This window comes from Pseudoduganella sp. LjRoot289, assembly GCF_964252925.1.
Lineage (GTDB): Bacteria > Pseudomonadota > Gammaproteobacteria > Burkholderiales > Burkholderiaceae_D > Rugamonas.
In genome coordinates, this window is record NZ_CAXUPN020000001.1 from 959051 (window position 1) to 1074393 (window position 115343).

At 64.5% G+C, this 115343-nt stretch carries 94 protein-coding genes, 6 tRNA genes and 2 pseudogenes (2 of these 102 running past the window's edge); 82 read left to right on the top strand and 20 right to left on the bottom strand.

Translation table 11 applies throughout. The features are described 5' to 3' along the window. The 20 genes from rpoE to ACSQ8Y_RS04390 all read left to right on the top strand — a co-directional run. A protein-coding gene (gene rpoE, locus ACSQ8Y_RS04295; RefSeq protein ID WP_436269749.1) for an RNA polymerase sigma factor RpoE crosses the window boundary here: on the top strand, positions 1-68 show its end. It extends 532 nt beyond the left edge of the window; the window shows 68 of its 600 coding nt (coding positions 533-600); its start codon lies off the left edge, out of view; its stop codon occupies positions 66-68. 28 nt (positions 69-96) lie between these two features. Then, positions 97-453 carry a sigma-E factor negative regulatory protein gene (locus tag ACSQ8Y_RS04300; protein WP_436265221.1) on the top strand — a complete coding sequence of 119 codons (357 nt, stop codon included), beginning with the start codon at positions 97-99 and terminating at the stop codon, positions 451-453. 231 nt (positions 454-684) lie between these two features. Further along, complete coding sequence (locus ACSQ8Y_RS04305; RefSeq protein WP_436265222.1) at positions 685-2184, top strand: DegQ family serine endoprotease; 1500 nt, start codon at positions 685-687, stop codon at positions 2182-2184. A gap of 82 nt (positions 2185-2266) precedes the next feature. Then, entirely contained in the window at positions 2267-2506 is a 240-nt protein-coding gene (locus tag ACSQ8Y_RS04310) for a glutaredoxin family protein (protein WP_436265223.1), read from the top strand. A 173-nt stretch (positions 2507-2679) separates the two neighbouring features. Then, positions 2680-4473: a translation elongation factor 4 gene (lepA, locus tag ACSQ8Y_RS04315; RefSeq protein ID WP_436265224.1), complete on the top strand. Its 1794-nt coding sequence runs from the start codon at positions 2680-2682 to the stop codon at positions 4471-4473. Continuing rightward, the gene (gene lepB, locus ACSQ8Y_RS04320; RefSeq protein WP_436265225.1) at positions 4470-5390 is read left to right on the top strand and encodes a signal peptidase I; all 921 of its coding nucleotides are present in this window, start codon (positions 4470-4472) and stop codon (positions 5388-5390) included. The genes lepA and lepB overlap by 4 nt, the downstream gene beginning before the upstream one ends. Before the next feature lie 19 nt (positions 5391-5409). Continuing rightward, positions 5410-5799, top strand: a complete 390-nt coding sequence (locus tag ACSQ8Y_RS04325; RefSeq protein WP_436265226.1) for a DUF4845 domain-containing protein — start codon at positions 5410-5412, stop codon at positions 5797-5799. Between the two features lie 12 nt (positions 5800-5811). Next, a complete protein-coding gene (gene rnc, locus ACSQ8Y_RS04330) occupies positions 5812-6648 on the top strand; it encodes a ribonuclease III (protein ID WP_436265227.1) in 837 nt (278 codons plus the stop codon). Between the two features lie 13 nt (positions 6649-6661). Further along, the gene (gene era, locus ACSQ8Y_RS04335) at positions 6662-7576 is read left to right on the top strand and encodes a GTPase Era (protein ID WP_436265228.1); all 915 of its coding nucleotides are present in this window, start codon (positions 6662-6664) and stop codon (positions 7574-7576) included. Positions 7577-7586: 10 nt separating this feature from the next. After that, positions 7587-8531 carry a DNA repair protein RecO gene (recO, locus tag ACSQ8Y_RS04340; RefSeq protein WP_436265229.1) on the top strand — a complete coding sequence of 315 codons (945 nt, stop codon included), beginning with the start codon at positions 7587-7589 and terminating at the stop codon, positions 8529-8531. A 40-nt stretch (positions 8532-8571) separates the two neighbouring features. Continuing rightward, the gene (gene pdxJ / locus ACSQ8Y_RS04345; protein ID WP_436265230.1) at positions 8572-9342 is read left to right on the top strand and encodes a pyridoxine 5'-phosphate synthase; all 771 of its coding nucleotides are present in this window, start codon (positions 8572-8574) and stop codon (positions 9340-9342) included. Continuing rightward, entirely contained in the window at positions 9339-9740 is a 402-nt protein-coding gene (gene acpS, locus ACSQ8Y_RS04350) for a holo-ACP synthase (RefSeq protein WP_436265231.1), read from the top strand. The genes pdxJ and acpS overlap by 4 nt, the downstream gene beginning before the upstream one ends. A 46-nt stretch (positions 9741-9786) precedes the next feature. After that, on the top strand, positions 9787-11760 hold the full coding sequence (gene uvrC / locus ACSQ8Y_RS04355; RefSeq protein WP_436269750.1) for an excinuclease ABC subunit UvrC: 1974 nt from the start codon (positions 9787-9789) through the stop codon (positions 11758-11760). Between the two features lie 90 nt (positions 11761-11850). After that, positions 11851-12441 (top strand): CDP-diacylglycerol--glycerol-3-phosphate 3-phosphatidyltransferase, encoded by a 591-nt coding sequence (pgsA, locus tag ACSQ8Y_RS04360; protein ID WP_436265232.1) that lies wholly within the window; start codon positions 11851-11853, stop codon positions 12439-12441. A 107-nt stretch (positions 12442-12548) separates the two neighbouring features. Continuing rightward, positions 12549-12624, top strand: a tRNA-Gly gene (locus ACSQ8Y_RS04365). Positions 12625-12667: 43 nt separating this feature from the next. Then, positions 12668-12743, top strand: a tRNA-Gly gene (locus ACSQ8Y_RS04370). Positions 12744-12799: 56 nt separating this feature from the next. Beyond that, a tRNA-Gly gene (locus ACSQ8Y_RS04375) sits at positions 12800-12875 on the top strand. 38 nt (positions 12876-12913) lie between these two features. Beyond that, a tRNA-Gly gene (locus tag ACSQ8Y_RS04380) sits at positions 12914-12989 on the top strand. A gap of 26 nt (positions 12990-13015) precedes the next feature. Further along, positions 13016-13091: transfer RNA gene (locus tag ACSQ8Y_RS04385), tRNA-Gly, on the top strand. A gap of 51 nt (positions 13092-13142) precedes the next feature. Then, positions 13143-13216: transfer RNA gene (locus tag ACSQ8Y_RS04390), tRNA-Cys, on the top strand. Between the two features lie 241 nt (positions 13217-13457). Here the strand turns inward: ACSQ8Y_RS04390 and tnpC are convergent. The 3 genes from tnpC to tnpA are packed head-to-tail and all read right to left on the bottom strand — an operon-like array spanning position 13458 to position 15774. Then, entirely contained in the window at positions 13458-15026 is a 1569-nt protein-coding gene (gene tnpC / locus ACSQ8Y_RS04395) for an IS66 family transposase (RefSeq protein WP_436265234.1), read from the bottom strand. 29 nt (positions 15027-15055) lie between these two features. Beyond that, positions 15056-15403, bottom strand: a complete 348-nt coding sequence (gene tnpB, locus ACSQ8Y_RS04400; protein WP_056139924.1) for an IS66 family insertion sequence element accessory protein TnpB — start codon at positions 15401-15403, stop codon at positions 15056-15058. Next, on the bottom strand, positions 15400-15774 hold the full coding sequence (gene tnpA, locus ACSQ8Y_RS04405; protein ID WP_436265235.1) for an IS66-like element accessory protein TnpA: 375 nt from the start codon (positions 15772-15774) through the stop codon (positions 15400-15402). Before tnpA ends, tnpB begins: the two co-directional genes overlap by 4 nt. A 243-nt stretch (positions 15775-16017) precedes the next feature. Between tnpA and ACSQ8Y_RS04410 the strand changes: the two genes are divergently transcribed. The 12 genes from ACSQ8Y_RS04410 to ACSQ8Y_RS04465 all read left to right on the top strand — a co-directional run bounded on the left by ACSQ8Y_RS04410 (position 16018) and on the right by ACSQ8Y_RS04465 (position 30464). Next, complete coding sequence (locus ACSQ8Y_RS04410) at positions 16018-17112, top strand: LLM class flavin-dependent oxidoreductase (protein ID WP_436265236.1); 1095 nt, start codon at positions 16018-16020, stop codon at positions 17110-17112. Between the two features lie 30 nt (positions 17113-17142). Continuing rightward, the gene (locus ACSQ8Y_RS04415; protein ID WP_436265237.1) at positions 17143-19536 is read left to right on the top strand and encodes a glycoside hydrolase family 3 protein; all 2394 of its coding nucleotides are present in this window, start codon (positions 17143-17145) and stop codon (positions 19534-19536) included. After that, entirely contained in the window at positions 19533-20138 is a 606-nt protein-coding gene (locus ACSQ8Y_RS04420; RefSeq protein WP_436265238.1) for an NADPH-dependent FMN reductase, read from the top strand. The genes ACSQ8Y_RS04415 and ACSQ8Y_RS04420 overlap by 4 nt, the downstream gene beginning before the upstream one ends. Positions 20139-20251: 113 nt before the next feature. Then, the gene (locus tag ACSQ8Y_RS04425; RefSeq protein ID WP_436265239.1) at positions 20252-22414 is read left to right on the top strand and encodes a TonB-dependent receptor; all 2163 of its coding nucleotides are present in this window, start codon (positions 20252-20254) and stop codon (positions 22412-22414) included. 48 nt (positions 22415-22462) lie between these two features. After that, positions 22463-23131, top strand: a complete 669-nt coding sequence (locus ACSQ8Y_RS04430) for a gluconate 2-dehydrogenase subunit 3 family protein (protein ID WP_436265241.1) — start codon at positions 22463-22465, stop codon at positions 23129-23131. A 9-nt stretch (positions 23132-23140) separates the two neighbouring features. Next, a complete protein-coding gene (locus tag ACSQ8Y_RS04435; protein ID WP_436265242.1) occupies positions 23141-24835 on the top strand; it encodes a GMC family oxidoreductase in 1695 nt (564 codons plus the stop codon). Positions 24836-24872: 37 nt separating this feature from the next. Further along, on the top strand, positions 24873-25523 hold the full coding sequence (locus ACSQ8Y_RS04440; protein ID WP_436265243.1) for a TetR/AcrR family transcriptional regulator: 651 nt from the start codon (positions 24873-24875) through the stop codon (positions 25521-25523). 81 nt (positions 25524-25604) lie between these two features. Further along, the gene (locus ACSQ8Y_RS04445) at positions 25605-26555 is read left to right on the top strand and encodes a sugar phosphate isomerase/epimerase family protein (protein ID WP_436265244.1); all 951 of its coding nucleotides are present in this window, start codon (positions 25605-25607) and stop codon (positions 26553-26555) included. Between the two features lie 9 nt (positions 26556-26564). Further along, positions 26565-27524 (top strand): sugar phosphate isomerase/epimerase family protein, encoded by a 960-nt coding sequence (locus ACSQ8Y_RS04450; protein WP_436265245.1) that lies wholly within the window; start codon positions 26565-26567, stop codon positions 27522-27524. A gap of 15 nt (positions 27525-27539) precedes the next feature. Continuing rightward, positions 27540-28808 carry an MFS transporter gene (locus ACSQ8Y_RS04455; protein ID WP_436265246.1) on the top strand — a complete coding sequence of 423 codons (1269 nt, stop codon included), beginning with the start codon at positions 27540-27542 and terminating at the stop codon, positions 28806-28808. A gap of 2 nt (positions 28809-28810) precedes the next feature. Continuing rightward, positions 28811-29578: a TIM barrel protein gene (locus ACSQ8Y_RS04460; RefSeq protein ID WP_436265247.1), complete on the top strand. Its 768-nt coding sequence runs from the start codon at positions 28811-28813 to the stop codon at positions 29576-29578. Beyond that, on the top strand, positions 29562-30464 hold the full coding sequence (locus ACSQ8Y_RS04465; protein WP_436265248.1) for a TIM barrel protein: 903 nt from the start codon (positions 29562-29564) through the stop codon (positions 30462-30464). The genes ACSQ8Y_RS04460 and ACSQ8Y_RS04465 overlap by 17 nt, the downstream gene beginning before the upstream one ends. On the opposite strand, the gene ACSQ8Y_RS04470 is transcribed toward ACSQ8Y_RS04465, so the two are convergent. The 3 genes from ACSQ8Y_RS04470 to ACSQ8Y_RS04480 are packed head-to-tail and all read right to left on the bottom strand — an operon-like array spanning position 30451 to position 33871. After that, complete coding sequence (locus ACSQ8Y_RS04470) at positions 30451-31926, bottom strand: MFS transporter (protein ID WP_436265249.1); 1476 nt, start codon at positions 31924-31926, stop codon at positions 30451-30453. The genes ACSQ8Y_RS04465 and ACSQ8Y_RS04470 overlap by 14 nt on opposite strands. A gap of 20 nt (positions 31927-31946) precedes the next feature. Further along, positions 31947-32861 carry a LysR family transcriptional regulator gene (locus tag ACSQ8Y_RS04475; RefSeq protein WP_436265250.1) on the bottom strand — a complete coding sequence of 305 codons (915 nt, stop codon included), beginning with the start codon at positions 32859-32861 and terminating at the stop codon, positions 31947-31949. A gap of 14 nt (positions 32862-32875) precedes the next feature. After that, complete coding sequence (locus ACSQ8Y_RS04480) at positions 32876-33871, bottom strand: LacI family DNA-binding transcriptional regulator (RefSeq protein ID WP_436265251.1); 996 nt, start codon at positions 33869-33871, stop codon at positions 32876-32878. 212 nt (positions 33872-34083) lie between these two features. Here ACSQ8Y_RS04480 and ACSQ8Y_RS04485 point away from each other — a divergent pair, with 212 nt between their 5' ends. From ACSQ8Y_RS04485 to ACSQ8Y_RS04520, 8 genes are all read left to right on the top strand, one after another. Continuing rightward, positions 34084-35286: an MFS transporter gene (locus ACSQ8Y_RS04485; protein WP_436265252.1), complete on the top strand. Its 1203-nt coding sequence runs from the start codon at positions 34084-34086 to the stop codon at positions 35284-35286. A gap of 49 nt (positions 35287-35335) precedes the next feature. Further along, the gene (locus tag ACSQ8Y_RS04490) at positions 35336-36325 is read left to right on the top strand and encodes a sugar phosphate isomerase/epimerase family protein (protein WP_436265253.1); all 990 of its coding nucleotides are present in this window, start codon (positions 35336-35338) and stop codon (positions 36323-36325) included. 11 nt (positions 36326-36336) lie between these two features. Continuing rightward, positions 36337-36714: a C-glycoside deglycosidase beta subunit domain-containing protein gene (locus tag ACSQ8Y_RS04495; RefSeq protein ID WP_436265254.1), complete on the top strand. Its 378-nt coding sequence runs from the start codon at positions 36337-36339 to the stop codon at positions 36712-36714. An 8-nt stretch (positions 36715-36722) separates the two neighbouring features. After that, a complete protein-coding gene (locus tag ACSQ8Y_RS04500; RefSeq protein ID WP_436265255.1) occupies positions 36723-37781 on the top strand; it encodes a sugar phosphate isomerase/epimerase family protein in 1059 nt (352 codons plus the stop codon). Between the two features lie 9 nt (positions 37782-37790). Then, complete coding sequence (locus tag ACSQ8Y_RS04505) at positions 37791-38945, top strand: Gfo/Idh/MocA family protein (protein ID WP_436265256.1); 1155 nt, start codon at positions 37791-37793, stop codon at positions 38943-38945. A 221-nt stretch (positions 38946-39166) separates the two neighbouring features. Beyond that, a complete protein-coding gene (locus ACSQ8Y_RS04510; protein WP_436265257.1) occupies positions 39167-41380 on the top strand; it encodes a TonB-dependent receptor in 2214 nt (737 codons plus the stop codon). A 16-nt stretch (positions 41381-41396) separates the two neighbouring features. Further along, the gene (locus tag ACSQ8Y_RS04515; RefSeq protein WP_436265258.1) at positions 41397-42323 is read left to right on the top strand and encodes a VOC family protein; all 927 of its coding nucleotides are present in this window, start codon (positions 41397-41399) and stop codon (positions 42321-42323) included. Beyond that, entirely contained in the window at positions 42320-42628 is a 309-nt protein-coding gene (locus ACSQ8Y_RS04520; protein ID WP_436265259.1) for a hypothetical protein, read from the top strand. The genes ACSQ8Y_RS04515 and ACSQ8Y_RS04520 overlap by 4 nt, the downstream gene beginning before the upstream one ends. 8 nt (positions 42629-42636) lie before the next feature. Here ACSQ8Y_RS04520 and ACSQ8Y_RS04525 read toward each other — a convergent pair whose 3' ends face one another. Further along, positions 42637-42981: a Rieske (2Fe-2S) protein gene (locus ACSQ8Y_RS04525; protein ID WP_436265260.1), complete on the bottom strand. Its 345-nt coding sequence runs from the start codon at positions 42979-42981 to the stop codon at positions 42637-42639. Between the two features lie 161 nt (positions 42982-43142). Between ACSQ8Y_RS04525 and ACSQ8Y_RS04530 the strand changes: the two genes are divergently transcribed. The 4 genes from ACSQ8Y_RS04530 to ACSQ8Y_RS04545 all read left to right on the top strand — a co-directional run bounded on the left by ACSQ8Y_RS04530 (position 43143) and on the right by ACSQ8Y_RS04545 (position 47377). Continuing rightward, complete coding sequence (locus ACSQ8Y_RS04530) at positions 43143-43928, top strand: cyclase family protein (protein ID WP_436265261.1); 786 nt, start codon at positions 43143-43145, stop codon at positions 43926-43928. 43 nt (positions 43929-43971) lie between these two features. Continuing rightward, positions 43972-45132 carry an alpha/beta hydrolase family protein gene (locus ACSQ8Y_RS04535; RefSeq protein ID WP_436265262.1) on the top strand — a complete coding sequence of 387 codons (1161 nt, stop codon included), beginning with the start codon at positions 43972-43974 and terminating at the stop codon, positions 45130-45132. Between the two features lie 113 nt (positions 45133-45245). Continuing rightward, positions 45246-46373: an FAD-dependent oxidoreductase gene (locus ACSQ8Y_RS04540; RefSeq protein ID WP_436265263.1), complete on the top strand. Its 1128-nt coding sequence runs from the start codon at positions 45246-45248 to the stop codon at positions 46371-46373. Between the two features lie 14 nt (positions 46374-46387). Continuing rightward, complete coding sequence (locus ACSQ8Y_RS04545) at positions 46388-47377, top strand: fumarylacetoacetate hydrolase family protein (RefSeq protein ID WP_436265264.1); 990 nt, start codon at positions 46388-46390, stop codon at positions 47375-47377. Between the two features lie 37 nt (positions 47378-47414). On the opposite strand, the pseudogene ACSQ8Y_RS04550 reads toward ACSQ8Y_RS04545, so the two are convergent. Together ACSQ8Y_RS04550 and ACSQ8Y_RS04555 are read right to left on the bottom strand one after the other, a co-directional pair. After that, positions 47415-47705 (bottom strand): annotated as a pseudogene (locus ACSQ8Y_RS04550) (helix-turn-helix domain-containing protein); the annotation flags it as partial. A 17-nt stretch (positions 47706-47722) separates the two neighbouring features. After that, a pseudogene (locus ACSQ8Y_RS04555) lies at positions 47723-48615 on the bottom strand (IS3 family transposase); the annotation flags it as partial. A 128-nt stretch (positions 48616-48743) separates the two neighbouring features. On the opposite strand from ACSQ8Y_RS04555, the gene ACSQ8Y_RS04560 reads away from it, so the two are divergent. From ACSQ8Y_RS04560 to ACSQ8Y_RS04570, 3 genes are all read left to right on the top strand, one after another. Further along, a protein-coding gene (locus ACSQ8Y_RS04560; protein ID WP_436265265.1) for an IS3 family transposase occupies positions 48744-49924 on the top strand; the annotation gives its coding sequence in 2 pieces (ribosomal slippage) (positions 48744-48993 and positions 48993-49924; 1182 coding nt in all). A 307-nt stretch (positions 49925-50231) separates the two neighbouring features. Then, the gene (locus ACSQ8Y_RS04565; RefSeq protein WP_436265266.1) at positions 50232-50522 is read left to right on the top strand and encodes a nucleotidyltransferase family protein; all 291 of its coding nucleotides are present in this window, start codon (positions 50232-50234) and stop codon (positions 50520-50522) included. Next, on the top strand, positions 50519-50908 hold the full coding sequence (locus tag ACSQ8Y_RS04570) for a HepT-like ribonuclease domain-containing protein (protein ID WP_436265267.1): 390 nt from the start codon (positions 50519-50521) through the stop codon (positions 50906-50908). Before ACSQ8Y_RS04565 ends, ACSQ8Y_RS04570 begins: the two co-directional genes overlap by 4 nt. A 232-nt stretch (positions 50909-51140) precedes the next feature. On the opposite strand, the gene ACSQ8Y_RS04575 is transcribed toward ACSQ8Y_RS04570, so the two are convergent. Further along, positions 51141-52037: a LysR family transcriptional regulator gene (locus ACSQ8Y_RS04575; protein ID WP_436265268.1), complete on the bottom strand. Its 897-nt coding sequence runs from the start codon at positions 52035-52037 to the stop codon at positions 51141-51143. A gap of 102 nt (positions 52038-52139) precedes the next feature. On the opposite strand from ACSQ8Y_RS04575, the gene ACSQ8Y_RS04580 reads away from it, so the two are divergent. Continuing rightward, positions 52140-52595 carry an ester cyclase gene (locus tag ACSQ8Y_RS04580; RefSeq protein ID WP_436265269.1) on the top strand — a complete coding sequence of 152 codons (456 nt, stop codon included), beginning with the start codon at positions 52140-52142 and terminating at the stop codon, positions 52593-52595. Positions 52596-52669: 74 nt separating this feature from the next. Here ACSQ8Y_RS04580 and ACSQ8Y_RS04585 read toward each other — a convergent pair whose 3' ends face one another. Then, complete coding sequence (locus ACSQ8Y_RS04585; RefSeq protein WP_436265270.1) at positions 52670-55741, bottom strand: diguanylate cyclase domain-containing protein; 3072 nt, start codon at positions 55739-55741, stop codon at positions 52670-52672. Between the two features lie 344 nt (positions 55742-56085). Between ACSQ8Y_RS04585 and ACSQ8Y_RS04590 the strand changes: the two genes are divergently transcribed. The 7 genes from ACSQ8Y_RS04590 to ACSQ8Y_RS04620 all read left to right on the top strand — a co-directional run bounded on the left by ACSQ8Y_RS04590 (position 56086) and on the right by ACSQ8Y_RS04620 (position 67124). Beyond that, on the top strand, positions 56086-57531 hold the full coding sequence (locus tag ACSQ8Y_RS04590; protein ID WP_436265271.1) for a nucleoside hydrolase-like domain-containing protein: 1446 nt from the start codon (positions 56086-56088) through the stop codon (positions 57529-57531). A 535-nt stretch (positions 57532-58066) separates the two neighbouring features. Beyond that, entirely contained in the window at positions 58067-61036 is a 2970-nt protein-coding gene (locus ACSQ8Y_RS04595; protein ID WP_436265272.1) for a TonB-dependent receptor, read from the top strand. A gap of 320 nt (positions 61037-61356) precedes the next feature. Beyond that, positions 61357-62916 (top strand): tryptophan halogenase family protein, encoded by a 1560-nt coding sequence (locus ACSQ8Y_RS04600; protein ID WP_436265274.1) that lies wholly within the window; start codon positions 61357-61359, stop codon positions 62914-62916. A gap of 246 nt (positions 62917-63162) precedes the next feature. Beyond that, on the top strand, positions 63163-63873 hold the full coding sequence (locus ACSQ8Y_RS04605) for a SapC family protein (RefSeq protein ID WP_436265275.1): 711 nt from the start codon (positions 63163-63165) through the stop codon (positions 63871-63873). Further along, positions 63866-64870: a cupin-like domain-containing protein gene (locus ACSQ8Y_RS04610; protein WP_436265276.1), complete on the top strand. Its 1005-nt coding sequence runs from the start codon at positions 63866-63868 to the stop codon at positions 64868-64870. Before ACSQ8Y_RS04605 ends, ACSQ8Y_RS04610 begins: the two co-directional genes overlap by 8 nt. Positions 64871-64883: 13 nt before the next feature. Next, on the top strand, positions 64884-66407 hold the full coding sequence (locus tag ACSQ8Y_RS04615; RefSeq protein ID WP_436265277.1) for a tryptophan halogenase family protein: 1524 nt from the start codon (positions 64884-64886) through the stop codon (positions 66405-66407). Between the two features lie 9 nt (positions 66408-66416). Next, a complete protein-coding gene (locus ACSQ8Y_RS04620; protein WP_436265278.1) occupies positions 66417-67124 on the top strand; it encodes a DUF6445 family protein in 708 nt (235 codons plus the stop codon). 40 nt (positions 67125-67164) lie between these two features. Here ACSQ8Y_RS04620 and ACSQ8Y_RS04625 read toward each other — a convergent pair whose 3' ends face one another. Next, positions 67165-69774 carry a glycoside hydrolase family 3 C-terminal domain-containing protein gene (locus ACSQ8Y_RS04625; RefSeq protein ID WP_436265279.1) on the bottom strand — a complete coding sequence of 870 codons (2610 nt, stop codon included), beginning with the start codon at positions 69772-69774 and terminating at the stop codon, positions 67165-67167. A gap of 313 nt (positions 69775-70087) precedes the next feature. Between ACSQ8Y_RS04625 and ACSQ8Y_RS04630 the strand changes: the two genes are divergently transcribed. Next, positions 70088-70993 (top strand): alpha/beta hydrolase, encoded by a 906-nt coding sequence (locus ACSQ8Y_RS04630; protein ID WP_436265280.1) that lies wholly within the window; start codon positions 70088-70090, stop codon positions 70991-70993. A 71-nt stretch (positions 70994-71064) separates the two neighbouring features. On the opposite strand, the gene ACSQ8Y_RS04635 is transcribed toward ACSQ8Y_RS04630, so the two are convergent. Beyond that, positions 71065-71694 (bottom strand): TIGR02466 family protein, encoded by a 630-nt coding sequence (locus ACSQ8Y_RS04635; RefSeq protein WP_436265281.1) that lies wholly within the window; start codon positions 71692-71694, stop codon positions 71065-71067. Between the two features lie 374 nt (positions 71695-72068). Between ACSQ8Y_RS04635 and ACSQ8Y_RS04640 the strand changes: the two genes are divergently transcribed. From ACSQ8Y_RS04640 to ACSQ8Y_RS04665, 6 genes are all read left to right on the top strand, one after another. After that, positions 72069-72464 carry a DUF1496 domain-containing protein gene (locus tag ACSQ8Y_RS04640; protein ID WP_436265282.1) on the top strand — a complete coding sequence of 132 codons (396 nt, stop codon included), beginning with the start codon at positions 72069-72071 and terminating at the stop codon, positions 72462-72464. 373 nt (positions 72465-72837) lie between these two features. Beyond that, on the top strand, positions 72838-74757 hold the full coding sequence (locus tag ACSQ8Y_RS04645; RefSeq protein ID WP_436265283.1) for a glycoside hydrolase family 97 protein: 1920 nt from the start codon (positions 72838-72840) through the stop codon (positions 74755-74757). A gap of 114 nt (positions 74758-74871) precedes the next feature. Further along, positions 74872-76569 (top strand): DUF5597 domain-containing protein, encoded by a 1698-nt coding sequence (locus ACSQ8Y_RS04650; protein ID WP_436265284.1) that lies wholly within the window; start codon positions 74872-74874, stop codon positions 76567-76569. A 248-nt stretch (positions 76570-76817) separates the two neighbouring features. Then, positions 76818-78974, top strand: a complete 2157-nt coding sequence (locus ACSQ8Y_RS04655) for an exo-alpha-sialidase (RefSeq protein ID WP_436265285.1) — start codon at positions 76818-76820, stop codon at positions 78972-78974. A 111-nt stretch (positions 78975-79085) separates the two neighbouring features. After that, positions 79086-80573 carry an alpha-L-fucosidase gene (locus ACSQ8Y_RS04660; protein ID WP_436265286.1) on the top strand — a complete coding sequence of 496 codons (1488 nt, stop codon included), beginning with the start codon at positions 79086-79088 and terminating at the stop codon, positions 80571-80573. Positions 80574-80784: 211 nt separating this feature from the next. Further along, on the top strand, positions 80785-82044 hold the full coding sequence (locus ACSQ8Y_RS04665; protein WP_436265287.1) for a GGDEF domain-containing protein: 1260 nt from the start codon (positions 80785-80787) through the stop codon (positions 82042-82044). 65 nt (positions 82045-82109) lie between these two features. On the opposite strand, the gene ACSQ8Y_RS04670 is transcribed toward ACSQ8Y_RS04665, so the two are convergent. Next, on the bottom strand, positions 82110-83471 hold the full coding sequence (locus tag ACSQ8Y_RS04670) for a wax ester/triacylglycerol synthase family O-acyltransferase (protein ID WP_436265288.1): 1362 nt from the start codon (positions 83469-83471) through the stop codon (positions 82110-82112). 60 nt (positions 83472-83531) lie between these two features. After that, a complete protein-coding gene (locus tag ACSQ8Y_RS04675; RefSeq protein WP_436265289.1) occupies positions 83532-85097 on the bottom strand; it encodes an SDR family oxidoreductase in 1566 nt (521 codons plus the stop codon). Between the two features lie 269 nt (positions 85098-85366). Here ACSQ8Y_RS04675 and ACSQ8Y_RS04680 point away from each other — a divergent pair, with 269 nt between their 5' ends. Beyond that, positions 85367-85807: an FKBP-type peptidyl-prolyl cis-trans isomerase gene (locus ACSQ8Y_RS04680; protein ID WP_436265290.1), complete on the top strand. Its 441-nt coding sequence runs from the start codon at positions 85367-85369 to the stop codon at positions 85805-85807. Positions 85808-85873: 66 nt separating this feature from the next. On the opposite strand, the gene ACSQ8Y_RS04685 is transcribed toward ACSQ8Y_RS04680, so the two are convergent. After that, positions 85874-87202, bottom strand: a complete 1329-nt coding sequence (locus tag ACSQ8Y_RS04685) for a GDSL-type esterase/lipase family protein (protein ID WP_436265291.1) — start codon at positions 87200-87202, stop codon at positions 85874-85876. Between the two features lie 179 nt (positions 87203-87381). Continuing rightward, positions 87382-88875 carry a PLP-dependent aminotransferase family protein gene (locus ACSQ8Y_RS04690; RefSeq protein WP_436265292.1) on the bottom strand — a complete coding sequence of 498 codons (1494 nt, stop codon included), beginning with the start codon at positions 88873-88875 and terminating at the stop codon, positions 87382-87384. A 94-nt stretch (positions 88876-88969) separates the two neighbouring features. Here ACSQ8Y_RS04690 and ACSQ8Y_RS04695 point away from each other — a divergent pair, with 94 nt between their 5' ends. Continuing rightward, on the top strand, positions 88970-89620 hold the full coding sequence (locus tag ACSQ8Y_RS04695) for an FMN-binding negative transcriptional regulator (RefSeq protein ID WP_436269751.1): 651 nt from the start codon (positions 88970-88972) through the stop codon (positions 89618-89620). A 46-nt stretch (positions 89621-89666) separates the two neighbouring features. On the opposite strand, the gene ACSQ8Y_RS04700 is transcribed toward ACSQ8Y_RS04695, so the two are convergent. Then, complete coding sequence (locus tag ACSQ8Y_RS04700) at positions 89667-91019, bottom strand: MFS transporter (protein WP_436265293.1); 1353 nt, start codon at positions 91017-91019, stop codon at positions 89667-89669. A gap of 16 nt (positions 91020-91035) precedes the next feature. Then, positions 91036-91260 (bottom strand): hypothetical protein, encoded by a 225-nt coding sequence (locus tag ACSQ8Y_RS04705; RefSeq protein ID WP_436265294.1) that lies wholly within the window; start codon positions 91258-91260, stop codon positions 91036-91038. Between the two features lie 73 nt (positions 91261-91333). Here ACSQ8Y_RS04705 and ACSQ8Y_RS04710 point away from each other — a divergent pair, with 73 nt between their 5' ends. The 9 genes from ACSQ8Y_RS04710 to ACSQ8Y_RS04750 all read left to right on the top strand — a co-directional run bounded on the left by ACSQ8Y_RS04710 (position 91334) and on the right by ACSQ8Y_RS04750 (position 101413). Next, a complete protein-coding gene (locus ACSQ8Y_RS04710; RefSeq protein WP_436265295.1) occupies positions 91334-92065 on the top strand; it encodes a TetR/AcrR family transcriptional regulator in 732 nt (243 codons plus the stop codon). A gap of 253 nt (positions 92066-92318) precedes the next feature. Next, entirely contained in the window at positions 92319-93518 is a 1200-nt protein-coding gene (locus tag ACSQ8Y_RS04715) for an aromatic ring-hydroxylating oxygenase subunit alpha (RefSeq protein ID WP_436265296.1), read from the top strand. A gap of 94 nt (positions 93519-93612) precedes the next feature. After that, positions 93613-93921 (top strand): NIPSNAP family protein, encoded by a 309-nt coding sequence (locus ACSQ8Y_RS04720; RefSeq protein ID WP_436265297.1) that lies wholly within the window; start codon positions 93613-93615, stop codon positions 93919-93921. 27 nt (positions 93922-93948) lie between these two features. Then, complete coding sequence (locus tag ACSQ8Y_RS04725; RefSeq protein ID WP_436265298.1) at positions 93949-96639, top strand: LuxR C-terminal-related transcriptional regulator; 2691 nt, start codon at positions 93949-93951, stop codon at positions 96637-96639. An 84-nt stretch (positions 96640-96723) separates the two neighbouring features. After that, positions 96724-97872: an acyl-CoA dehydrogenase family protein gene (locus ACSQ8Y_RS04730; protein WP_436265299.1), complete on the top strand. Its 1149-nt coding sequence runs from the start codon at positions 96724-96726 to the stop codon at positions 97870-97872. A 30-nt stretch (positions 97873-97902) separates the two neighbouring features. After that, entirely contained in the window at positions 97903-98709 is an 807-nt protein-coding gene (locus tag ACSQ8Y_RS04735; protein WP_436265300.1) for an enoyl-CoA hydratase-related protein, read from the top strand. 22 nt (positions 98710-98731) lie between these two features. Next, complete coding sequence (locus tag ACSQ8Y_RS04740; protein WP_436265301.1) at positions 98732-99733, top strand: phosphotransferase family protein; 1002 nt, start codon at positions 98732-98734, stop codon at positions 99731-99733. 112 nt (positions 99734-99845) lie between these two features. After that, positions 99846-100271, top strand: a complete 426-nt coding sequence (locus ACSQ8Y_RS04745) for a Zn-ribbon domain-containing OB-fold protein (protein WP_436265302.1) — start codon at positions 99846-99848, stop codon at positions 100269-100271. Then, positions 100268-101413, top strand: coding sequence for a thiolase family protein (locus ACSQ8Y_RS04750; protein WP_436265303.1), 1146 nt, complete (start codon positions 100268-100270; stop codon positions 101411-101413). Before ACSQ8Y_RS04745 ends, ACSQ8Y_RS04750 begins: the two co-directional genes overlap by 4 nt. Before the next feature lie 92 nt (positions 101414-101505). Here ACSQ8Y_RS04750 and ACSQ8Y_RS04755 read toward each other — a convergent pair whose 3' ends face one another. After that, positions 101506-102324 carry a TetR/AcrR family transcriptional regulator gene (locus tag ACSQ8Y_RS04755; RefSeq protein ID WP_436265304.1) on the bottom strand — a complete coding sequence of 273 codons (819 nt, stop codon included), beginning with the start codon at positions 102322-102324 and terminating at the stop codon, positions 101506-101508. Positions 102325-102475: 151 nt separating this feature from the next. Here ACSQ8Y_RS04755 and fadB point away from each other — a divergent pair, with 151 nt between their 5' ends. From fadB to ACSQ8Y_RS04800, 9 genes are all read left to right on the top strand, one after another. Next, entirely contained in the window at positions 102476-104644 is a 2169-nt protein-coding gene (gene fadB / locus ACSQ8Y_RS04760; RefSeq protein ID WP_436265305.1) for a fatty acid oxidation complex subunit alpha FadB, read from the top strand. A 13-nt stretch (positions 104645-104657) separates the two neighbouring features. Then, entirely contained in the window at positions 104658-105830 is a 1173-nt protein-coding gene (locus ACSQ8Y_RS04765) for an acetyl-CoA C-acetyltransferase (RefSeq protein WP_436265306.1), read from the top strand. A gap of 13 nt (positions 105831-105843) precedes the next feature. Continuing rightward, entirely contained in the window at positions 105844-106626 is a 783-nt protein-coding gene (locus ACSQ8Y_RS04770) for an SDR family NAD(P)-dependent oxidoreductase (RefSeq protein ID WP_436265307.1), read from the top strand. A 340-nt stretch (positions 106627-106966) separates the two neighbouring features. Beyond that, a complete protein-coding gene (locus ACSQ8Y_RS04775) occupies positions 106967-108640 on the top strand; it encodes a DUF1302 domain-containing protein (protein ID WP_436265308.1) in 1674 nt (557 codons plus the stop codon). Positions 108641-108661: 21 nt separating this feature from the next. Continuing rightward, positions 108662-110050 carry a DUF1329 domain-containing protein gene (locus tag ACSQ8Y_RS04780; protein ID WP_436265309.1) on the top strand — a complete coding sequence of 463 codons (1389 nt, stop codon included), beginning with the start codon at positions 108662-108664 and terminating at the stop codon, positions 110048-110050. Positions 110051-110250: 200 nt separating this feature from the next. Then, entirely contained in the window at positions 110251-111288 is a 1038-nt protein-coding gene (locus ACSQ8Y_RS04785) for a WD40/YVTN/BNR-like repeat-containing protein (RefSeq protein WP_436265310.1), read from the top strand. 1 nt (position 111289) lies between these two features. Further along, positions 111290-113800, top strand: coding sequence for an efflux RND transporter permease subunit (locus ACSQ8Y_RS04790; RefSeq protein WP_436265311.1), 2511 nt, complete (start codon positions 111290-111292; stop codon positions 113798-113800). Positions 113801-113897: 97 nt separating this feature from the next. Beyond that, positions 113898-114884 (top strand): thiamine pyrophosphate-dependent dehydrogenase E1 component subunit alpha, encoded by a 987-nt coding sequence (locus ACSQ8Y_RS04795; RefSeq protein WP_436265312.1) that lies wholly within the window; start codon positions 113898-113900, stop codon positions 114882-114884. Continuing rightward, on the top strand, positions 114881-115343 hold the beginning of the coding sequence (locus ACSQ8Y_RS04800; protein WP_436265313.1) for an alpha-ketoacid dehydrogenase subunit beta. Its footprint extends 530 nt past the window's final position; only the first 463 of its 993 coding nucleotides appear in the window; the start codon lies at positions 114881-114883; its stop codon lies off the right edge, out of view. Before ACSQ8Y_RS04795 ends, ACSQ8Y_RS04800 begins: the two co-directional genes overlap by 4 nt.

The following is a 115343-nucleotide window of genomic DNA, read 5'->3' on the forward strand; positions in this document are numbered from 1 at the left end:
GCGCGCGCGACCTGATCGCGCAAAGGCTGCGGCCCTTGCTGGACATGCCGTTGGACAAACGCTGGTAACTGAAACCTGCCTGAAACGGGAACGCCGATGGATACGCAGAAACGACTGGACGAACACATTTCCGCCTTGATGGACGGTGAACTGTCCGAGCACGAGGTCGGCCTGGCGATGGCTGCGCTGAGCGAGCCGGAGGGGCGGCTGGCGTGGCGGGCCTACCATCTGATCGGCGACGTGCTGCGCAGCGACGCCAGCGGGGCCGAGTTGGGGGAGGGGTTTAACAGCCGCCTGTCGGCGAGGCTGGATGTGGAGGTGGCGCCGGCGGCCGGGCATGCGGCGCCGGCGGCGGCACCGCCGGTCGCGCCGCAGCCGCCGGTGGCGCAGCCGGCCGCAGCCTCGGCATCGGCCGTGCCCGTGCTGTCCGCCGCCGTCACCCCCGGCCGCTAGCGCCCGCCTGTCATTCCGCATCGGCGGACCACCGCGCATGCGGGTATCCATGCTGCGCCTCCGTAGCCGGCTGCCTATGGATTCCCGATTCCCGCGCGGGCGGGAATGACAATGTGGCGCTGGTTCCGGCAGTCCCCCTTGAAAATCTTGTCATGCGCAATATCTTGTGCGAGCGGCAACGGCCGTTTTCGCTTACTATTTATCGAATATTCGCTGAACCCAAAAAATCCCATGAAAAACAACTTCTCTGCTGGTAGTAAAACACTGTCCGCCCTGATGCTGAGCGCGGGTGTCCTGTTTGCCCCCGCGATGGCGGGCCTGGCCCACGCGGCCCAGGCCGCCGCCACGGTGGCCGGCTTGCCCGATTTCGCCGACATGGTGGAAAAAGTCGGGCCGGCCGTGGTCAATATCCGCACCACCGAGCGCCTCAAGCTGAGCCAGAACCGCAACGGCCAGCCGGGCGAGGAGGAGATGCAGGAATTCCTGCGCCGCTTCTTCGGCGGTGTCGTGCCGACGCCGCGCCAGCCCGGCCAGACGCCGCGCGGACGCCGCGGCGCGCCGCAGCAGGAAGACCAGGAAGTGCAGCGCGGCGTCGGATCCGGCTTCATCACCTCGGCCGACGGCTATGTGCTGACCAACGCCCACGTGGTCGATGGCGCCGACGAAGTCTATGTCACGCTGACCGACAAGCGCGAGTTCAAGGCCAAGGTACTGGGCGCGGACGCCCGCACCGACGTGGCGGTACTGAAGATCGAAGGCAGCAAGCTGCCCTACCTGACCATAGGCGACTCCGGCAAGATCCGCGTGGGCGAATGGGTGGTGGCCATCGGCTCCCCGTTCAACCTGGAGAACACCGTCACGGCCGGCATCATCTCGGCCAAATCGCGCGACACCGGCGACTACCTGGCGCTGATCCAGAGCGACGTCGCGGTCAATCCCGGCAATTCGGGCGGTCCGCTGATCAATATGCGCGGTGAAGTGATCGGCATCAATTCCCAGATCGCCACCTTGTCCGGCGGCTACAACGGCATTTCCTTCGCCGTGCCGATCGACGAGGCGATGCGGGTGGCGGAGCAGCTGAAGAAATCGGGCAAGGTCACGCGCGGCCGCATCGGGGTGCAGATCGGCCAGCTGACCAAGGAAGTGGCCGAATCGCTGGGCCTGAAGGACGCGCAAGGCGCCGAAGTCACCATGGTGGAACCGGGCGGCCCGGCCGACAAGGGCGGCATGAAGGCGGGCGACATCATCCTCAAGTTCAACGGCGCGCCGATCAACCGCTCGTCCGACCTGCCTCGCCTGGTGGGTAATACGCCGCTGGGCAGCAAGGCGGTGGTGACCGTATGGCGCAAGGGCGCACAGGTGGACATTCCCGTCACCGTGGTTGAGCTGGAGGCCGACAAGGTCGCGTCCAAGGCCAGCCCGGCGGAGAAGAAGAAAAAGGCCGACGAGCCTGCCAACGCGCTCGGCTTCAAGGTGGCGGACCTGACCGCGGCCCAGAAGAAGGAACTGGGCGTGGACGGCGGCGTGGTGGTGGAAGCGGCCGAGGGCGTGGCTGCCAATGCCGGCCTGCGCGAAGGCGATGTGCTGCTGCAGCTCAACAATGTCGAGATCAAGGATGCCAAGCAGTTCAATGCGGTGGTGGCCAAGCTCGATCCCAAGAAGGCGCACGTGGTGCTGGTGCGGCGCGGCGAAGTGGCGCAGTTCATTTCCCTCCGACCAACTTCGAAATAATCCAGGTCGTCCTCGCGAAGGTGGGGCCCATGCCGAGTTCCTTCAGCATGGGTTCCCGTCTGGCACGGGAACGACACCGCCTATGCATTTCACACTCTATTCCCGCTCCTACTGCCACCTGTGCCAGGACATGCTGGACGCGCTGGACGCGCTCCAGAGCCCCGAACGCCCGTTTACTGTCGAGGTGATCGACGTCGACGCCGACGAGGCCCTGGTGGCCCGTTTCGACGAGCTGGTGCCGGTCTTGTACGCCGCCCTGGACCAGCCGGAACTGTGCCATTACCACCTCGACGAAAACGCCGTGAAAACGGCTTTGGCATAAAACCGGGCTTTCCCCTCTGAAATCCGGTAAAATGCGGGGGTTGGAAAGCTCTTGTTTCCTTGCAGTGATAGTAACAAAAGCGCTCGCCAGGGCATCCACGCCCCGTCTGGAGCGCTTTTTTTGTCGCCATTAAGCATGGCGGCGCCGTCCCTATACGTTTTTAGATTTGTTTAATGAACAACATACGCAATTTTTCCATCATCGCCCACATCGACCACGGTAAATCGACCCTGGCCGACCGCATCATCCAGTTATGCGGCGGCCTGTCCGAACGCGAAATGGAGTCGCAAGTGCTCGATTCGATGGATCTGGAGCGCGAGCGCGGCATCACCATCAAGGCGCAAACCGCAGCCCTGCAGTACAAGGCGCGCGACGGCATCACCTACAACCTGAACCTGATCGACACCCCGGGCCACGTCGACTTCTCCTATGAAGTGAGCCGCTCGCTGTCGGCCTGCGAAGGCGCGCTGCTGGTGGTCGACGCGTCGCAGGGCGTGGAGGCCCAGACCGTGGCCAACTGCTACACCGCGCTCGACCTGGGCGTGGAAGTGGTGCCTGTGCTCAACAAGATCGACTTGCCGAACGCCGACCCGCCAACCGCCATCGCCGAAATCGAAGACGTGATCGGCATCGAGGCCGGCGACGCCGTGCACTGCTCGGCCAAGACCGGCCTGGGCGTGGAGGACGTGCTCGAATCCATCATCGCCAGGGTGCCGCCGCCGAAGGGCGACCCGGACGCGCCGCTGCAGGCGCTGATCGTCGACTCCTGGTACGACGCCTATGTGGGTGTGGTCATGCTGGTGCGCGTGGTCAACGGCACGCTCAAGCCCAAGGACAAGATCAAGCTGATGGCGACCGAGTCGCTCCAGCTGGTGGAAGACGTGGGCGTGTTCGCGCCGCGTTCGCTGTCGCTGCCGCAGCTGTCGGCCGGCCAGGTGGGCTTCATCATCGCCGGCATCAAGGAACTGAAGGCCGCCAAGGTGGGCGACACCATCACCCTGGCCAACCGTCCGGCGCCGGCGCCGCTGCCCGGCTTCAAGGAAGTGCAGCCGCAGGTGTTCGCCGGCCTGTTCCCGGTCGAGGCCAACCAGTACGACGCGCTGCGCGACGCGCTGGAAAAACTGAAACTGAACGACGCCGCCCTGATGTACGAGCCGGAAGTGTCGCAGGCGCTGGGCTTCGGCTTCCGCTGCGGCTTCCTGGGCCTGCTGCACATGGAAATCGTGCAGGAGCGCCTGGAGCGCGAATTCGACCAGGACCTGATCACCACGGCGCCCACCGTGGTGTACGAGGTCGTCATGCGCGACAACAGCATCGTCAAGGTGGACAACCCGTCGCGCATGCCGGAAACGACCAAGATCAATGAAATCCGCGAGCCCATCGTCACGGTCAACCTGTACATGCCGCAAGAGTACGTCGGCTCGGTGATCACGCTGTGCATCGGCAAGCGCGGCGTGCAGATGGACATGAGCTACCACGGCCGCCAGGTCAAGCTGGTGTACGAAATGCCGATGGGCGAGATCGTGCTGGACTTCTTCGACAAGCTGAAGTCGACCTCGCGCGGCTATGCGTCGATGGACTACGAGTTCAAGGAGTACCGCCCGGCCGACGTGGTCAAGGTCGACATGCTGATCAACGGCGAGAAAGTCGACGCGCTGGCCATCATCGTGCACAGGTCGAACAGCGCCTACCGCGGCCGCCAGGTGGCGGCCAAGATGCGCGAGCTGATCCCGCGCCAGATGTTCGACGTGGCCATCCAGGCTGCCATCGGCGTCAACGTGATTTCGCGCGAGAACGTGAAGGCGTTGCGCAAGAACGTGCTGGCCAAGTGCTATGGCGGCGACATCAGCCGCAAGAAGAAGCTGCTGGAGAAGCAGAAAGCCGGTAAAAAACGCATGAAACAGGTGGGCTCGGTGGAAATTCCGCAAGAAGCATTCCTGGCAATCTTACAAGTGGACGATAAATGAACCTGCAAGCCGTGCTGAGCAATTTCGCCCTGATCCTGTTCATCCTGATGGTGGTGACAGGCGTCATCTGGTTCCTGGACGTGTTCTACCTGGCCAAGCAGCGCCGCGCCGCCGCCGACCGCGCGCTGGCCGAGTACGACGCCCGCACGGCCAAGCTGACCGCCGACGGCATCAAGCTGGACAACGCGTCCAACCGCGCCGAAATCGAAGCGGCGCAGCTGCGCCAGCCGACCTGGATCGAGTACTCGGGCAGTTTCTTCCCTGTCATCGCCCTGGTGTTCTTCCTGCGCTCCTTCCTGTACGAGCCGTTCAAGATCCCGTCCTCGTCGATGGTGCCGACCCTGCTGGTGGGCGACCTGATCCTGGTGAACAAGTTCACCTACGGCGTGCGCCTGCCCATCATCAACAAGAAGGTCATCGAGCTGAATGATCCCAAGCGCGGCGACGTCATGGTGTTCAAGTATCCGCGCGACATGAGCCAGGACTACATCAAACGGGTGGTCGGTGTGCCGGGTGATAAAATCACCTACGAAAACAAGCGCTTGACGGTGAACGGCAAGGAAATCGCCTACGCCCCGCTGGAAGACTACCTGAACGAGGACAGCCTGCTGTACTCCAAGCAGTTCAAGGAGAACCTGAACGGCACCGAGCACCGCATCATCGCCACCGAAGGCGCGCCGTCGGTCAACGTGCCCCAGGTGATGGACTTCCCGAACAGCGAGCTGTGCAATTACCGCGCGGAAGGCTTCACTTGCGTGGTGCCTGCTGGCAACTACTTCATGATGGGCGACAACCGCGACAACAGCCTGGACAGCCGCTACTGGGGTTTCGTGCCGGACAAGAACATCGTCGGCAAGGCCTTCTTCGTGTGGATGAATTTGAGCAGCCCGCTGAAACGCATCGGCAGTATCCAATAAACAAACTGAAGGGGGCAAGATGCACGGATTGCAGAAACAACGCGGAATTTCGCTGATCGGCCTGATGTTCGCGATCGCCGTGCTGGCCGCCATCGGCCTGCTGGCCATGCAGATCATCCCCACGTATTCCGAGTACCGCGCCATCAGCGCCGCCATCGTCAAGGCCAAGGCCGCAGGCGGCACGCCGCAGGAAATCCAGAGCTCGTTCAGCAAAAGCGCCGAAGTGGGCTATATCAGCTCCATCACCGCGCGCGACCTGGTGATTACCCGCGAAGATGGCGCCCTGGAAGTGAGTTTTGCGTACGACAAGAAAATACCCCTGGTCGGACCGGCCAGCCTGCTGCTGGAGTATGCCGGCTCGACGTCGAAAACCGGCGCCGCCGGCAAACCCGAGTCCGACAGTAAATAAGCAAGAGAGTCTATGAATTTACAGTTATTGCAAACCCGGTTAGGTTACACGTTCCAGGATGCTGGCCTGCTGCAGCAAGCCTTGACGCACCGTAGCCACAGCAGTTTGCATAACGAACGCCTGGAATTCCTGGGCGACTCCATCCTGAACTGCGTGGTCGCCTCCATTTTGTACGAGCGCTACAAGGCGATCGACGAGGGCGACCTGTCGCGCCTGCGCGCCAACCTGGTCAAGCAGCAGTCGCTGTACGAGATCGCCCAGAAGCTGGAGCTGTCGAACTTCCTGCGCCTGGGCGAGGGCGAGCTGAAATCGGGCGGTTTCCGCCGCCCGTCCATCCTGGCCGACACGCTCGAGGCGCTGCTGGGCGCGATCTTCCTGGACACCGGTTTCGACAACGCGGCCAAGGTGATACGCGCCTTCTACATTCCCATCCTGGACTCGGTCGACCCGCAGACCCTGGGCAAGGACGCCAAGACCCTGCTGCAGGAATTCTTGCAAAGCAAGAAGATCTCGCTGCCGCTGTACAATGTGGTAGCCACCCATGGCGCCGCGCACAGCCAGGAATTCGAAATTGAATGCCTGGTGCCCAAGCTGGGCATCCAGGTCTACGGCCGGGGCGGCAGCCGCCGCGCCGGCGAGCAGGCGGCGGCCAAGCTGGCGCTGGAAGTGGCCGAGCAAGCGTTGCAGAAGACGCCGGCCGCCAGCCGCAAGCCGCGCCAGCGCGGCGCGCAACTGAAACTGGCCGGCATCGCCACCATCCAGGGCGACGCAGGGCAGGAGCAGAATCACGAGCAGAACGGCCCCAACAAGGGCAAAGCCGCTGGCGATGGCAAGCTCGCCAAACACTGAACAAGGTAATACCATGAACACCCCTAGCACCCCGGTCCCACCCACTGCCGGCTTCCGCTGTGGCTATATCGCCATTGTCGGCCGCCCCAACGTGGGCAAGTCGACCTTGATGAACATGCTCATCGGCGCGAAAGTGAGCATCACCTCGCGCAAGGCGCAAACCACGCGCCACCGCATCACCGGCATCCAGACCCTGGACGACGCCCAGTTCATCTACATCGACACGCCGGGTTTTCAGACCCGCCACTCGAACGCGCTGAACAAGACGCTGAACAAGACGGTGACCAACACGCTCGACTCGTCGGACGTGATCCTGTACGTGATCGAGGCGAACAACTTCGGCCCGGCCGACCAGCAAGTGCTGGACCTGCTGCCGAAGAGCGTGCCGGTCATCCTGGTCATCAACAAAGCCGACCGCGCCAAGGACAAGGCCGTGCTGCTGCCGTTCGCGCAGCAGGTCGCCGCCAAGTTCGACTTCGCCGCCGTGGTGCCGGTGTCGGCCAAGCTGCGTTTCCAGCTGGACGGCCTGCAGAACGAGATCAAGCGTCTGCTGCCGGAAAACGACGCGGTGTTCGGTCCGGACGACATCACCGACCGCAGTGAGAAATTCCTGGCCTCGGAAATCGTGCGCGAAAAGCTGTTCCGCTTCGTCGGCGACGAGCTGCCTTACACCAGCACGGTGCTGATCGAGAAATTCGAGCAGGAAGGCAATCTGCGCCGCATCTTCGCGGCCATCCTGGTCGAGCGCGACACGCACAAGTCCATGATCATCGGCAACAAGGGCGCGCGCCTGAAGGAAGTGTCCTCGCAAGCCCGCCTGGACATGGAAAAGCTGTTCGGCGGCCCCGTGTACCTGGAGATCTGGGTCAAAGTGAAGTCCGGCTGGGCCGACAACGAAGCGGGTCTGCGCGCCTACGGCTACGAGTAACGCCAGCGCAATGAACGACACCGTTACGGCCGAGCCTGTCGTGTCTACATTTCCGCCCCCGGGGTCAGCCCCCAAAGCCGGAAAAGCAGACACAGCGGACTCGGCCGTAGTTGCGCCTGCGCCTGCCGGATCGGGGTCAGGCACCGGATCGGGGTCCGGCACGGATGCGGCAGGCACGGCCGTGGCGGCTGCGGCAGCGGAGCGCCCGAAGCGGGCCCGGGCGCCGTCGCGCGAGCGCACGCTGGGCACCCGCGTGGCCGGCCAGCCCGCCTTCGTACTGCACAGCTATCCCTACAAGGAAACGAGCCTCATCGTCGACATGCTGACGCGCGACTATGGTCGCGTGGCCCTGATCGCGAAGGGCGCCAAGCGCCCGCATTCGCAGCTGCGCGGTGTGCTGCAGACCTTCCAGCCGCTGTCGGCCAGCTTCGTCGGCAAGAACGAGCTGCGCACCCTGACCGACGCCGAATGGGTGGGCGGCATGCTGCCGCTGGAAAAAACCGCGCTGCTGTGCGGCTTCTACCTCAACGAACTGCTGGTCAAGCTGCTCGCGCGCGACGACGCCCACCCGGCCCTGTTCGACCACTACGTCGCCACGCTGAATCAGCTGGCGCATAATGAACCCGCGCCCATCGTGCTGCGGAAATTCGAACGCGCCTTGCTGAAAGAGACCGGCGTCGCGGCCGACCTGACGCGCTGCACCGGCACGCGCCAGAAGGTGAGGGCGGACCAGCTCTACGTGGTCGACCCCGAGCGCGGCCCGCGCCCCGAACGCGACGGCGACATCTGGCCGCGCGTATCGGGCAAGACGCTGCTCGACATGGAGCGCGAGGATTACCAAGACGCCACCACGCAGGCGCAAAGCAAACAACTGATGCGCTTCCTGCTGGCGCATCACCTGGGAGGCGCGCCGCTGAACACGCGCCAGATACTGATAGACTTGATGCAGCTGTAGTTGCTGCTCTGTAGTTGCTACCTTTCGTTATAGAGAACATATGAGCTTCCTGTACCCGTCCGGCCCCGTCATCGACCTGGGCATCAACATCGACCACGTGGCCACCCTGCGCAACGCGCGCGGCACCGCCTATCCCGACCCGATCCGCGCCGCGCTGCTGGCCGAGCAGGCCGGCGCCGACTGCATCACCTTGCACCTGCGCGAAGACCGCCGCCACATCAAGGACGCCGACGTCATCGCCCTGGCGCCGCAGCTGGTCACGCGCATGAACCTGGAAGCGGCCGTCACGCGCGAGATGCTGGACTTCGCCTGCATGATCAAGCCGGCCGACGTCTGCCTGGTGCCGGAGAAGCGCACCGAGGTGACCACCGAGGGCGGCCTCGACGTGGTCGGCCACTTCAGCGACGTGCAAGCGGCCGTCAGGCAGCTGCAGGCCGAAGGCATCCGCGTCTCGCTGTTCATCGACGCCGACGAGCAGCAGATCGCCGCCGCCGCCGAAGCCGGCGCGCCGGTCATCGAGCTGCACACCGGCCGCTACGCCGACACCGAAGGCGCCGAGCAGGCGGCGGAGCTGGAGCGCATCAAGGCCGGCACGCTGTTCGGCGTGCAGCGCGGCCTGAAGGTGAACGCCGGCCACGGCCTGCATTACACCAATGTGCAAGCCATCGCCGCCATCCCGGACATCGCGGAACTGAACATCGGCCACGCGGTTGTCGCCCACGCCGTCTTCGTCGGCTGGGAAAACGCCGTGCGCGAAATGAAGGCCATCATGACCTCCACGCGCCTGGCTGCCACGTTCGCCGCAAAATGATATTCGGCATCGGCACCGACATCTGCCAGATCGGCCGCGTCGCCGACGCGCTCACGCGCAGCGAGCGTTTCGCCGACAAGGTGCTGGGGCCGGACGAGCTGGAAACCTACCGCGCGCGCAAGGCCGCCAGCCCGGTGCGCGCGCACCGCTTCGTGGCCACGCGCTTCGCGGCCAAGGAAGCCTTCGGCAAGGCCATCGGCACCGGCGTCGCCACGCCGATGACCTTGCACAACGCGCAGTTGCTGAACGAGGAAAGCGGCAAGCCGGTGATGGTATGCACCGGCGCGCTGGCCGAATTCATGCGGCAGAACCGCCTGTCGTCGCACGTGACGGTGAGCGACGAGGCGGATTACGCCGTCGCCTTCGTCGTCGTGGAGCAGGCACCAGAACCGAAGTAGAGCAATGAACGACGCAACGACACCAGATACGCCCGATATGTCCGATATGCTGCCTGTGCCTGTGCCTGTGCCTGCACCGCAGGCGGCCGCGCCGGCAGCGCCAGTGCCGTCGGTGTCCGGACCCGAACCGGTGCTGCCCCTCGCGGGGGCGGCACCGCAGGCTGCCGTCGCGCCGCCCGTTCAGGATCCGCGCGAGCAGGTGCTGGCCACCGTCGCCAAGCTGCCCGGCCTGCCCGGCGTGTACCGCTACTTCGACGCCAACGACAATGTGCTCTACGTCGGCAAGGCGCGCGACCTGAAGAAACGGGTGTCGAGCTACTTCCAGAAGAACCTGGCCAGCCCGCGCATCGCCATGATGGTCGAGCGCATCGCGCGCCTGGAGACCACGGTCACGCACAGCGAGGCCGAGGCGCTGATCCTGGAAAACAACCTGATCAAGGCCCTGCAGCCGCGCTTCAACATCCTGTTCCGCGACGACAAATCCTATCCCTACCTGAAGATCACCGGCGAGGCCGTGCCGCGCATGGTCTACTACCGCGGCTCGGTGGACAAGAAGAACCAGTACTTCGGTCCCTTCCCGAACTCCTGGGCGGTCAAGGAATCGATGCAGATCCTGCAGAAGGTCTTCCTGCTGCGCACCTGCGAGGACAGCGTCTATTCCAACCGCACGCGGCCCTGCCTGCTGCACCAGATTGGCCGCTGCAGCGCGCCCTGCGTGGACCTGATCGCGCCGGAAGACTACAAGGTGGACGTGGAAAACGCCGCCCGTTTCCTGCGCGGCCGCACCACCGAGGTGATGGAGGACCTGGAAAAGAAGATGCACGGCTTCGCCTCCGAGCTGAAGTTCGAGCAGGCCGCGTCGGTGCGCAACCAGATCCAGTCGCTGGCCAAGGTGCTGCACCAGCAAAGCATGGAAACCACGGGCGACGCCGACGTCGACGTGATTGCCGTCATCGTGCAAGGCGGGCGTGCCTGCGTCAACCTGGCCATGGTGCGCGGCGGCCGCCACCTGGGCGACCGCGCCTACTTCCCGTCCCACCTGGGCGACGCTGTGGCCGTGGCCGAAGCCGCGCCCGAAGTGGAAGTGCTGAGCGCCTTCCTGGTGCAGCACTACACCGAGAAATTCATCCCCGGCACGCTGATCCTGAACATCGAATACGACCAGCCGGAGTTGATGCTCGCCTTGCAGGAGCAGTGCGGCCACCGCATCAACCTCATCTTCCAGCCGCAGGGCCAGCGCCGCCAATGGCTCGAGCTGGCGCAGAAGGGCGCCGAGATCTCGCTGGCGCGGCTGCTGTCCGAGCAGGGTTCGCAGCAGTCGCGCACGCGCGCCTTGGCCGAAGCGCTCACGCTGGAAAGCGAAGACCTGGACTCCCTGCGCGTGGAATGCTTCGACATCTCGCACACGCAGGGCGAAGCGACGCAAGCGTCGTGCGTGGTGTTCCACCACCACCAGATGCAGAACGGCGAATACCGCCGCTACAACATCAACGACATCACCCCCGGCGACGATTACGCCGCCATGCGCCAGGTGCTGATGCGCCGCTACGAAAAGGTGGCCAACGGCGACGGCGTGATGCCGGACGTGGTGCTGATCGATGGCGGCAAGGGCCAGATCGAAATGGCGCGCCAGGTGTTTTCCGAACTCGGCCTCGACATGAGCCTGATCGTCGGCGTGGCGAAGGGGGAGGGCCGCCGCGTCGGCCTGGAGACCTTGATGTTCGTCGACGGCCGCGCGTCGCAGGAACTGGGCAAGGAATCTGCCGCGCTGATGCTGGTGGCGATGATACGCGACGAGGCGCACCGCTTCGCCATCACCGGCATGCGCGCCAAGCGCGCCAAGACGCGCACGACTTCGCGCCTGGAGGAGATCGAGGGCATAGGCACGAAACGGCGCCAGAAGCTGCTGGCGCGCTTTGGCGGCCTGCGCGGCGTGGTCAATGCCAGCGTCGAGGATTTGATGTCGGTTGAAGGCATTTCCAGCGCCTTGGCCGAAGAAATCTACAAACAGCTCCACTAAGGGGCCGCGTTCGCTGGTGCTAAGCCCTGCGGCGAGGTAGACTAGCGGCGCATTGATAATAATTAACTTGCCACAGAGCCGCTGTCACCTATGCCTTTCAATATCCCGATTTTGCTGACCTGGTTGCGCGTCGCGCTGATCCCGCTGGTGGTGGGCGTGTATTACCTGCCGCCGGCCTGGCTGCCCGTCAGCGACCGCAATCTCGGTGCCACCCTGGTGTTCATCGTCGCTGCCATCACCGACTGGTTCGACGGCTTCCTGGCCCGGCGCTGGAACCAGACTTCCGCCTTCGGCGCCTTCCTCGACCCGGTGGCCGACAAGCTGATGGTGGCCGGCGCCTTGCTGGTTCTCGTGCAGCTGGATCGTTGCAACGCCATCATCGCCTTCATCATCATCGGCCGCGAGATCACCATCTCCGCGCTGCGCGAATGGATGGCGCAGATCGGCGCCTCGAAGTCCGTCGCGGTGAATTCGATCGGCAAGATCAAGACGGCGGCCCAGATGACCGCCATCCCCTTGCTGCTGTTCCACGACATCCTGTTCGGCGCCGTCGACACCCATTTCTGGGGCGAGAAGCTGCTGTGGGTGGCCGCCGTGCTGACGGTGTGGTCGATGTTTTACTACCTGAAGAAGGCTTGGCCGCTGATCAAGGAAAAGAGCGGCATGCTGGAATCGAACTAAATCGTTTTGCAATAATCGTTAGCGAAGCAACTTTTCACTCTTGACAGCCCGCGCCCATCGTCTATAATGCTGGCCTGTTGTTGATAACAACGCGCAGCAAAAGCGAAGCGGGAGTAGCTCAGTTGGTAGAGCGCAACCTTGCCAAGGTTGAGGTCGAGAGTTCGAGACTCTTCTCCCGCTCCAGTTTGCAGTGCGAGAATGTTTCTGCGATAATGCGGTTCCTAACGCGGGAGTAGCTCAGTTGGTAGAGCGCAACCTTGCCAAGGTTGAGGTCGAGAGTTCGAGACTCTTCTCCCGCTCCATTCTTTGTGTGGCACAAGATTGGCGTGTTAGGGTAGCAAAAAGTGTAAGGCTCCATGCGGGAGTAGCTCAGTTGGTAGAGCGCAACCTTGCCAAGGTTGAGGTCGAGAGTTCGAGACTCTTCTCCCGCTCCAGGTTTTGCAAGTAGTGGCGATAGTAACAAAACTCCAATGCGGGAGTAGCTCAGTTGGTAGAGCGCAACCTTGCCAAGGTTGAGGTCGAGAGTTCGAGACTCTTCTCCCGCTCCACGGTTTTGCAAAAGTAATACTCCAATGCGGGAGTAGCTCAGTTGGTAGAGCGCAACCTTGCCAAGGTTGAGGTCGAGAGTTCGAGACTCTTCTCCCGCTCCAGAATTCGAACGGCAGACATTAACCGGCTGCCGTTTCAGACCAGTCTCCCTCGGCGAGGTAGCAAAGCGGTTATGCAGCGGCCTGCAAAGCCGTCTAGGTCGGTTCGACTCCGATCCTCGCCTCCAGAATATCAAGCACTTAGCACATTGTATGACGGTTCAGGATGATCCTGAACCGCTACGCATTAGCGGTACGCCGTGCGTTGCAACGGCCTTCTTGCCGTTTTGCATATTTGACACCTTTGTTGTTTGGTCTATGCTGACACCATGGCCTCCATCAAGCGGTAAGCGTCTGTCCAGGGCCGTGTTGATGCCTGCGTCGAATAATTAGATGATGACGTCACACCGCTGGGAAGCGGAGTGTTGTTCAGGCAGGGGCCAGCTGCCCGGCGCAATGCCAGGGCAGGAACTCGTCAACACGATTGACGGGATGATCGGCGATGTGGGCTAGCACATGGCGCAACCAAACTTCGGGATCGACCCCGTTAAGCTTGGCCGTACCGATCAGCGAGTAGATGGCGGCGGCGCGTTCACCGCCGGAGTCCGCGCCCGCAAACAGGTAGTTGCGGCGGCCGATGGCCACGCCACGCAAGGCACGCTCGGCGGTGGAGTTGTCGATTTCGATGGCGCCGTCGTCGCAGTAGCGTGTCAGTGCCGGCCACAGGTTGAGCGAGTACAAGATGGCGGTCGATGTATCCGACTTGCGCGACAGCTTCTCAAGCGCGGCGCGTAGCCAGCGCTCAAGGTCGTCGAGCAAGGGCTTGGCCCTGATCTGGCGGGCCTGTCGCCGTTGATCGGGAGGCTTGCCCCGGATATCGGCCTCGATGACGTAAAGTTCGGCGATCCTGCGTAGCGCCTCCGTCGTCAGCGCCGAAGGCCGCGCTTCGTGCAGATCGTAGAATTTTCGCCGGGCATGGGCCCAGCATGCGGCCTCTTCGATCGCGCCATCTTCGTAAAGCGCGTTGAAGCCAGCATAGGCATCGGCCTGCAGCACGCCGCTGAAGCCGGCCAGATGGGTTTGCGGATGGATGCCCTTGCGATCCGGCGAGTAGGCGAACCAGACGGCGGCCGGAGCCGTGTCGCCGCTTGGCCGGTCATCGCGCACGTATGTCCACAGCCGGGCAGTCTTGGTTTTGCCATTGCCGGGAGCGAGCACCGGGATCGGCGTGTCGTCGGCATGCAGCTTGGTCGCGGCCAGCACATGGCGCCGGATGGCATCGACCAGTGGGCGCAGCAAGGCGCTCGCAGCGCCAACCCAGCTTGCCAGCAGCGCGCGATCCAGATCCACACCTTCCCGTGCATAGATCACGCTCTGGCGGTAGAGCGGCAAGTGGTCGGCGAACTTCGCCACTAGGACATGTGCCAGCAAACCGGGGCCGGCAATGCCGCGTTCAATCGGGCGGCTCGGCGCAGGTGCTTGCACGATGGCGTCGCAGCAGCTGCAAGCGAGCTTGGGGCGAACATGGCGAATTACGCGGAAACTGGCGGGTACATATTCGAGCTGTTCGGCCACATCCTCCTCGCCCAGAAAGCGCAGTCCGCCACCGCAAGACGGACACGCGTCGGCGGCGGGCAGGTGGACCTTTTCATCGCGAGGCAGGTGCTCAGGCAGCGGCTTGCGTACGGGCTTGTTGCGTGGTGCCCGGTCAGTTTCAGGTATCGCCTTCGCCACCTCGCCCTCATCGGCCTGCAGGTCTTCCAACTGCAGTTCCAGCTGCTCGATCTGGTGGTCGAGTTTCTCGGACTTGCGGCCGAACTGCATGCGCCGCAGCTTGGCGATCCACAGCTTGAGATGCTCGATCTCGGCGGCGCGCGTGTTCAACTGCGCTTCCAGTCCGGCCACCTGGTCATCGCGTTCTTGAACGCGACGTTCGCTTGCCAATAGCAATGCCTTGAGGGCGGCGATATCGTCAGGGAGGTCGGCGGCAGTCAGCATGAAGCGAGTTTACGCGAGGCAGACTACGTTTACAAGGCCGACGTCGGCCGCCAGGTTCGCTCTGGTCGGCGCCAGTCGATTCCCTCCAATAGCATGGAAAGCTGGGCTTGCGTCAGTGCCACGCTACCGCTGTCGGCCTGCGGCCAGACGAAGCGTCCCCGCTCAAGACGCTTAGCCAGCAAGCACAGGCCATCGCCAGTCCACCACAGCACCTTGATCATGTCGCCGCGTCGGCCACGGAACACGAAGACGTGGCCGCTGAAAGGATCTTCGGCCAGCGCAGTCTCCACCTTGGCCGCCAGCCCGTTCATGCCAGCGCGCATATCGGTGATGCCGGCGGCGAGCCAGATCCGGGTGCCGGCAGGAAGGCCAATCATGCGCGCAGACTTTGCAGTACCAGCCGCAGTAACGCCGCGTCCGTTCCGGCGCAGGCACGCACGGCGGCGTCGGCAATGGTGATTTCGATAGCGCTCGCGCGCGCGGCGCCGTTTGCCGGCTTTGCTGCCGGCGCGGACGGTTTCAGCACCACCGGGAGCAGCCTCGTTTCATCCGTAGCCGGCGCGGCCAGCAGGCCAGCGCGCAGGTCGCGACGCCATTTGAACAGCATGTTGGTGTTGATGCCGTGATCCTGGGCCAGTTTCGATACCGATACGCCGGGATCGCAGGCCGCAACTGCCAGCCGATGTTTAAACTCGGGCGAGTAGTTTGGTCGCCCTCTACGACCGCCCGACTCCACTTCAGTGTCCACAATAGTTCCCGCTAAAAAAGTAACGGGAACTACTTTGGCAGACGCTACTCGCTACGAACAGACGGTGCAGGGCAGACGCTTACTGAGCAGGCGCTGGCGTCCAATCAGTTCCATTCATTCCAGCTATTCGTTTTTTGGATAGGCCACCGGTTGACTTTGGCAATGCAGGCGAATAACATAATTAGAATTCGGATTCTGATTTAAAGCCCGGGTTTTCAGCCACACTCACACAAGGGATCTACCATGCGCTTCTCCGTCTTCCTGAATGCCCGCACCATGAGCGCGGACGCTGATAAACAGCTGATTGTCGATCTGGAGCAACACGCGCTGCTGGCCGGCAAACTGGGCTTCGACGCCATCTTCCTGCCAGACCACCACTTCAACGGCTACATGCCGGTGGCCAGCGACAGCTATATGTTCGCCTCGTATCTGGCGGCCAAGCTGCCGGACATGCACTTCGGCTTTTCGGTCACCTCGGTGCCGCTGCACCATCCGGTGCGCTTCGTCGAGCGTATCAACATCCTCGACCATCTGACCAAGGGCAAGCTGCTGGTCGGTATCGGCTCGGGTACCACGCCGGAAGAAATGATCGGCTTTGGCGTCAACTACAAGGACGCCGGCCGCATCGCGGAAGAGAACCTGCAGGCGGCGGAAGCGTTGTGGAGGAAGCAGATCGACGATGCGCCGATCGAGCTGCATGGCTTCCACAAGGGCCGCGTGCTGCAGCGCATTGCGCCCGCGCCGTATGGCCAAAAACAGGCGCGCCTGATGCCCGTTGCCATGAAAGAGAGCAGCACCACGCGCGCCGCCGTGAATGGATGGCCGGCCTTCATCCCGGCGTTCACGCCGCCCAAGATTGGTGGCGCTGATCCACTCAGCCACGTGAAAAAGTACTTCGCCAGCTATCACGAACAGCTCACCAGCGCCGGCCATTCCGATGAAACCGTGGCCGACGCACTGTCCTGGACCACCCATAGCTACCAGTGCGTCCACCTGGCGCCCACCGACGAGCAGGCGCACAAGGAGGTGATGGAAATCCTGACCTGGTATCAGGAAGCAGTCGAGCGCGAAGCCGCCTTCAACGCCAAGGCCGAGGCGGACGACGCCAACAAAAAAACCGACCGCACCAACTCGGCGCTGACGGAGGAGTGGATGGCCACCTGGTGCCTGTACGGCAGCCCGGAGACGGTGATCGGCAAGCTGCGCGCCTACCAGGAAGTCGGCATCGGCAACATCCTGTGCGGCACCACCACCGGTCCGTTGACGGGCCAGCGCCTGGCCTACGCGAACCAGACCTTGCAGCTGCTGGCCGAGCACGTGCTGCCGGCTTTCAAATAATCGGCACGGCGGCAGGAGAGGGAGACCAGAATGACAAAAGAACTCAGCGTGGCGGACATGGCGGCCCTGACCGCCGGCGCCACCATGTGGACCACGGCGGCGATACCGGAGGCCGGCATTGCCTCGCTCAGCATGGCCGACGGGCCGATGGGAGTGGCAGGCGCGCGCGTCGACGAGCGCGACATCTCCTTGCTGACGCCGTCGCCGCTGGCGCTTGGCGCCTGCTGGGACCCGGCGCTGGTGCAGCGGGTGGGGCGCCTGGTGGGCGGCGAGGCGGTGCGGCGCGGCGTAGACCTGATGCTGGCGCCCAACCTGAACATGGCGCGCAGCCCCTTGTCCGGCCGCGCCTTCGAATATTTTTCGGAAGATCCGCTGCTGTGCGGCACGCTGGGCGCGGCATGGGTGCAGGGCTGCCAGTCGGCCGGTACCGGCGCCATCGCCAAGCACCTGGTCTGCAACGACAGCGAAACGGAGCGCGACCGGATGAACGCGGTGGTGGACGAACGCACGCTGCGAGAAGTCTATCTGCTGCCGTTCGAGATGGCTGCGCAGGCCGGCTGCGCAGGCATGCTCACTGCGTATAACAAGATCAACGGCGCCTGGTGCGCGGAAGCCGAGCCGGTAGTGCGCGACATCGTCAAGAACGAATGGCGCTTCCCTGGCGTCTTTATGAGCGACTGGTTCGGTACCCATTCCACGCTTGGCTCGCTGAGCGGCGGCCTGGACCTGGAAATGCCCGGACCGGCGCGCTTTCTCGGCGCGCGCAGCGCAGCCGCTGTGGCGGAGGGGCTGGTGCCGCTTGCGCGCCTGCGGGACGCGGCACAGCGCGTGGCCGGCGCCGCGCGCCGCTTCGCCGCCGGCAAGGAGGCCCCCACGGACGACGCTGCGGCGACGGCGCTGCTGATCGAGGCCGCCGCCGGCGGCTTCACCCTGGTGCGCAACGAGGACGCGATGCTGCCGCTGGATCCCAAGCGCTGGCCCCGCATCGCCGTGATTGGCCCCAACGCGAGTGCGCCGTGCTTCCAGGGCGGCACTTTCGCCAAGATCGCCGTCAAGCCCGACGCCGTGCTGCCGCTGGACGCCTTGCGGGCACGCTTTGGCGACGCCATTACCGCCTACGCGCCCGGCGTCGACCCGCAGCCCAAGCTGCCGCGCATGCCGGTCCGCCCGGCGCGCGCGCTGGGCGACGGCTGCGTCAAGGGCATGACGATAGACTACTTCGACAACGCCGATCTGGCCGGCCCGCCGCTGCTGAGCGAAACGCGCGACACCAACTCGCTGACCTGGTTCCACGGCGTGCACGAGTCGGGCGCTTTGCAGGCCCATGCCGGTACCCGCGCCAGCGGTGTGTACACGGCCAGCGAAAGCGGAGCGCACTTGTTCTACGTGGGTGGCACCGGCGCCCTGCGGCTGCTGGTGGGCGGACGGGAAGTGTTCAGGCGCCACGAGCAGCTGGCGCCGGGCGACGTCATGGGACGCCTGAAGAGCGGCGATGCCGACAGTGTCGCGGTAGAACTGGAGCAGGGCAGCAGCGTCGAGGTGGTGGTGGAACTGCGCTACACGGCAGCCCGCTGCCAGGGGCTGTGGTACGGCGTGCGCGCGCCCGGCACCGCGAGCGCCATGATGGCTGCCGCAGCGCAGGCGGCAGCCGAGGCGGACGCCGTCATCCTGATTGTCGGCGAGACCTCGGACGCCAGCGTGGAAAGCAAGGACCGGCCGGATACTTATCTGCCGGCGGAGCAGTTGGCGCTGATTGAACGCGTCTGCGCCGCCAATCCGAATACCGTCATCGTCACCAACGTCGGCCACGCTTTCGACACAGCCTGGGAGCAGCAGGCCAGGGCCGTGCTGCACTGCTGGTATCCCGGCCAGGAGTTCGGCCCGGCGCTGGCGCAGGTGTTGGCCGGCGACCGCGAGCCGGGCGGACGCATGCCGGTCACCATCGCCTGTTCGGACAGCGATTACCCGGCGCTGTCGCTGCAGCCGGACGCCAACGGCGATTTGCACTACACCGACGGCGTGCGCTTCGGCTACCGCGGCCTGGCCGCGCGCGGCATCGCGGCGCGGCAGCCCTTCGGGGCCGGGCTGGGCTACGCCAGCTTCGAGCTGCGCGACGCCCGCGTGCAGGCCAGCGCCGACGGTTGCGAATTCACAGTCGAATTGCGCAATACCGGCTTGCGCGCCGGCGCCGAAGTGGTCCAGGTCTACCGCGCCCAGCCCGAGCTGACCCTGGTCGCCTACGCCAAAGTATGGCTGGAGGCCGGCGCGCGCACCGAGGTCCGGCTCGCGGTGCCGCTGCGCCGCCTGCAGACCTGGCGCGACGGCTGGACCACGCTGCCGGGCCCGATTCAACTGCTGGCCGGCCGATCCAGTGCAGAGCTGCCGCTGTCGGCAACCATCACTATTCAAGGAGACAAATCATGAACCAACTGAGCAACACCGCCCGCGCCCAAAGCCGTGCACCCTACATTGTCGGTATCGGCGGCACCACCCGGCCCGGTTCAAGCACGGAAAGCGCGCTGCGCACAGCGCTGCGCCACGCCGAGGAATTGGGCGCCGAGACGCGGTTGTTCGGCGGCGAGGCGCTCGCTGCGCTGGCAGGCTATTCGCCCGAGCAGAGCGACCGCACCGACAGCCAGCGCGCGCTGGTGGACGCGGTGCGCCGTGCCGATGCCGTCATCTTCGCCTCGCCCGGCTACCATGGCGGCGTCTCGGGCCTGGTGAAGAACGCCATCGACCTGCTGGAGGACCTGCGCGCCGACGAGCGCGTCTACCTGGACGGCATGCCGGTCGGCTGCATCGTGACGGCGGCCGGCTGGCAGGGCTGCAACACCACGCTGGGGGCCATGCGTTCCATCGTGCATGCGCTGCGCGGTTGGCCGACCCCGCTGGGCGTCACGCTCAACACCGCCGGCGTGCGCCTGTTCGATGCGGACGGCCAGTGCCTGGACCCGCAAGTGAGCGGCAGCCTGCGCATGCTGGCCGAGCAGGTGGTAGGCGTGCGCAGTCCCGCCGCGAGCTATTAAAAAATTAGAATTCTGGTTCTAAAGCTGTGCTATTCTAGCCCCGTCATGACGCCTGAAAATACAGGCGCGTGCGGAAAATAAGACTGAAAAAGTCAGGTGCCCTGGAGACAAATGTGCCTAAGAAAACCGTAGCAAGCCGCCGGCTGTCCGCGTCCTCGCGGCCGCCGCAATCCATCCTCCTCGCTTGCCTGTGCGCCGCCATGACCGGCGCTGCGGCCCAGGATGGCCAGATCCAGGAAGTCATCGTCACGGCGCAGAAGACCGCGCAGCCGGCATCGAAGACGCCGCTGGCGCTGTCGGTGCTGGGGGGCGAAGAGCTGCGCCAGGCCGGCGCCACCAACGCGGTGGCGCTGACCGAACTTGCGCCCAACGTGCAAATTTCCACCGACTCGGGCAAGCTGCAGATTGCGATCCGGGGCGTGGTGAGCCTGGACACCAGCGAGAAGGGCGATTCCTCGACCGCCTTCAATGTCGATGGCGCCTACATCGGCCGCAGCGAGGCGCAGCTGGGCAGCTTTCTGGACCTGGAACGGATAGAAGTGCTGCGCGGTCCGCAAGGTACGCTGTACGGCCGCAACGCCACCGCCGGCGCCATCAACCTGATCACCAACAAGCCGTCCGGCAAGCTGGAAGGCCGGGTCGATGCGGAGCTGGGCGACTACGCGTCGCGGCGCGTCGAGGGCATGCTCAATATTCCGGTCGACGGCACGCTGGCGCTGCGCGCGGCCGCGCTCACGGTCAGCCACCACAGCTATCTGCGCCCCGGCCCGAATACCGTGGGGCTGGCCGACCAAGACGACAGCGCCGGCCGCGTGCATGCGCTGTTCACCTTCACGCCGCAGACCACCTGGCTGCTGACGGCGGAGCGCAGCAAGGCTGGCGGCAACGGTTCCAGCAGTGTGCCGCTGACAAACTTCTTCAAGGGCACCCCCATTGCCGGCGGCAACAACCTGCTCAACCCCGTGTATGTCGACCGTGGGGCCGAGGCCCAGCTGACCGCTGCCTTTCGCTTCGCGAATGTCGGTTCGCACAAGGCCGATGTGGCCACCTCGCTGCGTTCCGAGTTCAAGACCAGCCTGGGCGGCGTGGCCGAGCTGACCTATCAGTATGCCCGCCTGCACGCGCAAATCGATCAGCTGAACAACGGAAGCTATTTCGGCTTCCCCTTGTACAACACGATCAATGGCGAATCGACCCAGCGCAGCCATGAGCTGCGCCTGAATTCGAGCGGCGAATCGGCGTTGAACTGGGTCGCCGGCGTGTACCGCTTCAACGAAGACATCTTCCGCGCCGGCACCTACTACACGGTGACGCCGGGACCGCTGATCGTGCTGCCGTTCGCGCCCACCATAGAAAGCCGTTCCAAGGCGGCGTTCGGCCAGCTGACTTACCGCGTGCTGAAGGACTTGCGCGTGACGCTGGGCGCGCGCAGCACCCGGGATGAAAAATCCGGCCACGATCCGATCAGCGGCAGCGCCACCGGTCCGGGCTACAGCGCGCACGTGGCTAGCGCGAAGTCCAACTTCCGCCTGGCGGCCGATTACGACGTGCGCCCGGCGCTGATGGTGTACGGCAGCGTGTCTACCGGCTACAAGGCGGGCGGCTTCAACGACACCAGCGGCGCGGAATACAAGCCGGAGAACCTGGCCTCCGTGGAAGCAGGCGTCAAAGGCCGCTTCCTCGGCAACCGGCTGCGCCTGAGCGCCGCCGCCTTCCACTACGACTACAAGGACATGCAACTGACCTCCGTGGTCTGCGCCAGCGGCAGCAGCGGCGCCGATTGCGGCGCGCTGACCACCAACGCGTCCAATGCCACCGTCAAGGGCGTGGAGCTGGAGGGCAGCTACAACGCCACGCAGGACGACCGCATCAACCTCTCGTTCGCCACCTCGGACGGCAAGTTCAAGTCTTACCGCCCGAACGCCGGCAACGACTGGTCGGGACAGCAGATCGACCGCGCGCCAGCCTACAACGCCAGCCTCGCTTATGCGCACACCTTCATGCTCGCCAGTGGCGCCAGCGTGGTGGCGAGGGCCGGCACGCGGCTGAACGGCGCTTACTTCCTCAGCGATTTCGCCGAGGCGATACGCTACCGGCAGCCGGCCTACCGCAAGAGCGACATAGCCATGACCTACACCGCGCCTGCGCAAAGCTTCTACGTGCAGGTATACGCGCGCAATCTGGAGAACACCGTCACACTCGACAGCCTGCTGCCTGGCGGTTTCGGCATCGGCGCGCCACGCACCTACGGCCTGCGCGCAGGCACCCAGTTCTGAGGCCCAGGCGCCATCACTTTTTCCGGACACGATACCGAAAGGCGATCCATGATTTTCAGTCAAGTGCAATTCAAGAAGAAAGCGGCGCTTGCCGCTGCGGACGGCGAGGGCGCGCAACACGGCGTCTCGCGCCGTGAGGTGATCACGGCCCTGCTGGCCGGGACCGCGCTGGCGGTGGCGTGGACCAGTTCCGCAGCGGCCGCAGCGCTGCAAGCGGCCGGCGCCCCGGCCGTGGCGGCGCGCGCCGGGCTGAGCGCCGGCGAGCTGGCCGTGCTGTCGGCCGCGTCTCAGGTCATCGTTCCCGCCACCGACACGCCGGGCGCCAAGGAAGCGGGCGTCCCGCAGTTCATCGGCGCGCTGTACGCCAACTGGATGAACGACGGCGAAGCATCGGTATTCCGCACCGGCCTGGCCGGGCTGGACGCCAGCGCGCAGCAGCGCTACCAGTGCGGTTACGCCGACTGTACGCCCGAGCAGGGGGCCGAGATCTTACAGGCGCTGCGTGCCGGCAGTCCCTACGCCGGCCGCAGCTTCTCGCTGAACGACCGCATCCTCGATCCCAAGGCGACGTTCTACCTGCGCCTGCGCGACCTGGTGGTGCTGGGCTACTTCACGTCCGAAGCTGGCAGCAACCAGGAACTGCGCTACATGCCGGTGCCCGGCAAGTTCGAATCGAATGTGGACATCAAGGCCTGGCCATACCAGGTCGTCATCTAAGGATCGTACATGAGCAAGACTACCCAATTCGACGCCATCGTCATCGGCTCCGGCATCACCGGCGGCTGGGCGGCCAAGGAACTGACCGAGCAAGGTCTGAAAGTGCTGATGCTGGAGCGCGGCGCGCTGGTCGAGCACCAGAAAGGCTATATCCACGAATTCACGCCGCCATGGCAGGCCCCCAACGACGGCCTGCCAGAGCGCGAACTGTACGCGCGCGACTACGAGATCCAGAGCAAGATCGAACGCGGCGCCTTCAGCTGGGCCAACCGCCATTACTGGATCAACGACAGGGAAAATCCCTATGAACAGATCAAACCGTTCCGCTGGCACCGCACCAATGTGCTGGGCGGCCGTTCGCTGACTTGGGGCCGCCAGTCCTACCGCTGGGGCAACGACGACTTCCAGGCCAATGCCCGCGACGGCCACGGCAACGACTGGCCGATCCGCTACGCGGACCTGGAACCCTGGTACACCCACGTCGAAAAATTCATCGGCGTGAGCGGGCAGCCGGAAGGGCTGGAGCATTTCCCCGACGGGCACTACCTGCCGCCAATGGAAATGACGGCGCTGGAGCGCGCGCTCAAGCAGCGCATCGAAGGCAAGTGGCAGGACCGCCGCGTTACCATCGGCCGTGTCGCCAACCTCACCGTGCCGCACAACGGCCGTGGCCAGTGCCAGAACCGTTCCATCTGCAACCGCGGCTGCTCGTTCGGCGCCTATTTCAGCACCCTCAGCTCGACGCTGCCGGCGGCGCAGAAGACCGGCCGCCTGACCGTGCGCACCGACAGCGTGGTGGAAGCCATCGATGTCGATCCGAAGACAAACAAGGCCAGCGGCGTGCGCGTGATCGACGCCAAAACCGGCAAGCGCATGACTTTCAAGGCGCGCGTCATCTTCCTGTGCGCGTCCACCTACGGATCGCTGCAGGTGCTGCTGCAGTCGCGCAGCGCGGCGCATCCAAACGGCATCGGCAACCACAGCGATGTGCTGGGCCGTTATCTGATGGACCACCACGGCGTGGCCGCGTTCGGCGAGATCAAAGGCTTCGAGGACCGCAACTACAAGGGCCGCCGCGCCACCGGCATCCTGGTGCCGCGCTTCCGCAACATCGGCGGGCAGGACGCCGACGCCGACTTCACGCGCGGCTACGGCTTCCAGGGCGGCGCCATGCGCGACGACTGGACCAACACCGCCGCGCTGACGGACGACTTCGGCGTCGGCATGAAACACAATATCGCCCGGCCCGGCAAGTGGGTCGCGTTTCTCGGCGCGTTCGGCGAGCAGCTGCCGCAGGCGCACAACCGCGTGGTGCTCAACGAGAAAAAGTTGGGCAACTATGGATTGCCGCAACTGAGCTTCGACGTGGCCTACGGCGAGAACGAGCGCAAGATGGCGGTCGACGCCGGCAAACAGGCGGAGCAGATGCTGAAGGCGGCCGGCGCCGAGCGCGTGCAGCTGATCCCGGTGCGCAACATGCCGGGCGTATCGATCCACGAAATGGGCGGCGCGCGCATGGGCAACAACCCGGCCGATTCGGTGCTCAACGCGCACAACCAGGTGCACGGCGTGCCCAATCTGTTTGTCACCGACGGTTCGGCCATGGCCTCATCTGGCACGGTCAATCCCTCGCTGACCTATATGGCGTTGACGGCGCGCGCGGTCGATTATGCGGTGGCCCAGTTCAAGGCCGGAAAGCTATAATCGCCATCCTCCACCTACAGACGACACAGCACACCCTATGCCATCCATCAGTGCCCACGCACGCGTGCCGAAACAGGGCCGCAGCCGCCAGTCTTTCGAGCGCATCATTGAAGGCACCCTCGATCTGCTGCGCGAGCGTCCCTACGACCAGATTACGCTGGCGGAGATCTGCGAGCGTTCGGAGGTGTCCACCGGTTCGCTGTATGGCCGCGTGGCAGGCAAGGACGAGTTGCTGCGCGCGGTGCAGGTGCGCTTCCTGGAGCGGCTGGCGGAGCAGTTCAACACCGAGGCCGCGCGCATCGCCGGCGAAACTCGCGGCTTGGCGCAGGTGGTGCCGGCGGTGGTCTCCAGCATGGGCACGCTGCTGATGGAAAACGCCAGCGTGCTGCGCTCCTTCATGCTGCGCAGCGCCACCGACGAAGCGATCGAGGCGGCCGGCAAGCAGGCCGCCAACGACAACCACGCCAAGTTCATCGCATTGATCCAGGCCTGCTCCCCAGAGATTCGCCATCCGCAGCCCGAGCGTGCCATCAACAGCGGCATGCTGCTGATCTACGCCACGCAAGCCCGCTTCCTCGGGCTGGACAGCGTCGGCGGGCTCAGCCAAGCCGGGCAGTGGACCCAATTGCTGGAAGACCTGAGCGACATGATGCTCGCCTTCCTCATGTTTACGCCTCCCAAGCGCTAACCAGGCGTGGGACGCGGTCCGTCCGCGTTCCAGGTTGCGCAAAAAACATAATCAACATTCTGATTTTGAAAAGGAATAGGCATGAACACACCTGCACCAAAACTGCGCTGGGCCTACATGGACCACTGGCGTATCGACACGCCGCAAGGACAGCTGTCGCAATACACTTCCGTCAAGCGCTTCGACGCCTTCCTCAAGCAGATCTCGGCCATAGGCTACGAGGCTATCGAGACCTTCGACTTCCACCTCGGCCCGCTGCGCGAGCTGTTCGGCTCGCTGGAAAATGCGCGCGCCTTCATGCAGGAGCGCGGCATCGACAAGGTGCTGAGCCTGTTCCATGCGGTGATGTACGACGAGCGCCAGAGCGCGCCGCATGTGCGCGCCACGCACGACCACATCTTCAACTATGCGCAGCACATCATGCGTTCCAGCGTGGGCCTGGGCGTGGAAAACTTCATCGTCATGCCGGCCGGCCTGTACTACGACGTCGAGCCGGTGACGGACGACAAGCTGCGCGCCTGCGCCGAACTGTGGAACCGGGTCGGCAAGATGACGCTGGAATACGGCGTCAAGACCTGCTGCCACCACGAGTTCTTCTGCGGCATCCGCAGCGCCGAGCAGCTGCGCAAGTTCTATGAATGGACCGATCCGCGCTACGTGTTCTTCTATTGCGACACCGCGCAGCATGTGATTGCGGGCGTCGACCCGGTCGACTTGTACCTGCAGCTGCAGGACCGCTGCGGCGGCTTCCACATGAAGGACACCAAGCACGTCGACCTGAGCGGCGACTACCGCCGCAAGCCCGATGCCGAAGTGATGGCGCCGACCACGCCGCGCTGGTTCCATGAAATGGGCACTCCCGGCGGCCTGGTGGACTTTCCCGCGCTGATGCAGGCGATGAAGGAATGCGGCTACCAAGGCTGGGTCGGGGTCGAGCACGACAAGGCCGACGTCGGCGGCGGCAACTATCCGGAAAGCACGGCGCTGTCGGCCTGGTATATCCAGCACGTACTGAAAAAAATCTACGCATAGGGTGACGGCATGATCAAATGGGCATATGGAGTAAATCAATGGAAGGCCGGTTTCACCAGCTTTGCGCGCCTGGAGGAGATCGAGCGCGCGTTCAAGGTGACGGCCGCTTGCGGCTTCGACGCGGTGGAACTGAACGCGGGCAGCGGACGCTGGGACCCGATAGGGCGGCCAGAGAACATCGCCATCAACTACGGCTCGGCGGCGCATTTCCGCCTCAAGCTCAAGGACCTGGGCATCAACCGCGTGCCCAGCACCTTCTTCGACCCCACGCTGATGAGCTTTGAGGAGCTGCATTTTGGCCTGATGAGCACGCAGCCGGCGGACCATGCGCGCATCGTCGCGCAGGCGCGCATCCACGCCGAAATGCTGGCGCAACTGGGCGGCGAGCTGCTGGTGGTGCGGCCGTTTCCGTCGTTCTGGAAGGAGGGCGCATTGAACGCCGGGCGGCTGGCCGCGGCGGCCGATTGCTGGAACCAGGTGGGCGCCATGGCGGCGTCGTTGGGCCTGAAAGTGGCGCTGCATGTGGATGCGCTGTCGGCGCTGCGCACGGCCGGGGAATTCGAGCAGCTGCTGCAGCTGTGCGACCCGGACAACATCGGCCTGGCCATCGACACGGCGGAGTTGACCATCGCCGGCCACGACGTGGTAGCGCTGTACCGGCGCTTCCACCAGCGCGTGCTGCATTTCCATTTCAAGGATGCGCTGGCGGTGGACACGCTAGCTGAATATCAGTTGCCGAACGCCGAACGCGCGCTGATCGCGGCCGGCGGCGAGCGCGAGATTCCCCGCTGGTTCGGCGAGATGGGCACCGGACTGGTGGACTTTCCGGCGCTGCTGGCCGCCATGCAGGAACACGGCTACGCCGGCTGGGTCGTGGTCGAAAGCGACAAGGGCCCGGAGCCGATAGCCACCGGCATGATGCTCAACAGCTGGTACCGGCAGAACGTGCTGCAACGGCTGGCGCGCTAGTCGGCGGAGGAGCCCATGAATCCACTCCAAACCACGGCGCCGGCAGCACCGGCGCCCACGGCGGAAGCTGCAGCATCCGCTGCAACCATGGCAACCGCTGCGACCGCTGCGGCTGGCGGCGGCGCATCCGGCCGCCGCCAGGCCGGCCGGGCGCAGGGCTTGGCGCTGATGGGCATCCTGGCGATGCCCACGCTGGCGCTGGCGGCCCTGGTTCCCAGCCTGCCGCAGCTGTTCCAGCAGTTTTCATCGGTGGCGAATTTCCAGCTGCTGGTGCCGATGATCATCACCGTGCCGTCGCTGTGCGTGGCGCTGTTCTCCGGTTTCATGGGCGCCATTGCCGACCGCTGGGGGCGCCGCAAGCTGCTGCTGGCGGCGCTGTTTGCCTTTGCGCTGCTCGGTCTCGCGCCGATGCTGTTCGACAGCCTGGTGCTGATCGTGGCCAGCCGCGTCATCGTCGGGCTGGCGGAAGCGGCCATCCTCACGGTCGGCAACGCGCTGATGGGCGACTACTTCGAAGGGGAGGACAGGCAGAAATGGCTGGGCTACCAGAACATGTTCGCCCCGCTGATCGGCTCCGCCATGCTGCTGTCGGGCGGCTTCCTGGCTGGCATGCACTGGCGCTATCCCTTCCTATTGTACCTGAGCGGCTTTGCCGTGCTGGCGTGGGTCTACTGCGTCTGCTGGGAGCCGGGCAGGGCGGAAGCCGCGGAGCGCCAGCCCGCAACGCCGTTCCCATGGGGCGTGGCGTTGCTGGTGGGCGGCGTCACCGTGCTGTTCTCGCTGGTGTTCTTCGTGCAGGCGGTGCAGCACGGGCGCATCTTCGGCGATATGGGCGTGGCATCGCCCGAGCGCATCAGCGTGCTGGCCACTATTGCCAGCCTCGGCACGGTGCTTGGCGGCTACCTGTTCAAGCGCTACGCCGGCTTCACTGTCACGCGCTGGATGGCCATCGTGCTGGCGTTCTATGGCGTCAGCTACATCGGCGTGGCGCTGGCCCCCAGTCTGCTCACCGGCCTGCCGCTCGACGCGCTGGGGCAGGTGGGCGGCGGCCTGATGCTGCCGGTCCTGGTCACCTGGGCGTTGCGGCACTACGGTTTCGAGCATCGCGGGCGCGGCATGGGCCTGTGGGGCGGGGCTTTCTTCCTCGGCCAGTTTCTCAGCCCACCGCTGCTGACGCTGATCGGCAGCTTCGGCGCCAGCTTCCTCGGCAGCGTGGCCGTCATCGGCGCGGCATGCCTGGCGGCGGCCGGCGCGATCACACTTATTCAAATGAAAGAAAAATGATCATGGAAATAGCAGCTTGTATCGAATGGATGTTCCCCGAGGCCGGCGACGACCTGGCCGCCCGCGTGCGCGCCGCGCATGCGGCTGGCGTGTCCGGCGTGGAGTTCCACCTGTGGCGCGAAAAGCCGCTGGACGCAATCGAGGCGGCGCTCAATGAAACCGGCGTGCGCCTGCTCAGCTTCTGCGTCGAGCCGCGCCGCAGCCTGGCCGATCCGGCCCACCACGAGGCCGTGCTGGCTGCGGTGGCGGACGCCATCCCGGTGGCGCAGCGCTTCAAGGGCGCGGCCATGATACTGGCGTCCGGTTTCACCATTCCCGGCGTACCGGAGCAGCAGCAGTTCGACGCCGTGGTCGGCGTGCTCAAACGCGCGGCAGCGCTGGCTGCGCAGTCCGGCACCATGCTGTGGCTGGAACCGGTGTACATGGTGGTCAACGGCCAGCGCATGTTTGTCGATACGGTCGCGCGCGGCCTGGACATCGTGGCCGCAGTGGACAGCCCGGCCTTGCGCCTGCTGGCGGACGCCTATCATTCGGCGCAGACGCAGGAAGACTTCGCGGCAGCGATATCGAACCGTTTGCCGCTGATCGGCCACGTGCAGGTGGCCGACACCGACGGCCGCCACGAACCGGGCACCGGCAGCATAGACTGGCAGCGCATCACCGCCGTGCTGCGCGAGCAGGGCTATGCGGGCGCGATAGGCCTGGAATACTTCCCTACCGTGGCCGACCGTGCATCGCTGGCCCTGTCCCGCCATGCGCTCGGCATTTAGCCGCCGCCGCTTCCTCTCGGCCCTGGCCTTGGGCGCAACTTACGCCATCAGCCCGCGCGCCCTTGCGCGGGGGCGTTTGCGCCAGGGCCTGACGCCGCACCTCTTCAGCGCAACCATCGAAGACACCTGCCGCATGGCGCAATCGCTGGGAGTGCAAGCTCTGGACTTCGTCAGCAATCCAGCGGACTGGCCGACACTGAAGCAGTATGGCCTGGTCATGAGCGTGCTGCGCGTCGATTACGGCGGCGGCATTTCCACGCCTGCCCGCGCTCCGGCCGGCCCGCCGGGCTGGAACGCCATCGGCACACCGGATCAGGACGGGCGGTTCGAGGCCGCACTGCGCGACCGTATCGACGCCGCAGCCACCCATGGCATCCCGAACATTATTGTGACCTGCGGCGCGCGCGGCAGTCTGGGCTACGAAGAGGGGAAGCGCAACGCGCTGGGTTTCCTGCGGCGCGTGCGCGCGCAGGCGGAGGCGCGCGGCGTGACGCTGGTGATGGAGAACATCAATTCCGGCCACAGCGGCGGCCCGCCGTCGCCGCCGGGCAGCATGTTCGATCACTTGCCGTGGGGGCTCGATATCGTATCCCAGCTCAATTCGCCGCGCGTGAAGCTGCTGGTCGACCTGTATCACGCCCAGCTAATGGACGGCGATATAACCAACTTCCTGCGCCAGAGCATGCAATGGATAGGCCATTTCCATACGGGCGGCATACCCGGTCGCCATGAAATCGACGAGACGCAGGAGCTGAATTACCGGCATGTCGCCCGGACCATTGCGGACCTGGACTATCGCGGCTTCATCAGCCATGAATGGACGCCGTCGGCCGGCCAGGACAAGCTGGCCGTGCTGCGCAAATGCATCGATATTATGGATGTGTAGCGGGGGCCGCCTGCATCGCCCTGGCCAGGCGCCAAGTGCCGGCGGCGGCGGCGGCCAGCAGGCAGCCGAATAGCGGCAGCACGTGCAGATAGGCTTGCGCGTAGTGCCGGGCCGCAGCGGCCGGGGCCGGGGCCTGGCCGTGGAACAACAGCAGTCCGGCCAGCGCTACGCCGAGTGCTGCTGCAATCTGATGCACCGCCGTGAACATGCCGGCAGCCACGCCGGCGTCGGTCATCGGCACGTCCTGCAGCGTGGCGTTCGATAGCTGCGGGCCGCACAAGCCCATACCGAGTCCCATCCCGAATTGCGCCAGTCCCAAATGCCACGGCAGCAGCACGCCGCCGTGCACCGCCCAGCCGGCCAGGCACAGGCTGGCGGCGCTGACGCCTGCGCCTGCCAGCATCACCCGCACGCCCAGCAGTTTGAACAGGCGCGGCCCGATCAGCGTGATGCCGCCCATCGCACCGAACGCAATCGGCGCGCAGGCGTAGGCCATTTGCGACGCGCTCAGTCCTATGCCTTCCTGCAGCACGAAGGTCATCACCAGCAGGTAGCCGGGCAGCACCGGGTTGATGCACAGCGTGCACAGCATTCCCAGCACCACCTTGCGCAATTTGAACAGGGACGGCGGCACCAGGGCGTCGCCGTGCGCGGCCTGGCGCCACCGCAGGTAGCGCGCGGTGGCCCAGGCCAGCGGGACGACGGCGGCCAGCAGCACCAGCAGCGCCGGCGGCCAGCCGCGCCCCGGCCCTTCGATCAAGGGCGTCAACAGGGCAAACAGCACCAGCACCGACAGCGCCGCACCGGCCAGGTCGACCGGGGTGGCGTTGACGCCGCGTCCCGGCGGCAGCAGGCGCGCGCCGGCGATCAGGCTGAACACGCCGATGGGCAGGTTGATCAGGAAGGTCAGGCGCCAGCCTAGGCCGAACCAGTTGGCGTCGATAAGCAGCCCGCCGACGATAGGCCCGAGCGCGGCCGAGAAGCCGCCGAGGAAACCGAACACCGTGTAGACCTTGTAGCGCTGGCTGGGCGGATACATCACCTGCACCAGCGCCATCACCTGCGGCACCATCAGGGCTGCCGCGGCGCCCTGCAACACGCGGGCGATCTGCAGCGTGGCGGCGTCCGGCGCTAGGCCGCAGGCCATGGACGTGAGGGTGAACAGCGCGATCCCGCTCAGGAACATGCGGCGGTAACCGTGGCTGTCGCCCAGCCTGCCGCCGACGATGAGCAGCACCGCGAAGGCGGTGGCGTAGCCGGCGATGATCCACTCCAGCGCGGCGCGGTCGGCGCCCAGCGTGGAGCCGATCGACGGGATGGCGACATTGACGATGGTCGTGTCCAGCAGGTCCATGACAAAGGCCAGCGCCACTGCCACCAGCGCCATCAGGCGCCGGCGCGGCGTGAATGAGGAAGCGGCAGCGTAAGCGCTGCCCTCCGTCCCGGAAACGGCATGGTGCATTGTGATTCCCTTTTTCTGATTTAGACGCTTGCGGCGGCCGTGATGAATTTTTCGCGTATCCAGCTGATCGCCGGATCGTTGCTGCGGTGCTTGTGCCATTGCAGCATCTGCACTAGGCGCGGAATGCGCGGCGGCGGCTCCCACACCTTGACCGGCAGCGTGGCCTGGGCGCGCAAGGCGATGCGGCGGTGTACGGTGGCGATGCGATCCGTGCCCACCACCATGGACGGCAGCGCAGTCATGGTCGGCGCGGTCACTTCCACGCGGCGCTTCACGTCGAAGCTTTCCATGAACCAGCCGTCGAAGGTGGACAGCGGACTGGCCATCGTATTGTTGAAGGTCGCAATGACGTGGCCGCAGGCCAGGTAGTCGTCGAAGGAGAGGCGCTCGCGCACGCGCGAATTGCCTTCCCAGGTCACGCACAGGTAGTCTTCCTCGAACAGCGCGGCGGACGGGTGGTCCTTGGCGATGTATTGCGAGGGGATGACGAGAAAATCGGCCTCGCCCTGTTCCAGCACATCGCCCGGCCGCTCGGCCTGGTCGCGCAGGCAGATGCGCAGATTGGGCGCTTCCCGGTACAGCTCGGCCAGCAGCGCGGGGATCAGCACCGCCGTGGTGTAGTCCGACACCAGCAGCGTGAACACGCGCGTCTCGCTGGCCGGATCGAACTGCGGCTGGGCGGCGATGGTGGTGTCGATGCGCATCAGCACCTCGCGCACCGGCTCGATCAGTTCCTTGGCGCGCGGCGTCAGGATCAGCTGCCGCCCGGAGGGCACCAGCAGTTCGTCGTTGAAGTAGGCGCGCAGCCTGGCCAGCGCGCCGCTGGTGGCCGGTTGGCTCAGGAACAGTTTCTCGGCCGCGCGGCTGATGTTGCGCTCCGCGAGCAGCGCGTTGAGCGCTACCAGCAAATTCAAGTCGAGTTTATTAAAGCGCATGCTTGCTCCGCTGATTAGGCCGACGCGCGCACGATGAGCGCATGGTCGAGGGTGCGCGACTCGGCCGGGCCGCCGGCCAGGCGCTTGAGTAGCAGCTCGGCCGCTGCGGCGCCCAGCTCGCGCACCGGCTGGGCGATGGTGGTAAGGGCGGGCTCGAATATCTGGGCCACCGGGATATCGTCAAAGCCCATTACCGCCACGTCTTCCGGCACGCGGCGGCCAACGCGGCGGAAGGCCTTGATGGCGCCGATGGCCAGCGTGTCGGAAACGGCAAAAACTGCGCTGGGCGGCTGCTCCATGGCCAGCAGCGCGCCGGCCGCTTCCATGCCGTGCACATATTCGGTGCCACGCGCCAGGCGCACCAGTTGCGGCTCGACGGGGAGGCTGGCGCGCTGCAGCGCATACTGGTAGCCGGCGTGGCGTTGCCGAGCCCAGCGGTAGTCCTCGCTCGCGCCGATCAGCGCAATCCGTCGGTGGCCCCGATTGAGCAGGTATTGCACCGCGTCAATCGCGGCCTGGCGGTGGTCGATGCTCACGCTGGGAACCTCGCTGTCCTCGATAAACTCCGAGCAGGCCACCCAAGGCAGGTCGGGAATCTCCTGCAGCAGCGGCTTGAGGTCGGTAGAGCGCGCCAGGCTGATCACACCGTCGGCCATGCGGTTGTATAGCGAGTCCAGCGCCGGGCTGTCGCGCGAGAGCGCCTGCGACGCCTCCGCGATCACCAGGCCGTAGCCATTCTCGCGCGTGACCGACTCCACGCCCTTGACGATCTCGGCGAAAAAGGGGTTGGCGAAATCGGGCACCAGCACCAGCAGCAGCCGGGTTTCGCCGCGCATCAGGCTGCGCGCCAGTGCATTGGCGCGGTAGCCGAGGGCATCGACTGCCGCTTCGACACGGGCGCGCGTATCGGCGCTGACCGCCTTGGTCCCGTTCAGCACCCGTGACACGGTGGCGATGGAGACGCCGGCCAGATCGGCCACGGCGGAGATGGAAGAGGATTTTGCGGACATCGGATGTAAAGTTAGGAAAAGTTTTCCCAATATACCGCAAAACGCCGCGATTCTGGCCTGTTTGAGCTATTCAAGATACGGATACCACATATCCATATAAAGCGGCCCGCAGCCGCATTTTTCGGTGGAGCAGGGCGTGGGAAAGCGTTATCATTTTTCGAGGTTAGATTTTCCTGCATGGACAGGTGAACGCCAAGAATAGGAGACGAAGCATGCAAACTATGCAACATGGGCAAGCCAGAAAGGCCGACTGGCGCCAGGGATGGATACTGGTGTTTTCCGGCTTCCTGCCGGTGATGGCCATCATCGCGCTGGCGCCGACCCTGCCGACACTGCTGGCGCACTTCCAGGACGTGCCCAACGCCAGGCTGATGGTGCCGCTGCTGATCACCGCCCCCAGCGCCTGCATCGCCCTGTTCGCGCCGGCCGCCGGTGTCATCGCCGACCGCTACGGGCGCCGCCGGCTGTTGCTGTGGTCCATGGCGTTCTACGGCGCCGGCGGCCTGATGCCCTTCGTGATCGACAATTTCTGGGCCGTGGTGGCCGGACGGGTAGTGATCGGCATCGGCGAGGCCGGCGTGCTCACCGTGGTCAATACGTTGCTGGCCGATTATTACGAGGAGAAGGAGCGCCACCGCTGGCTGATGCTGCAGGGGGTGGTCGGTTCGGTGCTCGGCACCGTGACCATCGCCAGTTCCGGCTTCCTCGCCGCGCAAGGCTGGCAGTACCCCTTCCTGGTGTATGCGGTGGCCATCCCCATCCTGCTCGCCAGCCTGGCCTTCCTGTTCGAGCCTGAGCCGCGCAAGAAGGCCGCCGGCCCTGCCTCCGCCACGCCGTTCCCCTACATGGTGGCCATGATGGTGTGCGGCGTCACGGTGGTGCTGTCCACCATCTACTACGTCCAGGTGATCAATTTCTCGCTGCTGCTTAAGGAGCTGGGCGTGGACAATCCGAAGTCCATCGGCCTGAGCATGGCGATCCCCAGCATCGGCGTGCCGATCGGCGCGGTGCTGTTCAAGCTGACCACGCGCTATGGCGCCGGCACGCAGATCCTGCTGGTGTTTGCCGGCTACGCGGTGGGGCTGGGCGGCATCGGCATGGCGCCCGACTACAAGGTGGCGCTGGCCTTCGCCTTCGTGCAGCAGCTGGCCAACGGCCTGATCGTGCCGGCGCTGATCGCCTGGACGCAGAGCAAATTCTCCTTCGAGCACCGCGGCCGTGGCATGGGCTGGTGGGCCAGTTCCTTCTTCGTGGCCCAATTCCTGTCGCCGGCCGTGGTCAACCTGACGCGCGGCTGGGTGGGCAATCTGCAAAACGCCTTTCTCACCTTCGGCCTGCTTGCCGCCGCGTGCGCGGTGCTGGCCTGCCTGCTGCGCTGGCGCGCGCCGCCGTCGCCGTCGCAAGCCGTCTCTTGAACCGTCTCTTAAACCGTCATTTGTCCGACTCAACACGAGGTACCCAGTAATGAATAAACAGCACAGCATCAAGCGCGGCGTGTCCCTCTACAGCTATCAGTACGAGACATTCCTGCGCCGGATGACCCTGGACGACTGCATTGCCCACGCCGCGAGCCTGGGCGCGCGCGGCATCGAAGTGGTCAGCGAACAATCCTTCACCGGTTTCCCCAACGTGCCGCAGCAGCAGATCGACGGCTGGTTCGCGTCGCTGGAGCGGCACGGCGCCTACGCGCAATGCCACGACATGTTCCTGGACGTGAAGCTGTACAAGGACCGCAAGCTCAATTTCGGGGAGATGGTGGCGTCGCTGCAGCGCGACCTGCATTTCGCCAAGCGCATCGGCTGCCGCAATGTGCGCGTGATCGTCAATACGCCGCCGGAAGTGGTGGTGGCCTGCGTACCGCTCGCCGAGCAGCTGGACGTGCGGATGGGGATCGAGGTGCACTCGCCGTTCCACTTCGACCATCCCTGGATCTTGCGCTACACCGAGCTTACCCGCGCCACCGGCTCCGACCATGTGGGCTATGTGCCGGACATGGGCATGTACACGAAGAACTATCCGCCGGTGTTCCGCGACCGCTTCCTGCGCAACGGCGCCACTCCGAAGATCGTCGAATTCATCCTCGAAGCGCATGCCGCGCGCGTGCTGGCGGACTACGTGCTGATGGACGTGCGCAAGATGGGCGGCAATCCGGTCGACCTGCAAATGGCGGAGACGCTGCGCCACAATATCTGGAGCAATCCGCGCCGCATGCTGGAGTTCATGCCCTGGATTTTCAACATCCACGCCAAGTTCTACGAGATCGACGACAGCGGCAAGGAGCCTGCCATTCCTTACGAGGAAATCATCCCGGTGCTGATCGAAGGCGGCTACGACGGCCACCTGTCGAGTGAATACGAAGGCCAGCGCCACATCGAGGACGCTTTTGAAGTCGATGGCCGCGAGCAGGTGCGCCGCCAGCATGAAATGTTCAAGCGCCTGTTGGGCGAAGCTTAAGGAAACCACATATGTACGATCAACACATCATCTATCCCGGCAGCGTCGAAAACATCGAAGGCGGCTGGCGGCTGGGCGCGCGTCTGCCTTACTATCGCGGCCAGATCCTGTCCGCCGTCGAGGACGTGGCGCTGACCGTGGACGGCGTCAAGGTGCCGCGCGAGGCCGTGCGTTTCACGGTGCGCGGCAAGACCCGCACGCTGGACGAACTCGAAACTACCTACGACGAGCGCTGGGAATTCGGCGAAGTGGCCGAGATCTCGGTGCTGCAGCCGGGCGGCCTGTCCGCCGGCGCGCACCAGGTGACGGCGGCGGTGCAGCTGCGGATCTCCTACCTGCCCTGGAGCCCCGTCACCAGCTGCACCGTCAGCGCCACCATAGCCGGTTGAGGTCATCCATGGCAACCACGATCAAGGGACCGGCCATCTTCCTGGCGCAGTTCGCCGGCGAGCATGCGCCGTTCAACAGCTGGGACGCGATCACGCACTGGGCCGGAGACCTCGGCTACCAGGGCGTGCAGCTGCCGACCAGCGACCCGCGCCTATTCGACCTGGCGCTGGCGGCGCAAAGCAAGACCTATTGCGACGAGGTGGCCGGCATTGCGCGCGGCAATGGTGTCGCCATCACCGAGCTGAGCACCCATTTGCAAGGGCAGCTGGTGGCGGTGCATCCAGCCTATGACGAAGCCTTCGACGGTTTTGCGCCGGCGCCGCTGCGCGGCAATCCGCAGGCGCGCCAGCAGTGGGCGGTGCAGCAGATGCTGCTGGCGGCGAAGGCGTCGGCCAACCTGGGATTGACGGCGGCTATCAGCTTTTCCGGTTCGCTGGCGTGGCCGTTCGTGTACCCGTGGCCGCAGCGCCCGGCGGGCCTGGTCGAATCGGCCTTCGACGAACTGGCGCGCCGCTGGCTGCCTATCCTCGACGCCTACGACGAAGCGGGCGTGGATCTGGCGTTCGAGCTGCATCCGGGCGAGGACCTGTTCGACGGCGCGACCTTCGAGATGCTGCTGGAGCGGGTGCGGCACCATCCACGCCTGAACATCGCCTACGATCCCTCGCACTTCCTGCTGCAGCAGCTGGACTACCTCGGCTTCATCGACCGCTACCACGAGCGTATCAAGGTCATGCACGTAAAGGACGCCGAGTTCCGGCCGGACGCGCGGCAGGGCGTGTATTCGGGCTACCAGGGCTGGGCCGAACGGGCCGGCCGTTTCCGTTCGCTGGGCGACGGCCAGGTCGACTTCAAGGCCATCTTCTCCAAGTTCGCGCAGTACGGCTTCCAGGGCTGGGCGGTGCTGGAATGGGAATGCTGCCTCAAGCATCCGGAGCAGGGCGCGGCCGAGGGCGTCGGCTTCATCCGCGACCACATTATCCGCGTGACCGACAAGGCCTTCGACGACTTTGCCGGCAGCGGCGCCGACCCGCAGCGCAATCTGCGCATGCTGGGCATCGCTTAGGGAGGCCGCATGGACCAGACGAGTACTTTCCCGGGCCGCATCCGGCTCGGCATGGTGGGCGGCGGGGAGGGCGCCTTCATCGGTGCCGTGCACCGCCATGCGGCGCGCTTCGACGACCGCTACCAGCTGGTGGCCGGCGCCTTGTCGTCCAGCGCGCAGGCATCGCAGCGCTCAGGGAGTGCGCTGGGACTGGAGCGCATCTATGACGACTACCTGCAGATGGCGCAGACCGAGGGCGCGCGCGAAGACGGCATCGAGGCGGTGTGCATCGTCACGCCGAATCACATGCATGCGCCGGTGGCGCGCGCCTTCCTGGAGGCCGGCATCCACGTCATCTGCGACAAGCCGGTCACCACCAACAGCGGCGATGCGCGCATGCTCAAGGCGCTGGCCGAGCGGCACGGCCTGCTGTTTGCGGTGACGCACAATTATTCGGCCTATCCCATGGTGCGCCACGCGCAGCAGATGGTGCGCGAGGGCGCGCTGGGCGAGATCCGCGTGGTGAACGTGGAGTACGCGCAGGACTGGCTGGCCGCGCCGCTGGAGCAGAGCGGGCAAAAGCAGGCCGCCTGGCGCACCGATCCGGCCAAAGCGGGCGGCGGCGCCATCGGCGATATCGGCTCGCACGCCTGGCAGTTGGCCGACACCATAGCCGGGCTGCCGCTTGAATCGCTGGCGGCGCAACTGAGTTCCTTTGTGCCCGGAAGGGTGATCGACGACGACGTGCAGGTGCTGCTGCGCTATCGGGGCGGCGCGCGCGGCATGCTGTGGGCCAGCCAGGTCGCGCCGGGCTGCGCCAATGAGTTGCGCATCCGGGTGTTCGGCAGCGCCGGCGGCCTCGAATGGGCGCAGCAGCAGCCCAACGAGCTGTTTTGGACGCCGCTGGGCGAACCGACCCGCATTCTCACCCGCGGCAGTGCGGCCATGAACGCGGCCGGTGCGCGCACCAGCCGCGTGCCCGCCGGGCATCCGGAAGGCTATATCGACGCTTTCGGCGCGCTCTATCGCGAAATCGCCGACCACCTGCTGGCGCGGCGCCATGGCGGCGATCCCGGCGCCGCGAGTTTCCCGACCATCGACGACGGCTTGCGCGGCGTGCTGTTCATCGAAACCGTGCAGGCGTCGTCGCGCGCGGGCGGCCTTTGGACGCCGCTGCCCTCCTGATCCGGCCAGCGCTTCCTGTTGCTCCGCGCGGCCCCGTCAAGCGATTGACGGGGCTATTTTTTTATGGGTAAGCCATTTCCTGCGGTGCTCCTATCCGGCCCATGGATGCGAGCTATCCGTAATATAGGCTGGAGCTGTGGGTGGGTAAGCGCCTATCATTTTTCTGCGTACCCAACCCAGAGCGGCATCCCAAGAAGTGCCGCGCACATTAGGAGATAACCATGCAGAACCCACAGCTGACTTCCATCGCCCAGGCCTTGATCGCCATTGGCGCCCTGTCCGTCGCCGGCGTCACCATCGCGCAAGAGGCCGAAGCCAAGAAGGACTCCGGGCTGACGGAAGTGATCGTCACCGCACAGAAGATTGCGCAACCGGCCAGCAAGACGCCGCTGGCGCTGTCCGTCATTTCCGGCGAGGACCTGAAAAACGCCGGCACCGTCGATCCGCGCGCGCTGGGCACCACGCTGCCCAACGTCGAGATCGCGCAGGAGAGCGGCATGCTGCAGGTGGCCATACGCGGCGTGACCAGTCTGGACATGACCGAAAAGGGTGATCCATCGGCCGCCTTCCACGTCGACGGCGCCTACGTTCCGCGCTACGAAGCGCAGGCAGTGGCCTTCTACGACCTGGATCGCATCGAAGTGCTGCGCGGGCCGCAGGGCACGCTGTACGGCCGCAACGCCACCGCCGGCGCCATCAACCTGATCACCAACAGGCCCACGCGCAAGCTGGAAGGCAAAGTCGGCCTGGAGATCGGCAATTACAACACCGTGCGCTACGACGGCGTGCTGAATATTCCGCTGGGCGAGGTGTGGGCCTTGCGCGCCGCCGTGAACGCCAACAAGCACGACACCTTCCTCAATCCCGGTCCGAATAAAATCAGCCTGGAAAGCCAGGACGACAAGTCGGCGCGCGTGCACCTGCTGGGCAGCTTCAGCCCCGAGACCAGCCTGCTGCTGACCGCGGAGCACAACAAGATCGGCGGCGGCGGCGTGGCGCCGGTGCCGCTGACGAACTTCTTCAGCGGCACCCCGACCGGCACCTTGCCCTTCACCGCGCCAGGGCGGGGCAACGACCTGCTCAATCCGGTGTACGTGGACCGCGGCAGCGACGCGCAGCGCACCACGGCCTGGGAGTTCAAGCAGACCGGCCAGCGGGAGCGCGACAACTTCGCCAATTCGCTGCGCGGCGAATTCAAGACCGTGCTGGCCGGCGCCGAACTGACTTACCAGGTGGCGCAGATGCGCATGCATGTGGACCAGTTGAACAACGGCGTCTACTTCGGTTTCCCCTTCACCAACAGCAACAACGGCGAAAGCACGGCGCGCTCGCACGAACTGCGCATCAATTCCACGGGCGCCGGTGCGCTGCGCTGGGTCGCCGGGGTCTACCACTTCAACGAGGACGTGTTCCGCGACGCGCAGTACAACACCTACGTTACCGCGCCGTTCGGCCAACTGGTGGTGAACCTGCCATTCCTGGCGTCCATCAACAACCAGTCGAAGGCGGCGTTTGGCCAGGCCACCTATTCCTTGCGCGACGACACCCGCCTGACCATGGGCCTGCGCTACACCCGGGACCGCAAGTCCGGCTACGATCCGCTCAGCGGCCAGGCCGCCGTGCCGCCGGCCACCACCAGCGCCAAGGCCTATGCGGCCGACGTCGCCTTCACCAATACCAGCTGGAAGGTGGGTGTCGACCATGACGTGATGCGCAATGTGATGCTGTATGCCAGCATATCGACCGGCTACAAGTCGGGCGGCTTCAATGCCGAAGCCGATACCGGCAGGTATAAGCCGGAAACGCTGACGTCGTACGAAGCCGGCGTCAAGGGCCGCTTCCTGGACAATCATCTTCAAGTAGCGGCCAACGTATTTCACTACGACTACAAGGACCAGCAGCTGACCATCACCACCTGCCGTACCAACGATCCTGCCACCTGCCATTCCTTCACCAGCAATGCCGCGAACTCGGTGGTCAACGGCGCGGAACTGGAGGGCAAGCTGCGGGTCGGTGCGGGCGGCGAGCTGCGCGCGACCATGGCTGCCACCGACGCCCACTACAAGGGCTATCGTCCGGGCGCCAATATCGACTACACGGGCGAGAAGCTGGACCGCGCGCCGACCTCCACCATCGGCCTGTCCTACACCCACCGCTTTACGCTCGATAACGGCGGCGAGATCGCGGCCAACGTTGGCACCCGCCATTCGACTTCCTACTACCTGAGCGACCCGACCCTGGACATCCGTTACCGCCAGCCGTCGTTCCGCAAATCCGATGCATCGATAGCCTACGACAGCCCTGGCGGCAAGTGGAACGTGCAGGTGTTCGTCAAGAACATTGAGGACGAGATCACCATCCAGAGCCGTGTGCCGGGCTCCTTCTTCATCAGCGACCCGCGCACCTACGGTATCCGCGGCAGCTACAACTTCTAACAGAAAGCATCAACTCATGAATATCATTGGACCGGATGCGCTGGTCTTCGGCGTCGACGACGTGGAAGCCTGCGCGCAGTATTTGACCGACTACGGGCTGGAACCGGCGGGTGCGGGCCGTTTTGAAGCGCTCGACGGCACCGCCATCGTCATCGCGCACAAGGACAGCGACGCCTTGCCGCCGGCGATGGGCACCGCCAGCATGCTGCGCAAGACCGTCTACGGCGTGGCCGAGCAAGGCGTGCTGGACGCCATCGCCGAGGAACTGGGGCGGGACCGCGAGGTGCGCCGCCTTGGCGACGGCAGTATCGAAGCGGTGGACGACATGGGCTTTGTGCTGGGATTCCAGGTCAGCGTTCGCAAGCCGCTGGACCTGCGCGCCGAGGCAGTCAACGCGCCGGGCGCCAGCACCCGGCGCGCCATCAACGTGCCAGCCGTGGATGAGGGGGCGGAGGCGCGTCCGCGTTCGCTGTCGCATGTGGTGTATTTCGTACCGGATGCGCAGAAGGCGGAAGCCTTCTACCGCGACCGGCTGGGCTTCCGCTGCACCGACAGGCTGCTGGACGCTGGGCCGTTCCTGCGGCCGGCCGGAAGCGAGGAGCACCACACCTTGTTCCTGATCCAGACGCCGCCGTTCATGAAAGGCTGCGAGCACTTCACCTTCCACATGGGCGGCCCGACCGAGGTACTGCTGGCCGGCACGCGCTTTGTCAACAAGGGCTATCAGTCGTTCTGGGGGCCGGGACGGCACAAGATGGGTTCGAACTGGTTCTGGTACTTCAACAGTCCGCTCGGCTGCCACGTGGAATACGACGCCGACATGGACAGCCATGACGATTCGTGGGTAGCGCGCCAGGCGCCCATGAGCGCGGACGCGTCGCAGCTGTTCCTGTTCCAGGCGCGCGAGAAGTGGGCGCCGGGCGGCCCGCCGCCGGGTGCATGAAACTCGCCTCCCTGAACACCGGCGATCCGGACGGCCGCCTGCTGGTCGTCTCGCGCGACTTGAGCGTGGCCGTGGACGCCGGTTTCATCGCGCCCAGCATCAGCCGCGCGCTGGAACGCTGGGACGAAGTGGCGCCGCGTCTGGAGGTGCTGGCGCGCGCCATCGACGCCGGCGCGCATCCGTCGGTGTTCCCCTTCGACCCCACGGCCTGCAGCACCATACAGGACGTCAGCCTGTCAGGCAGGCTGCTGACGCAGCAGGTACACGCTGCCGCCACGCCGCCGCCGTTCTATTCGTTCTGGTAGCCTTGGGCTCACGGATTCAGGCGCACGGTGATGTCGCCGTCCTCGCTGATATCGACGGCCAGGCTGGTGAGCGATTGTCCCAGGCATGGGCCTTGCACGCAGTTGCCGTCGCCAATCTCGAACAGCGCGCCGTGTGCGGCGCACACGATGTGGGTGCGCTGCGCGTTCAGATAGGCATGGCGCCGCCATGCCATCGGCGTGGCGCCGTAGTGCGGGCACAGGTCGCGGTAGGCGACGACTTGGCGGCCGCGCCTGACCAGCAGCACGCTGTCTTGCCCCTGGCACAGGGGATCGAATCCGCGCGCCTCGCCATCCGGCAGGTCGTCCAGCTTGCACAGGCGGTATGGCTTCATCGCGCTGCTCCTCCATTGTGTTCGGGGGACACGAGTTTGCGCAGATATGCCAGGTAAGTAAAATCGCTTGCACGAATAGCTCGAATCGGTATAAACGATTTTACAGATATGCCCGGCCTGCATAGGATGCCTGAGTCGAGCAACCATGAAGAGGAATTGCCATGCCACGCCGTTTTGTCGATCTGTCGATCTATCTGGAAAACGAAGTCCTGTCCGATCCGCCTATCCTGGCGCCAAAGATCGAATATCAAAACCACAGCCAGACGTTGGGTGAATTCATGCATCTGCTGCCCGGCACCAAAGCCGTCGACTTTCCCGACGGCGAAGCCGCGGCAGCGGAGTGGGTGCGCCTGACCACACACAGCGGCACCCACCTCGATGCGCCTTACCACTTCCACTCGACCATGAACCGCAAACTGGGCGAGGCTGAGCGTTCGATCACCATCGACGAAGTGCCGCTCGAATGGTGCTTCCAGCCAGGCGTAAAGCTGGATTTCCGCCACTTTGAAGACGGCTACGTCGTCACCGCCCGGGACGTGGAGGCGGAACTGGCGCGCATCGGCCATACGCTGCAGCCGCTGGAAATCGTCGTTGTCAACACGCGCGCCGGTTCGCGCTATGGCCAGCCGGATTACGTCAATTGCGGCTGCGGCATGGGCTACGAGGCGACCATGTATTTGCTGGAGCGCGGCATCCGCGTCACCGGCACCGATGCCTGGAGCTGGGACGCGCCGTTCAGCTACACGGCCAAGCGCATCCAGGAAACGGGCGACGTCAGCCTGATCTGGGAAGGCCACAAGGCCGGCCGCGACATCGGCTACTGCCACCTGGAGAAGATGCACAACCTGGAGGCGCTGCCGGCGGACGGCTTCACGATCAGCTGTTTCCCGCACAAGATCCGCGCCGCATCCGCCGGCTGGACCCGCGCCGTCGCCATCTTCGACTGAACTGCGCCGCCGCAACACGATCAATCACAAGAAGGAAAGCATCATGTTCAAATACTTCCCGGCCAACTACGTCTGGAACCTGTCGGTCGACCTGGCCATCGAGATGGGCGCGCGCATCGGCGAAATCGAAGAAATGTGCGCGCCCTTGCAGGACGCCGCCAAGCAGCAGGATGCAGCCGGCAGCAAGGCCTTCCGCGAAACCTGGACCCACATGGCCGACAAGCTGTGCGCGCTGGCCGAGGAGGACGAGCAGCGCGGACGCCTGATCTCGGCCGGCGACAAATACGGCCGCGCCGCAACCTACTACCTGACTGCGGAGCGCCTGCAGGCGCACGGCGCGCCCGGACGCGTGGAACTGTACCAGCGCTTCATCGAGGTGTTCAACCGAGGCATTGCACTGGCGGGCGAGAACTGCGAGCGTGTCGAAATCCCTTACGGCGATACGCATCTTTCGGGCTTGCTGGTACGGGCCGAGGGCATCACAGGACCGGCGCCGCTGCTGGTGCAGGTCAACGGCCTGGATTCGACCAAGGAGATGAAGTACCGCGTGGGCCTGCCGCGCTGGCTGGCGCAGCGCGGCGTGGCTTCGCTGCTGATCGACCAGCCCGGCACGGGCGAGGCGCTGCGCCTGCAAGGCCTGACCGCCGTCTACGACAGCGAGCGCTGGGCCAGCAAGGTGGTGGACTGGCTGGAGACCCGCAGCGACGTCGACGCGAAGCGCATCGGCCTGGAAGGCGTGTCCCTGGGCGGCTATTACTGCCCGCGTGCGGTGGCCTTCGAGCCGCGCTTCGCCTGCGGCGTGGTCTGGGGGGCAAACCACGACTGGCGCGATGTGCAGAAGAAGCGTCTGGCCAAGGAAGGCAGTTTTCCCGTGCCGCACTACTGGGAACACGTGCGCTGGGTGTGGGGCGCCGGCGATATGGAGCAGTTCATGCGCATCGCCGACAAAGTCCACCTGGACGGTGTGCTTGACCGCATCAAAGTGCCGTTTCTGGTGACGCACGGCGAGAAGGACTCGCAGATCCCGCTGCACTGGGCGCAGCGCACCTACGACCAGCTGGTCAACAGCCCACGCCGTGAGCTGAAGATCTTCACGCAGCGCGAAGGCGGCGTGCAGCACTCCAGCTTCGACAACTCGGCCAACGCCGGCGCCTACATCGCCGACTGGGTGGCGGAGGCCCTGGGCGGCCGCACTGCGCTTTAGTCGGACGGACAAGCAATGACTACCAACCGACCGGCTGGCCGGGGGCGCGCAGGGCTGGCATTGGTTCCGGGACGGGCAGGCGCAGGCGTAAAAACATCGCGAGAGAGAGCGGCATGGCACAAACAAAGAGAGTTCTGATCATCGGCGGCGGCTTCTCCGGCATGGCTGCCGCCATCGAACTGCGCAAGCGGGGCATGGAAGTTGAGCTGGTGGAGATCGATCCGTCCTGGCGTTCCTACGGCGCCGGCATCAGCCTGGGCGGCGCCACGCTGCGCGCGTTCGGCACGCTGGGCATCCTGGACGCATTCCTGAAACGCGGTGCTGGCACCGACGGTGTCGATATCTGCACGCAGAACGGCCATCGGCTTGCGCAACTGCCGACGCCGCGCATCGCCGGCCCGGACGTGCCGGGCGGCGGCGCCATCTTGCGCCCGGTGCTGGCCGGGATCTTGTCCGAGGCCACGCGCGCGTCCGGGACGCGCGTCCGGCTCGGCTGCACGTTTGATGCCATAACCCAGGACGGGCCAGGTGTGCACGTCAGCTTCACGGACGGCAGCAGCGGGCGGTATGATCTGCTGATCGGTGCCGACGGTCTGTATTCTGCAATACGCGCGCGGCTGTTCCCCGCGGCTCCGGCGCCGCGGTACACAGGGCAGGGCGTGTGGCGGGCGGTGCTGCCGCGCGCGGCCGGGGTGGAGCGGGCTGTCATGTGGCTGGGGCCGAAAATCAAGGTCGGCCTGAATCCGGTGTCGGCCACGGAAATGTATATGTACGTGACCGAGGACCGGGCTGAGAACAGCCACATTCCGCCGGCCGAATTCCTGGACCGGCTGCAGGCGTTGCTGGCGCCGTTCAACGTGCCGCTGCTGCAGTCCATCCGCAGCGAATTGAGCGTGAGCTCGCAGATCATTTACCGTCCGCTGGAACGCTTGCTGCTGCCGCGCCCATGGAGCGCAGGCCGTGTCGTGCTGATCGGCGATGCCGTGCACGCCACGACGCCCCACTTGGCTTCCGGAGCCTGCATCGGCATCGAGGATGCCATCGTGCTGGCGCAGGAGCTGGAACGTCACGAGGATATGGCGTTGGCGCTGGCGTCGTTCGAAGAGCGCCGCTGGGAACGTTGCCGCATGGTGGTGGATAACTCCGGCCGCCTGGGCGAAATTGAAATCACCGGCGGCGACAAGGCCGAGCATGGCCGCATCATGCGGGAAACGCTGGACGCGCTGAATTTGCCGATCTGATCAGGGGAAACGAGATGAAATTCGCAAGCTTGAAATCGGCGTCGCCCGACGGCCGCCTGGTGCTGGTCGCGCGTGACGGCGCAACGGCCGTGGAGGCGCACGGCATTGCCGCCACCCTGATCGATGCGCTGGAACGGTGGGAGCAGCTTGCGCCTGCGTTGCAGGAATTATACGGCCTGCTGAACCAAGGCTGTGCGCCGGGCAGTTTCGCCTTCGACCCGCGCAACTGCGCGGCGCCGCTGCCGCGCAGCTACCAGTGGTGCGATGCGTCGGCCTTCCTGAATCATGGCAGGCTGATGGAACGCGCTTTCAACACCGAGCCGATACCGGACTTCGAGACGATACCCGTCATGTACCAGGGCGCTTCGGACGACTTTCTCGGCCCGCACGACGACGTCGCGCTACCGGATGAAAGCCAGGGCATCGACTTTGAAGGCGAGTTCGGCGTCATCGTCGGCCACGTGCCGATGGGCGCAACGGCGCAAGCGGCTCAGCAGCAGGTGCGGCTGCTGGTGCAGCTCAACGACTGGAGCTTGCGCAAGCTCGGCCCGCGCGAGATGGCGACAGGTTTCGGCTTCTTCCAGTGCAAACCCTCGACCAGCTTCGCGCCGCTGGCAATCACGCCGGATGAACTGGGCGACCGGTGGAGCGACGGCCGCGTCAAGCTGGCGCTCGCAGTGCGCTGGAACGGCGCTTGGTTCGGCCACCCGAACGGTGCCGAGATGAACTACAGTTTCGGCGAACTGATTGCGCACGCTGCGCGTACCCGCCGGCTATCGGCCGGCACGGTGATCGGTTCCGGCACCGTGTCCAACGTTGATCGTGGCGCCGGTTCGGCTTGCATCGCCGAGCGCCGCGTGATCGAGATCATAGACCAGGGCGAAGCGCGTACCGGTTTCATGCGCTTCGGCGACACGGTGCGGATGGCGGCGCAGGACTCGCAGGGAAACATGCCCTTCGGCCTGATTGAACAGCGCGTCGTCGCTGCCGTGCCGGCGGGCTAACCGTGCCCGGGCCGGCGATGCGCCCCAACGCCTCAACTCACCAAGCCCGTTCCGACTGGCGGAAGACCTTGGGCGTCACGCCGACCCGTTTTTTGAACAGGCGGCTGAAGTAAGCCGGATCCTGAAAACCGAGCTCATAGGCGATGCTGGCAATGCTGGCTGGCAGATAAATCAGTTTGGGGCAAGCTTCCAGCATCAGCCTGTCTTGTGTCAGTTCAAAGGCGGACTGCCCGGACAGCTTCAGGCAAAGGCGGTTCAGCCGCGGGTGCGTGATGCGCAACGCATCGGCATAGCGAGCCACTTGCCATTGTTCCTTGTAGTGCCGCTTGAATCGCCACGAGTCTGCTAGACACCCGCGAGCCGTTCAAAATGCCTTCGCTCAAACTCTGCTGGCGAAAGCCTGTCATTAAATCCGTGACGGCGCTTCGGATTGTAGAACATCTCGATGTAGTCGAAGATGTCCTGCTTGGCGTCGCCCCTGGTTGCATAGGTCTTGCGCTTGATGCGCTCGTGCTTTAACAGCTGGAAGAAGCTCTCCGCGACAGCATTGTCGTGACAGTTTCCACGCCGGCTCATGCTTGGTTCAAGCCGATGCGCCGTCAAGAAATCCCGCCAGTCCTTGCTGGTGAACTGCGAACCCTGATCTGAATGAACCATCACTGGATCGGCCGGCTTGCGCCGCCAAACCGCCATCAGCAGCGCATTCATCGCCAGCTCCGTGTCAATCCGTGAACTCATCGACCACCCGACGACCTGGCGTGAAAACAGGTCGAGTACCACTGCCAGGTATAGCCAGCCTTCATGGGTTCGAATGTAGGTTATGCCCGTCACCCAGACTCGGTTGGGCTTAAGCACGTCAAATTGCCGCTGCAGGTGATTCGGCGCCACCACGATGGCACGCCGCCGCCTTTCCACTTACGCTTGCCGTATCCGGTCTGCGAGCGTAGCCCCGCTGAGCGCATGATGCGGTGAACGCGATTGATGCCGCATCGCTCGCCCAAGTCGCGCAGGTCTATGGTTACCTTGCGGTAACCGTAGACCGCGCCGCTTTCCAGCCATGACTGCTTAATGTGACCGAGCAGGCGCTTGTCTTCTTTGGCCCACTTGCTTTCTGGCTGAAGGCACCACGCATAGAAACCGCTGGGATGAACTCTCATCATCTTGCACAAGCGCCGCACCGGAAATTCGTCCTGTACTTCCTGAATGAAGGCGTACCTTACCCGGACGTCTTGGCAAAGTGAGGTGCCCTGTCAATGGTGGAGACTCCTGTTTCAAGCAGCCAGCTCCTGTTTGCTGAAGTTATGCTGTGGTCTAATTTGCCCGGACACCTCGATAGGTGGAAAATTCACCATCTGAGGAGTTAAGCATGACAAAAAGGAAACGCCAAACATTCGATCCCAGCTTGAAGCTGGAAGTTGTCCGGATGATCAAAGAACAGGGCCTGAGCGTCCAGCATGTCAGCGAAAGCATGAGCATAGGACAGACCGCGATTCGTCGCTGGCTGGCGCAGTACGGTGCTGAGCAGAACGGTCAACCTGGCATCGGCAAGCCGCTCACCGCCGAGCAGCAGCGCATCCGGCAACTGGAGCTGGAAAATCAGCAACTGCGACAGGATGTGACCATCTTAAAAAAAGCCTCGGCCTTCTTTGCCCGCGAAATGAAATGACCTATCAGCTCATTCGGCAGTTGCAAAAGGAGGCCATCCCGATCTTACAGAGTTGCCGCGTCCTCAACGTTAGCCGGTCCGGCTATTACGAGGCGCAGCGACGTCCCGCCAAGCCGGTGGCCTGCAAGGCAGGCGTCCACCTGCGAGCCGCCTTCTCGGCAAGCCAGCAGAGCTATGGTAGCCGTCGGCTGGTCACGGCCATGGCCAATGCCGGGTTTCACCTTGGACGCTACAAGGTACGCAGCTTGATGCGCCAGGCGGGCTTGAAGCCGGTCTGGAAGCGCAAGTTCGTCCACACGACCGACAGCAAGCACGACTTGCCGATCGCCGCCAATGTGCTGAACCGGCAGTTCAATCCGAGCGCGCCCAATCTCGCCTACGCCACCGACATCACCTATATCCGTACCGGCGCGGGGTGGCTGTACCTGGCCATTGTGCTGGACCTGTACGCGCGCAAGGTGGTCGGCTGGGCCATGGCGCCGAGCATGCCAGCCAAGCTGGTCTGTGATGCGCTCAACATGGCCATCCAGCAGCGGCGACCAGCGCCGGGCTTGATCGTCCATTCGGACCGGGGCAGCCAACACGCCAGCGAGCTTTACCAGGATCTGCTATCGCGGCATGGCTTCGTCTGCAGCATGAGCCGGAAGGGAAACTGCTGGGATAATGCGGTGGCCGAACGCTTCTTCCTGAACCTCAAGATGGAGCGCGTGTGGCAGCGCCAATATGCCAACCACGCCGAGGCCAAGGCCGATATCACCGACTACATCGTCGGCTTCTACAACTGCAAACGAATCAATTCAGTACTGGGCAACCTGCCGCCCGCCATCTATGAACGGACAATGGCAGCACGCGAACCTATCGTAGTGTCCGAAATTACTTGACCACCACAGGGGCCAGGTTCGCCATCCGGAGTCCAGGCCCGTTGGCATCGATCCCGACGATCAGTCAGACATTTCGGTAGTATTTCAACTTGGGCCTAGTGCGCGCAGAGACTTTAGAGCTGTCGGCAAGCATGCGCTAAAATAGCCGTAACAATGTCCACTGCCATGCCCTGATGGTGAGCTATCTATGGCTTGCACCCGTATGTGCTAGCGCGTTGTGTTTCGCTGTCGTACCTTCGGGCATGCGCTGTTCTGGAAATTGCTTTGTAGTTCTCTTGATACTTCAATAAATTTGAAAAAGACACCCATGCGACCATCCACTGCGCTAGAACAGCACCGAATTGCCGTGCGCGAAGCGGCAAGCCGCTTCCGTACAGCGAATTTGCGCATTTTCGGGTCAGTGCTGCATGGCACCGACAGGGATGACAGCGACTTGGATCTGCTGGTTGACGCGCTTCCTGGTACGACGCTGTTTGACCTTGGCTGTTTGCAAGACGAGCTGGAATCTTTACTTGGTATCCACGTTGATCTGCTGACTCCGGCTGATTTGCCGTCGAAGTTCCGTGCCAGCGTGCTCGCTGAGGCGCTGCCTGTATGAACGATAACAGGCTGCCGGATTACCTCGACCATATGCAACAGGCTGCATCGGATGCATGCAGTTTCGTGGAAGGCATGGACAAAGATGCGTTCTTGGCGGACAAGCGCACACAGCAAGCTGTCATTATGAGCGTCATCATTATCGGTGAGGCAGCCACAAAGGTGATGGATGGCTACCCCGAATTTTCACTGGCGCATCCGGAAGTGCCGTGGCGCGGCATGCGCGGCATGCGTAACCGTATCGCCCATGGTTATTTCGATATCAACCTCGACGTGGTTTGGGATACCGTAAAGCTGGCACTTCCAGACCTGTTAAAGCAACTGCCTGCCCTGCGGCAGGACGCAGGGCAGGCAGGCAAGAATAAGAATGCAGAAGCGAAGCCGTGAGGTCTGGTTCAAGCGGTCAATTGAGCGGTTTTCGCGTAAGTGATTGATTTATATGTGTGAAAAACGGCCTGCAAAGCCGTCTAGGTCGGTTCGACTCCGATCCTCGCCTCCAGAAAAATAAAGACAGCCGACCGATGTGGGCTGTTTTGTTATCAGCGTATAGAAACTCCCGAATTCCTCATGCGTATGGACATGATTCAGACCATACGCGTACTTGATTTGGAACCGATGCTTACCGGGAGTCTTTAGGCCCAAAGGCTTCAACCGCGAAGTCTATGAAGCTCCGCAACTTTGGCGTGAGACGCCGATCCGGTGCGTACAGAATATGCATAGGGCGCGTGGGTATGCTGTACTGCGCCAAGACGACGGCCAAGCGCCCGGATTCCAATGCGGCGCGCGCCAGTTCCTCAGGCTGTAGCATCACCCCCAGGCCGGCAACGGCTGCAGGAAGCAAAGCTTCCCCATTGTCCACCATGAGCCGCCCGGAAATCGGCACCGAGACTCGTCCTTCCGGCCCGTCGAAAGTCCAGTGCGTACGTAGCTCCGTATGTGAAAAACCGAGGCACTCGTGCCCTTGCAGGTCCATCGGCGTCCTGATGGGGTCATGCAAAGCCAGATAAGAAGGCGCCGCGCACGCGACCAATCGGTAAGGCGCCAAAGGGCGTGCGATCAGTCCGCTATCAGACAGATTGCCAACTCTGAAAACGGCGTCGTACCCCTCTTCAATCATATCCACAAAACGATTCGCCATCGTCAGGTCAACGGAAACCTCGGGGTGAGCACTCAGGTATTCGTGCAGCCTCGGCGCTAACGCGTGAATGGCAAACGTCACTGGTGCGTTGATCTTCAGGCGGCCTCTGGGTACTGAACGGGATTCGGCGACCAGACTGTCCGCCGCTTCGACTTCCGCAAGAATGATCCTGGCCCGTTCGTAAAACGACTTCCCGATGTCGGTCAGGCTTTGGCGCCTGGTCGTCCTGTTCAAGAGGCGTATCCCCATGTGCCGTTCAAGCGTCTGAATGTGTTTGCCGACCAACTGCGGCGACATTTGAAGCGCATTGGCGGCAGCGGAAAATGAGCCCAAATCCACGGCTTTCACGAAGATGTCCATACTCGTCAGGCGGTCCATTAACAACATTCCATTTCAAGTGTAAATACAAAACAGTTATTTATCATACTTTGTTTGTAGTTGTAAGCTGCGTAAGCCGAAACTCACACTCAGGAAAATGAAATGAACGATACCGCCCAACGAGCAGCCCCAACTGCCGCAACAACGAATGCAAATCGCTTGTTCATGCAGCGCTTTGTTCAGTTTATCAATACCGCCGACCCCAAACTTGCCCCCGACTTGGTCTCGCCCAACGCGGCCTTCTTTGTTCCTGGCCGCCCGGATCCCTTGAGCGGGCCTGCCGGATATCTGGAGATCATCAACATGATGCGTTCCGGTTTTCCGGACATCCAGTGGACGTTGGAAGAAACGATTGCAGAGGGCGACAATGTTGTGGCTCGCTATACCATGCGCGGCACTCACCAAGGCGCATTCATGGGGGTGCCCCCCACAGGCAGGAAGATCGCCGTACAGGCGTTGAATATCTATCGCTTCTCTAAGGGACAGATTCTGGAAGAACTGGGACAACCGGATTTGCTCGGTTTGCTCCAGCAGATCGGCGGACTCCCTGCACGATAATACACATTGAACCACGCCGTGCCGGCTCTGCTCATCGTACGAAAACCGGTGTGTCGCCTCGACATCAGCGTCCGTCACGCAGCTGCGCCGTCCAGGCGCCAGGTGTTGCGCCCGGCCGCCTTGGCCTGGTACAGCGCCAGGTCGGCCGCCTTGTACAGGGTGTCGACATTCTCCTGGCTGGCGAAGCTGGCGGCGCCGATGCTGGCGCTCACGCGCATCCCGATCGCGCGGTGCTCGATGGGGCGCGCCATGTCCTCGACGATGCGCCGGCAGATCATGCCGGCGACCGTCTCATCGCCGCCGGGCGCCAGCAGCACGGCGAATTCGTCGCCGCCCAGGCGCGCCACGCGGTCCGTTTCGCGCACCGCATGACGCAGCCGATCGGCCGCTTCGACCAGCAGGGCATCGCCGGCGTCGTGGCCGAATGTATCGTTGATCTCCTTGAAGTGATCCAGGTCGATCAGCAGCAAGGTGAACGGCACGCCGTCGCGCTGGGCCTGGGCGGTCATGCGCCGGATTTCGTCGGTGAACAGGCGGCGGTTGGGCAGCCCGGTAAGCGGGTCGGCGTAGGCCATGGTTTCGAGGTGCCCCTGGGTGGCGCGCAGTTCGGCGGTGCGCTTGGCCACCATGGCTTCCAGTTCGCGCTTGTGGCGCCGCAGCAGCGCGGTACGCGCCTGCATAAGGCCTGCGACACAGGCTGCCAGCGCCAGCGCCGCCAGCGCGCGCACCCAGTTCTGCTGGTGCCAGGCGGGTAAAACGCGCACCGGCACGTCGAGCCGTGCCGGTGTCCCGCCATCGGGATCGCTTTTGCGCAGCTGCAGCGTGTAGTCGCCCGGCGCCAGGTTGGTGTAGCTGACCGGGCGCGATGCATTCTCGGTGTCGATCCAGTCGCGATCGAAGCCTGCCAAGCGGTAGCTGTGGCGCTGTTGGCCAGGGACCGCGAAATCGAGCGCGTTGTATTCAAGCGAGAAGCCGCGTTCGCGGTCGCCTGGCGTGAGCGTCAGGATGGCCGGCGCGGTAGCGCGCGGGTTGAAGGGGGCTTCGGGCAGTTTGCGCCCGCCCAGCACGATGGCGGTGACGGCAAGCGGCGCACTGTCGCGACGCTGATGCAGCCGGGCCGGCCGTACGACGGTGATGCCGGTCAGGCCGCCGAACAGGATGTCGCCGTTGGCGGCCAGCCCGCGCGAGCCGAACCAGTATGTCGGGATGTGCATGCCGTCGGCTGCGCCCAGCTTGCGTACCGCCAGCGTGACCGGGTCGATGCGCGCCAGGCCATTGTCGGTGCTGAGCCAGATGGTGCCGTCGCGCTCGCCCACCAGAGCGTTGACGCCGTTGTCGGGCAGTCCCTCGGCCACGCCGAAGCGGCGGAACCAGCGCCGCCCGGCCGCGTCGGTGCGCTCAAGCAGGGCGACGCCGGTGCCGTACGTGGACATCCATAGCCTTTCCTGGCTGTCCAGCGTGAGCGAGGAGACGTAGCCGGGCGAAATGCGGGTGGGGTCGAGCGCGTTGGTGGGCAGCAGTTCGACCGGACCGCCGTTGGGCGGCAGGCGCGCCAGGCCGGCGCGGGTGCCTATCCATGCAGAGCCATCGGCCAGCGGCAGGATAGCGCTCACGCGCATGTCACCCAGCAGCGCGTCTTCGTGGCGGAGCAGTGCGGTGGCGCCGGCGCCGTCCAGCGACAGGACCCACATGCCGTCGAAGCCGCCTACCCACAGGACGCCGTCGCGGTAGGCGAGTGCCCCGACCGGGGCATTGGCGGCGCGCTTGGCCACGGCGACTCGCCGTACCTGGCGGCCGTCGCCCTCGCTGCGGAACAGCCCTTGCTGGGTGCCGATGTAGACGCTGCCGCCGGGACCGTTGACCATCGACAGCACCCGGCCTTTAGGCAGGCCGCCGCCGCTGATGTCGGCCTGCGGCACGATTTCGCCGACCTGGCCGAGCAAGGGGTCGACGATGCGAATGGCGCCTCCGATCGTGCCTATCCAGAGGCGCCCGTCGGGCCGTACCAGCAGCTGGTGAGCGCTCATTTTTGCGCCGTCGGCACTGGTGAAACGAACGGTAAGGAATCCTTGCGGGCGCGGGTCGTGAACGCCCATGGCCTGCGAAGTTGCCACGAATATCTGCCCGCCCCGTTCGCGGAACATGGCGACTACTTCGTCGTCGTAAAGGCTGTCGGGGGTATCGGGTTGATGGCGGATACGGCGGATCTGGCCGTGTGCCGGATCGAGTTCGAGGATGCCGCCGCCTTCGGTTCCGAACCAGAGGATGCCGGGGGATTTTTCAACCATCGAGAAAATCGGCTCGCCTTGCAAGGCCGGCTTGCCGTCGGCGGTCAGCACCGGATGCGGGGGCGCCGGGCCATCGAGCGCGAACGCGCCGTGGGAACGGGTGCCGATCCAGATGCGCCCGCCGCCGTCCTGGTACAGCGAAGTTATCGCCGGTTCCTGCGCGCCGGGCGCGACCAGCGGCACGGCCTTCAGCGGCAGCCGCTCGTTGGCGCGCTGGTACAGGCCGTGCCGGGTGCCGATCCACAGCGCTCCCGCGCGGTCGTGCAGCAGCGTCGAGATGCCGCCTGTCGGCAAGGCGGTGGCGGCAATCTGTGGGGCGCCGCTGGTGGCCGCGTACACCCGGCCATCGGCACCGACGCGTTCCAGGCCGCCCCCCGTGCCGACCCAGATGCCGCCGCGGCCGTCATCGGCCAGCGCCGTCGCGCGCGCGTGGCTCAATCCCTTGGCGCCGGCGCCGATCTTGACGAAGGCATCGTGATCGGGATCGTAGCGCGCCAGCCCGCCGCTACTGGTGCCGACCCACAGACGTCCCCCGCTGTCTACCTGCAGGGAAAGGATGTAACTGTCGGGCAGGGAGCCCGGCATGCGGGCGTCGCTGACGTAGCGGCGCATGCGCACGCCGTCCCAGCGTACCAGGCCGTTTTGGGTGCCCAGCCAGATAAACCCGGCTTGGTCTTGTGCGAAGATGGTGCCAAAGCTGAAGGGGGTATCGGTTTGGTGCCGGAATGCGGTGTGGGCCATGCCGGTCCAAGGTTCCGCCGTGTCCGCCGCCCGGCTTGCCGGAGCGTACAGCGCCAGCGCCACCAGCACGATACTGGCCAGGGCAACGCAGGCGTGACGAAAGTGCATAATCATCATAAATCATTGTTTCCGACATGAATTTGTACTGTACCGTGATTGTCCTGTTTTTCGGGTGGCCCCGCGCCAGAAGCCGGGCGTGCGCCCGGAAAACAGGCGCGATTGTTGGGGATTTCCCACAAGGCAAGTGTGATCCCGGCCATGCCGGGATATGGCCATCGCTTATTTCGTTGACGCCGGACAAGCCAGGCGCCAGGCATTGCGTCGTGCGGCCTTGGCCTGGTGCCTTGCCGCGATAGGCGAGAGTAAATCGTTAGTGCCATCGGCGGATTTCATAATTGTCTTCCCGCTAGCGGTGAACCACAATTCATGCTTGCGGGCTTGCCCCTTAATTCACCAGAGACATGATGCGACTGCTTCCCATCACTGCCATGTTGGCGGCGTTTTTGACCTGCGCCCCCGCCGTTTGCTTCGCCGAACCCAAACAACGCCTGATTGTCCTCAGCGATATCGAGGCCGATCCCGACGACAGCCAGTCGCTCGTGCGCTTGCTACTGTACGCAAACCAGATCGAAATCGAAGGCATCGTCGCCACGACCTCTACGCACCAGAAGTCGCGTATCGCACCGGCATCCATGCATGCGATCATCGACGCCTACGGCCGGGTGCAAGCCAATCTGGCTAAGCATGAACCGGGTTTTCCGAAAGCGCAGGCGCTGAAAGCGGTGGTGCGCTCCGGCTCCCAACTCTACGGCATGCAAGGTGTCGGCGACGGCAAGGACTCGCCGGGATCGGACGCCATCATCAAGGCCCTGGAGAAAAACGATACGCGGCCACTTTGGGTTTCGGTGTGGGGCGGCGCCAATACGCTTGCCCAAGCCTTGTACCGGATCCGCCACGACAGGACGCCGGAGCAGGCCGCCCGCCTGGTCGGCAAGTTGCGCGTCTACACGATCTCCGATCAGGACGATACCGGTATCTGGATACGCACCCAGTTTCCCGATCTGTTTTACATCGTCAGCCCCGGCGGGTATGGCAATGGCACCTGGACTGGCATGCACTCGACCGAACCGGGCTTCGACAGCACGGAAGTGAGCAACAACTGGATCGCCGCGCATATTCAACAGGGACATGGACCGCTGGGCGCGATCTATCCGGATGTCTCGTTTGGCGTGGAGGGCGATACGCCAGCCTTCCTGTCTTTGATACCAAACGGCCTGAACGCACCCGAACATCCGAACTGGGGGGGCTGGGGTGGGCGCTACGAGTTGTACACGCCAGCGCTGGAGACGACCAATCCGGAAGGCTTCACCGGCAACGTCCCCGTATTGCAGGAGCCGCATGCCATCTGGACCAACGCCGTGGATAGTTACAGGCCGATGGTTTCCAGCGACTATGGCCGCAGCGTGCGCGCCCACGATAAGGTCTCCACCGGGTACAGGACCACCATCTGGCGCTGGCGCAAAGACTTCCAGAACGATTTCGCAGCGCGTATGGACTGGACCACCAAGCCGTACAAGGGGGCGAATCATCCGCCTGTGGTAAAGCTCGCCCCTGGCGATCGGCTGACCGTCAAATCCGGCGAAGGCTTCATGCTGAGCGCCGCCGGCAGCTCCGACCCCGATGGAGATAGCTTGAGCTACCTGTGGTTCCAGTATCCCGAAGCTGGCAGCTACAAGGAGGAGATCAAGCTGGGGTATGCGGAAAATCATCATACCGTTTCGGGGCAGGCGCCAGTGGTAAGCAAGACGGAGACCGCCCACTTCATCGTCAAGGTGATCGACAAGGGCAGCCCGGCGCTCACGCGTTACCGGCGCGTTATCGTCACTTTCGTGCCGCCTACTCCCTAAAGCACCACTTCCACGGCTGAGCATGGCTGCCACGCAGCTGACGCTTTTGACTGAGCGGGTATGGCTTCAGCCGCGCTCGCTCACGATGGGCGTGACGTTGCAGAGCGCCCTGACCAAGTCCACGACTTTGGTCTGACCACATCGTATCCAAGTTACAACGTGCATCGCAATGGCAGTTGACGCTACATTGCAAATCAGTCACCATCAAATGGTTGCGCATATCATTTGAATGTTATGGATTGTTAAGTGCCGATAACAAGCAAGCATTCAGACGTGACAAAGTGGAGGGCAGCTTAAGCAGGTCACTGCAAAGGCTGGCCATCGTCACCGGCATACGGCGTGGCAGTTTGCGCTACCAGATACTGGAGAAACTGGTGCCAGACCGGCCAAAGATGCACGGAAAATTAAGACAAGAAACACCTTGGCGTGTCACCGGCGGCGCTGTTCTTTACCAGCGCCCAACATTAAAAAGAGAAAGAGGAAGACAATGTCGCATCCCGAGAAACTGATATACCTGAAAACGAAACAGCGTCTGATGAGCCTGGCAGTTGCCAGCGCTTGTGCCGCACTGATCGCTCCGGCCTATGCGCAAGTTGCCGCTCCCGCCGACGCCGAGCCGGCCACCGTGGTTGTTACCGGCCTGCGTGCCAGTATGCAGTCGACCCTGAACCTGAAGAAAAATTCCGATGGTATCGTTGACGGTGTCGTCGCTGCCGACATCGGTAAATTCCCGGACACCAACCTGGCCGAGTCGCTGCAGCGCATCTCCGGCGTGTCGATCGACCGTCAAAATGGCGAAGGCCAGAAGATCACCGTGCGCGGCATGGGCCCGGACTTCAACCTGGTGCTGTTGAACGGCCGTCAAATGCCGGTGTCCGACCTGAACGACCCTAACGGCCGCTCGTTCTCCTTCGACAACCTGGCATCGGAAGCCATCTCGCAGCTGCAGGTCTACAAGACCGGCCGCGCCGACAATCCATCTGGCGGTATCGGCGCCACGGTCAACGTCATGACCGCGCGTCCATTCGACCATACAGGCACGCAGGCGAGCGTCGGCATCAAGGGTGTGATGGACACCTCGAACCAGAAGCTGCCGGACCTGCTGAAGGGCACGCGCCTTACGCCTGAACTCTCCGGCATCTTCAGCACCACCAGCAAGGACGGCATGTGGGGCATAGGCGCCAGCGCCAGCTACCAGAAGCGTGAATCGGGTTCTAACCGTGCCCAGGTGGCCAATGGCTATATCGGCCCTTACCGCGGTTCGGAAGTGATCGAGGGTTCGACCTTGCCGCTGCCGGGTGCGCCGATCGGCAGCGTGACGAACCGTCCCGGCCCCAACGATCTGTATTCGCGCCCGCAAAACTTCGGCTACCAGGTCAACGGTATCGAGCGCGAGCGTGTCAATGGCCAGCTCGCCCTGCAATTCCGCCCGTTCAAAGAACTGACCACGACGCTCGACTACACCTACTCGCAGAACAAGGTCCACACCCGCCGCGCCGAGATGAGCACCTGGTTCGCCCAGACCCCAACCTCGACCAGCAGTTGGCCGGGCGGCAGCATCCAGGCGCCGTTGACCTATTCGGAAGTCTATACGCGTCCTCAGGATATCTCGGTCATCGCCTCCGACTTCGCGACCAAGAGCACGAACAATTCGATCGGCTTCAACGCGGTCTGGAAAGCGTCGTCGACCCTGAAGTTCACCGCCGACGCGCACAGCTCGACCGCTGAATCGAAAGCCGACAGCCCTTGGGGCAGCAGCAACCAGCTGAGCAACGCCAGCTTCAGCCGCGGCACCACCAAGATCGACTTCACCCGCGAACTGCCGATCCTGAGCATGCCGAACGCCGACCTCGTCAACGAGCCTATCCAGGCAACCGGCTCGCAGTTCGCCAACGCCTACGTCAAGTCCAAGGTCGAGCAGTTGCAGTTGACCGGCGCCTTGCAGATGCTCGAATCGTCGTCCCTGAACTTCGGCGTTGGCGTGACCGACGCCAAAAACCGCTCGACGTTCTCGATGGTGCAGAACAACGGCTGGTCTGGCCTGACCAGCAAGAACGACTATCCCGCCACCCTGTTCCAGAAGAGCAATACCAGCGACTACTTCGGCGCGATCGGCGGCAACGGGGCGCCTGGCATGTACAACGAGTTCTTCACGGCCGATTTCGGCGCGCTGCGCGCGGCAACCGCTGCCGCCTCGACCAAGCCGGGCCTGGTTACCTCCGACGGCGTCAAAACGCAAGCGAGCTGGCTGCCGAATTTCGCCACCACCGACAGCGACCAGCGTCTGGAGGAAAAATCGACGTCGGCCTTCGTGTCCTTCGGCACCGACTGGGATATGAAGATCCCGTTCCACACCTCGCTCGGCCTGCGCTTTGAAAGAACCAAGGTCACTTCGGTGGCCCAGGTTCTGCCAGCCACCGGCGTGACCTGGATCTCCCAGAACGAGATGCCGCTGACCTTTGGCGGCACCGCATTTTCGACCAGCACCTCGTCCTACAGCAACGTGCTGCCTAGCCTGAACGCCGACTTCGACGTGACCCCGGAATTCAAGGTGCGCGCCGGCGCCGGCACCACCATCACCCGTGCCCGTTACAACGAACTGCAGGGCGGCCTGACCATCGGCACCGGTGCCGACTACTACCAGGGCGGCACTGCTTCCCAAGGCAATCCGGCCCTGACGCCGGTCAAGTCGAAGAACCTGGACTTGTCCCTCGAGTGGTACTTCGGCCAGCACAGCGTCGTGTCGCTGGGCCTGTTCAACAAGAAATTGTCCGACTACACTGCGCAGAACCAGACCTTGGCGAACCATTACGGCATCCATACCCCCATCGGCGGCGCCTACTATGTCGCGGCAACGACGGGGCCGGGCAAATGCGCCGTTGCCGACACCGACTGCATCCGCAACTACATCCTCAACACCTACAACGGACAGCCTGGCGTACAGAAGACCGGTGTCAACAATGTCGGCAATGCGACCGGTGTCATCACGGGCATTCCTAGCGATCCTCTGCTGATGTTCAGGACGTCGAGCTTCGTGAACGCGAACCCGACCAGTTTGCGCGGTGCCGAATTGACCCTGCAGCATATGTTCGCCCAGACAGGTTTCGGCGTTCAGGCGAACTACACCTACGTCACCTCGCCGTTGAAATATAAAAACGAGCAGATCACCGATCAGTTCGCCATCCTTGGTCTGAGCAATTCGGCCAACCTGATCGGTATTTATGAAAACTACGGCTGGACGGTGCGCCTCGCTTACAACTGGCGCGATTCCTTCCTGGCGTCGAAGATCGACGGCGGCGGACATTTGGCGCCGGTGTACACCGACAAGTATGGCCAGGTCGATCTGAGTGTTGGCTATGAGTTCAACAAGAACTTGAGCTTCCAGGCCGAAGCGATCAATCTGGCCAATTCGACCCAACGCCAGCACGGCCGCACCCAAGCCACGTTCCTGAACATCACGCAAAGCGGTCCACGTTATATGGTTGGCGCACGCTACAAGTTCTAATTGCTGAAGCAGGCATTTGGTATTTGAGCAGGCCATGAAGCAGGCCATGAAGCAGGCCGTGGTGCCAGCCACGGCCTGCTTCATCCCCCCTTTAGCCGTGTTGCTTCCCGCCCGTGTGCTCGCTAAACTGCACGGCTACTACAGGGCGCCTCGACATACCTGTCATTCCCGCGCAGGCGGGAATCCATACTACGCGTCCAAGCACGCGACGTATGGGTTCCCGCCTGCGCGGGAATGACAACTTGGCGCTTATTCGAGGTACCCAACAGGGCGCTTCGAACGCTTAATCGAAGCATCTTACACTTGCGATGGAACTCCTTATGCACAGCAGGCCACTTGAACAGATCGTGATAGTCGGTGGCGGGTCGGCCGGCTGGCTGACTGCCGCGCTGGTCGCGGCGGCGCACCAGACCGATGCCGGCCCGGCCTTGCAGGTCACCCTGATCGAGTCGCCCGATGTGGCGCCGCTGGGTGTCGGCGAAGGCACCTGGCCCAGCATGCGTGACACGCTCAGGCGAATCGGCGTCTCCGAGAGCGATTTTTTCCGCAACTGCGACGCCTCGTTCAAGCAGGGTTCGCTGTTCGTCGGCTGGGTCGACGGCAGCGATGACGACGCTTATTACCATCCGTTCGTGCTACCCCAGGGCTATGGCGAGACCGATCTGGCCGCCAGCTGGCAGCGCGGACACAGCGCCATTCCGTTTGCCGACCTGGTCAGCTTCCAGCCCCACCTGTGCCGCTCCGGCAAGGCGCCCAAGCAGGCGACCACGCCGGAGTTTGCCGCCGTCGCCAACTATGGCTACCACCTCGACGCCGGCAAGTTCAGCCTGTTCTTGCGGCGCCACTGCACCGGGAAGCTCGGCGTGGTCCATGTGCTGGACCATGTGGCGGCGGTCAATTCGCACGACGACGGCGACATCGCGTCGGTGCAAACAAAGCTTGGCGGCGCCATCGAAGGCGACCTGTTCATCGATTGCAGCGGCTCGCATTCGCTATTGCTGGGCAAGCATTACGATGTGCCCCTGCTGTCGCAAAAACACATCCTGTTCAATGACAGCGCCTGCGCGGTCCAGTTGGGCTATCCGGAGGAGGGCAGTCCCATCGCCTCGCAGACCAGGTCGACGGCGCAAGAGAGCGGCTGGATCTGGGATATCGGCTTGCCGACGCGGCGTGGCATAGGCCACGTGTATTCGAGCGCCCACACCAGCGACGCGCAGGCCGAGCAGGCCTTGCTGGCCTACGTCGAGCGCAGCGGCGGCGGCGCGCAGATGCTCACCGCGCCGCGCAAGCTCAGTTTCGAACCCGGCTACCGCAGCCATTTCTGGCACCGCAATTGTGTCGCCATCGGCCAGGCGGCCGGCTTCATCGAGCCGCTCGAGGCTTCGGCACTGGCGATGGTGGAATTGTCCGCCACCATGCTCAGCGACGGCATGCCGGCCAACCGCGCGGTGATGGACATCGTCGCCAAACGCTACAACGATGCCTTTACTTACCGTTGGGAACGGGTGATCGATTTCCTCAAGCTCCATTACGTGCTCAGCAAGCGCGACGCCAGCCCCTACTGGCGCGACAACCGGGCGCCGGCATCTATCCCCGCGCGCCTGTGCGAGTCGCTCGCGCTGTGGCGCTCGCAGCCGCCATCGCGCTACGACCTGCACCGGATCGAAGAATTGTTTCCCGCCGCCAGCTATCAATACATCATGTACGGCATGGGGCTGGTGCCGGAGGTGGACCGCCACATTCGCCATGGTGAGCACGCCGAACTGGCCGACGGCTATTTCCGCGAGGCGGCCGCGCTGGCCCGCAAGATGCTCGCGGCGCTGCCCGGCAACCGCGAACTGATCGGCCATATCGTGCGTCACGGTTTGCCGACAAGCTAGCCCGCGCAACTGGGCGGGCACGACATTGAGGGTACTTCGCATAAGCGCCAACTTGTCATTCCCGCGCACGGCTCGGCGCCCCCGCGGGAATCCATGCTGCGCCTCTGAGCATGCGACGTATGGGTTCCCGCCTGCGCGGCGGTCCGCCGATGCGGAACGACAGGTATTTCGAGGTAACCTGATGGCGATGATGTAGCGCTTCAAATATTGAAACTTGAAATTAAAACGAAAAGGCAGGAGACCACTATGAGCAATCCAGTTTTGTTGCGCAATGTCGAACACAAAGACTTGAAAATCATGCCGGGCCGCGGCACCCGGTTCGGTGACGGCGAGATGATGAGCCCGACTTTCCCGGCTGAGTTTCGCAATGTGCTGGCCCACTATCCCATCGTATTTCGCGAGACCGGCAACGCGCAGCGCTACGAGCCGGTGGCGCTGTTCGGTTTCCAGGGCGGCGAGAACCTGTTTGCCACAGCCGATGCCTGGGACGCGCTGTACGTGCCGATGGCCGTGGCACGCCAGCCCTTCCTGATGGGGCTGTCCGGCGACAGTCTGCTGGTGCATGTCGACCTCGACCATCCGAAAGTGAGCACGACCATAGGCGAGCCGCTGTTTCTCGAATTCGGCGGCCAAAGCGATTTTTTGGAAGACATCAACAGCACGCTGCTGGCGCTGCACCAAGGCCTGCAGAGCAATGCCGGCTTTGTCGCCGCGCTGCTCGAATACGAGCTGATCGAACCGTTCACGCTCGACATCGAATTGAACGACGGCTCGCACAATCAGCTGGCCGGTTTCTCGACGATCAACGAGGAAAAACTTGCCGCCCTTGACGGCGCCGCATTGGAGCGCTTGCACCAGCCGGGCCACCTGATGGCAGCCTACCTGATCGTCGCGTCGCTGACCAAGCTGCGCGAGCTGATCGAACGCAAGAACCAGGTCGCCGCGGTCCATGGCTAAGCCTGTTCGCGAGATCGCCGGCGCGACGCAGGCCTTGCTGACCGACACCATCCTCACCGCGGCGGAGCCGGTGGTGCTGCGCGGGCTGGTGGCAAGCTGGCCGGTGGTCGAGGCCGGCTTGCGCTCGCAGCGCGAGGGCATCGACTATCTGCGCCGCTTCTACAAGGACGAGGTGGTCCGCGCCCTGACAGGCCCGCCCGATATCAAGGGGCGCTTTTTCTACAACGACGACATTAGCGGGTTTAATTTCAGCGCCGCCAACGTCAAGCTCGACGCGCTGCTCGACAAGGTGCTCGAGCATCTCGATGACCCCAGTCCGCCGGCTTTGTATGTGGGCTCGACCACGGTCGACACCTGCCTGCCGGGCTTTCGCGAAGAAAACGACCTGGACCTGGGCGATCGCGATCCCCTCGTGAGCGCCTGGACCGGCAACCGTTCGCGCATCCCCGCGCACCATGACTTGCCGGACAATCTCGCCTGCGTCGCTGCCGGGCGGCGCCGCTTTACCTTGTTCCCGCCCGGGCAGCTGAGCGATCTGTACATCGGGCCGCTCGACTTCACGCCGGCCAACCAGGCCATCAGCCTGGTCGATTTTCACCAGCCGGACCTGGAACAATTCCCCAGGTTTGCCGAGGCCATGGAGCATGCGCAGGTGGCCGAATTGCTGCCAGGCGACGCCATCTTTATTCCGAGCATGTGGTGGCACCATATCGAGGCGCTCGACAGTTTTAACCTCCTGATCAACTACTGGTGGCGCCAGTCGCCAGGCTATATGGATGCGCCGGTCAACACGCTGATGCATGCCATCCTGACGCTGCGCGAGCTGCCGCCGGCCCAGCGCCTGGCATGGCAGGAGATTTTCCGTCACTACATATTTGAAGCGGATGGCAGTGAAGCGGCGCACATTCCGGAACAGGCGCGCGGCGTACTCGGCCCGCTCGATATCGACCAGGCGCGGCGGATGCGCGCGGCAATCACCCAGAAACTGAGACGGTAACAGGAGACAGTACGTGGAACAGAAGATGCAAGAAAAAATCGGCAGGAAACCAGTGCGCCGCGTCGTCATCGCCGGCGGCGGCACGGCCGGCTGGATGGCCGCTGCCGTCATCTCCAAGATCCTGGGCAAGTCGCTGGACATCACCCTGGTCGAATCCGACGAGATCGGCACCGTCGGCGTGGGCGAAGCGACCATCCCCAGCTTGATCAAATTTCACCAGTTGCTGGAACTGAGCGAGGCCGACGTCATGAAAGCGACCCAGGCGACCTTCAAGCTGGGCATCAGTTTCGAGAACTGGCGCAACGTCAATGAACACTACATCCACTCCTTCGGCGTGACCGGCACCGACCACTGGACCGCCGGCTTCCAGCATTTCTGGCTCAAGGGCCGCAAGCGCGGCCTGGCCGGCGACTTCGGTGACTATTGCCTGGAGTTGAGGGCGGCCCAGCATGGCCGCTTTGCGCACCTGCCGGACGGCGGCATGAATTACGCCTACCATCTCGACGCGACCTTGTACGCCAAGTTCCTGCGCAAGTTCAGCGAGGGTTTCGGCGCCAAGCGGGTGGAAGGCAAGATCGGCCAGGTGCTGACCGATGCCGCGACCGGTCACGTGGCCGGGCTCAAGCTGGAGAACGGCGCGCTGGTCGAAGGCGACCTGTTCATCGACTGCACCGGCTTTCGCTCCCTGCTGCTGGCCGAGACGATGGGTGTGGAATACGAGGACTGGTCGCACTGGCTGTTCAACGACAGCGCCATTGCGGTGCAGACCGAGTCGGTCGGCGAACCGGTGCTGTTGACGCGCGCGATCGCGCATGGCGCCGGCTGGCAGTGGCGTATCCCGCTGCAGCACCGGGTTGGCAACGGCCACGTCTTCTCCAGCAAGTATATGGACGGCGAGGAAGCCCGGCAGATCCTGACTAACAACATCCAGGGCGAGCCGCTGACGCAGCCGCGCGTGATCAAATTCAAGCCGGGCCAGCGCAAGCAATCCTGGAAAGGCAACGTCGTCGCCATCGGCCTGTCGAGCGGCTTTTTGGAGCCGATCGAGTCGACCAGCATCCACCTGATCCAGCGTAACCTGATCCGTTTGATGCAGATGTTTCCGGCCGACGGCATCTGCCGGTCCGACATCGACGAGTACAACACCCAGGTGCAGAGCGAAATCAAACACATCCGCGATTTCATCATCTTGCACTACAAGGTGAGCAACCGCGTTGATACGCCGTACTGGGAAGCTGCCAGGAATATGACAGTGCCGGCATCGCTGCAGCACCGCATCGACCTGTTCCGCGAGACCGGACGGGTGTTTCGCACCGAGGGCGAGTTGTTTACCGAATCGTCGTGGCTGCAGGTCATGCTGGGCCAGGGCATGATGCCCGAGCAGCACCACCAGACGGCCGACCTGATGGGCGACGTCGAACTGTCGCAGTTCCTGAACGGGATACGCAACGGCATAGAGTGGACGGTCAAGCAGTTGCCCTCGCACCAGGCCTACCTCCAGCAGTACTGCCGCGCGCAGCCGCCGCAGCCCATCTGAAAGCGTGCCATGTTCAACCCCACTCCCGCCATAAGTAGAGTCGCGCTGAGCGATGGACGATTTTGCGTGGTCGTCGACAATATCCTGCGCGACCCCTCGCAATGGATAGCCCACGCCGTCGCGCGGCGCGCCGATTTTTCTCCGGAAGACAGCAACTATTATCCGGGCCCGGAACTGCGGCTCGATCAGGGCGCGCAGCTGGCATTCGCCGCGTTCTTTTCACAATATATCCGGGGCCAGCTTGGCGGCCGGCGCACCCGCAGCACCATGTGCAGGATGTCGCTGGTCACCCGCAAGCCGGAAAACCTGGTGCCATTCCAGAGGATCCCCCATGTCGATGGCGGCGCGCTCCCGCCCGGCGAAGGCAATTTCGCCATGGTGCTGTACCTGTTCAAGGATGAACGGATGGGCGGCACCGGCTTCTTCCGGCCGCGGGTAGGGACCGAGGCCATCTCGGAGATGATGGCGCGCGGGCGGCTCATGGACAGTCACGCGTTTTCGGCCTTGATCGACAGCGCGCCCGCGTATCCGACCAGGAGCAACCAGTATTTTGAAAAGGTGGCGGCCGTCCCGGCGGCCTTCAACCGCGCGGTCTTCTACGACGGCACGCTGTACCACAGCGGCGACATCCTCCACCCCGAGCTGCTCAGCGCCGACCCCGAACAAGGCCGGCTGACCGTCAACGCCTTCTTCGGGGTGCGCCTGAACGCCGGCTAAGGCGCGCCGGCCGGCGCGCCTCCGGATCACTGCAAAGTGCTTACTTCGGCAGCACGACCGGGCGTGCCAGCGTGATCGTGCCGCTCTGTCCGGCGACGCCGGTGCCTGGCTGTCCCGACCCGACCACGACCTTGTATTGTCCCGGCATCAGCTGGCGCACGCCATCCTGGCTGACGAAGCTCAGGTCGCGCGGCGACAGCACGAACTTGATCTGCCGGCGTTCGCCCGCTTTCAGCGTCAGCCGTTCGAAGCCGCGCAGCGCGAGGCGGGGCGCGCCGTCCACGGCGGGCGGCACCAGGTAGAGCTGCGCGACCTCGTCGCCGTCGCGCGTGCCCGTGTTCGTGATGTCCGTGACCACGGTCACGCCGTGCTCTGCGCCGCCGGCGGCCGGTGCCACACGCAGCGGGGCGTAGGCGAAGGTCGTGTAGCTCAGGCCGTAGCCGAAGGGGTAGACCGGCGTGCCTTCAAAGTAGCGATACGTCCGTCCTTTCATCGCATAGTTGTCGAAGGGCGGCAGGTCATTGACGCTGCGATAGAAGGTGAGTGGCAGGCGTCCGCCCGGGTTGGCCTGGCCAGTCAACACCTGTGCGATGCCCAGGCCGCCCGCCTGGCCCGGGTACCACGCCTCGACGATCGCCGATGCATGGGCCTTGGCCCACGACAGGTCCAGCGCGCTTCCGCTCATGACGACGACGACCAGCGGCTTGCCGAGCGCCTTGGCCTGCTCCAGCAGGCGGCGCTGGTCCGCAGGGATGTCCAGCGACGTCTTGTCCCCGCCCGCAAAGCCCTCGGCGTTGACGGCCATTTCCTCGCCTTCCAGATCGGCGGTGAGGCCGACGACAGCGACGACCACATCGGCATCGCGCACGCCGCTGGCGAGATCGGCTTCCGGCTGCAGCGAAATGCGTTTCCAGAACAGCCCCGGGATGCCGGACACGCCCGTTTCCGTTTCGAAGCGGACCGGATAGCGCTGGCCTTGTTGCAGCGTGACTTCGGCCAGCTTGAGCGGCTCGGCCCACTGGGAAGGGACGGCCGCCTGGACGGCGGGCTTGCCATCCACGGTGACCTCGCCGCGCACGCCGCTCATGCCTATCCGGTAAGTGCCGGACTCGGGCGGGACCAGGTAGCCGGTCCAGACGATCCGGTTGCGTTCGTCCACATTCTTGAAGTCGCCGGCATTCGCCACCAGGCCGCTTTCGACGCGGCTTGCTGCGGGCGCCGCCTGGTAGCCGTCTTGCTGTCCGTCCGCGAGCGCGGGCCGGGCATTGAAGTACGCTGCGTGCAGGCCGGGTTGGCCGTCCGGCGCCCGGAAGGCCGAGGCGGGTACCGGATCGCCGTCGGTGATCGAAGCGCCTGCCGGCACCAGCGTGATCTGCGCACCCGGCATCGTGCGCCGCAGGCCGTCCAGCACCGACACCGGCGGCGCGCTTTGGGCCGACGAGTAGTTGCCGCGCAAAACACGGGTCGCGTCGGCCAGCGGGCCGATCACGGCGAGCTTCACGCCAGGCTTGAGTGGCAGCACGCCGTCATTTTTTAACAGGACCAGGCTCTCGATCGCCGACTTCAGCGCCAGATGCTGGTGCTCCGGCGTATTGATCGCACTGACCGGCGTCGGTTTGGTGCCGGGCCGGGCCAGGCCGCCCAGGTCGCCGTTCCGGTAGCGCGCCGAGAACAGGCGCACCAGGGCCGTATCGATATCGGCCGTGCTGACCAGGTGCCGCTTGTGGGCATCGCGATAGCGCGCGCCCAGGTCCTTCGCATCCGTCAGGGTCTGGCCATTGCACTCGTTGTCGACACCGGCTTTCAATGCCAGGGCGCCCGCCGAAGCGGCGTCGGGTGCATATTTGCTCTGCTCGCTGATGTCGGTCACGGCATCGCAATCGGAGACGACATAGCCTTTGAATCCCCACGCGTCGCGCAGGGTGCGCTTGAGCAGCAAGTCGCTGGCGCAGGCCGGCTGGCCGTTGACGCGGTTGTAGGCGCACATGACCGAGCCGGCCTTGGCATCGACGATGGCGGCGCGGAAGGCCGGCAGATAGGTGTCCTCCAGGTCGTGCGGCGAGACGAACACATTGGCGTGGTGGCGCGTCGATTCCGGTCCGCTGTGGACTGCAAAGTGCTTCGGTGTAGCGACCACGTGCGGCAGCTCGGGATTCGGACCCTGCATGCCCTGGATGAATGCGACGCCGATCGCGGCGGTCAGGAAGGGGTCTTCGCCATAGGTTTCCTGCCCGCGGCCCCAGCGCGGGTCGCGGAAAATATTGATGTTGGGCGACCAGGTGTTCAGCCCGGTGCCTATCTTTCCAAGCTTGCCGGTCTGCCGTCCCAGCGTGTGCAGGGCGCGCACCTCGACGCTGACGGCAGCGGCTACCTGATGCGTCAGGCTGCGGTTGAAGCTGGCGGCCAGGCCCACGGGTTCAGGGAAATTGGTGGTCGGGACCGGGCCCAATGCGCCATGCAGGGATTCTGTCCACCAGTTATAGGCCGGAATGCACAGCCGCGGAATGGCCGGGGCGACGTTTAACAGCTGCTCCAGCTTTTCTTCAAACGTCAGCTGCGCCACCAGCGCGCGCGCACGGGTATCGGCGCCGGTACGCGCATCTTCGCCGGCATGCGCGCAGGCGTGGCCCAAGAGGGCAGGGAATGCCATCAGGTACACGGATCGCCGGAGGATACGGCGACCTGCCGTCTTGCTTGCGCCATGCAGTTTCAGCGTTGTCGTTTCCATCATTTCCTGTCACCGTCTCCGAATTCAATGTTAATATTTGTTCCGCTACCAAAAAATGGTAGCGCAATCTTTTTTGTAATTTATAGCAAAGTGGCCTGTTTGTCTACGCTATTTTTGCAGCTTCGATTTCAAAAATAGTGGGACTGGCGTTTCCGGTATTTACTCATGAGGGTATCGAATGACTATAAAAAAGCGCGGGGAAATAAACCGTCGGCATAGCCGTCAATTGAAGGGCATGCTGTCTGCTGCAATGCTGGTCTGCACCTGCGGCTACGCCGTGCCGGCGATGGCGCAGCATGACAGCATGACGCCCATGGCGGTTCCATCGCAAGCCGGCGCGATCGAGCTCGGCACCGGCGCGTTGCCGGGCGCGACTGCCCCGGAGGCCTGGCACCGCCAGTACGGCAGCGTGTTTGCGCGCAACGTCACCGTCGCCACGCTGACCCCCTTCCTGCCGGCCCAAGGCAAGGGCACCGGCGCGGCCGTGATCGTGGCGCCGGGCGGCGGTTTTCGCACCCTGTCGATGAGCAACGAGGGCTGGGACGTGGCCAAGGCGCTCGCGGCCAAGGGCGTGGCGGCCTTCGTGCTGAAATACCGCCTGCATCCCACTCCGCTTGCCATGCGCGAGTTCGAGGCGGACATGGCGCGGCTGTTTTCCGGCCCGCCCCGCCAGCCTGGCGGGCAGGACCCGGTAGTGACGCTCGCGCCCCAGATTGCCGACGCCCGCGCTGCGTTTGCCCTGGTGCGCGCGCGCGCCAGGGAGTGGAAAGTCGATAGCGACCGCATCGGCATGGTCGGCTTCTCCGCCGGCGCCATGCTGACGCTGTCGACCGCGCTGTACGGCGAGGACGCCAAGCCTGCCTTCATCGCCAACATCTACGGTCCGCTGACCGCAGTCGCCGCGCCGGCCGATGCGCCGCCGCTATTCGTCGCCATCGCGGCAGACGATCCCTTCTTTGCTAACGCGGGCTACGGCCTGGTCGACAGCTGGAAGAGCGCCAGACGCCCGGTCGAATTTCACCTGTACGAGCAGGGCGGCCACGGCTTCGGCATGTATCCGAAGACGACGACCAGCACAGGTTGGTTCGACGGCTTCAGCCGCTGGCTGGCGATGCACGGTTACCTGAAGACGAAGAGCTGAACGCTGGCGCGGGCAGGGCGCCCCGATCGATGGGGGCGCTTGCCTGCGCTGCGGGCGCCATCGGCCGGACGCTAGCGCGCGCTGGCGTGGTTGATGTTGAACGAGATCGCGATGCGCTCTTCGTCGGTCAGGTTGGGGCCGACGTGGTGTTCGCACCAGCTTGGAAACATGATCAGCTTGCCCACTTCAGGCAGCACGGATGCCACCTCGGCTTGCACGTTGCGGTAAAAGCTGCGCGTAAAGGTGCGCGCCAGGATGGGATCGCGGAAGCTGAGCGAACCGGCACGTTCGATCGCGGCCGGCACCTGCGGGTAATACACGCCGCTGATCCAGCCGCCTGGGTGGTTGTGCGTGCTGTTGGCGTGGCCTTTGCCGTTGATGACACCCCACATTGCGCCGAACTGCGCTTCGAGTACTTCAGGTTCCGCAAACCAGTTGCCATTGACCAGGCGTTCGTTGAGTATCGCTAGCACGAGCTGCTTGAGCGGCTCGAACCCTTTGCGCTGCAACAGGTCGTAGCTGCGGAAGCCGCCGTTGTTGGACAGGCCGGTCTTGTCGGCGATACCGGCCGCGGTTTCCTCGTCGCGAATGGCGTAGATCTGGCGCGCCAGCTCCTGGTTGTCCATCCCCTGGGTCTGCACAACGAATACCGGCGTCGGAAACAACTCCATGACTTGCATTGACGTTTTAACGTTGCTCATAGCCCTGCCTGGATTGCGCCCTCGTCAGTGAATCTGATAATTGGAATCGGCTCGGCGGAACTCGCTCTCCCTGGCCGCCACTGGTCCCCGCCACATCGCAGCTGCCGCCGGTCGTGCGGGTAACGGCGGTATGCGAGCCGGCCTGATTGTATTTCATATACCGGATACACACAACAGCGCTTGTAGTTGAGTGTCACGCACTCCTGATTGTTCAATTTCGTTCCTTACTTTGTTGAATATCGCAATTGAGGCCGGAGGCGGATCTTCGCACTATACGTCGACGTGTCACCTTACTGGTGTTCACGGACTGACGTATTACAAGATGGCCCCGGTTTTCCGAGGCCACTTGCTCTCAGGCATAAGAAAGGCAACCTATGAAATCCAAGACCATGGCGGCAGTGGCGCTGGCGCTCGGCATCGCCGCGCCGGGCCCCAATGCAGGGGCGGCAGAACAGGCGGACAAGTCCGTTGCCAGTGCAGGCACTCCATCCTATTGCTTTTACCAGGACCAGAAGTATTCGGAAGGAGCCGTTCTGAACGGCAGGGTGTGCTCGCGCGGCAAGGCGACTGTCATCGTGAACGGCAGCCGTAACGACACGAGGCAGGCCGAATTCTCCTGGATGCAGGAAGAGCGGGCCGAGCTTGCCGGTCTGCAGCAAGAACTGGAGCGTACCCGCATGCGAACTCAGCTGATTCACGCGCGCAGCATCCAGATCGAGGCCGAAGCCAAGCTGAACGAATTGTCGCTGAAGATGGGGGGCAAGAACTGAGCGGATATTGCGGTCAGCCTACCGGGATCCCGGCCGGACGCGGAGGCGTTTGCCCTGTGCTCCAAACGGTTCATTGCGCGGACCGGTGCCTGGCACATCAATTATTAAAATCTCCAATACGCGATATGAAATATGCCAGCCGGCGGGGCTCCGGCAAGCGGAATTGAGACCGGCGCGCCTATGAGAGCAGGGCCTGTAAGTGCGCACGGACGGACGGCCGGTGAAGTGGAAAACGCTAGATTGTCCGTGATATACACAATACAATTCAAGCTCATCCGCCTGCCATCCGCAGGCGCTGATTCCCAATGAAGAGAGCGATATGAAGAGACGAGGAATTCTGCAACACCTGGGCTGCGACGCCACAATGAAGCCAATGTCGATTTTGCTTGCGGCGGCGGGTGCGTCATTTCTGTTGCCGATGGCATGGGCTGCGGCCGCGCCGGCAACCGTCTCATCTCCGGATGGACGTATCACCATCCGGATTGAGGATGACGGTAGCCGATTCTCGATTTCGCGCGGCGGCGACGCCGTCCTCGCGTCCTCGCCGCTGGGTCTGGAACTTGACGGCGCCCCCGAATTTGGCGCGCTGGCGCTCGAAAAACGCGACGATATCCATGTCGACCGCACCATCGCGCTGGTCGCCACCAAGGCGGCCCAGGCGCGCGATCATTATCGCGGCGCCACCCTGGTGTTCCGGGAACGCGCGCCGGCCGGACGCCGGCTGTCGGTCGATGTGCGTGCCTATGACGATGGGGTGGCGTTCCGTTACCGCATCGACGGTGCCGAACCGGTGCGCCTGCGTGGCGAACGCACTGCCTTCGTCCCGGCGGGCGATGCCGAATGCCTGGTGTCGGTCGCTGACGCGGCGCACGAAGAGCGGTTCGCACGCATGAAGGTGTCGCAACTGCGCACCGACCTTGCTTACGACGTGCCGGTGGTGTGCGCCACGCCTCCCGGGCGCACCTCGTACGCCATCACCCAGGCCCATCTCGCGGGCTATACCGGGGCGTCGCTGCGGCGTGAAGGCGACGCGTTGCGCGTACACCTGTCGGCGCCGCCGAAGCGGCCCGGGCCGGCATTCGTGTCCCAGGGCGGCCTGACGACCGCGTGGCGGGTCGTCATGATGGGCGACCGAGCGGGCGACCTGATCGCCTCGCATTTGATCGGCAACCTGAATCCGGCGCCGCAGGGCGACTTCAGCTGGGTCAAGCCCGGCAAGGCGGCCTGGGACTGGTGGTCGGGGCCCCTGGCCGGCATGAAGGCGGACATGGGCAATTACAAACGCTTCATCGATTTTGCGGCCGCCGCCGGATTGCCGTATTACCTGATCGACGCGGGCTGGGCGTCCGGTCCCGCCGGCTGCTGCGATGCGCTGCCGGGTACCGACATCACCCGCGCTGCGGACGGCATCGACATGCCGGCGCTGGTGCGCTACGCGGCCGCAAAGGGCGTTGGGCTGCTGCTGTGGGCGCACTGGGAGCATGTCGCGCCGCGCATGGACGAGGTGCTCGACACCTACGCGCGTTGGGGCATCAAGGGCGTCAAGGTCGATTTCATGAACCGCGACGACCAGGAAGTGGTTGCCTTCTACGAACGCATCGCGGCCGCCACGGCCAAGCGCAAGCTGCTGCTCGACCTGCACGGCGCCTACGTTCCGGCCGGGCTGCAGCGTACCTATCCGAATTTCATCACCCAGGAAGGCGTCCTGGGCGCGGAATGGAACAAGATGACCGATCGGGTCACGCCGAAACACAACCTGACGTTGCCGTACACGCGCATGCTCGCCGGTCCGATGGACTACACGCCGGGTGGCTTTCGCAACGGCACGCCGGCCAGCTTCGGTGTGCGCGCGGAGATGCCTCTGACGCAGACCACGCGCGGCCAGGCGCTGGCCATGTACGTGGTCTACGACAGCCCGCTGCAGATGGTGTCCGACGATCCTGAGGCCTACCGCGATGCTGCCGGATTCGATTTCATCAAGCGCGTGCCGACCGCGTGGGACGAGACGCGCTTCCTGTCGGGCGAGCCGGGACGCGACATCGTGCTGGCGCGGCGCCAGGGCAGCCGCTGGTACCTCGGCGCGATGACGGCCGCCGAGGCGCCGGGCGGCCGTGTGGAACGCGTATCGCTGGGCTTCCTGCCTGCCGGGAAATATCGCGCCACAGTGTGGGAAGATGGCGCCACGCCCAACGACGTCGTGCGCGTGGAACGCGAGGTGACTGCCGGCGACGTGCTGTCCTTGCGACTGGCGGCGGCGGGCGGCGCGGCGGTGATCCTGGAGGCGGTGCAGTGAAGGCCGGCATTGGGCGCGGCCAACCGTCAAGCAAAGCAGCGTGAAATCGTTCCATAAGAGCGTCCTGGCCCGCTGTCCTATGCTGGTACTTCTCCCTTACCCACCCTTGAATTTATGAAGAAAAACTCCAGCCGCCTTGTCACCGCCATGTGCATGCTCGCCTTGTCGTCGGCGCATGTTGGCGCCAGGGCCGCGGCAGCCGCGGCGCAAAGCGCGCAACCGGTCGCGCCGCCCCAACTCGTCCAGAACGACGGCCGCTACGCACTGATGGTTGACGGCCAGCCTTTCACCATGCTCGGCGTGCAGGCGCACAACTCGAGCAACTATCCCGGTGCGCTTGAAAAAGTCTGGTCCGCCGTCAAGGACGTGCATGCCAATACGCTCGAAATCCCCGTCGCCTGGGAGCAGGTCGAGCCGGTCGAAGGCAAGTTCGATTTCAGCTATGTCGACACGCTGGTGGCCCAGGCGCGCCAGAACAAGGTGCGCCTGGTGCTGCTGTGGTTTGGCAGCTGGAAGAACACGCGCCCGCAATATGCGCCGGAATGGGTGAGAACCGACCAGCAGCGCTTTCCGCACATGCTCGGCAAGGACGGCAAGGTGACGTATTGCCTGTCGCCGTACGGCGAGGAGACCCTGAGGGCGGACACCAGGGCCTTCGTCGCCTTCATGACGCATCTGAAGAAGATCGACGAGGCGCACCGCACGGTGATCATGGTGCAGGTCCAGAACGAGGTCGGCACGTTCAACAGCGCGCGCGACTACAGTCCTAAGGCCGAGGCGGCGTTCCGCCAGCCGGTGCCGCAAGCGGTACTGGCGAAAAAGAAGGTGCCGCCGTCTGTTGAAGGCGGCGCGGCCAGCGGAACCTGGTCCGAAGTCTACGGTCCGTATGCCGACGAGTACTTCCTTGCCTACTCGATGGCGCGCTACATTGGATCGATGGCCAAGGCGGGGCGCGCGGTCTACAACCTGCCCATGTACGTCAACGCCGCCGTGCGCGATTCCGTCGCGCCGGCCACGCCATGGAAGGACAACTTCAATGCCGGCGGCCCGACCTGGGACGTGATCGATATCTACCAGGCGGCCGCCCCCGACATCGATATTTCCGCGGCCGACCTGTATGGCAAGGAGTCGCTGCAGGTGACGGGCAACCTGGCGAAATACCAGCGCCGGGACAACGCCTTGTTCGTTCCGGAGATGGCCAACGCGCCTTACTTCGCGCGCTATATTTACGAGATACTGGGACGCGGCGCGATCGGCATTGCCCCGTTCGGCGTCGACTATGCCGACTACACCAACTATCCCCTGGGAGCGAAGACCAGCGACAAGACCATGGCTGAGCCCTTCGGCAAGATCTACGCGGCATTCCGCCCCATGGAGCGGATGTGGGCGAAATGGTCACTGGAAGGCCGTACCCATGGCATGGCGGAAAGCGATGAACGCACGCCGCAAACCATCACGATGGGGAACTGGAAGGTTGGTGCGACCTTCCGCGAATGGTTCATGGGGAATGTCGCACATTCGGCGAACAAGCAGGACTTCCCGCCGGGTACTGAGTTCCCGACCGGCGGCGTCGCATTTGCCCACACCGGCGATAACGAATTCATTGTGATCGGGCAGCAAGTGCGGCTGCATTTCGCTGGCGCCGGCAGCAATGCCGACAAGCCGGCCCAGTACTTGCGCGTCGAGGAAGGGCGTTTCGACGCGTCGGGAAAATGGGTGATGGAGCGTAACTGGAACGGCGACCAGGTCGATTCGGGCCTGAACCTGCCGGCCCGTCCCACAGTGCTGAAAGTGCGCATGGGGTCGTACTAAGGCAGGACCGCGCCGGTCGCCATGCACTGGCCATCATTATGCAAATCACCAGCGGGCCGAATGATTTCGCACAGGCCCTGCCATTCTGCCGCACCCCTCGATTTGTTTGGTATATGTTCTACACATTTTCGCGCACGTCGCTGGTGAAGGGGGCCGGCGGCGGTGCGGGAAGCAGCGCCTGTTTGCCACGGTTCGGGAAACAGGCTCTACCGTTGTTCACATATGCAGCAATTCAGGAGACAAATCACATGGTGTGGATAAAAGCAGCGCTGGGCAGAGCGGTTCCCTTGGCGGCCGCCGTTTTCGGCGTGATGGCCATGGCGGTACTGCAGCCCGCCGCCGCCTACACCTGGGACAGCGTCGCCATGGGCGGCGGCGGATTCGTGTCGGCCGTCATCCCCACCAGGACCCGGGGCGTTGTGTATGCGCGCACCGACGTCGGCGGCGCCTACCGGTGGGACAACACGAATGCGCACTGGGTGCCCTTGCTGGACTGGGTGTCCGATGAGCTGAACAGTTATCAAGGCGTCGAAGCGCTGGCGGTCGATCCCAGGAACGCGGCCAACGTGTATATGCACGTCGGCCTCAACTATTCGTCCGGCAGCAAAAGCGCCATCCTGCGCTCGAACGACTACGGCGCGACCTTTTCCATCACCGACGTGTCCAGCCAGTTCAAGGCGCACGGCAACGGCATGGGCCGCCAGAACGGCGAGCGCCTCGTGGTCGACCCGGGTTCCAGCAATGTGCTGTACGTGGGCACGCGCGCGAACGGGCTGTTCAAGAGCACCGATGCCGGCGCAGCCTGGTCGCCGGTGACGTCGCTGAACGTGGCGGCCACGCCGAACCGGAACGGTATCAGCGTCGTCATGGCCGACCCGTCCAGCGTGTCGGACGGCGCGGCGCAGCGCCTGTTCGTCGGCGTATCGCGCTACGGTTCCGCAGGGGCGAATTTCTACCGCAGCGACAATGCCGGCGCCTCGTTTTCCGCCGTCGCCGGCAGCCCGTCGGGCCTGATGCCGCAGCGCGCCGCATTCGACGGCGCCGGCAACCTGTACATCACCTATGCCAATGGCGCCGGTCCGCACGGGAACCAGTCGGGAACCGAACCGATGAACCGCGGCCAGATCTGGAAGTACACCATCGCCAACGGCGACTGGAGCAACGTGACGCCGTCCGGCGTGAGCAGCGCGTTCAGCGGCATCAGTGTCGATCCGTCCAATGCCCTGCGCCTGATCGCCTCGACGTGCAATGTCTACTCGCCGCAAGGCAACGCGAATGGCGACCGCATCTACGTTTCCACCAACGGCGGCGCCAGCTGGACCGACGTGATCGCGCGCGGCTTTGTCAAGGATGGCGCCGGCGCCGACTGGATCGGCAGCCACGGCATCCATTGGGCCGGCACGGTGGCATTCGACCCGTTCAATCCCAAAGCCGTGTGGGTTACCTCGGGCAACGGCATATTCAAAACCAGCGACATCGACGCCACGCCGACCACCTGGAGCTTCAACACCAAGGGCCTGGAAGAGACGGTGCCGCTGAATATATACAGCGTTCCCGGCGGCCCGCTGCTGTCGGCGCTGGGCGACATCGACGGCTTCCAGCACTACAACAATGACGCCTACGGCAACCCGATGTATTCGCCGGCTATGGGCACGACCACCGGCCTGGCCGTGGCGGACGGCAGCACGAACACGGTGGTGCGTGTGGGGATCGCGATGTACGCGTCCGTCAACGGCGGCACCAGCTGGACCCGGGCCGCGATGAACGGGACCAAGGGCCAGGTCGCCCTGTCGGCCAGCGGCGCCGCGCTGCTGCATAGTCCGGAAAGCTCCGCGGCCACCTACCGTTCGACCAACCTTGGCGCAAGCTGGTCGGCCGTCAAGGGACTGGGCGTGCGCAACGCGCGCCCGCTCGCCGATCCGGTCAATGCCAGCAAGTTCTACGTGCACGATCCGAGCGATGGCAGCTTCATGATCAGCACGGACGGCGGCGCGACGTTCTGGAAGTTCAGCACGCTGGCCAAGGGCGGGGGAGCGCTGATCCGCGCGGCGCCCGGCCGCGAAGGCGATATCTGGGTGCCGATGAACGGCGGCGGCCTGGCGCGTACCACCAGCTCCGGCTGGCAATTCAGCACGATTGCCAATGTCAGCTCTTGCGGCGCGGTCGGCTTCGGCAAAGCGGCGCCGGGCGCAAGCTATCCGACCGTCTTCATCTGGGGCACGGTCGGCGGCGTGCGCGGCCTGTTCCGCTCGACCGACACCGGACAGACGTGGACGCGCGTGAACGACGACGCGCACCAGTACGGCGGGCCGGGCAATGGCGGCTTCGTCGTTGGCGACATGAATACCTTCGGCGTGGTGTATATGAGCACGCCGGGCAGGGGCATCGTGTTCGGCAAGCCCTAAGGCTATCCGGCGGCCAAAAAACATGCTCGTCATTGGGAGAACAGTTTACAATCAAGCTTGCATGTTTTGCATATATAAAAAACTAATTAAAAAACCAATTCAGGAGAACTCATGAAAAAACGATTGCTCGCCACGTGCGCCGCGCTGTGCACCGTGATCGCCAGTGCGGCGCCGGCCCAGTTCAAACCGGATGCCGAATCCCTCAACACCTACACGGCCCCGGACTGGTTCCGCGACGCCAAGTTCGGCATCTGGTCGCACTGGGGGCCGCAGTCGGTGCCGCGCGCGGGCGACTGGTACGCCCGCAATATGTATGTCTACGGCACGCCGCAATACGAGCACCACCTGAAAAACTACGGCCACCCCAGCAAGGCTGGCTACAAGGACATCATTCCGCTCTGGAAGGCCGAGAAATTCGATCCGGAAGCGCTGATGGCTTTGTACAAGCAGGCCGGCGCCAGGTATTTCGTCTCCATGGGCGTCCACCACGACAATTTCGACCTGTGGAATTCGAAACACCATCGCTGGAACGCCGTGAAGATGGGCCCCAAGCGCGATATCGTCGGCGCCTGGCGCGACGCCGCAGTGCGTGCCGGCCTGCGCTTCGGTGTCTCGGAGCATTTGGGCGCCAGCTATGCGTGGTGGGCGACCAGCCACGGCTACGACCAGATATGGCCTCAAATGGGCGTGGCCTACGACGGCGCCGATCCCGCCTTTGCCGACCTGTACCATCCGGCCCACCAGGAACCCTACCGCAATAGCGATTCCTGGTATGCGAAGAACCCGGCCTGGCATCAGCAGTGGTTCAACCGGGTGACCGATCTGCTCACCCAGTACCAGCCGGACTTGCTGTACACCGATGGCGGCATTCCCTTCGGTGAGGTGGGCCGCACCATGGTGGCGGAATTCTATAACCGCAGTATGGCAGCCCACCAGGGCAAGCTCGAAGCCGTGTACAACCACAAGGAAATCGGTTCCGGCGAATTCCTGCGCAAAGCCGGCGTCCAGGATGTCGAGCGCGGCGTCATGGACGGCATCAACCCGCAGCCGTGGCAGACCGACACTTCGATCGGCGACTGGTTCTACAGCGAAGGGTACAAATACAAGAAGACCGCCGACGTGGTCTACATGCTGGCCGACATCGTCAGCAAGAACGGCAATCTGCTGTTGAATGTCGTCCAGTATCCGGATGGCAGCCTGCCGCCGGAATGCCAGCAATTCGTCGCCGAGATGGCTGCCTGGATGAAGGTCAATGGCGACGCGATCTACGGCACCCGGCCATGGAAAATCTTTGGCGAAGGGCCGACCAAGGCGGAGTCGGGACACTTCAAGGAAGACACGGCCTACACGCCTGCCGATATCCGTTTCACGGTCAAGGGCGGGGATCTGTACGCCATCACCATGGGTGTGCCGGCCGGCGAGGTGCACATCGCTTCTCTGGGCAAGAAATCTGTCCTGGAGAGCCGTCCCGTCAAATCCGTCAGTCTGTTGGGCAGCAAGGCAGTGTTGAAGTGGACGCAGCAGGACGATGGCCTGGTGATTGCCTTGCCGGCCAGTTTGCCGACGCCGATCGCGTCCAGCTTCCGGATCGGGTTCTAAACCATGGAACGCACGGGCGCCTGCCAGCATCCTGGCGCTCGTGATCCACTGCGCCCAAGGCGTATACTTCGGTCCGAAAAAAAACAAATCACATTGCGCGGGAAACATTAATTCGTTAGTCTGTGGTAACTACACCGGGCAGTCGACACCACCGCAGAACTTCCGAACTATGGGACCTATACCTCGTACGCTCTCCCGCACCGCAGTGGTTGTGCTCGGCCTGATCGTTCTCACCATTTCCCTGCTTGTCTGGCAGCACTTCGGCATGGAACGCGTGATGATATTCTCTTCCGCCAGCGGCCGTGCCGTCGAAACGATAGACGACCGCGACGAGCAGGGGGATAGCGTGGCAAGCGTGACCCGCCGGCCCGATGCGCTCGTCATGGACTGCGAGTTGCGCAAATCCCTCACCTACCCCTACTGCCTGCTGGTGTTTCCGCTGAGCCGGAGCGACGCCGGCGTCGACATGTCCGAATTCGATTTCATTACTGTCGACATGTCATATGAAGGTCCTAGCACGCCGGAGATCGGCTTGACACTCTGGAATTTCGAGTCGGGCCTGTCGAAGGTGGGGGACACCAGGACGCACAAGGTCATAGAAGTCCAGTTCGAGGTGCCGGCCCAGGGCACGGTCCACATTCCGATCAAGGTGCTGAACATTGCGCCGTGGTGGTTAAAGAAGATGAAGGTGCCGATGCAGCGCAGCGATGTCCGGATCGACAATGTCACGGGCATCGTCCTGGGGATAGGCAGCGGCTACGCCACCGGCCACCACCGGCTGGTGCTGCGCTCGCTAAAATTCCACGGCAAACTGATCAGCCAAAATCGCTTGTTGATGATGCTGGTGTGCGGATGGATCCTTGCCGCGCTGAGCTGGCTGGCATATTCCCTGCTGCTCTACCGCGCGAAACTGGGCACCAGCACGGCAAGGCTTGCCCTGCTCAGCCAGCTCAACAGTGCGCTCGAGCTGGAAGCGAGCGAGCTTGCCGACCGGGCATTTACCGATGAGCTCACCGGCGCCCTGAACCGCAAAGGCCTGCGCGACGCCTTGATGAATAAATGGCGCAAGGCCGATACCGCTGATGATGCCATGGCGGTGGTGTTTGTCGATATCGACCACTTCAAGAGCGTCAATGATACCTACGGCCATGACGTCGGCGATCAGGTCCTGCGTGCCTTTGCCGCGGCGGTGCAGAGGGAGATCCGCGCGAGCGACAAGCTGGTGCGCTGGGGCGGCGAGGAATTTCTGATCGTCTGCCTGTCCTGCGGCGCGGCCGAGGCCCAGGGGCTGGCCGACAAATTGCGCAGGGCGATGCATCACCAGATCTGGCCCTGCGGCATGCACCTCACCGCATCGTTCGGCGTGACAGCGTTGGGCGAGGGCGAAGACATCGGCGACACGATCAAGCGTGCCGACGCGGCGCTGTACCAGGCCAAATCGGAAGGCAGGGATTGCGTGAAGCTGGCCTGAGCCGCGGCTGTTGTCGCGCAGGGGCTACGCATCTGCCTGCTTCCTGTTCATGATCGATCGCCGCGCTAGGAGCTCCCCAGTTCCGCCAGTGCGGCAGCCGCGCCGTCGCGCAGCGGCGCCAGTTCGCGGGTAGCCAGTTCCAGTTCGTCGAAGGCGGCGTAGGTCAGTTCCATCAGACGCTCGGGATCCGGGATCTGTTCCTTGTCCACGAACAGCGCCAGCTGGATCTGACCGGCGTAGGAGATGAAGGCCAGGCCCACGCCCAGCTTGCCCGCCTGCGGCACCCAGCAGATCAGGTCCGTCATGCGCGAACCCGCAAGATAGCGGCGCCCGCCCGGGCCTTCGATATTGGTCAGCACCACCGAACCCTTGGAAGTGAACAGGTTCAGTGCGAAGCGCTGCAGGGGGACAGGCAGGAAGCCGGCGATCGACAGGAAGGCCATGGTGGCGCGCGGCTGGTGGGAACGCTTGATGGCGGTCATGCGCGCGCTCGCGTGGCGCAGGCGCCCCACGGCGTCGCCGATATTGGTCGGCAGGTCGACCGCGACCAGGCCGAACTCGTTGCCAAGCTGGAAGGCGTTGGCTTTTTCGCGCAGGTTGAAGGTGACGGCGGCGCGCAGGGCGCGGCCGTCGACATGTTGGCCGCGCTCTTCCAGATAGATGCGCAGCGCGCCGGAGACGGCAGCCACCCAGGCGTCGTTCAGCGTCACGCCCATGCGCTTGCTCATGGCGCGCACCCGTTCCAGCTGCAGCGGCGGCAGCCAGACCAGTTGCTTCTCACCGTGCATGGGATTTTTCAGCGGCGTGCGCGCGTCGGGCCACAGCATGGACAGGCGCGTGACGTGGAGCGCGATCTTGAGGTTGGTGATGCCCCGGCCCACGGCCGAGCACACGGCGTTCTGGACCACCGAGGCGCTGTGCGGATGGCCGGCAGGCGAGGGCGCGCGGCAGTGCAGGCCGTTGTCGTCGGTGAGGTGGTTCAGCACGTGCACCAGCCCCAGTCCGTCGGTGATGCAGTGGTGGACGCGGAACACGATGGCGTGGCCGCCGTTGACGCGGTCCAGCACCGTCATATGCCACAGTGGACGGCCGCCTTCCAGCGGCTGGTGGGCGAGGCGGGTCAGGTGGCCCTGCAGCGCTTCCTGGCTGACGTCCTGCGCCATTTTTTCCAGCCTGATATGCGCTTCGATGTTGAACTGTTCGTCTTCCACCCAGTGCGGACGGCCGCGGCGCGCTTGCACCTTCTGCGTGAAGCGCGGATAGTTCGGCAGGCGCAAGGCGATGGTGGCCACCAGGCGTTCCATGTCCAGCGGGCCTTCAAACAGCAGGATGCTGTTGATGACCATGATGTTGTTGTCGCTGTCCATGCGGTGCCACGCATAGTCGCGCCGTGTCATGGGCGCGGCCAATCGCGAGTGTCGGTTCATTGCTGCTGTCTCCTTGTCCGTGCCGCTTATCGTGTTGTCGCGCGGCTGCTGCTGTTGCTGTTATTGGCGCGTTTCCACGGCGGCCGCTGGCGGCTCAGCCACCGGCCGTGGCGCGGCATGCGCAGTGAGCATCGCCGCGCCGTTGACCGGACGGGGACGCAGCGCATACCGGTTCAGGCCCGTCATGTGGATGCGGCACAGGTAGTCGGTCCAGTCTATGACGCGGGTGTCCACCGGGTAGCGCCGCAAGTCATCCACGCCGAAGCGGGCCGCCAGCGCCATCAGGCGCGTGTTGTGGAAGCGGTATTGCGGCGCCGTGTAAAACGAAAAGGTCACCGCCAGCAGGCGCGTGGTACGCACCATCTCCAGCGCGGGCGAGGGGCCGGCGCCCAGCACGCGCCGCGCGCCGCTCCACAGCGCCGCGGCGGCGCCGCTGGCGCGCAGCATCAGCAGAAAGGCCGGGCGGCTCACCACCGTGAAGTCATGCTTGGGCGCGCGGTAGAACAGGCGCTCGTAGTTGCGCCAGTTGCGCTTGGCCTCGGTCTGGAAGCGATCGATCACGCCGCCGACGGAGATCGGATTGCTCGACCCGGTACTGCATTGATAGATGCGCTGCGCGGCAGGGGTGGCCAGGGCCTCGGCGGCGGCCAGCGTGATGGCGTTGGCGACCATGTCGGCCGGGATGATGTCGACCACCGCGCCCGCCTTGGCGGGAAAGAAGCTGGTTTTGCCGCGCGCGTAGGCCATCAGGATGGCGTCGGCCACCTTGACGCCTTCGATCCAGCCGGGCGCCGGTTCCTGCAAGGTGCTTTCGATGATGGACGGGCGCACGATGGTCAGGGCGCCGCCGCGCATATGGTGCATGGCCAGTTGCTCCCCCATCCATTTGGTAAACGTGTAGGTGTCGTTCCATCCGTAATATTTCGCCTCGGCGATGCCCAGCTCGGTCAGGCGGCGCGCCAGCCGCCCAGGCTCGCTGGTTTCGGCCTTGACTTGCCCGATGCGGTGCGCCAGGCGCTGCAACAGGTTCTCCAGATCGAAGTGGCCCTCGGGGTGGCGCGCTATCGTGCCGCGCGCCGGAGCGACGATAGTCTCGTGCATGTCGCCCTTGTGGTAGCCGTTGACGTAGCAGGTCGAAACCTGGATCAGCGGGGCGCGCGCCAGGCGCGCCAGTTCGGCGATATGGCGCACGCTGAGGGCGTTGATGGACAGTGCCACGTCCAGCGCTTCGCGGAAGTTGACGCTGGCGGCCGCGTTGATCACGAGGTCGACGCGCCGCGCCAGCGCGCCGAACGCTTGCGTCTGCAAGCCGAAACCGGGCTCCGTCACGGCGCCGGTGATGCACTCGACGCGCTCGGCGAGGAAGTGTTGCAGGAATAGCGGGCGCTCGGCGCGCAGGCGCTCGAACACGGAGGAGGTGGCCACCTCGCGTTCGAAACGGGTGCGGGCGCCGGCGCCATCGGCGGCGCGGATCAGCAAGATGATGCGGCCGATATCGGGCACGGTGCGTATCAGCTTTTCCAGCACCACCTTGGCCAGGAAGCCGGTGCTGCCGGTGATCAGGATGCGCTTGCCGGCCAGGGCGGCGTGTACGCTTAATTGCTGGTCCTGGGGAACGCAATTCATCAGGTTTCTCGGTAGGATATTGTTTGGAGGAAACGGCGCGGGATTCGTCCCGTATGGTGTCGATCTTAGTGTGAAATCGACAACGTGATGGGGTGTTTGGCATGCCTTGCCGAGCCAAAAGCATGGCTTCGCGAGTCAAGGCGGTTTGGGCCAGGCAGGCCGCGCGTTGCGCGGGGCCTTGAGGAGCTTGCGTTAGGGATGCCTTGCAGCGAATTATTGCAAGCTGGGTTACCATGCCGGCACTTATCTCATCCTTAAGAAAGCACGACATGAAACAACTGCTGTCCTCCTGTGTAATCGGCCTTGCCTTGACCCTGGCCCTGGCCGGCTGCGACCGCGCCAAGGCACCGCAAGCGGCCTCCGCCAACGCTGAGCCTTTGCAAAAGATCGATACCCTGGCCGGCACCGGCAAGGAGGCGCTCGCCGGGGCTACCGCCGTGGTCAACTACACTGGCTGGCTGTACGAGCCGAATGCGCAGGCGCAACATGGCGCGCAGTTCGATTCCTCGATCGGACGCGCGCCTTTCAGTTTCAAGCTCGGCGCCGGACAGGTCATTCCGGGCTGGGACGAAGGCGTGCAGGGAATGAAGGTCGGCGGCAAGCGCACGCTGATCGTGCCTGCCAGCATGGGCTACGGCGCCGGCGGCGCCGGCCCGATCCCGCCGAACGCCAAGCTGGTTTTCGACGTCGAGCTGCTGGACGTGCGCTGAGCCAGCCGTACGGCCGCGCAGGCAGGAAGAACTGCATGCGCGGCATGCGCATTCCCGTCCTGCTGTCTATTGCTGCAGCAGGCGCTCCAGTTTGGGGCGCATCGCGTCGGCCCAGATCTGATAGCCTTTTTCGTTGGGGTGCAGCAGGTCGGGCATGATGTCCTTCGACAGCGTGCCATCGGCCTGCAGGAAGGCATGGTTGATGTTGAGGAAGAAGACGTGCTGATTATCGGCGTAGCGGGAAATCAGCGCGTTGACCTGCTCGTTCGTCTGGCGCTGTTTGCCATTCGGCGACTCCTCGCGCGGGAAGATGGCCAGCAGCAGGATCTTTGTGTTCGGCAGACGCTTTCGCAGTTCATCGATGTTGCGCTTGATGCCGGCCGCGGTCGTGGCTGGGGCTTCCTGGCGCTGGCCAGTGTTATTGGTGCCGAACATCAGCACGGCCAGCTTGGGGTTGATGCCGTCCACTTCACCATGCAACAGGCGCCACAGCACGTTTTCCGTACGGTCGCCCGAGAAACCCAGGTCCAGTGCCTTGTACCGCCTGTAGTCGCGCTCCCAGACTTTCGCGCCGGCATTCTCCCAGCCGTGGGTAATCGAGTCGCCAATAAAGATCAGTTCGGAATTGACGCCCTTGGCCTTCAGCGCCCGCACTTCCTCCAGCTTGGCCTCGTGACGCGGTAGCCACCAGCCAACCGACCAGGCTTCGTTCTGCATCGCCGGGGTGACCGACACCGTCTTGTAGTCGGGACAGGCCGTGTTCGGGCTACCGTTCGGCCGGATCACGATGTTGGCGATGCTGACCTCGCCGCTGCCGGAGCCTACCAGGGCGATCGGCTCATTGATGGCGCTGAAGTCGTCGCTGTCGCGCGCAAAGCACGTCAAGCCCAGCGCGACGTGCTGCCAGCCTTTGCCGATGGCCGCGCGGGCGGGCACCATATAGGACACCTTGCGCTCGCAACTGTTTCCGCAGCCCATACTAAAAGCGATATCGCCTTTGCTCAATTCATTGACCTTGAGGTCGAATTCAACCGTGCCTTGCCGGATGTAGGGCGTGAGGTTGAGTGGGGCGCCGCCGTCGATTTTCAGGCCGGCGTACCAGGTGTCGCGCCAGGTCAGTGTCAGCGCATCGTTCGCAACGTCCTTGGAAGCCACGCTCACGCTGGTGCTGCTGTTGGGGAATTTGCTGTTTGGCAGCTTCGGTACCGTAGTGCTGACCCCGCTGAGCGTTTGCCTGTTCTCCGGCGTGGCGATGGTTACCTGGTACGAAGCCAGGGGGGCGCCGACAAACAGCGGGATCTCGCCCGCGCCGGAATCGCCGCCTCGCAAGGTGCTGCAAGCGGCCAAGCCCGTCAGCATCAACAGGCCGAAGGCAGCGCGTGGGGTAGTCGTCATGTGTCGCTCGTTCTCAGTGTAAAGGTTCCGCAGCAGCTGCCGGAACGTTGAAAAAAGATGCCCGCCGTTCTTTGTGGCGGCCAGGTTGCTCGAATATGTGTTATCGATAACGTAGTGCATTGCCCGGCGCCTGTCAACCATGCTGGGGCCGCGGCATTGTCGGCAACTCGCGTAGCATATTATCGTTTAGCCATTTCCTTAATGATTGCCGCAAGGTTACGAACTGCTGAAATCATCTGATCGTCGCTGTATCCGCCCAGGCCGAGTATCAGTCCCGGCCGGCCATTCCCCTCGGAATACATCGGAGACACGGGGCGGGTCGATACGCCAGCCTCCATGGCGCGCGACGCCAGCAAAACGTCATCCATGGCTAGCGCCAGCCAGAGCACCAGGTGCATGCCCTGATCGCTCGGCTGCAAGCAGCCCAGGTCCTTGGGTATCCATCGCTCCAGCATGCCGATCAACTGGCTGCGCCGGTCCGCGTACACACTGCGTATGCGCCGGATATGCCGGTCCAGGTGGCCTTCGGTGATGAAGGCGGCGAGAACGTGCTGGTCGGCGCTGGGCGAATGCCTGTCCATCAGCAAGCGTGCCCCGCAGAAGGCAGGAACCAGCACGTCGGGAACGATGGCATAGCCCAGGCGCAGTGATGGGAACAGAATTTTGCTGAAGGTGCCAAGGTAGACAACACGGTCCGGCGCCAGTCCTTGCAGCGACGGAAAGGGATGGCCTGCGTAGCGCAGTTCGCTGTCATAGTCGTCCTCCACTATCCAGGATGCATGCTGTCGCGCCCAGGCCAGTAGTGCACTCCGGCGCCCCATGCTCATGGGCATTCCCAAAGGATATTGATGCGAAGGCGTGACGAACGCGGCGCGGGCGTGCGGCGCCATGGCAATGCCGGCCTCGACGTTGATGCCGGCGTCGTCGACGGGCACACGCACCATGCGTTCCGGATGCCCTGTGCTTTCCAGAATTTTCGTAATACCCCAGTAGCCCGGGTCTTCCACCCAAGCCATGTCGGTAGCGCCCAGAAGTACCTGGCAAGCGATATACAAGCCTTGCTGGGTTCCATTCGTGATGATGATTTGCGCCGCACTGCACTGCACCGCGCGTGACCGGCGCACATAATCGGCCACCGCTTCCCGCAAAGCCAGGACGCCCTGGGGATCGTCATAACCGGAAGGCGCGCCTTTGCCTCGGGCGCGAATTCGGTTGCCGAGCCGCCGCCAGGTTTCATCGGGCGCTGCAGGGCCGGTGGGAACGGACACGGCGAAGGGCAACGGAGGCAGTTGCTTGAATTGCGCCGCGACCTTCGCGTAGGCAGCGGCAGGTGCCGGAAGCGGCGCGGGCGTGGGCTCGACCGAGGTTATTTGCGGGGCATGGTCCGGGGCTGGCTGTCTGTCCAGTCCCGCCGCCACCCGGGTGCCTGCCCTGGCTTGCGCATCCAGGCAGCCCTCGGCGGTCAATTGCGCGTATGCCTCCAGCACGGTGCCGCGCGCGATGTCGAGCGCCCCGGCCAGTTGACGGCTTGACGGCAGCAGGTCGCCTGGCTTCAAGTTCCCGGTATGAATGGCCTCACGCAAAGACTGCGCCAACTGGCGGCCCAGATCCCTGCTTGCGCGGTCCAATCCGCGAAGGGGAGGCAATTCCGTAGCTTGTGGACGTCTGGACATGGAGTTCTGGTTCAGTGAAATAGCTGTATTTTGGATCTATATGGTAATCCAGAAAGCCGCAATAATCTCTCATCAACCCAACCAGGAGAAGGATATGTATGTTCCCGCCCATTTCGAGGAGTCCCGCACCGAAGTGCTGCATGACCTCATCAAGCAACACCCTTTTGGCATGCTGGTGACACATGGGGCAAGCGGGCTCGATGTCAATCACATCCCTTTCGAGCTCGACTCTGAGCTCGATTCCCGGCAGGGCGGACTGGGCGTGCTGGCGGCGCATGTCGCGCGCGCCAATCCGGTGTGGCAGGACGTGAACGATGGCGATGAAGTACTGGTGGTCTTTCGCGCCGGCGACGCCTATATTTCACCTAGCTGGTATCCCTCCAAGCACGAGTTCCACAAACAGGTACCCAGCTGGAATTACGTGGTGGCCCATGCTTACGGGCGCATCACCATCCGCGACGACGAGCGCTTCGTGCGCGGGGTGGTTGGCCGGCTGACCCGGACACATGAAGCTTCCCAGCCGGTGCCGTGGAAAATGGGGGATAGTTCCAAGGAGTTCATCGACGCCAAGCTCAAGGCAATTGTTGGCATGGAAATCGAAATCACACGCTTGGTCGGCAAGTCAAAGCTGAGCCAAAACAGGGAAGCTCGCGACATACGCGGCGCTGGCGAAATGCTCAAGGCCCAGGCCGATCATGAGATCGGCGACGCCATGCTGGCTTGTGCCCAAGCCAAGCCGGAATAGACAAAGGCATGCGTCATGGACCAGGGAGCCTGCCAGCCAACGTTGTTCAGGCGGGCATCCCTTTGCCGTTGGCGCCTTGCTGCTTCTCCGCGTTCTCGCCGGAGGGCGCTTCCTCGTGGTGGAACGGTGCGTACCAGGTGGCGATGAAGGAGGGGATGGTCGCAACCATGACGAAGACAAAATAGTTGACGTAGCCCAGGGCTTCCTGCAGGTGGCCGCTGACCACGCCGGTCGCCAGGCCGCACAGGCCCATGACGCCGGTGCCGAAGGCGTAGTGAGTGGTGCTGAACTTGCCCGGCGCCAGCTGCTGCATCAGGTAGATCATGAAGCCCACGGCGCCGAAGCCGAAGAAGAACTTCTCGACCACGACGCCGGCCCCGATCACGTACAGGTTCGACGGCAGGTAAATCGCCATCAGCAGGAAGGTGACGTTGGGGATGTTGATGGCGCAGCAGAGCATGAACAGCGTGGACTTCAAGCCGCGCTTCGCCACGCACCAGCCTCCCAGCAGCGATCCCAGCAGCACCGCCGCCAGCCCCCAGGTGCCGTAGACGATGCCGAGCAACTCATTGGACATGCCCAAGCCGCCCTTGGCGGCCGGATCGACCATGAAGAAGGGCCCGATCTTCTCCAGGAAACCCACGCTGAGGCGGAACATGAAGGCGAAGGCGAGCATTTTCCACACGTCGCGTTTCTGGAACAGGGTGGTGAAGGCTTCCAGCAGGATGCGGCCGCCGTCGGCGACGTTGCGCGGCGTGTTCTCGGCGCGGGCGCCGTCCGGCATCACGCGCGCGTGCCAGGCCGCCATCACCAGGGTGATGCCGCCCACCAGGAAAAAGATGATGCGCCAGGCGTCGCCCCAGTCCGGTCCGAACACCTTGGCGTCGTGGCCGAACACCCCGGTGTGCAGCCAGCCGCTGAGGAACACCATGCCGCCCGAGGCGACGATGGGGCCGATGTTCCAGGACAGGCTCTGGATGCCGCAGTACAGCGATTGCGAACGCGAATCGAGCGAGGTGACATACACGCCGTCGCAGGCGATATCCTGCGTGGCGCCAATGAAGGAGAGGACGAAGAAGGTCCCCATCAGGAAGAACATATACTGCGGCAGGCCCATGGCCAGGCCCACCCCGACGAAGCCCAGGCCGATCAGCACCTGGGCGCACAGTACGAAGAATTTCTTGGTGCGGTACATCTCCACGAAGGGAGCGAACAGGGGCTTGATGGTGTAGGCGAGTATCAGCATGCTGGAATACTGGGCTGCCATGCCGTTGTCCATGCCCAGGTTCTTGAACATGATGGCGGTTACGCTGGTCAGCATCACGTATCCCAATGCCATGGTGAAGTAGCCTGTCGGCACCCACAGCAGCGGGGACTTGGTCGGATTGGTGGCGTTCATCTTGTCTCGTGAGTTTTTAGTGTTGATGGCTGCGGCGGCGCGGTCCCGTTTCCATGGCTGTGTTGCGCGCTTGCCGGTAGCGGCGCGGCGCCATGAAAACCTTTTCATAATTCTTGAAAACGTTTTCATGGTACATTTTGCCGCCTTGATAAGTCAATAAATTTCTCGGCATGCGCGACCCGCCCGGCGCGCGCCGGTGCCGCCGGCCAGACGGCAAGGGTTGCCAATAAAAAGCGATCATGGATGTTTTTTATTGACCGGCCCATGCCCTTCGTCCAAGATGGGGGGAATCCTGAGACATCGGCTATGTGCAAATGACAAATTCCGCAATAGAGAAACCGGCCCGCCCGACGAGATCCGGAGCGAAAGCCAAGGCCGATACCTGGCAGGCCGAGAAAAGCCAGATGACGCGTGACGCCATACTCGAAGCCACGTTGCAGTGCCTGGTCCAGATCGGCTATGCGCAGACTACCGCCGAGAAGATCGCAAGCCAGGCGGGCGTTTCGCGCGGCGCCATGACCCATCACTTCAAGTCCCGCGCCATGGTGTTCAACGCGGCGGCCAAGTACATCGTCGAGAAACGCGCGGAGGAGTACGAGCGCCTGATCGGCGGCATCGTCGTGGCGCCGGGAACCTTGCCGAGTGAAAAGCATATGCGCCAGACGATGGCGGTCTGCCATCAGTATTACGCCTCGCCGACCTTTGTCGCCCTGCACGAATTGCTGCGCGGCGCCAGGACCGACAAGGCGCTCAAGCGCGCCATGACGGCGCTGGAAAAGTCGCTGGACGAAAAGATCTCCGACGCCATGCTCAAGCGTTTCCCTTACCTGGCGGTCGTCGAGGAGACGCGCGAGATGCTGATGGACCTGATCATGTCGTCGATGCAGGGTGTGGCGGTGGACATGGCGCCGCACCTGAAAAAAGGCAAGCGGCTGGAGCGCCTGCTCGACTTGCTGGCCTCCATTGCCATGCGTGAGTTTTCGGAGGCCTATGCGGCTGCCGATGCGGCCGGTGCCGCCGATGCCGCCGGCACCGCGAGCAGCTGAGCTTGCACCGCGCCGGCCCAGCCGGCGCACTCCTTCCTGATTCCTTGCTCGATTCTTGCTCGTTCCTTGCTTAATTCTTGCCCGTTCGCCATAAAACAAAACAGAATGTTTGTCAGGTGAGAATCTGCTTGCCGCGCGTCCCGGCTTGTGGCATATTCGTTTGAAAATTAACACGCGTTGCAAAATTAAACGAACGCGGCGCGCAAGGTTCTCGACAGAAGAACGATCCGCCCAGCCATCAATGGAGACCAGCATGCTGAACGAAAGAGACGTCTTGACCGACGTGGTGCACCGCGCCCTGAAGCACGTGGACGCCGGCACCACCGACAGCGCGGAAGCGCCGTACCGCCATCCCACGTGGACCTATACCGACCCCGACCTGTTCGAACAGGAAAAGCAGAAGATCTTCAAGGAAAGCCCCCAGATGGTGGGTTTCAGCTGCGACCTGCCGGGTCCCGGCTCGTTCACCACCTTCGACGACCTGGGCGTGCCGGTGCTGCTGGTGCGCGACAACGACGGCAAGGTCAACGCCTACCTGAACGCCTGCTCGCACCGCGGCGCCCGCCTCAAAGAAGGCTGCGGCAAGGCCAATTCGATCAGCTGCCCCTACCATGCCTGGGGCTTTGATCTCAAGGGCAAGCTGCGCACGATATTCAAGGAAGAGAGCTTCGGCTGCGTCGACAAATCCTATTACGACCTGGTGCGCCTGCCGGTCGAGGAAAAGTACGGCGTGATCTACGTGGGCCTGGATCCCGACATGAAGTTCAGCATCGACGACCACCTCGGCGACCTCGCGCCTTACTTCGCCATGTGGAAGCTGGGCGACATGAGCTTCGTCAACATGCATGAATTCCGCATGAACACCAACTGGAAACTGGCGCTCGACACCTTCTGCGAAGGCTACCATTTCGGGCCGCTGCACAAGGACAGCGTCGGCGACTACACGCTGGGCAACCTGTCGCTGTACGACCGCTTCGGCCCGGACCAGCGCCACCACCGGATGACCTTCGTCAACCGCACGATCTCCAGCCTGAAGGAGATCCCGGTCGAGCAGTGGACCACCGGCGTCTTCGACCACTTCGCCTTTGTCCACTTCATCTATCCGAATATCTCGCTGCTGGTGTCGCCCAACGCGGTTGAATTCTTCCAGCTGTATCCGGGCGCCACGGTGGGCGAGCACCTGACGCGCTACCGTTGCTACTGGCGCGGCGATCTGAACCGCCCGAGCGAGGGACTCGATCCGCAATCCCACTTCCAGTTCATCCGCGACGTGGTCGACAAGGAAGACTACTGGGTCAGCGCCAATGTCCAGAAAAGCCTGAACGCCAACATCAAGCCCTTCAACACCTTCGGCAAGAACGAACCGTCGCTGATCAATATGCACAAGACCTTTTTGCGCGCGGTCGGCAGGACCCCCGTCGAGGCGCCGCTGGAGAAAGTCGGCGCGGACTGAACGCCGCCGGCACGCGAGCAAGCACGCATGCGCGTAGCGACGACGCATCCGTTTCGGCGCCAGGCGCCAGGCAGAACCACCGGGAGAGCAGGGCATGAGTATCTTTCTGCAGGCAACACTTGAAATCGACGGCGCCGGCTATCAGCGCTTCGTCCAGACCATGGCCGAGTGGGTGCCCATCATCGAAGAGTCGGGATGGAAGCTGAACGCCGCCTATATGCACCGGACCGGCCGCCTCAATACCGTGATCGACATCTGGGAGCTCGAAGACCTGGCCCATATGGACCGTGGCTTTCAGCACTTGATGTCCCATCCCCGCTTCGCCGCGTTCAAGAAGGTGCTCGATGAAACGGTCAAGAGCGAAACGCTGGTCATCCTGCAGAAGTTTTCTTACGCGTCCTGAACGGGAGCCGTGACCGTGGGCCTCCGAATGGCAACAGCGCAGGCCAAGCTCAATCCGCCCTCGGTGAGTTCGTCGCAGGTGGAACGGACGGCGATCCATGCGCGCATCGGCGGCGTGCCGGCGGCCCGGCTGGTGCTGGTCCGGGCGCCGGCCGGATTCGGCAAGACCACGGCGATGATACAGATGCGCCAGCGCATGGAAGGGCAGGGCGCCGCGACCGCGTGGCTCACGCTGGACCAGGCCGACAACGATGCTTCCCGTTTCCTGTCCTGCCTCGACACCGCCGTTTCCCATATCGTGGCGAGCGAGCCGCCCGATGCGGCTGCGGTGCGGCCCATCGCTACACCGCGCGACGTCGTGTTGCGCCTGGCCGACGCGCTGGCCGGTTTCCAGTCGCCGTTCGTGCTGTTCTTCGACGATTTCGAGCATGTGCAGGACCCGGTCGTGCTTGGCCTGGTGCGCGAAATCCTGGTCCAGCTGCCGCGCAACGGGCAGATCGTGATCGGTTCGCGCACGCTGCCGGCGCTCGGCCTCGGCCAGTTGCGCGGGCGCGGCCAGATGCTCGATATCGATGCGTCGCATCTGCGTTTTTCGCTGCCCGAAGCCGGGGAGTTCCTGCAGCAGCGGCGGCAGCTTCTCCTGCAGCCGGAGCAGTTGTCGGCACTGCACCAGAAGACCGAAGGCTGGGTGGCCGCCTTGTGGCTCGCTTCGGTCGCACTGGAGCGCCGCAGCAGCTACGGGGAGTTCATCGGGCATTTTTCGGGCTCCAACCAGGCGGTGACCCAATACCTGGCGGACGACGTGCTGGCCCAGCAGCCGCCGGCGCTGCGCGAGTTCCTGCTGCGCACCAGCATCCTGCGCTATCTCGACGCCCCCCTGTGCGACGCCCTGACCGGCCGCAGCGACAGTGCTGCGCTGCTGCGCCAGCTCGACGGCGCCAACCTGTTCCTGACCCCGATGGACGGCGAACAAGCGACCTATCGCTACCATGGCCTGTTCGCCGACTTCCTGCAAGGCCAGCTGGCGAGCGAACATCCCGGCCTGGCCGGGCGGCTGCACCTCGCCGCGTCGCGCTGCTTCGCTTCGCAGGGACGCCCGGTGCCCGCCATCGACCATGCGATCGCCGCCAGCGACACGGCGGAAGCGGTGCGCCTGCTCGCATGCCACGCCCAGGAACTTCTGGCGCAGGGCCGGATCCGCCTGCTCACGCGCTGGTTCGATGCGCTGCCCGAAGCGGCGCTACATCCGCATCCCGACCTGCAGGCGGTGCGGGCCTGGGCCTTGTGCATGATGCGCGGCCCCGGCGAGGCGCTGGCGCTGCTCGAACGCTGCGAACGCGGCCAGGCGGACAGTCCGGCAACCGGCGTGTCCATCGTCGCGCTGCGGCCGGTGCTGCTGGCGATGATGGACGATTACGAACAGGCCAGCGCCATCGGCGGCGCCGCCCTTGCATCCTTGGCCGCCGTCCCCGCCGGCGACAGCTTCGCCCATACCGTGCTGACCAATGCGATGGCCGACGTCTATTCCGTGCTGGGCCAGTACCAGCAGGCGCGCAAGCTGCTGGGCGCTGCGCGCCAGCGGCAGGGGGCATCCGGCGCTTTCAACGCCATGTATTCGGAGGCGGTGGAAGGCATCATCGACCTGCACGAAGGCCGCATCAGGCAGGCCGGCGCGCGCTTCCGCATGGCCTTGCGCGCATCGCACGAAGGCAGCTACAGCCAGGCGCATGGCAATGCGTGGGCCGGCGTGCTGCATGCGAACGCGCTGTACGAAGCGGACGATTGCGCGCAGGCCGAGCATCTGCTGAACATCTACCTGCCGCTGGCCATCAGCGCCGGCATCCAGGATCACATGATCAGCGCCCACGTGACGCTCTCGCGCATCGCCTTCCAGCGCGGCGACGTCGACCTGGCGTTCCAGACGCTGACCGAACTCGAATACCTGGGCCATCGCCGCAACTTGCCGCGGCTGATCGCCGGCGCCAGGCTGGAGCGGGCGCGCGTCTATGTGCTGCAGGGGCATCTCGATGCGGCTCGGACCGAACTGGAACGGGCCGACGACCGGGAACTCTGGTTGCGGCTCAAGGGCTTGCGCCTGCTGGCCCACGACGTGGAATACCTCGAGCTGGGACGCTTGCGCTGCCAGATCGCAGCCGGGCGGCACGCGGCGGCGCTGCCGCTGCTGGACGGCGAGATCGCGGCGGCGCGGGGCGCCTCGCGGCACAGGCGGGCGCTCGCGCTGTGCCTGCTGCGCGCGGTGGCGCTCTACCGCAACGGCGATCACCGCGCCGCCCATGCGGCGCTGGGGACGCTGCTGCGCGCGACGTGCAACGAAGGGGCGGTCCACATCATCCTCGACGAAGGACCCCAGGCCGGCGCTCTGCTGCGCAGCTATATGGCCGCCCCCTTCCAGGGACGGCCGGACCAGGGCGACCCCTTGTTGGCCGAATATTTGCAGCGGCTGCTGCAGGGTTTCGGTCCGGCCACCGAAGCGGACACGGCGGCGCCGGCGGCCGCGCTGGCGGAAGCGCTGACGCGCCAGGAGCTGCGCGTGCTGACGCTGCTGGCCGAAGGCTATTCCAACATCGCCATCGGCGAGAAGATGTTCGTCTCGGCCAACACGGTGCGCACCCACCTGCGCGGCGTCAACGCCAAGCTGGGCGCCGGCAGCCGCACCCAGGCGGTCGCTGTCGCGCGGCGGCTCGGCCTGATCGGCTGATTCCGCATTCGTCTGAACAGACGAAGCCAAGGCCGCCGCGGCTGGCTATCATCGACCTCGATACCTACCCGTCTCCTGGAAACCATGGCCATCGACTTTCAACCCTGCTGGACCGACCCGGACCTTGAACTGTACCGTGACACGGTGGTGCGTTTCATCGAGCAGGAAATGCTGCCCGACGACCACGCCGCCCGCCGGCGCGGCCACGTCGGCCATGCGTTGTGGCGCCGCGCGGGCGAAATCGGCCTGCTTTGTTCCGACATACCCGAGGCGTGGGGCGGGGGCGGCGGCGACTTCCGCCACGAGGCGGTGCTGTACGAGGAAATGGCGCGCCGCTGCCTGACCGGCATGAGCGCGTCGGTGCACAGCATCGTCGCCCACTACATCCTGAACCATGGCACCGAAGCGCAGAAGGCGCGCTACCTGCCGCGCATGGCGCGCGGCGAGCTGGTCGGCGCCATCGCCATGACCGAGCCCGGCGCCGGGTCGGACCTGCAGGGCATCCGCACCCGCGCCATCCGGGACGGCGGCGACTACATCATCAACGGCGCCAAGACCTTCATCACCAACGGCCTGCTGGCCGGCCTGGTCCTGGTCGTCGCGCGCACGGCGCCGGAACAGGGTTCGCGCGGCATCTCCATCCTGATCGTGGAAACCGGCGGCTGCCAGGGCTACCGTGTCGGCCAGCCTCTGGACAAGATAGGCCTGAAGGCGCAGGACACGTCGGAGCTGTTCTTCGACGACGTGCGCGTGCCGGCCGACAGGCTGCTGGGCGGCGAGGAGGGCAGGGGCTTCGCGCAACTGATGTCGGACCTGCCATACGAGCGGCTGATCATCGCCGTGATGGCTGTCGCGATGATGGAAGGCGCTTACCACGAGACGCTCGCCTATGTGCGCGAGCGCATCGCGTTCGGCAAGACGGTCGCGGAGTTCCAGAACACGCGCTTCAAGCTGGCCGCCACCGCGACCAGCGTAAAGGCGGGGCGCGCCTTCGTCGACCGCTGCGTGGAAGACATGGTCGCCGGCAGGCTCGATACCGTCACCGCGTCGATGGCCAAGGCCTGGGCCTCGGACCTGCAGGGCAAGGTCGTCGACGACTGCCTGCAGCTGTTTGGCGGCTACGGCTATACCAACGACTATGTGATCGGCCGCATGTACGTGGACGCGCGCGTGCAGCGCATCTATGGCGGCACCAATGAAATCATGATGGAAGTGATCGCGCGGGCGCTGTAGCCGGCAGCGCTTTCGGAACAGGAGAACGATATGCCGGACTACAAATGTGTCACGTTCGAGGTGGACGGCGGGGTGGCCATCGTCACGCTGAACCAGCCGGAAAAGCGCAATCCGCTCTCGCCGCAGCAGGCGCAGGAACTGCTCGCCGTGCTGGCGCGCGTGCGCGCGGACCGTTCGCTGCGCGCGCTCATGCTGACCGGCGCCGGCAAGTCCTTCTGCGCCGGCGCCAACCTGGACGACATGGGAGTCCACGGAAGTCCGGGCAAATCGCTGGGAAATGCGACCTTCGACACCATGGTGGCCTTGTCCAACCCTTTGATCCTCGCGCTGCAGGACATGCCGGTGCCGGTGCTGACCTCCATGAACGGCGGTGCGGTCGGCGGCGGCGTAGGCCTCGCACTGGCGGCGGACGTCGTCATTGCCGCGCGCTCGGCCTATTTCTACCTGCCGTCGATGCCGCGCCTGGGCCTGGTGCCCGACCTGGGCGCCAGCTGGTTCCTGCGCCAGCAGGCCGGCCGCGCACGAGCGATGGGCATGACCTTGCTGGGCGACCGCCTGTCGGCGGAACAGGCGGCCCAATGGGGCCTGGTCTGGATGTGCGTGGACGATGCCGACCTGCGCGCCGAGTCGCTGGCGCTGGCGCGGCGCCTGGCGGCGCTGCCGGCGCATGCCGCCCTCGAGGCGCGGCGCGCCGACCGTGCGGCGGCCGGCGCGCCCCTTGCGGCCCAGCTGGCCTACGAGGCGGCGCGCCAGCGCGAACTGATCGACCGCGAGTGCTTCGCCGAAGGCGTGCGCGCGTTCGCCGGGCGGCGCGATCCGGTGTTCCGGGGCCGCTGACGCGATGCCTCCCGGACCTCGCATGAGCGCGCTGGGGCTCCAGCGGCGGCGCTTCGAATCCCATCTGCGCGACGCGTTGCCGGGCTTGCGCGGGCGCATGCGTGTCGCGTCGTTGGGGACGAATGGCGCAGCCTACCGCATCCGCTTCGACGACCGCAGTTTGCTGCTGCGCCTGGAACCAGCCGCGGATCCCGGTCCCGCCGCAGGCAAGCTGCTGTCCTTGCCGGTGGCGCCAGCGCCGGGGTTGCGCCGGGAGCGCCGCATCCTCGACGCGCTCGCCGCCAACGGCGTGCCGGCGCCGAAGCCGGTCCTGGTTTGCGACGATCCCCTGGTGGCCGGGGCGCCGTTCTTCGTTGCCGCGATACCGGAGGGCCGTGTCTTCGCCGGGTATGGCTTGTCCGAACTGGAGCCGGAACGGCGGCGCGGCGTGTACTTCGCGCTGGCGGAGACCCTGGCGCGCCTGCACCGCATAGACTGGGCCGCAGCGGGCCTGGCCGACTATGCCAGGCCTGCGCATTTCTTTGCGCACGAGGTGGCGCGCGGGAACCGCCGGCTTGGCGTACCGGATGCCTGCGGCGCTGTGCAGCCCGGACTGGCGCGGGTGGGCGACTGGCTGGCGGCGCATCTTCCCCACGATGACGAAAGCGCCATCCATCATGGCGATTTCCGGCTTGGCAACCTGATTTTCGATCCGGCAGGCAGCCGGGTGTTGGCGCTGTGCGGCTGGGAGCACGCCGCCCTGGGCCATCCGCTGGCAGATGCCGCGCACAGCTGCATGCCGTGGCAGCTGGACCGGACGGCGGCAGGCCTGCGCGACCTCGACCTGGCGCGGCAGCGCATACCGACGCAGGCGGAATACCTGACGCATTACCGCCAGTGCGGCGGCCACGCGGAGCGCGTCACGACCTTTCACCTGGTGTTCGCGCTGTTCCGCGCCGTGCTGGCGCCGCCGGGCGGGGACGAGCGGAACGGCGCCGCGCTGGCCCGCCGGGCGCTCGAGCTGATCGATGGCGCAGGCGCCTGAGGGAGTGAACCTGAGCAAGTGAACAGATGTGGCCTTCGTGAGCAATTCGTTTAGCAATGCGGTTAACAACGCCTTAGCAATTCCTTCAGCTATTTTCAACAGGAGTGGAGCAATGACACAGAATATGGTAGCGCCAGGGTTGGTCGCCGGCGAAGGCGCGGCCGCCAGGCTGCTTGGCGGTAAAAGCCGAAGCGACGGCAGGATCGTGTTTCCGATGCCTTCGGGACCGGAAGGGGAACGCTACGACGAGATGGAACTGGCCACCGAAGGCAGGCTATGGTCGTACACGGTGCAGCGTTTCGCGCCGAAGCGGCCGTACGACGGCCCGTCCGGCGAGGCGGACTTCCGGCCTTACGCGGTCGGCTATGTGGAACTGGCGGAGCAGCTGATCGTCGAGGCGCGCCTGGACACGGCGGACTTCGCCGCGCTGCACATCGGCATGCCGATGCGCTTCACCCTGTTGCCCTACCGGCAAGGCCCGGACGGCAGCGCAGTCCTGACCTACGCATTCCGCCCCGTCGACGAGGAGCAATCATGAGCACCAATGTGCGTGTGATCGGGACCGGCATCCATCCCTTCGGCCGCCACGACGGCAGGACCGGCCTGGACCTGGGCGTGTTCGCGATCCGCGAAGCGCTGGCCGACGCCGGCATCGCCTGGAAGGATGTGCAGTTCGCCTTCGGCGGTTCGGCCGCCTCCGGCGACGCCGATGCGGTGCTGCCGCGCATGGGGCTGACCGGGGTGCAGTTCATCAACGTGGCCAACGGCTGCGCCACCGGCGGCTCGGCCCTGCTGGCCGGCTACTGGGCGATCAAGTCGGGCGAGTTTGACCTGGGCGTCATCGTCGGCTTCGACAAGCATCCGCGCGGCGCGTTCAACGCCGACCCGGTGGCGGCGGGGCTGCCGATGTGGTACGGCCAGACCGGCCTGATGCTGACGACGCAGTTCTTCGCCATGAAGATACAGCGCTATATGGCCCTGCACGGCATCTCGGCCGAAGCGCTCGGCCTGGTGGCGGAGAAGGCGTACGAGAACGGCGCGCTGGCGCCGCACGCGTGGCGCCGCGAGGCGGTCAGCCTGGAGACCATCATGGGCAGCCAGATGGTGTCCGACCCGCTGACCAAGTTCATGTTCTGCTCCCCGGCGGAAGGCGGCGCCGCGCTGATACTGGCGTCGGAACGCAAGGCGCGCGAACTCGGCTTGGACGGCCCGCTGCTGCGCGGCGCGGCGGTGCGCACCCGGCTTGCCGGTTCGTTTGAAGTGTTCGCGCCGTCGCTGGAGCTCGAACGTGCGGCCTCGCCGACGCAAATCGCGTCGAAAGCGGCTTATGAGATGGCCGGCGTAGGCCCGGCCGACATCGACGTGGCCCAGATCCAGGACACCGAATCGGGCGCCGAAATCATGCACATGGCGGAAAACGGCTTCTGCGCCGACGGCGAACAGGAAAAGCTGCTGCGCGAAGGCGCCACCAAACTGGGCGGGCGGCTGCCGGTCAACACCGACGGCGGCTGCCTGGCGTGCGGCGAACCGATAGGCGCTTCGGGCCTGCGCCAGGTGGTCGAAAACGTGCAGCAGCTGCGCGGGCGCGCGGGCCGGCGCCAGGTCGAAGGCGCCCGGCTGGCCTACACGCAGGTGTACGGCGCGCCCGGCATGTCGGCGGTCACCATCCTGGAAGCCTGAGCCGGCGGGCGCTCAGCCTGGGAGGCAGCCCCGCCTGCCTAAGCCGCCTTGGCCGTCTAATCCGCTTAAGCCGCGTAATCCGCTTGCGCCGCTTAAGCCGCCTTGGCCGCCTTTACCGCCTTGGCCGCCTTTACCGGCTTGGCCGGCTTGGTGACCTTGGCCGCCTTGGCCGGGCCGGGCAGGGAGGTGGGGGCGGGTGCGGGTGCGGATGCGGGGCGCTTGCGCTGTGCCAGCGTACGCAAGGCGCGCGCCTGCGCTTCACCGGTCGTCGCGCCGACGGCGAGCACGAGGAAACCGCGCACCGCCTCGTCGGCCATGCGCGCCACGCCGATGTCGCCTATTGCCCATTTGCGCATCACGGAGAAAGCGAGGTCGGTCATGTCGCCCTCGATCTGTTCGCGCGACAGGCAGGGGCTGATCTGCTGGCGCTGCTCGAGCTGCAGCAGCCAGGGCCTGACGTTCCCGTACGACAATTCCCGCATCATGAAGATGGTGTCCTTGTGCACCGCCGGCGAGAAATACAGGTCCATGACCGCCTTCAGGTAATTGCGCTGGCGCCCGAAATGCATGCACACGCGCACCAGCCGTTCGATCACGCCTTCCATGGTATCGGCTGCGGTCGCGAACTTCATGCGCGCGAGCTGCTCGAGGTAGTTCTCCTGGATCACCAGTCCGACGATGCGGTCCTTGCTGCCGAAGGCGTTGTACAGCGTGCGCTGCGCAACGTCGGCGCGCTTGCTCAGCTCGCGCATGCTCAGGTTCTCGATGCCGTTCTCTTCAATCACACGCTTGGTTTCTTGCAGGATACGCTGGCGCCGTTCATGCATCAGCGCGCTGTCGTAGACGGGCGTGACGCCGGTGGGGGCGGGCGCAGCCGCCTTGTCGCGCGGCTTGCGCGTAGTAGTTGCCATGGTTGTTGTTTGACCTTTAGTAGTTCGGACGGCGCGGTCGGCACTGCACAATTCGTCGGTTCGGACGAAGCCGGAAGAACGCTGCCGCCGTAGACTGATAGTCATGTTGCAGCGGTTCCGACGGCTTCCATCAATTTTTGAAAAATATAACATGAATCAATATTTGCACCAAGGGCAAACGGTACAGGTCAAACGACTGGATCATGGCTATGCCGAACTGTGCTTCGACCGTGGCGAAGAGGCGATCAATAAACTCGACCAACTAGCGCTGGCCGAACTGCGCGACGCGGTCGCTGCGATCGCCGCCGCCCCAGGCCTGCGCGGCGTGCTGGTCACCAGCGCCAAGGAAGTCTTCATCGCCGGCGCCGACATCACCGAGTTCGGCGCGCTGTTCAAGCGCCCGGAGCAAGACATGCTGGCCCACTTCCGTATCGGCAACGGCGCGCTGTCCAGCCTGGAACAACTGAACGTGCCGGTGGTCGCCGCGATCAACGGTTACGCGCTCGGCGGCGGGCTGGAGCTGGCCCTGTGCTGCGATTACCGCGTGATGGCGGCAAGCGCCCAGGTGGGCTTGCCGGAGGTGTCGCTGGGCCTGTTCCCCGGCTTGGGCGGCACCGTGCGCCTGCCCCGCATCGCCGGCCTGGACGTCGCGGTCGAATGGATAGCAGGCGGCAAGCCGAGCAGGGCGGACGCGGCCCTGCTGGCCGGCGTGGTCGACCAGATGGCTGCGCCGGACGAGCTGCGTGCCGCCGCGCTGGCCCTGCTCGGGCATGCCGCCGCGAACGAAGCCGGGTGGCGGGCAAGGCGCGCCGCCAGGCAGGCGCCGATGCCGCTGACCGCGGACGCTGCCCACGGTCTGTTCCAGTTGGCCAAGGCAGGCATCGAAAAATGCAGCCCGAAACACCAGCCGGCCGCGATGATGGCGCTCGAAGCGATGGAGGCGCACTGGCCGCTGGCGATCGCCGACGCGCTCGAGGTCGAAGTGCGCGCATTCACCCGCGTCGCCAAGACGCAGGCGGCGGCCAGCCTGGTCCAGGCCTTCCTCAGCGAACAGGCGCTCAAGAAACTCTGCCGTGCGCACGCCAACGCCCCGGAAGCGCGCCGGGTCAGGAACGCCGCCGTGCTGGGCGCCGGCATCATGGGCGGCGGCATCGCCTTCGCCAGCGCGCTCAAAGGCGTGCCGGCGCGCATGAAGGACATCGCGCAGGGCCAGCTCGAGCTAGGCTCGGCAGAGGCCGACAAGCTGCTGGCGCGCCAGGTCCGGCAAGGGCGGCTGACACAGGACAAGGCGGACGCGGTGCGGCGCGGCATCGTGGCGCAGCTCGACTATGCCGGCTTTGCGGACATCGACCTGGTGGTCGAGGCTGTGGTGGAGAACCTCAAGGTCAAGCATGCGGTGCTGGCCGAGCTGGAAACCAGGATCGCGGACGACGCGATTATCGCCTCGAACACCTCGTCGCTGCGCATAGACGATCTTGCCGTCCCGCTGGCGCGCCCGCAGAACTTCGTCGGCATGCATTTCTTTAACCCGGTGCCGGTGATGCCGCTGGTCGAAATCGTCAAGGGCAAGGAAACCAGCATGGCGGCCGTCTCGACCGCCGTCGGCTATGCGGTGGCCATGGGCAAGACCCCAGTGGTCGTCAAGGACTGCCCGGGCTTCCTCGTCAACCGCATCCTGATCGCGAACACCCGCGCATTTTGCCAGCTGGTGGCGGACGGCGCCGACTTCGAACGGGTGGACCGCGCGATGGAGGATTTCGGCTGGCCGATGGGGCCTGCCTACCTGATGGACGTGGTCGGCATCGATACCGGCAGCCATGTGTGCAAGGTGATCGCCGCCGGCTACCCCGAGCGCATGGCCGGCACCTGGGACGACGTCCTGGAGCTGATGGTCGAGCACAAACGCTACGGCCAGAAATCGGGAACCGGCTTCTACCGCTATGAAGCCGATCCGGCGGGCAAACCGGTGAAGCTGCACGCGAGCGACAGCCACGCGCTGATCGCGCGTGTCCAGCCGCAGGGCCGGCGCGAGTTCGCGGACCGGGAGATCGTCGAGCGCCTGATGCTGCCGATGATCATCGAGGCGGCCGCCGCGCTGGAAGAGGGCGTGGTCGCCACCCCGGCGGAACTGGATATGGCGCTGCTGCTGGGCATCGGCTTCCCCCGCTATGCGGGCGGCCCGCTCAAGTATGCAGACTGGCTAGGCATGGAGCGCGTGCTGGCGCTGAGCAAGCAATACGCCCACCTGGGGCCGCCCTACCTGGCCACGCCGGGCATGGCAGCGATGGCCGCGCGCGGTGCTACCTTTTACGCAAACTGACTGGAGAGTGAGAATGGCTGAAGCATACATCGTCGCCGCCGCCCGTACCGCCGGCGGCCGCCGCAACGGAAAATTGTCGGGCTGGCATCCGGTCGACCTGGCGGCCCAGGTCATCAACGCCTTGCTGGACCGCAGCGGCGTCGATCCGGCCAGGGTGGACGACGTGCTGATGGGCTGCGTGAGCCAGGTCGGCGAACAGTCGACCAATGTGGCGCGCAACGCGGTCCTGGCGTCCCGGCTGCCCGAGAGCGTGCCGGGCACGTCTATCGACCGCCAGTGCGGTTCGTCCCAGCAGGCGCTGCATTTTGCCGCGCAGGCCGTGATGTCGGGCGCCATGGACTTCGTGATCGCGGCCGGTGTCGAGAGCATGAGCCGGGTGCCGATGTTCACGCCGTCCGAACTGGCGCGCACCAACGGCCTGGGTTACTACATGAGCCCCGAGATGCGGGCGCGCTACCCGGGGGGCGATTTCAGCCAGTTCGTCGGCGCCGAGATGATCGTGAGCAAGTATGGCTATACCCGCGCCCAGCTCGATGAATACGCGCTGCTGAGCCACCAGCGCGCCGCCGCCGCGATCGAGACCAATGCGTTCAAGGACGAAATCGTGCCGGTGGAAGTGACCCTGGCCGATGGCGAGCGTACCCTGCACACTGTCGACGAAGGGGTGCGCTTCGGCGCCACGCTGGAAGGCATCGCCAGCGTCAAGCTGCTGCGGGAAGGCGGCTGCATCTCGGCCGCGAACGCCAGCCAGGTGTGTGACGGCGCCTCCGGGCTGATGGTGGTCAGCGCGCGCGGCCTGGAGGAACTGGGCATCGCACCGCTGGCGCGCATCCACCACATGAGCGTGCTGGGCCACGATCCGGTGATCATGCTCGAGGCGCCGATCCCCGCCACCCAGCGCGCGCTCAAGAAGGCCGGCATGGGCATCAACGAGATCGACCTGTATGAAGTCAACGAGGCGTTCGCGCCCATCCCCCTGGCCTGGCTGCGCCAGCTGGAGGCCGACCCGGCGCGCCTGAACGTGCACGGCGGCGCGATCTCCCTGGGCCACCCGCTGGGAGCCTCGGGAACCAAGCTGATGACCACGCTGATCTACGCGTTGCGCCGCCACAACAAGCGCTACGGACTGCAAACCATGTGCGAAGGCGGCGGCATGGCCAACGTCACCATCATCGAACGCCTTTGAGCCCGGGACTGCCATGAAACTCGATGCATCGATCGCCGCCGTGGTCACCGGCGGCGCCTCCGGCCTAGGCGAAGCGACGGCGCGCGCCCTGGCGGCGCACGGCGTCAAGGTCGCCATCTTCGACCTGGACGCGGCGCGCGGCGCAGCGCTGGCGCAGGCCCTGGGCGGCGTGTATTGCCAGGCCGACGTGCGCTCGGACGCGCAGGTCGATGCCGCCTTCGCCAGGGCGCGCGAGGCCCAGGGCCAGGAACGCATCCTGGTCAACTGTGCCGGCACCAGCAGCGTGGCCAAGACCGCCGGCTGGGACAAGGCCACCGGCCAGGCCAAACACTTCCCGCTAGATGCCTTCGACCGCGTGGTGCAGGTCAACCTGCTCGGCACCTTCCGCTGCATCGCCAAATCGGCCGCCGGCATGCTGTCGCTGGCGCCGATGGCGAACGGCGAGCGGGGCGTGGTGGTCAACACCGCCTCGGTGGCGGCGCAGGACGGCCAGGTGGGGCAGGCCGCCTATGCCGCCTCCAAGGCCGCCATCGTGGGCATGACGCTGCCGATCGCGCGCGACCTGATGAACGAGGGCATACGCGTCAACACCATCATGCCGGGGCTGTTCGATACGCCGCTGTTGAACGGCCTGCCGGAGCACGTGCACGCCGCATTGAGCGCGTCGGTGCCGTTCCCGAAACGCCTGGGCGCGCCGCCGGAGTACGCGGCGCTGGTCGAACTGATGATCACCAACGGCTATTTCAACGGCGAGAGCGTGCGCCTGGACGGCGCGATCCGCATGGCGGCGCGCTGACGGACAAGGCCGGGTTCCGCCTTGCGTTTGAAAATCTATCGGGGCGATTGATTTAAAAATTGATGCACGTATCAAAATTGGTTGACTCGCTTCAGTCATTGAAGCAAGATGAAACATCCCGGTTCCAGTCGGGGTACGGCCCGGCGTCTATGCTGCGGCGCAATATCGGCAACGTTCTCCGGTTGCCCCTATGCCCGGCATGATGCGACGCACGACCTTAGTGATCGTATAAAAACATTTCTGTTTGTATGTTTGCTTGGCCGCCACGGCGGAAAAACAAAAAAGTAGCGCCACTTCCGACCATCAGGGGGTGGCTACTATTAACCTGGAGGAGACAAGAATGAAGCAGTGGCGCAAAAAATCGCTGGGGCGCGGCATGGCGGCAGGTTTCGCCGTAGTCGCGGCGGCAGCGAGTGGCCTGGCAACGGCGGGCAAGATCGATACCGGTAATCCCGACGCCGAGTTGCGCTGGGATAACACTGTCAAATACAACGCCGGCTGGCGCATGCAGAAACGCGACGATGCGATCGGCGACGCCTGGGGCTACCAGGCCGGCGACTACAAGTTCGACAGGGGTGACATGGTGACCAACCGGGTCGACTTGTTCACCGAGCTCGATTACGTCTACAAGAGCCACTTCGGTTTCCGGCTGTCGGGCGCGGCCTGGTACGACGCCGCCTACGACGAGGACGTGCGCGGCAATCCGCGCTTTACCGGCTTCCTGGCCGGCACCGCCTACCCGAACAACAAATTCACCCGCTTCGCCCGGCGCTACAACACCCATTCAGGCGAACTGCTGGACGCCTTCGTGTTCGGCCGCATCGAACTGGGCGATATGCCGCTCAGCGTGAAGGCGGGCCGCCACACCGTGTACTGGGGCGAATCGCTGTTCACACCGGTGCACGGCGTGTCGTACGCGCAGAGCCCGGCCGACTTCCGCAAGGCGCTGAACACGCCCGGCATCGAAGTGAAGGAACTGTTCCTGCCCTTGAGCCAGGTATCGGCCCACATGCAGGTGAGCGACACCGTCTCCGTGGCCGCCCAGTACATGCTGGAGTGGAAGCCCTTCCGCCTGCCGGACGGCGGCACCTATCTGTCGCAGGGCGACATCATCGGCAACGGCGGCACCAACTTCCTCGGCATACCGATGAACGGCAACCTGCAGAGCGGGCGCGACGCGGTGCCCAAGGACAGGGGCAACTGGGGCGTGATGATGAAGGCGGCGCCCGAATGGCTGGAAGGCACGGTGGGCCTCTACTACCGCAAGTTCGACGACAAGGTGCCGGCGGTGCTGTCGCCCGGCGGCACTTTCAGCGAACTGCACAACGCCTACGCCAGGGACGTCAAACTGGTGGGCGTGAGCCTGGCCAAATCGGTGGCCGGCGTGTCGATCGGCGCCGAGCTGGTGCACCGCAAGAACACCGCGCTGGCGAGCTACTTCGGCGCGGCCGACATCGCGCGCGGCGACAGCTGGCACGCCTTGGTGAATGCCCTGGCCTACGTCGGCAAGACGCCCGTGTTCGACTCGGCCACCGTGCTGGCCGAACTGACTTATAGCCGCCTGGACAAGCTGTACGACGGCAGCGCCGCCAACTTCAATGGCGTCGACTATGCCCACTGCAAGGCGGGCGAGGCCGGCTACGGCGCCTACAAGCGCATCGACGGCTGCGCCACCAAGGATGCGCTGGGCCTGTCGCTGGCGTTCACGCCGACCTGGTTCCAGGCTTTCCCCAGCGTCGACCTGAGCCTGCCGATGAGCTACAGCGTCGGCCTGTCGGGCAACTCGCCGGTGCCGGCGGGCGGCAACAAGGGCAGCGGTTCGTGGAGCATAGGCCTGGGCGCCGACTACCAGGCCAAGTACCGCGTCAACCTCGCTTACAACGCCTATTTCGGCGATTTCGGCAGCAATACCAGCTTCCTCGGCACGCAGGCGATCAATGGTTCCACCAACGCCGGCAACGGTTCGCTCAAGGACCGCGGCTGGCTGTCCTTGACACTCAAGACCACATTCTAAGAATCGACAGGAGACATCAAGATGTTCCATAAGATCAAACTCATGACCGCGCTCGCGGGCTTCGCCGGGATCGCCGGCCTGGCCGTCCCCGGTGCGGTCCTGGCCGGTGCCGCCGAAGACGCCGCCAAACTGGGCACCACGCTCACGCCGTGGGGCGCCGAAAAGGAAGGCAACAAGGAGGGCACCATCCCCGCCTACAACGGCCCGATCAAGCCGCCCGCCAGCTACGACCCGAAAAAGCCGGGCGTGCGGCCCGACCCCTTTGCCGGGGAAAAGCCATTGTTCTCGATCGACGCCAAGAACGTCGATAAATACGCCGACAAGGTCAGCGAAGGCAACAAGGCCATGTTCAAGAAGTACCCGGGCTTCCGCATGGATATCTACCCCAGCCACCGGACGGTGAACTATCCGAAGTACGTGCTGGAGAACACGAAGAAGAATGTGGGCCAGTGCAAGACCGTGGCCGACGGCCTGCAGGTCGAGAACTGCTTTGCCGGCTTCCCCTTCCCCTTCCCGAAGACGGGCAGCGAGGTGATGTGGAACCGCTTGTGGAAGTTCGACGCCCACATGATCGAATCGGCCGGCATGACCGGTACCGTGGTCGACACCCAGGGCAACCGCACCGTCACCGGCATCGGCAAGATGTGGATCGAGTATCCGATCTACAACCCGGCCAAGACCACGCCGGTCGCCCTCAACGAGACCTATGGACGGATCCGCATCGATTACACGGACCCGCCGCGCAAGGCAGGCGAGAAGCTGATCGTGCTGGACGGCGTCGACATGGTCGGCGTGGGCCGCAAGGCCTTCTCCTACCTGCCTGGCCAGCGCCGCGTGAAGCTGGCGCCGGACATCGCCTACGACACGCCCAGCCCGACCGGCGGCGGCGCAGGCACGGTGGACGAGGCGGCGGTCTGGTACGGCTCGCTGGACCGCTACAACTTCAAGCTGATCGGCAAGAAGGAGATGTACATCCCGTACAACACCTACAAGATCCGCGATCCGCAGCAATGCCCGAGCGCGGTGGCGATGAAGACCATGAACCACCTCAATCCGGATTGCATGCGCTGGGAGCTGCACCGCGTATGGGTGGTCGAGGCCACGCTGCGGACCGGCAAGCGCAATGTGTACGCCAAGCGCACGCTGTACTGGGACGAGGACATGCCCGGCATCGGCATCTCGGACAATTACGACAGCACCGGCCAGATCTACCGCACCACGCATTCGCTGCCGATCTCGCTGTACGAGACGCAGGGCCATTCCACCGACGAATGGGTGACCTACGATCTGGCGACCGGCAACTACGCGCGCCAGGAGGACGTCACGGACACCGGCGGATGGGTCGTCATCCCGCCCAAGGCGTCGTCGTTCTTCTCGCCGGAGGCCTTGGCGGGCGAGGGCGTGCGCTAACGCTAAAAGAGGACACAGTCCCGTAGCGTGTACCCCGGCTGGCGCGGTTTGCGCCGGGCCGGGATCGATTGTATCGAGTAGGAGACGCCGTCATGCGGTTTGATCAGATTCGTATCCCGCGCGGGTTAGCCCGCGCCGTGCTGGCAGGCCTGCTTGCCGCGTCTGTAGTCGTGCCTGTAGCCGCGCCCGTAGCCGTTGCATTGGCAGCGCCGCCTGTTTCCCCGCCGGCTCCAGGCGCAGCCTTCCAGCCGCCGCAGGACCAGGGCGCCATGCCCAGCCGCCTGGCCGCCTCCAGTCCCATCCTCGCGCTGGCCAGGGCCGGCGAGCGCATCGTCGCGGTCGGACTGCGCGGCCACATCGTGATCTCCGACGACGGCGGCCGGCAGTGGAAGCAGGCCAGGTCGCCGGTCAGCAGCGACCTGCTGGCCGTATCTTTTCCGACCTCCACGCAGGGCTGGGCGGTCGGCCATGGCGGCGTGGTGCTGCACAGTGCCGACGGCGGCGCCACCTGGACCCGCCAGCTCGACGGCCGCCAGGCCTCGGCCCTGGCGATACGCCATTACGAGGCGCAGCTGGCCGCCGGCAAGCAGGCCGGCCAGTTCCTGAAGCGCGAGCAAAGCCTGGCCGTCGACGGCACCCAGCCCTTCCTCGACGTGTATTTCGAAAGCGCCACCACCGGCTACGTGGTCGGCACCTTCAACCGCCTCTACCGCACGCAGGACGGCGGCAAGACCTGGACGCCGTGGATGGACCGCAGCGACAACCCGGACGAGCTGCACTTCTATGCCATACGCGGCGGCGCGCATGGCGTCTACCTGGTCGGCGAGCAGGGCATGGTATGGCGTCTGGACGCGGCCGCCGAGCGCTTCGTCGCCATGCGCACTCCCTACAAGGGCACCCTGTTCGGCGTGGTGAGCGCGGGGCCGGGCACGCTGCTGGTGTACGGCATGCGCGGCAGCCTGCTGCGCACGGCGGACGAGGGCAAGACCTGGGAAACCATCGCCACCGGAAACCCGGCCGGCATCACCTCGGGGGCTGTGCTGCAGGACGGCACGATCGTGCTGGTCAACCAGGCCGGCGGCATCGATCTCAGCCGCGACGACGGCAAGTCCTTCAACGCACAGAAGAGCGCGCGGCCGATGTCGTATTTCGGCGTCGCCGCCCTGGGGGGCAAGCAGATCGCCCTGGCCGGCTCGGAAGGCGTGCGCCTCGAAATCGTAAAGCAAGAGAAAGACTAAGATGACAGACCACCACAAGCCGCAAGCCATGGAAGTCGTTTCGGATCCGGCGGCGTTCGACAATGCCTCCGGCAGCCTGCTGGAGCGCCTGATTTTCAACCACCGGCGCTTGCTGATCGCCGTCTGCCTCCTCCTCACCGCGCTGTTCGCCTTCCAGTTGCGCGGCCTGGTGGTGAGCGCCAGTTTCGACAAGATGCTGCCGCACGGCCACGCTTATATCAAGAACTACGTGGACAACCGCGACCAGCTGCGCGGCCTGGGTGACTCGGTGCGGGTCGTGATCGAAAATCCAAAGGGCGACATCTTCGACCCCGAGTACCTGGCCACGCTGGCCAAAATCAACGATGAAATCTTCATCCTGCCGGGCGTGGACCGCTCCTGGATGAAGTCGATCTTCACGCCGGTGGTGCGCTGGGTGGAGGTGACGGAAGAGGGCTTCACCGGCGGCCCGGTGCTGCCCAACGATTACGACGGCAGTGCGAAATCGGTCAACGACCTGCGCATCAATATCGCGCGCGCCGGCGTGGTCGGCAGCCTGGTCGCGAACGACTACAAGTCCAGCATGATCGTCATCCCGCTGCTGGCCGCCGACGCGCAGGGCAAGCCGGTCGACTACCATAAGCTGTCCGCGGCGCTGGAAGAGATCCGCGCCCGCTACGACAGCGGCGCCCAGCCCAAGGTCAAGGTCTACATCATCGGCTTCGCCAAGCTGGCAGGCGACCTGATAGAAGGATTGCGCAAGGTGATGTTCTTCTTCCTTGCCGCCGCCGTCATCGCCACCGTCATCATCTACCTGTTCACGCGCTGCGTGCGCAGCACCACCCTGGTGGTCGCCTGCTCCATCGTCGCCGTCATCTGGCAGCTCGGCATTGTCGTCATGCTCGGCTACGGCCTCGATCCGTTCTCGATGTTGGTGCCCTTCCTGGTGTTCGCCATCGGCGTCAGCCACGGCGCGCAGAAGATGAACGGCATCATGCAGGACATCGGGCGCGGCACCCACAAATGGGTGGCGGCGCGCTACACCTTCCGCCGCCTGTTCCTCGCCGGGATCACGGCGCTGCTGGCCGACGCGGTCGGCTTCGCGGTGCTGATGGTGATCGACATCCCCGTCATCCGCGAACTGGCGTTGACCGCCAGCCTGGGCGTAGCCGTGCTGATCGGCACCAACCTGATCCTGCTGCCGGTGCTGTTGTCCTATGTCGGCGTCAGCCCGGCGGCCGCGCAGCGCAGCCTGCGGGAAGAGCAGGAGGGGGCGCGGGGATTCGGCAAGGTGTGGACGCTGCTCGACCGCTTCACCGAACGGCGCTGGGCCGCCAGCGCGATCGGCGTGGCGGTGCTGCTCGGCGGCCTGGGCTACCTGCACAGCGAAAAGCTGCAGGTCGGCGACCTCGATTCCGGCGCCTCCGAACTGCGGCCCGATTCGCGCTACAACCTCGACAACGCCTTCATCACCGGCCATTACGGCATCTCCAGCGACGTCTTCGCGGTGATGGTGAAAACCAAACCAGACCAGTGCCGTTCCTTCGAAACGCTGACCGAAGCCGACCGGCTGAGCTGGACGCTGGCGCAGGTGCCCGGCGTGCAGCGCACCGTGTCGCTGGCCGACACCGTGCGCGCCTATACCTCGGGTGGCATGGAGGGCAATCCGAAATGGATGACGGTCAGCGACAACCAGGCGCTGATCGATCCGCAGATTAACAATGCGCTGAACTGGAACTCGGAATTCATCAACGCGCAGTGCTCGATGCTGCCGGTGCTGGCCTTCCTGTCGGACCACAAGGCAGAAACGCTGGACCGCGTGGTGCAGGCGGCGCGCGCCTTCGCCGCCGAACACGACACGGCGGACCGCAAATTCCTGCTGGCGGCCGGCAGCGCCGGTGTCGACGCGGCCACCAACATCGTGGTCAAGGAAGCCAACCGCACCATGCTGTTCTATGTGTACGGCGCGGTGATCCTGCTGTGCGCGATCACCTTCCGCAACTGGCGCGCGGTGATCGTCGCCGTGCTGCCGCTGGTGCTGACCTCCATCCTGGCCGAAGCGCTGATGGTGCAGCTCGGCATCGGTGTCAAGGTGGCGACCCTGCCGGTGGTGGCGCTCGGCGTGGGCATCGGCGTCGACTATGCGCTCTACCTGCTGAGCGTGCAGCTGACGCTGCAGCGCCAGGGCCTGCCGCTTGCGCTGGCCTACCAGCGCGCGGTGGCTTTCACCGGCAAGGTGGTCGGGCTGGTTGGCGTGACGCTGGCGGCCGGCGTGGTCACCTGGGCCTGGTCGCCGATCAAGTTCCAGGCCGACATGGGCATCCTGCTCACTTTCATGTTTGTCTGGAACATGCTCGGTGCGCTGATCCTGATCCCGGCGCTGTCGCATTTCCTGCTGCGCGATGTGCGTGCGCAGCCCGAAGCGGCTGCGGCCGCGGATCCGGCGGCGGAAGCGGTGGCGGGGGCTGGGGCGACGGAGGGCAATGCCGCTGCGTCCGGCGAGCCGGCCCCGCTGATGTCGCACGCGCGTTGATACATGGCCCCGTTTGCCCGGGGATGTCCTTGAAATAAAAAACAAACACGTTTTATTTTTTCTCTTAATCATCTAATTATCACGAAGGGACTAGGCCATGAGTGAGAAAAACCAACCGGAAGCGCCGGTGCTGCGCGAGATCTATCGCCTGGCGACGCTGATCAAGCAGACCGACGACCGCTTCATCGAACTGATCATGGCCGGCCAGATCGCCTCGCCGTACTACTCGACGCGCGGACAGGAAATCATCCCGGCGGCGGTGTCGGTGAATTTGCGGCCCAGCGACGTCGTCGTGACCACCTACAGGGGCATTCACGACCAGCTGGCCAAGGGCATACCGCTCAAGCCCTTCATGGCCGAATTCATGGGCCGCGCCACCGGCACCTGCAAGGGCAAGGGCGGGCCGATGCACATTACCCATCTCGCTTCAGGCCTGCCGGTCACCACCGGCATCGTCGGCGCCGGACTGCCGATCGCCAACGGCCTGGCCTGGGCGGCCCAGCTGAAGAAAACCGGGCAGGTCGTGGTCTGCAATTTCGGCGACGGCGCCACCAATATCGGCGCGTTCCACGAGGCGTTGAACCTGGCCTCGGTCTGGAAGCTGCCGGTGGTGTTCGTGTGCCAGAACAACGGCTATGCGGAACACACGAAGTACGAGGACGGCACTTCCTCGCGCACCATAGCCGACCGCGGCATCGCCTACGGCATGCCCGGCGTTGCCGTCGACGGCAACGACGCGGTTGCCATGTGGGATGCCGCCAGGACCGCGATCGAGCGCGCGCGCGCCGGCGAAGGGCCGACTTTGCTCGACGCGAAGACCTTCCGCTTCCGCGGCCATCTGCTGGGCGACGACAGCCATTACATCCCGAAAGAGGAAATGGCGGCCGCCGTCGCGGCCGATCCGGTGCCGCGCCTGCGCGCCTGGCTGATTGAACAGGGCCACGCGTCCGATGCGGACCTGGCGGCGATCGAGAACGCCAACGCGGAGGCGATAGACGAGGCGGCCAAGTATGGCCTGGCCAGCCCCTATCCCGACGTATCGGAGCTGTACAAGGATGTTTACGCGATGGAGAACGCAGCATGAGCACCACCCAGGCAAAGATGACGATGGCACAGGCCATCAACATGGCGATGGACGATGCGCTGGCGCTCGACCCCACTGTGCTGGTGCTCGGCGAAGACGTGGCCGATCCCCAGGGCGGCGGCGTGTTCAAGTGCACCAGCGGCCTGTCGACCAAACATGGCAATGACAGGGTGCGTTCGACGCCGATCGCCGAGCAGGCCATCATCGGCGCGGCGGTCGGCGCGGCGCTGGCAGGCATGCGGCCGGTGGCCGAGATCATGCTGATGAACTTCATGACGGTGGCGATGGACCAGATCGTGAACCACGCCGCCAAGCTGCGTTTCATGACCGGCGGCCAGACCCATGTGCCGCTGACCATACGCACGGCCACAGGGGCCGGCTTCGGTACAGGCGGCCAGCACGGCGACTACCTGGAAGCCTGGTTTGCGCACACGGCCGGCCTGAAGGTGGTGGCGCCAT

Excerpts from the sequence above, each read along its gene's own strand:
- ACSQ8Y_RS04300 (WP_436265221.1), top strand. The coding sequence starts at position 97 with ATGGATACGCAGAAACGACTGGACGAACACATTTCCGCCTTGATGGAC.
- ACSQ8Y_RS04305 (WP_436265222.1), top strand. The coding sequence starts at position 685 with ATGAAAAACAACTTCTCTGCTGGTAGTAAAACACTGTCCGCCCTGATG.
- ACSQ8Y_RS04310 (WP_436265223.1), top strand. The coding sequence starts at position 2,267 with ATGCATTTCACACTCTATTCCCGCTCCTACTGCCACCTGTGCCAGGAC.
- lepA (WP_436265224.1), top strand. The coding sequence starts at position 2,680 with ATGAACAACATACGCAATTTTTCCATCATCGCCCACATCGACCACGGT.
- lepB (WP_436265225.1), top strand. The coding sequence starts at position 4,470 with ATGAACCTGCAAGCCGTGCTGAGCAATTTCGCCCTGATCCTGTTCATC.
- ACSQ8Y_RS04325 (WP_436265226.1), top strand. The coding sequence starts at position 5,410 with ATGCACGGATTGCAGAAACAACGCGGAATTTCGCTGATCGGCCTGATG.
- rnc (WP_436265227.1), top strand. The coding sequence starts at position 5,812 with ATGAATTTACAGTTATTGCAAACCCGGTTAGGTTACACGTTCCAGGAT.
- era (WP_436265228.1), top strand. The coding sequence starts at position 6,662 with ATGAACACCCCTAGCACCCCGGTCCCACCCACTGCCGGCTTCCGCTGT.
- recO (WP_436265229.1), top strand. The coding sequence starts at position 7,587 with ATGAACGACACCGTTACGGCCGAGCCTGTCGTGTCTACATTTCCGCCC.
- pdxJ (WP_436265230.1), top strand. The coding sequence starts at position 8,572 with ATGAGCTTCCTGTACCCGTCCGGCCCCGTCATCGACCTGGGCATCAAC.
- acpS (WP_436265231.1), top strand. The coding sequence starts at position 9,339 with ATGATATTCGGCATCGGCACCGACATCTGCCAGATCGGCCGCGTCGCC.
- uvrC (WP_436269750.1), top strand. The coding sequence starts at position 9,787 with ATGCTGCCTGTGCCTGTGCCTGTGCCTGCACCGCAGGCGGCCGCGCCG.
- pgsA (WP_436265232.1), top strand. The coding sequence starts at position 11,851 with ATGCCTTTCAATATCCCGATTTTGCTGACCTGGTTGCGCGTCGCGCTG.
- tnpC (WP_436265234.1), bottom strand. The coding sequence starts at position 15,026 with ATGCTGACTGCCGCCGACCTCCCTGACGATATCGCCGCCCTCAAGGCA.
- tnpB (WP_056139924.1), bottom strand. The coding sequence starts at position 15,403 with ATGATTGGCCTTCCTGCCGGCACCCGGATCTGGCTCGCCGCCGGCATC.
- ACSQ8Y_RS04410 (WP_436265236.1), top strand. The coding sequence starts at position 16,018 with ATGCGCTTCTCCGTCTTCCTGAATGCCCGCACCATGAGCGCGGACGCT.
- ACSQ8Y_RS04415 (WP_436265237.1), top strand. The coding sequence starts at position 17,143 with ATGACAAAAGAACTCAGCGTGGCGGACATGGCGGCCCTGACCGCCGGC.
- ACSQ8Y_RS04420 (WP_436265238.1), top strand. The coding sequence starts at position 19,533 with ATGAACCAACTGAGCAACACCGCCCGCGCCCAAAGCCGTGCACCCTAC.
- ACSQ8Y_RS04430 (WP_436265241.1), top strand. The coding sequence starts at position 22,463 with ATGATTTTCAGTCAAGTGCAATTCAAGAAGAAAGCGGCGCTTGCCGCT.
- ACSQ8Y_RS04435 (WP_436265242.1), top strand. The coding sequence starts at position 23,141 with ATGAGCAAGACTACCCAATTCGACGCCATCGTCATCGGCTCCGGCATC.
- ACSQ8Y_RS04440 (WP_436265243.1), top strand. The coding sequence starts at position 24,873 with ATGCCATCCATCAGTGCCCACGCACGCGTGCCGAAACAGGGCCGCAGC.
- ACSQ8Y_RS04445 (WP_436265244.1), top strand. The coding sequence starts at position 25,605 with ATGAACACACCTGCACCAAAACTGCGCTGGGCCTACATGGACCACTGG.
- ACSQ8Y_RS04450 (WP_436265245.1), top strand. The coding sequence starts at position 26,565 with ATGATCAAATGGGCATATGGAGTAAATCAATGGAAGGCCGGTTTCACC.
- ACSQ8Y_RS04455 (WP_436265246.1), top strand. The coding sequence starts at position 27,540 with ATGAATCCACTCCAAACCACGGCGCCGGCAGCACCGGCGCCCACGGCG.
- ACSQ8Y_RS04460 (WP_436265247.1), top strand. The coding sequence starts at position 28,811 with ATGGAAATAGCAGCTTGTATCGAATGGATGTTCCCCGAGGCCGGCGAC.
- ACSQ8Y_RS04465 (WP_436265248.1), top strand. The coding sequence starts at position 29,562 with ATGCGCTCGGCATTTAGCCGCCGCCGCTTCCTCTCGGCCCTGGCCTTG.
- ACSQ8Y_RS04470 (WP_436265249.1), bottom strand. The coding sequence starts at position 31,926 with ATGCACCATGCCGTTTCCGGGACGGAGGGCAGCGCTTACGCTGCCGCT.
- ACSQ8Y_RS04475 (WP_436265250.1), bottom strand. The coding sequence starts at position 32,861 with ATGCGCTTTAATAAACTCGACTTGAATTTGCTGGTAGCGCTCAACGCG.
- ACSQ8Y_RS04480 (WP_436265251.1), bottom strand. The coding sequence starts at position 33,871 with ATGTCCGCAAAATCCTCTTCCATCTCCGCCGTGGCCGATCTGGCCGGC.
- ACSQ8Y_RS04485 (WP_436265252.1), top strand. The coding sequence starts at position 34,084 with ATGCAAACTATGCAACATGGGCAAGCCAGAAAGGCCGACTGGCGCCAG.
- ACSQ8Y_RS04490 (WP_436265253.1), top strand. The coding sequence starts at position 35,336 with ATGAATAAACAGCACAGCATCAAGCGCGGCGTGTCCCTCTACAGCTAT.
- ACSQ8Y_RS04495 (WP_436265254.1), top strand. The coding sequence starts at position 36,337 with ATGTACGATCAACACATCATCTATCCCGGCAGCGTCGAAAACATCGAA.
- ACSQ8Y_RS04500 (WP_436265255.1), top strand. The coding sequence starts at position 36,723 with ATGGCAACCACGATCAAGGGACCGGCCATCTTCCTGGCGCAGTTCGCC.
- ACSQ8Y_RS04505 (WP_436265256.1), top strand. The coding sequence starts at position 37,791 with ATGGACCAGACGAGTACTTTCCCGGGCCGCATCCGGCTCGGCATGGTG.
- ACSQ8Y_RS04510 (WP_436265257.1), top strand. The coding sequence starts at position 39,167 with ATGCAGAACCCACAGCTGACTTCCATCGCCCAGGCCTTGATCGCCATT.
- ACSQ8Y_RS04515 (WP_436265258.1), top strand. The coding sequence starts at position 41,397 with ATGAATATCATTGGACCGGATGCGCTGGTCTTCGGCGTCGACGACGTG.
- ACSQ8Y_RS04520 (WP_436265259.1), top strand. The coding sequence starts at position 42,320 with ATGAAACTCGCCTCCCTGAACACCGGCGATCCGGACGGCCGCCTGCTG.
- ACSQ8Y_RS04525 (WP_436265260.1), bottom strand. The coding sequence starts at position 42,981 with ATGAAGCCATACCGCCTGTGCAAGCTGGACGACCTGCCGGATGGCGAG.
- ACSQ8Y_RS04530 (WP_436265261.1), top strand. The coding sequence starts at position 43,143 with ATGCCACGCCGTTTTGTCGATCTGTCGATCTATCTGGAAAACGAAGTC.
- ACSQ8Y_RS04535 (WP_436265262.1), top strand. The coding sequence starts at position 43,972 with ATGTTCAAATACTTCCCGGCCAACTACGTCTGGAACCTGTCGGTCGAC.
- ACSQ8Y_RS04540 (WP_436265263.1), top strand. The coding sequence starts at position 45,246 with ATGGCACAAACAAAGAGAGTTCTGATCATCGGCGGCGGCTTCTCCGGC.
- ACSQ8Y_RS04545 (WP_436265264.1), top strand. The coding sequence starts at position 46,388 with ATGAAATTCGCAAGCTTGAAATCGGCGTCGCCCGACGGCCGCCTGGTG.
- ACSQ8Y_RS04565 (WP_436265266.1), top strand. The coding sequence starts at position 50,232 with ATGCGACCATCCACTGCGCTAGAACAGCACCGAATTGCCGTGCGCGAA.
- ACSQ8Y_RS04570 (WP_436265267.1), top strand. The coding sequence starts at position 50,519 with ATGAACGATAACAGGCTGCCGGATTACCTCGACCATATGCAACAGGCT.
- ACSQ8Y_RS04575 (WP_436265268.1), bottom strand. The coding sequence starts at position 52,037 with ATGGACCGCCTGACGAGTATGGACATCTTCGTGAAAGCCGTGGATTTG.
- ACSQ8Y_RS04580 (WP_436265269.1), top strand. The coding sequence starts at position 52,140 with ATGAACGATACCGCCCAACGAGCAGCCCCAACTGCCGCAACAACGAAT.
- ACSQ8Y_RS04585 (WP_436265270.1), bottom strand. The coding sequence starts at position 55,741 with ATGATGATTATGCACTTTCGTCACGCCTGCGTTGCCCTGGCCAGTATC.
- ACSQ8Y_RS04590 (WP_436265271.1), top strand. The coding sequence starts at position 56,086 with ATGATGCGACTGCTTCCCATCACTGCCATGTTGGCGGCGTTTTTGACC.
- ACSQ8Y_RS04595 (WP_436265272.1), top strand. The coding sequence starts at position 58,067 with ATGAGCCTGGCAGTTGCCAGCGCTTGTGCCGCACTGATCGCTCCGGCC.
- ACSQ8Y_RS04600 (WP_436265274.1), top strand. The coding sequence starts at position 61,357 with ATGCACAGCAGGCCACTTGAACAGATCGTGATAGTCGGTGGCGGGTCG.
- ACSQ8Y_RS04605 (WP_436265275.1), top strand. The coding sequence starts at position 63,163 with ATGAGCAATCCAGTTTTGTTGCGCAATGTCGAACACAAAGACTTGAAA.
- ACSQ8Y_RS04610 (WP_436265276.1), top strand. The coding sequence starts at position 63,866 with ATGGCTAAGCCTGTTCGCGAGATCGCCGGCGCGACGCAGGCCTTGCTG.
- ACSQ8Y_RS04620 (WP_436265278.1), top strand. The coding sequence starts at position 66,417 with ATGTTCAACCCCACTCCCGCCATAAGTAGAGTCGCGCTGAGCGATGGA.
- ACSQ8Y_RS04625 (WP_436265279.1), bottom strand. The coding sequence starts at position 69,774 with ATGGCATTCCCTGCCCTCTTGGGCCACGCCTGCGCGCATGCCGGCGAA.
- ACSQ8Y_RS04630 (WP_436265280.1), top strand. The coding sequence starts at position 70,088 with ATGCTGTCTGCTGCAATGCTGGTCTGCACCTGCGGCTACGCCGTGCCG.
- ACSQ8Y_RS04635 (WP_436265281.1), bottom strand. The coding sequence starts at position 71,694 with ATGAGCAACGTTAAAACGTCAATGCAAGTCATGGAGTTGTTTCCGACG.
- ACSQ8Y_RS04640 (WP_436265282.1), top strand. The coding sequence starts at position 72,069 with ATGAAATCCAAGACCATGGCGGCAGTGGCGCTGGCGCTCGGCATCGCC.
- ACSQ8Y_RS04645 (WP_436265283.1), top strand. The coding sequence starts at position 72,838 with ATGTCGATTTTGCTTGCGGCGGCGGGTGCGTCATTTCTGTTGCCGATG.
- ACSQ8Y_RS04650 (WP_436265284.1), top strand. The coding sequence starts at position 74,872 with ATGAAGAAAAACTCCAGCCGCCTTGTCACCGCCATGTGCATGCTCGCC.
- ACSQ8Y_RS04655 (WP_436265285.1), top strand. The coding sequence starts at position 76,818 with ATGGTGTGGATAAAAGCAGCGCTGGGCAGAGCGGTTCCCTTGGCGGCC.
- ACSQ8Y_RS04660 (WP_436265286.1), top strand. The coding sequence starts at position 79,086 with ATGAAAAAACGATTGCTCGCCACGTGCGCCGCGCTGTGCACCGTGATC.
- ACSQ8Y_RS04670 (WP_436265288.1), bottom strand. The coding sequence starts at position 83,471 with ATGAACCGACACTCGCGATTGGCCGCGCCCATGACACGGCGCGACTAT.
- ACSQ8Y_RS04675 (WP_436265289.1), bottom strand. The coding sequence starts at position 85,097 with ATGAATTGCGTTCCCCAGGACCAGCAATTAAGCGTACACGCCGCCCTG.
- ACSQ8Y_RS04680 (WP_436265290.1), top strand. The coding sequence starts at position 85,367 with ATGAAACAACTGCTGTCCTCCTGTGTAATCGGCCTTGCCTTGACCCTG.
- ACSQ8Y_RS04685 (WP_436265291.1), bottom strand. The coding sequence starts at position 87,202 with ATGACGACTACCCCACGCGCTGCCTTCGGCCTGTTGATGCTGACGGGC.
- ACSQ8Y_RS04690 (WP_436265292.1), bottom strand. The coding sequence starts at position 88,875 with ATGTCCAGACGTCCACAAGCTACGGAATTGCCTCCCCTTCGCGGATTG.
- ACSQ8Y_RS04695 (WP_436269751.1), top strand. The coding sequence starts at position 88,970 with ATGTATGTTCCCGCCCATTTCGAGGAGTCCCGCACCGAAGTGCTGCAT.
- ACSQ8Y_RS04700 (WP_436265293.1), bottom strand. The coding sequence starts at position 91,019 with ATGAACGCCACCAATCCGACCAAGTCCCCGCTGCTGTGGGTGCCGACA.
- ACSQ8Y_RS04705 (WP_436265294.1), bottom strand. The coding sequence starts at position 91,260 with ATGATCGCTTTTTATTGGCAACCCTTGCCGTCTGGCCGGCGGCACCGG.
- ACSQ8Y_RS04710 (WP_436265295.1), top strand. The coding sequence starts at position 91,334 with ATGACAAATTCCGCAATAGAGAAACCGGCCCGCCCGACGAGATCCGGA.
- ACSQ8Y_RS04715 (WP_436265296.1), top strand. The coding sequence starts at position 92,319 with ATGCTGAACGAAAGAGACGTCTTGACCGACGTGGTGCACCGCGCCCTG.
- ACSQ8Y_RS04720 (WP_436265297.1), top strand. The coding sequence starts at position 93,613 with ATGAGTATCTTTCTGCAGGCAACACTTGAAATCGACGGCGCCGGCTAT.
- ACSQ8Y_RS04725 (WP_436265298.1), top strand. The coding sequence starts at position 93,949 with ATGGCAACAGCGCAGGCCAAGCTCAATCCGCCCTCGGTGAGTTCGTCG.
- ACSQ8Y_RS04730 (WP_436265299.1), top strand. The coding sequence starts at position 96,724 with ATGGCCATCGACTTTCAACCCTGCTGGACCGACCCGGACCTTGAACTG.
- ACSQ8Y_RS04735 (WP_436265300.1), top strand. The coding sequence starts at position 97,903 with ATGCCGGACTACAAATGTGTCACGTTCGAGGTGGACGGCGGGGTGGCC.
- ACSQ8Y_RS04740 (WP_436265301.1), top strand. The coding sequence starts at position 98,732 with ATGAGCGCGCTGGGGCTCCAGCGGCGGCGCTTCGAATCCCATCTGCGC.
- ACSQ8Y_RS04745 (WP_436265302.1), top strand. The coding sequence starts at position 99,846 with ATGACACAGAATATGGTAGCGCCAGGGTTGGTCGCCGGCGAAGGCGCG.
- ACSQ8Y_RS04750 (WP_436265303.1), top strand. The coding sequence starts at position 100,268 with ATGAGCACCAATGTGCGTGTGATCGGGACCGGCATCCATCCCTTCGGC.
- ACSQ8Y_RS04755 (WP_436265304.1), bottom strand. The coding sequence starts at position 102,324 with ATGGCAACTACTACGCGCAAGCCGCGCGACAAGGCGGCTGCGCCCGCC.
- fadB (WP_436265305.1), top strand. The coding sequence starts at position 102,476 with ATGAATCAATATTTGCACCAAGGGCAAACGGTACAGGTCAAACGACTG.
- ACSQ8Y_RS04765 (WP_436265306.1), top strand. The coding sequence starts at position 104,658 with ATGGCTGAAGCATACATCGTCGCCGCCGCCCGTACCGCCGGCGGCCGC.
- ACSQ8Y_RS04770 (WP_436265307.1), top strand. The coding sequence starts at position 105,844 with ATGAAACTCGATGCATCGATCGCCGCCGTGGTCACCGGCGGCGCCTCC.
- ACSQ8Y_RS04775 (WP_436265308.1), top strand. The coding sequence starts at position 106,967 with ATGAAGCAGTGGCGCAAAAAATCGCTGGGGCGCGGCATGGCGGCAGGT.
- ACSQ8Y_RS04780 (WP_436265309.1), top strand. The coding sequence starts at position 108,662 with ATGTTCCATAAGATCAAACTCATGACCGCGCTCGCGGGCTTCGCCGGG.
- ACSQ8Y_RS04790 (WP_436265311.1), top strand. The coding sequence starts at position 111,290 with ATGACAGACCACCACAAGCCGCAAGCCATGGAAGTCGTTTCGGATCCG.
- ACSQ8Y_RS04795 (WP_436265312.1), top strand. The coding sequence starts at position 113,898 with ATGAGTGAGAAAAACCAACCGGAAGCGCCGGTGCTGCGCGAGATCTAT.